The organism is Plantibacter sp. Leaf314 (genome assembly GCF_001423185.1).
In the GTDB taxonomy this organism is placed as follows: Bacteria; Actinomycetota; Actinomycetes; order Actinomycetales; family Microbacteriaceae; genus Plantibacter.
The window spans coordinates 1-113,287 of the sequence record NZ_LMOB01000002.1; the positions used below are offsets into that span (position 1 = coordinate 1).

108 protein-coding genes and 1 pseudogene (1 of these 109 cut by a window edge) are annotated in these 113,287 nt (G+C 69.7%); 25 read left to right on the forward strand and 84 right to left on the reverse strand.

Translation table 11 applies throughout. The features are described 5' to 3' along the window. Positions 1-415: 415 nt before the first annotated feature. Together ASF68_RS13265 and tyrS are read right to left on the reverse strand one after the other, a co-directional pair. Positions 416-2,188 (reverse strand): PQQ-binding-like beta-propeller repeat protein, encoded by a 1,773-nt coding sequence (locus ASF68_RS13265; protein WP_162239363.1) that lies wholly within the window; start codon positions 2,186-2,188, stop codon positions 416-418. A gap of 133 nt (positions 2,189-2,321) precedes the next feature. Further along, positions 2,322-3,632, reverse strand: coding sequence for a tyrosine--tRNA ligase (tyrS, locus tag ASF68_RS13270; RefSeq protein WP_056012013.1), 1,311 nt, complete (start codon positions 3,630-3,632; stop codon positions 2,322-2,324). Positions 3,633-3,798: 166 nt separating this feature from the next. On the opposite strand from tyrS, the gene ASF68_RS13275 reads away from it, so the two are divergent. Beyond that, a complete protein-coding gene (locus ASF68_RS13275; RefSeq protein ID WP_056012015.1) occupies positions 3,799-4,431 on the forward strand; it encodes a hypothetical protein in 633 nt (210 codons plus the stop codon). Continuing rightward, a complete protein-coding gene (locus tag ASF68_RS13280; RefSeq protein ID WP_056012018.1) occupies positions 4,428-5,027 on the forward strand; it encodes a hypothetical protein in 600 nt (199 codons plus the stop codon). The genes ASF68_RS13275 and ASF68_RS13280 overlap by 4 nt, the downstream gene beginning before the upstream one ends. A gap of 8 nt (positions 5,028-5,035) precedes the next feature. Here the strand turns inward: ASF68_RS13280 and ASF68_RS13285 are convergent, their stop codons facing one another. The 9 genes from ASF68_RS13285 to ASF68_RS13325 all read right to left on the reverse strand — a co-directional run bounded on the left by ASF68_RS13285 (position 5,036) and on the right by ASF68_RS13325 (position 14,588). After that, positions 5,036-5,653 carry a DNA-3-methyladenine glycosylase gene (locus ASF68_RS13285; protein WP_056012021.1) on the reverse strand — a complete coding sequence of 206 codons (618 nt, stop codon included), beginning with the start codon at positions 5,651-5,653 and terminating at the stop codon, positions 5,036-5,038. Positions 5,654-5,668: 15 nt separating this feature from the next. Next, the gene (gene argH, locus ASF68_RS13290; protein WP_056012023.1) at positions 5,669-7,099 is read right to left on the reverse strand and encodes an argininosuccinate lyase; all 1,431 of its coding nucleotides are present in this window, start codon (positions 7,097-7,099) and stop codon (positions 5,669-5,671) included. Positions 7,100-7,168: 69 nt separating this feature from the next. Further along, positions 7,169-8,110 (reverse strand): ornithine carbamoyltransferase, encoded by a 942-nt coding sequence (argF, locus tag ASF68_RS13295; RefSeq protein ID WP_056012026.1) that lies wholly within the window; start codon positions 8,108-8,110, stop codon positions 7,169-7,171. A gap of 35 nt (positions 8,111-8,145) precedes the next feature. Beyond that, entirely contained in the window at positions 8,146-9,330 is a 1,185-nt protein-coding gene (locus ASF68_RS13300) for an acetylornithine transaminase (RefSeq protein WP_056012029.1), read from the reverse strand. Continuing rightward, on the reverse strand, positions 9,327-10,232 hold the full coding sequence (gene argB / locus ASF68_RS13305) for an acetylglutamate kinase (protein ID WP_056012032.1): 906 nt from the start codon (positions 10,230-10,232) through the stop codon (positions 9,327-9,329). The genes ASF68_RS13300 and argB overlap by 4 nt, the downstream gene beginning before the upstream one ends. A gap of 2 nt (positions 10,233-10,234) precedes the next feature. After that, positions 10,235-11,407, reverse strand: coding sequence for a bifunctional glutamate N-acetyltransferase/amino-acid acetyltransferase ArgJ (argJ, locus tag ASF68_RS13310; protein WP_056012035.1), 1,173 nt, complete (start codon positions 11,405-11,407; stop codon positions 10,235-10,237). Next, a complete protein-coding gene (gene argC / locus ASF68_RS13315; RefSeq protein WP_056012038.1) occupies positions 11,404-12,447 on the reverse strand; it encodes an N-acetyl-gamma-glutamyl-phosphate reductase in 1,044 nt (347 codons plus the stop codon). Before argC ends, argJ begins: the two co-directional genes overlap by 4 nt. 201 nt (positions 12,448-12,648) lie before the next feature. Next, positions 12,649-13,338, reverse strand: a complete 690-nt coding sequence (locus ASF68_RS13320; RefSeq protein ID WP_056013352.1) for a response regulator transcription factor — start codon at positions 13,336-13,338, stop codon at positions 12,649-12,651. After that, positions 13,335-14,588 (reverse strand): sensor histidine kinase, encoded by a 1,254-nt coding sequence (locus ASF68_RS13325; RefSeq protein ID WP_056012041.1) that lies wholly within the window; start codon positions 14,586-14,588, stop codon positions 13,335-13,337. The genes ASF68_RS13320 and ASF68_RS13325 overlap by 4 nt, the downstream gene beginning before the upstream one ends. A 171-nt stretch (positions 14,589-14,759) precedes the next feature. On the opposite strand from ASF68_RS13325, the gene ASF68_RS13330 reads away from it, so the two are divergent. Continuing rightward, positions 14,760-15,404 carry a hypothetical protein gene (locus tag ASF68_RS13330; RefSeq protein ID WP_056012044.1) on the forward strand — a complete coding sequence of 215 codons (645 nt, stop codon included), beginning with the start codon at positions 14,760-14,762 and terminating at the stop codon, positions 15,402-15,404. A 39-nt stretch (positions 15,405-15,443) separates the two neighbouring features. Continuing rightward, positions 15,444-17,003, forward strand: a complete 1,560-nt coding sequence (locus ASF68_RS13335; protein WP_056012047.1) for a UDP-N-acetylglucosamine 1-carboxyvinyltransferase — start codon at positions 15,444-15,446, stop codon at positions 17,001-17,003. A 69-nt stretch (positions 17,004-17,072) separates the two neighbouring features. Here the strand turns inward: ASF68_RS13335 and pheT are convergent, their stop codons facing one another. The 10 genes from pheT to infC all read right to left on the reverse strand — a co-directional run bounded on the left by pheT (position 17,073) and on the right by infC (position 26,462). Continuing rightward, on the reverse strand, positions 17,073-19,586 hold the full coding sequence (pheT, locus tag ASF68_RS13340) for a phenylalanine--tRNA ligase subunit beta (protein WP_056012050.1): 2,514 nt from the start codon (positions 19,584-19,586) through the stop codon (positions 17,073-17,075). A gap of 2 nt (positions 19,587-19,588) precedes the next feature. Then, positions 19,589-20,629, reverse strand: a complete 1,041-nt coding sequence (pheS, locus tag ASF68_RS13345) for a phenylalanine--tRNA ligase subunit alpha (protein WP_056012053.1) — start codon at positions 20,627-20,629, stop codon at positions 19,589-19,591. Positions 20,630-20,696: 67 nt separating this feature from the next. Then, the gene (locus tag ASF68_RS13350) at positions 20,697-21,596 is read right to left on the reverse strand and encodes an amino acid ABC transporter permease (protein WP_056013355.1); all 900 of its coding nucleotides are present in this window, start codon (positions 21,594-21,596) and stop codon (positions 20,697-20,699) included. Then, entirely contained in the window at positions 21,593-22,240 is a 648-nt protein-coding gene (locus ASF68_RS13355; RefSeq protein ID WP_056013357.1) for an amino acid ABC transporter permease, read from the reverse strand. Before ASF68_RS13355 ends, ASF68_RS13350 begins: the two co-directional genes overlap by 4 nt. Before the next feature lie 107 nt (positions 22,241-22,347). Then, complete coding sequence (locus ASF68_RS13360) at positions 22,348-23,244, reverse strand: glutamate ABC transporter substrate-binding protein (RefSeq protein WP_056012056.1); 897 nt, start codon at positions 23,242-23,244, stop codon at positions 22,348-22,350. 91 nt (positions 23,245-23,335) lie between these two features. Beyond that, entirely contained in the window at positions 23,336-24,055 is a 720-nt protein-coding gene (locus ASF68_RS13365; protein WP_056012059.1) for an amino acid ABC transporter ATP-binding protein, read from the reverse strand. A gap of 221 nt (positions 24,056-24,276) precedes the next feature. Continuing rightward, positions 24,277-25,077, reverse strand: coding sequence for an RNA methyltransferase (locus ASF68_RS13370; protein ID WP_056012062.1), 801 nt, complete (start codon positions 25,075-25,077; stop codon positions 24,277-24,279). Positions 25,078-25,178: 101 nt separating this feature from the next. Further along, positions 25,179-25,565 carry a 50S ribosomal protein L20 gene (rplT, locus tag ASF68_RS13375; protein ID WP_056012066.1) on the reverse strand — a complete coding sequence of 129 codons (387 nt, stop codon included), beginning with the start codon at positions 25,563-25,565 and terminating at the stop codon, positions 25,179-25,181. A 27-nt stretch (positions 25,566-25,592) separates the two neighbouring features. Beyond that, positions 25,593-25,787, reverse strand: a complete 195-nt coding sequence (gene rpmI, locus ASF68_RS13380) for a 50S ribosomal protein L35 (protein ID WP_056012069.1) — start codon at positions 25,785-25,787, stop codon at positions 25,593-25,595. A gap of 15 nt (positions 25,788-25,802) precedes the next feature. After that, complete coding sequence (infC, locus tag ASF68_RS13385; RefSeq protein WP_082456168.1) at positions 25,803-26,462, reverse strand: translation initiation factor IF-3; 660 nt, start codon at positions 26,460-26,462, stop codon at positions 25,803-25,805. Between the two features lie 238 nt (positions 26,463-26,700). Between infC and ASF68_RS13390 the strand changes: the two genes are divergently transcribed. Continuing rightward, on the forward strand, positions 26,701-27,072 hold the full coding sequence (locus ASF68_RS13390) for a DUF1844 domain-containing protein (protein ID WP_056012072.1): 372 nt from the start codon (positions 26,701-26,703) through the stop codon (positions 27,070-27,072). 47 nt (positions 27,073-27,119) lie between these two features. Here the strand turns inward: ASF68_RS13390 and ASF68_RS13395 are convergent, their stop codons facing one another. From ASF68_RS13395 to hisB, 4 genes are all read right to left on the reverse strand, one after another. Beyond that, positions 27,120-27,929 carry an SseB family protein gene (locus tag ASF68_RS13395; protein ID WP_056012075.1) on the reverse strand — a complete coding sequence of 270 codons (810 nt, stop codon included), beginning with the start codon at positions 27,927-27,929 and terminating at the stop codon, positions 27,120-27,122. Beyond that, positions 27,913-28,659: a bifunctional 1-(5-phosphoribosyl)-5-((5-phosphoribosylamino)methylideneamino)imidazole-4-carboxamide isomerase/phosphoribosylanthranilate isomerase PriA gene (gene priA / locus ASF68_RS13400; protein WP_056012077.1), complete on the reverse strand. Its 747-nt coding sequence runs from the start codon at positions 28,657-28,659 to the stop codon at positions 27,913-27,915. Before priA ends, ASF68_RS13395 begins: the two co-directional genes overlap by 17 nt. 86 nt (positions 28,660-28,745) lie before the next feature. Beyond that, the gene (gene hisH / locus ASF68_RS13405; protein ID WP_056012079.1) at positions 28,746-29,381 is read right to left on the reverse strand and encodes an imidazole glycerol phosphate synthase subunit HisH; all 636 of its coding nucleotides are present in this window, start codon (positions 29,379-29,381) and stop codon (positions 28,746-28,748) included. Beyond that, the gene (gene hisB, locus ASF68_RS13410; RefSeq protein ID WP_056012082.1) at positions 29,378-29,986 is read right to left on the reverse strand and encodes an imidazoleglycerol-phosphate dehydratase HisB; all 609 of its coding nucleotides are present in this window, start codon (positions 29,984-29,986) and stop codon (positions 29,378-29,380) included. Before hisB ends, hisH begins: the two co-directional genes overlap by 4 nt. Positions 29,987-30,096: 110 nt before the next feature. Between hisB and ASF68_RS13415 the strand changes: the two genes are divergently transcribed. Then, a complete protein-coding gene (locus ASF68_RS13415; RefSeq protein WP_056012085.1) occupies positions 30,097-31,404 on the forward strand; it encodes a SufS family cysteine desulfurase in 1,308 nt (435 codons plus the stop codon). Continuing rightward, complete coding sequence (gene sufU / locus ASF68_RS13420; protein ID WP_056012088.1) at positions 31,401-31,838, forward strand: Fe-S cluster assembly sulfur transfer protein SufU; 438 nt, start codon at positions 31,401-31,403, stop codon at positions 31,836-31,838. The genes ASF68_RS13415 and sufU overlap by 4 nt, the downstream gene beginning before the upstream one ends. 42 nt (positions 31,839-31,880) lie before the next feature. Here sufU and ASF68_RS13425 read toward each other — a convergent pair whose 3' ends face one another. Both ASF68_RS13425 and ASF68_RS13430 read right to left on the reverse strand, forming a co-directional pair. Next, positions 31,881-32,960 (reverse strand): histidinol-phosphate transaminase, encoded by a 1,080-nt coding sequence (locus tag ASF68_RS13425; RefSeq protein ID WP_056012090.1) that lies wholly within the window; start codon positions 32,958-32,960, stop codon positions 31,881-31,883. Between the two features lie 71 nt (positions 32,961-33,031). Further along, positions 33,032-33,424 carry a LysM peptidoglycan-binding domain-containing protein gene (locus tag ASF68_RS13430; RefSeq protein WP_082498682.1) on the reverse strand — a complete coding sequence of 131 codons (393 nt, stop codon included), beginning with the start codon at positions 33,422-33,424 and terminating at the stop codon, positions 33,032-33,034. Between the two features lie 271 nt (positions 33,425-33,695). Here ASF68_RS13430 and lexA point away from each other — a divergent pair, with 271 nt between their 5' ends. Beyond that, positions 33,696-34,394 carry a transcriptional repressor LexA gene (lexA, locus tag ASF68_RS13435; protein WP_056012094.1) on the forward strand — a complete coding sequence of 233 codons (699 nt, stop codon included), beginning with the start codon at positions 33,696-33,698 and terminating at the stop codon, positions 34,392-34,394. A 160-nt stretch (positions 34,395-34,554) separates the two neighbouring features. Further along, positions 34,555-35,460 carry a hypothetical protein gene (locus ASF68_RS13440; RefSeq protein WP_056012097.1) on the forward strand — a complete coding sequence of 302 codons (906 nt, stop codon included), beginning with the start codon at positions 34,555-34,557 and terminating at the stop codon, positions 35,458-35,460. Positions 35,461-35,490: 30 nt separating this feature from the next. Here ASF68_RS13440 and hflX read toward each other — a convergent pair whose 3' ends face one another. Further along, a complete protein-coding gene (gene hflX, locus ASF68_RS13445; RefSeq protein WP_235526828.1) occupies positions 35,491-37,095 on the reverse strand; it encodes a GTPase HflX in 1,605 nt (534 codons plus the stop codon). A gap of 41 nt (positions 37,096-37,136) precedes the next feature. Between hflX and ASF68_RS13450 the strand changes: the two genes are divergently transcribed. Further along, the gene (locus tag ASF68_RS13450; RefSeq protein WP_056012102.1) at positions 37,137-37,754 is read left to right on the forward strand and encodes a class I SAM-dependent methyltransferase; all 618 of its coding nucleotides are present in this window, start codon (positions 37,137-37,139) and stop codon (positions 37,752-37,754) included. Between the two features lie 9 nt (positions 37,755-37,763). Here the strand turns inward: ASF68_RS13450 and dapF are convergent, their stop codons facing one another. The 16 genes from dapF to dapA form a co-directional block, all read right to left on the reverse strand. Further along, positions 37,764-38,645 (reverse strand): diaminopimelate epimerase, encoded by an 882-nt coding sequence (gene dapF, locus ASF68_RS13455; RefSeq protein WP_056012105.1) that lies wholly within the window; start codon positions 38,643-38,645, stop codon positions 37,764-37,766. Between the two features lie 9 nt (positions 38,646-38,654). Next, complete coding sequence (miaA, locus tag ASF68_RS13460) at positions 38,655-39,569, reverse strand: tRNA (adenosine(37)-N6)-dimethylallyltransferase MiaA (protein WP_056012106.1); 915 nt, start codon at positions 39,567-39,569, stop codon at positions 38,655-38,657. Beyond that, a complete protein-coding gene (miaB, locus tag ASF68_RS13465) occupies positions 39,566-41,167 on the reverse strand; it encodes a tRNA (N6-isopentenyl adenosine(37)-C2)-methylthiotransferase MiaB (RefSeq protein WP_056012109.1) in 1,602 nt (533 codons plus the stop codon). The genes miaA and miaB overlap by 4 nt, the downstream gene beginning before the upstream one ends. Positions 41,168-41,202: 35 nt before the next feature. Next, on the reverse strand, positions 41,203-42,075 hold the full coding sequence (locus ASF68_RS13470) for a regulatory protein RecX (RefSeq protein WP_056012112.1): 873 nt from the start codon (positions 42,073-42,075) through the stop codon (positions 41,203-41,205). A gap of 24 nt (positions 42,076-42,099) precedes the next feature. Further along, a complete protein-coding gene (recA, locus tag ASF68_RS13475; RefSeq protein WP_082456166.1) occupies positions 42,100-43,242 on the reverse strand; it encodes a recombinase RecA in 1,143 nt (380 codons plus the stop codon). A gap of 299 nt (positions 43,243-43,541) precedes the next feature. Next, complete coding sequence (locus ASF68_RS13480; protein WP_056012115.1) at positions 43,542-43,766, reverse strand: DUF3046 domain-containing protein; 225 nt, start codon at positions 43,764-43,766, stop codon at positions 43,542-43,544. Positions 43,767-43,851: 85 nt separating this feature from the next. Then, positions 43,852-44,160: a helix-turn-helix domain-containing protein gene (locus ASF68_RS13485; RefSeq protein WP_056012120.1), complete on the reverse strand. Its 309-nt coding sequence runs from the start codon at positions 44,158-44,160 to the stop codon at positions 43,852-43,854. 219 nt (positions 44,161-44,379) lie between these two features. Then, entirely contained in the window at positions 44,380-44,895 is a 516-nt protein-coding gene (locus ASF68_RS13490) for a CinA family protein (protein WP_056012123.1), read from the reverse strand. Next, on the reverse strand, positions 44,892-45,500 hold the full coding sequence (gene pgsA, locus ASF68_RS13495) for a CDP-diacylglycerol--glycerol-3-phosphate 3-phosphatidyltransferase (RefSeq protein ID WP_056012127.1): 609 nt from the start codon (positions 45,498-45,500) through the stop codon (positions 44,892-44,894). The genes ASF68_RS13490 and pgsA overlap by 4 nt, the downstream gene beginning before the upstream one ends. 2 nt (positions 45,501-45,502) lie before the next feature. Next, a complete protein-coding gene (locus tag ASF68_RS13500) occupies positions 45,503-48,394 on the reverse strand; it encodes a DNA translocase FtsK (RefSeq protein WP_056012129.1) in 2,892 nt (963 codons plus the stop codon). A 77-nt stretch (positions 48,395-48,471) separates the two neighbouring features. Beyond that, on the reverse strand, positions 48,472-48,963 hold the full coding sequence (locus ASF68_RS13505; protein WP_056012132.1) for a GNAT family N-acetyltransferase: 492 nt from the start codon (positions 48,961-48,963) through the stop codon (positions 48,472-48,474). A 61-nt stretch (positions 48,964-49,024) separates the two neighbouring features. Then, positions 49,025-50,263, reverse strand: a complete 1,239-nt coding sequence (locus ASF68_RS13510; protein ID WP_056012136.1) for an ABC transporter permease — start codon at positions 50,261-50,263, stop codon at positions 49,025-49,027. Continuing rightward, complete coding sequence (locus ASF68_RS13515; protein WP_056012139.1) at positions 50,256-50,960, reverse strand: ABC transporter ATP-binding protein; 705 nt, start codon at positions 50,958-50,960, stop codon at positions 50,256-50,258. The genes ASF68_RS13510 and ASF68_RS13515 overlap by 8 nt, the downstream gene beginning before the upstream one ends. Continuing rightward, positions 50,957-51,949, reverse strand: coding sequence for a hypothetical protein (locus ASF68_RS13520; protein WP_056012142.1), 993 nt, complete (start codon positions 51,947-51,949; stop codon positions 50,957-50,959). The genes ASF68_RS13515 and ASF68_RS13520 overlap by 4 nt, the downstream gene beginning before the upstream one ends. A 147-nt stretch (positions 51,950-52,096) precedes the next feature. Beyond that, positions 52,097-53,773, reverse strand: a complete 1,677-nt coding sequence (locus tag ASF68_RS13525) for a ribonuclease J (protein WP_056012144.1) — start codon at positions 53,771-53,773, stop codon at positions 52,097-52,099. A 20-nt stretch (positions 53,774-53,793) separates the two neighbouring features. Then, positions 53,794-54,771 carry a 4-hydroxy-tetrahydrodipicolinate synthase gene (gene dapA / locus ASF68_RS13530; protein ID WP_056012147.1) on the reverse strand — a complete coding sequence of 326 codons (978 nt, stop codon included), beginning with the start codon at positions 54,769-54,771 and terminating at the stop codon, positions 53,794-53,796. A gap of 183 nt (positions 54,772-54,954) precedes the next feature. On the opposite strand from dapA, the gene ASF68_RS13535 reads away from it, so the two are divergent. After that, on the forward strand, positions 54,955-55,380 hold the full coding sequence (locus tag ASF68_RS13535) for an OsmC family peroxiredoxin (RefSeq protein ID WP_056012150.1): 426 nt from the start codon (positions 54,955-54,957) through the stop codon (positions 55,378-55,380). Positions 55,381-55,418: 38 nt separating this feature from the next. After that, positions 55,419-56,309, forward strand: a complete 891-nt coding sequence (locus ASF68_RS13540) for a TIGR01777 family oxidoreductase (RefSeq protein WP_056012153.1) — start codon at positions 55,419-55,421, stop codon at positions 56,307-56,309. Between the two features lie 6 nt (positions 56,310-56,315). On the opposite strand, the gene ASF68_RS13545 is transcribed toward ASF68_RS13540, so the two are convergent. Then, positions 56,316-56,738 carry a hypothetical protein gene (locus tag ASF68_RS13545; protein WP_369796507.1) on the reverse strand — a complete coding sequence of 141 codons (423 nt, stop codon included), beginning with the start codon at positions 56,736-56,738 and terminating at the stop codon, positions 56,316-56,318. Positions 56,739-56,749: 11 nt separating this feature from the next. Further along, entirely contained in the window at positions 56,750-57,568 is an 819-nt protein-coding gene (gene dapB, locus ASF68_RS13550; RefSeq protein ID WP_056012159.1) for a 4-hydroxy-tetrahydrodipicolinate reductase, read from the reverse strand. A 47-nt stretch (positions 57,569-57,615) separates the two neighbouring features. Between dapB and ASF68_RS13555 the strand changes: the two genes are divergently transcribed. Next, on the forward strand, positions 57,616-58,083 hold the full coding sequence (locus ASF68_RS13555) for a GNAT family N-acetyltransferase (RefSeq protein WP_056012163.1): 468 nt from the start codon (positions 57,616-57,618) through the stop codon (positions 58,081-58,083). 83 nt (positions 58,084-58,166) lie between these two features. Here the strand turns inward: ASF68_RS13555 and ASF68_RS13560 are convergent, their stop codons facing one another. The 8 genes from ASF68_RS13560 to ASF68_RS13595 all read right to left on the reverse strand — a co-directional run bounded on the left by ASF68_RS13560 (position 58,167) and on the right by ASF68_RS13595 (position 67,671). Next, positions 58,167-58,769: a histidine phosphatase family protein gene (locus tag ASF68_RS13560; RefSeq protein WP_056012166.1), complete on the reverse strand. Its 603-nt coding sequence runs from the start codon at positions 58,767-58,769 to the stop codon at positions 58,167-58,169. Continuing rightward, positions 58,770-60,137 (reverse strand): pitrilysin family protein, encoded by a 1,368-nt coding sequence (locus tag ASF68_RS13565; protein ID WP_056012169.1) that lies wholly within the window; start codon positions 60,135-60,137, stop codon positions 58,770-58,772. It lies immediately after the preceding gene. 70 nt (positions 60,138-60,207) lie between these two features. Continuing rightward, positions 60,208-61,281, reverse strand: coding sequence for an aldo/keto reductase (locus ASF68_RS13570; RefSeq protein ID WP_082456165.1), 1,074 nt, complete (start codon positions 61,279-61,281; stop codon positions 60,208-60,210). 171 nt (positions 61,282-61,452) lie between these two features. Next, complete coding sequence (locus ASF68_RS13575) at positions 61,453-62,295, reverse strand: CoA ester lyase (protein WP_056012171.1); 843 nt, start codon at positions 62,293-62,295, stop codon at positions 61,453-61,455. Continuing rightward, the gene (locus ASF68_RS13580; protein ID WP_056013371.1) at positions 62,292-62,807 is read right to left on the reverse strand and encodes a MaoC family dehydratase; all 516 of its coding nucleotides are present in this window, start codon (positions 62,805-62,807) and stop codon (positions 62,292-62,294) included. Before ASF68_RS13580 ends, ASF68_RS13575 begins: the two co-directional genes overlap by 4 nt. A gap of 7 nt (positions 62,808-62,814) precedes the next feature. After that, positions 62,815-63,981 carry an acyl-CoA dehydrogenase family protein gene (locus ASF68_RS13585; protein WP_056012174.1) on the reverse strand — a complete coding sequence of 389 codons (1,167 nt, stop codon included), beginning with the start codon at positions 63,979-63,981 and terminating at the stop codon, positions 62,815-62,817. Then, positions 63,978-66,056, reverse strand: a complete 2,079-nt coding sequence (locus ASF68_RS13590) for a biotin carboxylase N-terminal domain-containing protein (RefSeq protein WP_056012177.1) — start codon at positions 66,054-66,056, stop codon at positions 63,978-63,980. Before ASF68_RS13590 ends, ASF68_RS13585 begins: the two co-directional genes overlap by 4 nt. 7 nt (positions 66,057-66,063) lie before the next feature. Further along, entirely contained in the window at positions 66,064-67,671 is a 1,608-nt protein-coding gene (locus ASF68_RS13595; protein WP_056012180.1) for a carboxyl transferase domain-containing protein, read from the reverse strand. A gap of 105 nt (positions 67,672-67,776) precedes the next feature. On the opposite strand from ASF68_RS13595, the gene ASF68_RS13600 reads away from it, so the two are divergent. Continuing rightward, positions 67,777-68,409 carry a TetR/AcrR family transcriptional regulator gene (locus tag ASF68_RS13600; protein ID WP_056012183.1) on the forward strand — a complete coding sequence of 211 codons (633 nt, stop codon included), beginning with the start codon at positions 67,777-67,779 and terminating at the stop codon, positions 68,407-68,409. A gap of 15 nt (positions 68,410-68,424) precedes the next feature. On the opposite strand, the gene ASF68_RS13605 is transcribed toward ASF68_RS13600, so the two are convergent. Further along, complete coding sequence (locus ASF68_RS13605) at positions 68,425-68,802, reverse strand: VOC family protein (protein ID WP_056012186.1); 378 nt, start codon at positions 68,800-68,802, stop codon at positions 68,425-68,427. An 87-nt stretch (positions 68,803-68,889) separates the two neighbouring features. Here ASF68_RS13605 and ASF68_RS13610 point away from each other — a divergent pair, with 87 nt between their 5' ends. After that, entirely contained in the window at positions 68,890-69,525 is a 636-nt protein-coding gene (locus tag ASF68_RS13610; RefSeq protein WP_200936448.1) for a TetR/AcrR family transcriptional regulator, read from the forward strand. Positions 69,526-69,539: 14 nt separating this feature from the next. Here ASF68_RS13610 and ASF68_RS13615 read toward each other — a convergent pair whose 3' ends face one another. The 5 genes from ASF68_RS13615 to ASF68_RS13635 form a co-directional block, all read right to left on the reverse strand. After that, the gene (locus ASF68_RS13615) at positions 69,540-70,835 is read right to left on the reverse strand and encodes a dihydrolipoamide acetyltransferase family protein (RefSeq protein ID WP_056012191.1); all 1,296 of its coding nucleotides are present in this window, start codon (positions 70,833-70,835) and stop codon (positions 69,540-69,542) included. Further along, positions 70,832-71,887, reverse strand: a complete 1,056-nt coding sequence (locus ASF68_RS13620; protein WP_056012193.1) for an alpha-ketoacid dehydrogenase subunit beta — start codon at positions 71,885-71,887, stop codon at positions 70,832-70,834. Before ASF68_RS13620 ends, ASF68_RS13615 begins: the two co-directional genes overlap by 4 nt. Beyond that, positions 71,884-73,071 carry a pyruvate dehydrogenase (acetyl-transferring) E1 component subunit alpha gene (pdhA, locus tag ASF68_RS13625; protein ID WP_082456163.1) on the reverse strand — a complete coding sequence of 396 codons (1,188 nt, stop codon included), beginning with the start codon at positions 73,069-73,071 and terminating at the stop codon, positions 71,884-71,886. Before pdhA ends, ASF68_RS13620 begins: the two co-directional genes overlap by 4 nt. 194 nt (positions 73,072-73,265) lie before the next feature. Continuing rightward, complete coding sequence (locus ASF68_RS13630) at positions 73,266-75,557, reverse strand: polyribonucleotide nucleotidyltransferase (RefSeq protein ID WP_056012195.1); 2,292 nt, start codon at positions 75,555-75,557, stop codon at positions 73,266-73,268. 302 nt (positions 75,558-75,859) lie between these two features. After that, on the reverse strand, positions 75,860-76,942 hold the full coding sequence (locus ASF68_RS13635; RefSeq protein ID WP_056012197.1) for an FUSC family protein: 1,083 nt from the start codon (positions 76,940-76,942) through the stop codon (positions 75,860-75,862). A gap of 118 nt (positions 76,943-77,060) precedes the next feature. Here ASF68_RS13635 and ASF68_RS13640 point away from each other — a divergent pair, with 118 nt between their 5' ends. Beyond that, on the forward strand, positions 77,061-78,173 hold the full coding sequence (locus tag ASF68_RS13640) for an acyltransferase family protein (RefSeq protein ID WP_056013375.1): 1,113 nt from the start codon (positions 77,061-77,063) through the stop codon (positions 78,171-78,173). Here ASF68_RS13640 and ASF68_RS13645 read toward each other — a convergent pair. After that, positions 78,163-79,083, reverse strand: coding sequence for an NADP-dependent oxidoreductase (locus ASF68_RS13645; protein ID WP_056012199.1), 921 nt, complete (start codon positions 79,081-79,083; stop codon positions 78,163-78,165). The genes ASF68_RS13640 and ASF68_RS13645 overlap by 11 nt on opposite strands. 117 nt (positions 79,084-79,200) lie before the next feature. Here ASF68_RS13645 and ASF68_RS18515 point away from each other — a divergent pair. Continuing rightward, a pseudogene (locus tag ASF68_RS18515) lies at positions 79,201-79,686 on the forward strand (DedA family protein); the annotation flags it as partial. 144 nt (positions 79,687-79,830) lie between these two features. On the opposite strand, the gene ASF68_RS13650 reads toward ASF68_RS18515, so the two are convergent. The 5 genes from ASF68_RS13650 to ASF68_RS13670 all read right to left on the reverse strand — a co-directional run bounded on the left by ASF68_RS13650 (position 79,831) and on the right by ASF68_RS13670 (position 84,670). Then, positions 79,831-81,318 carry an amino acid permease gene (locus ASF68_RS13650; protein ID WP_056012201.1) on the reverse strand — a complete coding sequence of 496 codons (1,488 nt, stop codon included), beginning with the start codon at positions 81,316-81,318 and terminating at the stop codon, positions 79,831-79,833. Between the two features lie 264 nt (positions 81,319-81,582). Next, on the reverse strand, positions 81,583-81,852 hold the full coding sequence (gene rpsO / locus ASF68_RS13655) for a 30S ribosomal protein S15 (RefSeq protein WP_056012204.1): 270 nt from the start codon (positions 81,850-81,852) through the stop codon (positions 81,583-81,585). 102 nt (positions 81,853-81,954) lie between these two features. Continuing rightward, positions 81,955-82,740 carry a hypothetical protein gene (locus ASF68_RS13660; RefSeq protein ID WP_056012207.1) on the reverse strand — a complete coding sequence of 262 codons (786 nt, stop codon included), beginning with the start codon at positions 82,738-82,740 and terminating at the stop codon, positions 81,955-81,957. Positions 82,741-82,880: 140 nt separating this feature from the next. After that, positions 82,881-83,510 carry an FMN reductase gene (locus tag ASF68_RS13665; RefSeq protein ID WP_056012210.1) on the reverse strand — a complete coding sequence of 210 codons (630 nt, stop codon included), beginning with the start codon at positions 83,508-83,510 and terminating at the stop codon, positions 82,881-82,883. Further along, positions 83,507-84,670, reverse strand: a complete 1,164-nt coding sequence (locus tag ASF68_RS13670) for an LLM class flavin-dependent oxidoreductase (protein ID WP_056012214.1) — start codon at positions 84,668-84,670, stop codon at positions 83,507-83,509. The genes ASF68_RS13665 and ASF68_RS13670 overlap by 4 nt, the downstream gene beginning before the upstream one ends. Before the next feature lie 151 nt (positions 84,671-84,821). Between ASF68_RS13670 and ASF68_RS13675 the strand changes: the two genes are divergently transcribed. Beyond that, positions 84,822-85,937: a M4 family metallopeptidase gene (locus tag ASF68_RS13675; RefSeq protein WP_056012218.1), complete on the forward strand. Its 1,116-nt coding sequence runs from the start codon at positions 84,822-84,824 to the stop codon at positions 85,935-85,937. Between the two features lie 41 nt (positions 85,938-85,978). Then, a complete protein-coding gene (locus tag ASF68_RS13680; RefSeq protein WP_056012221.1) occupies positions 85,979-86,251 on the forward strand; it encodes a protealysin inhibitor emfourin in 273 nt (90 codons plus the stop codon). A gap of 36 nt (positions 86,252-86,287) precedes the next feature. Here ASF68_RS13680 and ASF68_RS13685 read toward each other — a convergent pair whose 3' ends face one another. Next, positions 86,288-87,328, reverse strand: a complete 1,041-nt coding sequence (locus ASF68_RS13685) for an LLM class flavin-dependent oxidoreductase (RefSeq protein WP_056012224.1) — start codon at positions 87,326-87,328, stop codon at positions 86,288-86,290. A gap of 167 nt (positions 87,329-87,495) precedes the next feature. Here ASF68_RS13685 and ASF68_RS13690 point away from each other — a divergent pair, with 167 nt between their 5' ends. Beyond that, entirely contained in the window at positions 87,496-88,143 is a 648-nt protein-coding gene (locus ASF68_RS13690) for a hypothetical protein (RefSeq protein ID WP_056012227.1), read from the forward strand. 13 nt (positions 88,144-88,156) lie between these two features. Here ASF68_RS13690 and ASF68_RS13695 read toward each other — a convergent pair whose 3' ends face one another. Then, positions 88,157-88,435 carry a YdeI/OmpD-associated family protein gene (locus ASF68_RS13695; RefSeq protein WP_082498685.1) on the reverse strand — a complete coding sequence of 93 codons (279 nt, stop codon included), beginning with the start codon at positions 88,433-88,435 and terminating at the stop codon, positions 88,157-88,159. Between the two features lie 86 nt (positions 88,436-88,521). Then, the gene (locus tag ASF68_RS13700; protein ID WP_056012233.1) at positions 88,522-88,953 is read right to left on the reverse strand and encodes a pyrimidine dimer DNA glycosylase/endonuclease V; all 432 of its coding nucleotides are present in this window, start codon (positions 88,951-88,953) and stop codon (positions 88,522-88,524) included. Positions 88,954-89,087: 134 nt separating this feature from the next. On the opposite strand from ASF68_RS13700, the gene ASF68_RS13705 reads away from it, so the two are divergent. After that, positions 89,088-90,404: an MFS transporter gene (locus ASF68_RS13705; RefSeq protein WP_200936449.1), complete on the forward strand. Its 1,317-nt coding sequence runs from the start codon at positions 89,088-89,090 to the stop codon at positions 90,402-90,404. A gap of 21 nt (positions 90,405-90,425) precedes the next feature. Here ASF68_RS13705 and ASF68_RS13710 read toward each other — a convergent pair whose 3' ends face one another. Together ASF68_RS13710 and ASF68_RS13715 are read right to left on the reverse strand one after the other, a co-directional pair. Next, positions 90,426-90,956 (reverse strand): adenine phosphoribosyltransferase, encoded by a 531-nt coding sequence (locus ASF68_RS13710; protein WP_056012236.1) that lies wholly within the window; start codon positions 90,954-90,956, stop codon positions 90,426-90,428. Positions 90,957-91,043: 87 nt separating this feature from the next. Continuing rightward, positions 91,044-91,418: an FKBP-type peptidyl-prolyl cis-trans isomerase gene (locus tag ASF68_RS13715; RefSeq protein WP_056012238.1), complete on the reverse strand. Its 375-nt coding sequence runs from the start codon at positions 91,416-91,418 to the stop codon at positions 91,044-91,046. A 308-nt stretch (positions 91,419-91,726) separates the two neighbouring features. Between ASF68_RS13715 and ASF68_RS13720 the strand changes: the two genes are divergently transcribed. Next, entirely contained in the window at positions 91,727-92,632 is a 906-nt protein-coding gene (locus tag ASF68_RS13720; RefSeq protein ID WP_056012241.1) for a fumarylacetoacetate hydrolase family protein, read from the forward strand. Between the two features lie 64 nt (positions 92,633-92,696). Here ASF68_RS13720 and ASF68_RS13725 read toward each other — a convergent pair whose 3' ends face one another. The 3 genes from ASF68_RS13725 to ASF68_RS13735 form a co-directional block, all read right to left on the reverse strand. Next, the gene (locus tag ASF68_RS13725) at positions 92,697-94,163 is read right to left on the reverse strand and encodes an aspartate ammonia-lyase (RefSeq protein ID WP_369796508.1); all 1,467 of its coding nucleotides are present in this window, start codon (positions 94,161-94,163) and stop codon (positions 92,697-92,699) included. A gap of 173 nt (positions 94,164-94,336) precedes the next feature. After that, complete coding sequence (locus ASF68_RS13730) at positions 94,337-95,239, reverse strand: phosphodiesterase (protein WP_056012245.1); 903 nt, start codon at positions 95,237-95,239, stop codon at positions 94,337-94,339. A gap of 67 nt (positions 95,240-95,306) precedes the next feature. Continuing rightward, positions 95,307-96,758, reverse strand: coding sequence for an NCS2 family permease (locus ASF68_RS13735; RefSeq protein WP_056012248.1), 1,452 nt, complete (start codon positions 96,756-96,758; stop codon positions 95,307-95,309). 134 nt (positions 96,759-96,892) lie between these two features. Between ASF68_RS13735 and ASF68_RS13740 the strand changes: the two genes are divergently transcribed. Then, on the forward strand, positions 96,893-98,170 hold the full coding sequence (locus tag ASF68_RS13740) for a uracil-xanthine permease family protein (RefSeq protein ID WP_056012251.1): 1,278 nt from the start codon (positions 96,893-96,895) through the stop codon (positions 98,168-98,170). A gap of 158 nt (positions 98,171-98,328) precedes the next feature. Here ASF68_RS13740 and ASF68_RS13745 read toward each other — a convergent pair whose 3' ends face one another. From ASF68_RS13745 to ASF68_RS13760, 4 genes are all read right to left on the reverse strand, one after another. Then, the gene (locus ASF68_RS13745) at positions 98,329-98,664 is read right to left on the reverse strand and encodes a hypothetical protein (RefSeq protein WP_056012254.1); all 336 of its coding nucleotides are present in this window, start codon (positions 98,662-98,664) and stop codon (positions 98,329-98,331) included. Further along, a complete protein-coding gene (locus ASF68_RS13750) occupies positions 98,661-99,839 on the reverse strand; it encodes an inorganic phosphate transporter (RefSeq protein WP_056012257.1) in 1,179 nt (392 codons plus the stop codon). The genes ASF68_RS13745 and ASF68_RS13750 overlap by 4 nt, the downstream gene beginning before the upstream one ends. A gap of 144 nt (positions 99,840-99,983) precedes the next feature. After that, on the reverse strand, positions 99,984-101,828 hold the full coding sequence (locus ASF68_RS13755; protein ID WP_157580458.1) for a DUF2207 domain-containing protein: 1,845 nt from the start codon (positions 101,826-101,828) through the stop codon (positions 99,984-99,986). Between the two features lie 54 nt (positions 101,829-101,882). Beyond that, a complete protein-coding gene (locus ASF68_RS13760) occupies positions 101,883-102,722 on the reverse strand; it encodes an aldo/keto reductase (protein ID WP_056012263.1) in 840 nt (279 codons plus the stop codon). A gap of 77 nt (positions 102,723-102,799) precedes the next feature. Between ASF68_RS13760 and ASF68_RS13765 the strand changes: the two genes are divergently transcribed. Continuing rightward, entirely contained in the window at positions 102,800-104,902 is a 2,103-nt protein-coding gene (locus ASF68_RS13765) for a S9 family peptidase (protein ID WP_056012266.1), read from the forward strand. A 76-nt stretch (positions 104,903-104,978) separates the two neighbouring features. On the opposite strand, the gene ASF68_RS13770 is transcribed toward ASF68_RS13765, so the two are convergent. Beyond that, entirely contained in the window at positions 104,979-106,007 is a 1,029-nt protein-coding gene (locus tag ASF68_RS13770) for a 6-phosphofructokinase (RefSeq protein WP_056012269.1), read from the reverse strand. Between the two features lie 127 nt (positions 106,008-106,134). On the opposite strand from ASF68_RS13770, the gene ASF68_RS13775 reads away from it, so the two are divergent. Beyond that, positions 106,135-106,401, forward strand: coding sequence for a mycoredoxin (locus tag ASF68_RS13775; protein ID WP_056012271.1), 267 nt, complete (start codon positions 106,135-106,137; stop codon positions 106,399-106,401). A gap of 57 nt (positions 106,402-106,458) precedes the next feature. On the opposite strand, the gene ASF68_RS13780 is transcribed toward ASF68_RS13775, so the two are convergent. From ASF68_RS13780 to ASF68_RS13800, 5 genes are all read right to left on the reverse strand, one after another. After that, positions 106,459-108,642 (reverse strand): DEAD/DEAH box helicase, encoded by a 2,184-nt coding sequence (locus tag ASF68_RS13780; RefSeq protein WP_056012273.1) that lies wholly within the window; start codon positions 108,640-108,642, stop codon positions 106,459-106,461. Positions 108,643-108,808: 166 nt separating this feature from the next. Continuing rightward, entirely contained in the window at positions 108,809-109,201 is a 393-nt protein-coding gene (locus ASF68_RS13785) for a DUF779 domain-containing protein (RefSeq protein ID WP_056012276.1), read from the reverse strand. Positions 109,202-109,311: 110 nt separating this feature from the next. Continuing rightward, positions 109,312-110,835 carry an aldehyde dehydrogenase family protein gene (locus tag ASF68_RS13790; protein ID WP_056012279.1) on the reverse strand — a complete coding sequence of 508 codons (1,524 nt, stop codon included), beginning with the start codon at positions 110,833-110,835 and terminating at the stop codon, positions 109,312-109,314. A gap of 113 nt (positions 110,836-110,948) precedes the next feature. Continuing rightward, the gene (locus ASF68_RS13795; RefSeq protein WP_082498734.1) at positions 110,949-112,229 is read right to left on the reverse strand and encodes a GAF domain-containing protein; all 1,281 of its coding nucleotides are present in this window, start codon (positions 112,227-112,229) and stop codon (positions 110,949-110,951) included. Between the two features lie 75 nt (positions 112,230-112,304). Further along, a protein-coding gene (locus ASF68_RS13800) for a cation-translocating P-type ATPase (protein ID WP_056012284.1) crosses the window boundary here: on the reverse strand, positions 112,305-113,287 show its 3' end. 1,312 nt of this gene lie beyond the right edge of the window; 983 of the gene's 2,295 nt are visible here — the last part of the coding sequence; its start codon lies beyond the right edge, outside the window; its stop codon occupies positions 112,305-112,307.

Here is a 113,287-nt window from a genome sequence, read left to right on the forward strand (position 1 = left end):
ACGAGGTTTTTGGCATTTGACATTGTGCACGCTGTTGAGTTCTCAAGGATCGGATGCTCCTGCCTTTGGCCATCACGACCGCCCTGCAGGGCAACTTCTCTAACTTACCACTTCTTCGATTGTTGTCAAGTCGAGCGAGAGTCGATCTCGTTGAGCCGAAGCCCACCGGATCCTCACCGTCTCGATGACCCGAGATCTGGGAAGTTCCAACCTAGTCTTGAAGCGAGACAATCTCAAGTGTGAGTCTTGCTCACGACGAGACGCTCAGCTTTTGGCTGGGTGTCGGTCCCACTTGAGGCCGGGAAGCTCTTCCGCTTCCCGCACCTTTGGGGTGACGAGTGATTACTCTACGCAGACCGCCAGGTCGTGGCAAATCGCCATTGCATCCCGGGCGTGTCGCCCGAATCCATGGGGATCACCGCTTGCCATCGTCTCCGATGCCCCTCACCGCAGGGGTGTCCGAACCGGCAGCGGTGACCGAAGCGACGGCCAGCGGGCTCCCACCCAGGGCGGTGAACGTGTACTCGTCACCGGCGGACGCCACCGACCAGCTCCGCTCACCCGTGATCGCATCGATCCCGACGAGCCCGCCGTCCAACGTGAGGAGGAGCGTCCGCTCGCCGTATCCGACGAGGCTGCCCTCAGCGTCCTGTTCCTCGTAGCGGACCTCCCCGTTGCCGGCATCGACGCCGGTGTACCCGCCGTCACCGTCGCTGAGCATGATCGTGTCGCCGACGGTGTACGCGCCGTCCCACGTGCTCATGAGTCCACTGCGCCATTCGACCTCGCCGGATCCGGGGTCGAGACGACGCACCCGCTCCCCCGACTGGTCGGCCACGACCAGGAGACCGGTCGCATCGAGGACCACCGGCAACGCCCCGGCCGCCTTCCACCGCTCGGCGCCGGTGCGGTCGTCAACCCCACGGATGGTCGTGTCGTTGCCGGAGTAGTCGATCGCGACGAGATCACCACCGACCTGCTGGTAGTACCAGGAGTCGTCACCCTCCCAGGCGATCGGCGAGCCGTCGGTGAGCGAGTAGACCGCTCCGTCGTAGAAGAGCTTGTCGCCGGCGGTGGTCGCCCGCTCGCCGGCGTCGCCCTCGATCTCCCAGATCGGCTCGGTCAGATCCGTCGACCGGTACCGACCGACCGTTCCCCTGCCGTCCGTGGTGGTCGACGAGATCAGCAGGTCCCCCTCGAGCCCCGGGACGAAGGCGGCCGGTGCGGCGAAGTCCGCGAAGCCGATCCCCTCGACACTCGAATGCTCCTGCGACGTGGAGACCACGTGTCCGTCGCGGCGACTCACCGCGACCATGAGGTCGCCCTGGTTGAGCACGATGGCGGCAGCATCGGGAGGCGAGACGACCACCGGGGCGTCGAACCGGTCGAACTCCGGGGAGAGCTCGGTCACACGGCGGTCCCAGAGCGTGTGCCCGTTGGCGGTGTTCACGAGGGAGATCACCGTCTCACCGGGGGCGTCGTCGAGGCTCGTCTGATCCAGCGGCCGGTCGGTCGACCACACCAGGAGCGCCGTGCTCGGACTCGCCGTGTACCCGTTCACGTACAGCTCGTCCCCCGCGGGCACCTCGTCGTCGAGCGGGTGGGCGAGATCCCAGGTCCCGACGGTCGGCTTCGTCGGGAGGTCGCGCAGTAACGCCAGCCCTTCGACGCGGTGCGGGACGGACGCGACCACGATGAGCACGACGACCACGATCGCGGCGACCACGGCTGCGGCGATCCCACCGAGCAGGAACCATCGACGCCGCGAGGGGACCCGTTTGGCCGAAGCCGGCAACGAGTCGGGATGCCAGACGACGCGGGGGCCGGTGGTGCCCACCTCCACCGTCTCCCCCGTCGCGGTCGCAGGGAGCGTGTCCCGCGCCGTCGCCGCAGGCAGCTCGGCGGCTGAGGACGAGACCTCCGGGGACGTGGGCGGTGCAGACGTCGCGGGCGCGGGTGCGGGTGCGGGTGCCTCAGACGAGTCCGTCTCCGGGGAGGGCACCCCGCCGGGAGTGACAGCGGCGGTCCCGTCCTGGTCGACCGCACCGGTCGACGGCGTCGGCTCGTCCGTCGACGCCGTCCCGGACGTCGGCGCGATCTCGGTTTCGGTCTCGGCCTGCGTCCCGAGATCGCCCGCCGTCTCAGCGTCCGTGTCGGCCCCGCTCGCCGAGAGCTCTTCCGATCGCACGGGCAGCATGCTGCCACAGCTCGGGCACACGCCGTCGCGACGATCGACGATCTCGGTCCCGCACGCCTCGCAGAGCTGCACTCGGAGCATCCCTCTCAGATTCGACGACGATCGCGACGCCGTGGTCGGCGGATCAGGCGGACGCGTCGTCCAGGAAGACCCCGGCGAGCGTCCGCTTACCGCGACGGATCACGGCCACCCCACCGGGGAGGAACCGACCCGCAAGCGTGGCGTCGACATCGTCGATCTTCCGGTTGTTCACAGAGACGCCCCCCTGGGTGACCGCGCGCCTGGCCTCGCCGAGGCTCGAGCAGAGTTCCGTGTCGACCAGTGCCTGGATGACCAGGGTGTCCTCGCCGGTGGCGCGGTTCGGGAGCTCTGCGACGGCGGAGCGGAGCGTGTCCACGTCCAGTGCCTCGAGCTCGCCCTGCCCGAACAGCGCGGCGGACGCGGCGATGGCGGCGTCCGTGGCCGTCGTCCCGTGGACGAGCGCGGTGACGGCGTAGGCGAGCGTCTTCTGCGCCTCACGCCTGAACGGTTCGGCCTCGGTCGCGGCCGCCAATCGCTCGATCTCGGACCGGTCGAGGAAAGTGAAGACCTTCAAGCGGGCGACGACGTCCGCATCGTCGGTGTTCACCCAGAACTGGTAGAACGCGTACGGACTCGTCATGCTCGGGTCGAGCCAGACCGCGTTGCCCTCGCTCTTGCCGAACTTCGTGCCGTCGGAGTTCGTGATGAGCGGGGTCCCGATCGCGTGGACGTTCGCCCGCTCCACCCGGTGGATGAGGTCGGTGCCGCTCGTGAGGTTGCCCCACTGGTCGCTTCCGCCGGTCTGCAGCACGCACCCGTACTCGCGGTAGAGCTCGAGGTAGTCCATGCCCTGGAGGATCTGGTAGCTGAACTCGGTGTAGCTGATGCCCGCCTCGGAGTTGAGCCGCGCACTCACGGCGTCCTTCTTGATCATCGTGCCGACGCGGTAGTGCTTCCCGATCTCACGCAGGAAGTCGATCGCGGACAACGGCGCCGTCCAGTCGAGGTTGTTGACCATACGAGCGGCGTTGTCGCCCTCGAAACTCAGGAAGCGTTCGATCTGGGCGCGCAACGACTGCACCCATTCGGCGACCGTGTCCGGGGTGTTCAAGGTGCGTTCGGCGGTGGGCCGAGGATCGCCGATGAGCCCCGTCGACCCGCCGACGAGTCCGAGCGGCCGGTGACCGGCCAGCTGGAGGCGACGCATGACGAGGAGCTGGACGAGGTTGCCGAGGTGCAGGCTCGCCGCGGTGGGGTCGAACCCGCAGTAGTAGGTGATGGGGTCTCCCGCGAGCAGAGCCTTCAGCTCCTGCTGGTCGGTCGACACGTGGACGAGCCCGCGCCACACGAGTTCGTCCCAGATGTCCTCGAAGGCTGGATCGTTGCGCTGTTCAGGGAGAGCGAGGTTCGACACGCGTGCAAGGCTATCAGCGCCGGGTCGACCGCCCGATCGATCGAGGGCGGCGCTGTACCAGGACCCGCTCGTCGACTTGCGGTATTTCCTCTCAGTCGTGCGAGTTGTTGAAATTCCTGCATGGAGGGTCTACGGTGAGCGTGAACCGACTGACGGGAGGAATGCCGTGTTCGTCCTCACCGTCGACCAGATCGCCAGCCGGACCGGCCCGGACCGCGCCGGAACCGTCATCGACGCCGTCAACGAGCGGTTCCGGGACCGTCTCCTCCTCCCCGCGGAACGGACGGCGGGCGACGAGTTCCAGCTCGCCACCGAGGACGCCGAGCTGGCGCTCACGATCGCCCTCGACCTGCTGCGTGACCGGGGATGGAGCGTGGGCGTCGGTCAAGGAGACGTCCGCCGACCGCTTCCCGAGTCGACCCGCGCGGCCACCGGGCAGGCCTTCTACGCCGCGAGGGACGCCGTCACCCGCGCCAAGCGCGCGCCCTTCCGATTCGCGCTGGACGCCGCCGACCGGGAACGAGGCGCCGACCTCGAAGCACTCATCGTCCTCCTGTTGCACCTCCGGGACCGCCGCACCGCCGGCGGCTGGGAGGTGGCCGACCTCCTCGCCTCGGGTGCGACGCAGACGGAGGCGGCGGAACGGCTCGGGATCACGGAGAGTTCCGTGAGCCGCCGAGTGGCCGCGGCCGGCATCCGGGCCGAAGCCGCGGCGACCACCGCGCTCGTCCGACTCCTGGTCGAGCTCGACCAGCACTCGGACACCCCCCATTCCGTCGATCGAAAGGACGAGCGATGAACCTCTTCGTGCTCACCCCGCTCATCTGGCCGACCATCGTCGGCCTCCTCGGGAGCGCCCTGCTCTTCCTCCTGCTCGGGCGGCTGCTCGCCGCGCGGCTGGCGAACCGGCTCATGGTCGCCCTCGCCGTCCTGATGGCGACCGGCGCGCTCGCGACGGCCCTCGTCCCCGCCACCCCGCCGAGCGGCCCGGCCCTCCTGCTCCTCGGCACCTTCGTCCTCGCCGTGGCGGTCGCGGGCGGCGGGCCGGTCGCGTCGTTGGTGCTCTCGCTCGCGACGAAGGGCACCGTGGCACCCGGTGTCCACGGCGGCATCCTCGTGGGAGAACGGCACACGGGCGAGTCGCAGGTCGTCGGCCGTCCGATCGAAGTCCTCCGCGGCGGGATGGCCATCGGCGTCCTCGAACGGCTCGCCCTCGTGGCCGCCCTGTTCTCCGGCTATCCGGAGGCGATCGCCGTCATCGTTGCGGTCAAGGGCGTCGGCCGTTTCAGCGAGCTGGACTCGGCCGAGGCACGCGAACGGTTCATCATCGGCTCGCTGGCCAGCCTCCTCTGGGCGGCAGGCGTGGCGTCGATCCTCGTCATCGCTCGGGGCTGAGCCGCTCGTCAGTCGGCGGCCCGGGGCGACCGACGATAGGGCGAGACGGTCGCCTCCCCGGGAAGGACGAACCGCCACGGATACGCCGCGCCACCGCCGACCCCGCTGACACCGGTCCTCGGCCCGCTCACCGGATCCGACACCCGCTGCGGCAAGGCGAGGTCGAACGGCGGAGCGGCGAGGTCGTCGCCGGACTGGGCGAGCGTCACGCCGAGGGCGACCGTCAGCCGTGCCGGCCCTCGGGCGAGGTCACGGGCGGACACGCGCTCGCCTCGACGCCGTCGGGCGAGCTCCTCGCCTCCGACGACCTCTCCGGCTCGCAGCAGCACCGCCGACGCGGTTCCGACCGGCGAGCACACCACGTTGATGCACACGTGCATGCCGTAGCTGAAGTACGCGTACAGGTGGCCTGGCGCACCGAACATCGGACCCGTCCGAGGTGTGGGTCCGCGATGGGCGTGCGAGCCGGGATCCTCACCGACGCCGAGATAGGCCTCGACCTCGGTCAGCCTGACCGACACGGTGCCCTCCGGCGTCGTGTGGGACAGCACCGCGCCGAGCAGCGCCGGCGCGACCTCCAAGGCCGACGCCGAGGTCAACGCGTGCAACGCACCGGCCGCCGTCATGAGACCCGGCGCCGCCTACAGTGTGAGGGCCTGCGACAACGCGCCGACCCGGCCGACGAGCGTGACGAGCTGGTCCTGCACCCGTTCCGGCGCCGTGCCACCAGCACCGAGTCGGCTGCCGATCGAGCCGTCCACCGTCAGGACGCTCCGGACCTCAGGAGTGAGGTGCTCGGACACGCCGGCGAGCGCGGCGTCGTCGGGTTCGTGCAAGGCCAAGCCCCGCTCCTCACAGTATTTGACGAGGGCCCCGCTGATCTCGTGCGCGTCCCGGAAGGCGACCCCCTGCTTCACCAGCCACTCGGCCACGTCCGTCGCGAGCGAGAAGCCCTCAGGCGCGAGCTCGCGCAGACGCGCCGTGTCGAACCGCAGTGTCGCGACCATCCCGGTGAACGCCGGGAGCAGGACCTCCAACTGGTTCACGGAGTCGAAGACCGGCTCTTTGTCCTCCTGCAGGTCGCGGTTGTACGCGAGCGGCAGTGCCTTGAGCGTCGCCAGCAGCCCCGTCAGATTGCCGATCAGCCGGCCGGACTTCCCTCGGGCGAGTTCGGCGATGTCGGGGTTCTTCTTCTGCGGCATGATGCTCGAGCCGGTCGAATAGGCGTCGTCGAGGGTCACGAAGCCGAACTCGCGGGTGTTCCACACGATGATCTCTTCGGCGAACCGCGACAGGTTGATCCCGATCAGCGAGGTGATGAACGCGAACTCGGCGACGACGTCGCGACTCGCCGTCGCGTCGATCGAGTTCTCGGTGGGGCGATCGAGGCCCAGCTCCCGAGCGACGAGCACGGGGTCGAGGCCGAGCGAACTCCCGGCGAGTGCTCCGGATCCGTAGGGTGACGCACTCGCTCGGGCCAGCCAGTCACGGAGCCGTTCCAGGTCCCTGGTCAGCGGCCAGGCGTGCGCGAGCAACTGGTGCGCGAGCAGCACCGGCTGGGCGTGCTGCAGGTGTGTCCGGCCGGGCATCGCCGCGCCGGGGTGTGCCTCCGCCTGGGAGACGATCGCATCGATCAGGTGGACGACCTCGCGGGCGATCGCCCGGCCGTGATCGATCAGGTAGAGCCGGACGAGCGTGGCGATCTGGTCGTTGCGGCTGCGGCCGGCGCGCAGCTTCCCGCCGAGTTCCTTCCCCGCCCGCTCGACGAGGCCACGTTCCAGCGCGGAGTGCACGTCCTCGTCGCTCTCCGCGGCGACGAAGACGCCCTCGGCGACATCCGCGTCCAGTCGGTCGAGCGCGGCGAGCATGTCGCGGAGTTCGGCGTCGTCCAGGTAGCCCGCCGCGGCCAGCGCCTTCGCGTGGGCGCGGGAGCCGGCGATGTCGTAGGCGGCGAGGACCCAGTCGAACTGCGTCGACTTGCTCAACCTCGCGAGCTCCGGCGACGGTCCGCTCGCGAACCGTCCTCCCCAGAGGGCTCCCGATTCGCCTGCACGGTTCTGCTGTTCTGCCACGATGGGCCTCCTGTACTGCTCGCGTCCGAAGCGCTCCGGACGGGTCGATGTGGCTGAAGCGGTGGTGGGTCAGGCCACGGAACCGGTGTGCTGCTGTTCCAGCAGCCAGACGAGCAGGGCCTTCTGCGCGTGGAGGCGGTTCTCCGCCTCGTCCCAGATGATGCTCTGCTCGCCGTCGATCACCTCGGCCTCGACCTCGAAGCCGCGATCGGCCGGCAGACAGTGCATGAACACGGCGTCGGCGGCGGCGAGCCCCATGAGTCTCCGGTCGACCCGGTAGCCGCCGAAGATCGCCACACGCTGTGCCTTCTCGTCCTCTTTGCCCATCGACACCCAGGTGTCGGTGATCATGACGTCGGCGCCCGCTGCGGCCTCGTCCGGGTCGGTCGTCACGAGGATCGACCCGCCCGTCGTCTCGGCGATGCGTTCCGCGTCCGCGACGACATCCGGCGACGGAGCGAACTCCGCGGGCGCCGCGACCCGCACGTGCATGCCGGCGGTCGCGCCGGCGAGCAGGTAGGAGTGCGCCATGTTGCTCGCGCCGTCTCCGAAGAACGACATCGTCAGCCCCGCCAGACCGCCTTTGTGCTCACGGATGGTGAGGAGGTCGGCGAGCAGCTGGCACGGGTGGAAGTCGTCGGACAGGGCATTGACCACGGGCACGGTCGTTCCAGCGGAGATCTCCTCCAAGCCGGACTGCGCGTAGGTGCGCCAGACGATCGCCGCGACCTGGCGTTCCAGCACCCGAGCGGTGTCCGCCGCCGTCTCCTTGCCGCCGAGCTGGCTGTTCGCCGTCGAGATGATGAGCGGGGACCCACCCAGGTCGGCGATGCCGACGGCGAAGGACACCCGCGTGCGCGTGGAGGACTTGTCGAAGATGACCGCGACGGTCTGCGGGCCGGCCAACGGCTGACGGGACCAGCGGTCCCGCTTGAGCTCGGTGGCGAGATCGAGGATCTGGGCCTGCTCGGCCGGGCTGAGGTCGTCGTCGCGGAGGAAGTGACGGGTCATGACTGAGAGTCCTGTTCGTGAGGGTCGGTGGCCGGTCAGGCCTGGACGGCGTCGAGCGCGGCGCGGAAACGCGTGGTGAACTCGTCGATCTCGGCGTCGCCGATGATCAGCGGGGGTGCGATGCGGATGCTCGTCGCGTTCGGTGCGTTGATGATGAGGCCTCGCTCGAACGCCGCGGCGGACAGCTCCGCCGCCACGGGTGCGCTGAGGCCGATGCCGATGAGGAGGCCGTGTCCGCGGACCTCCTCGATCAGGGGTGATCCGATGGCCGTGATCACCGCCCGGAGCTGCTCGCCGCGGACGGCCGCGTTCTCGACGAGACCGGCACGCTCGATCTCCTCGAGCACCGCGTTGGCCGTCGCCGTGGCGAGCGGGTTGCCGCCGAAGGTGCTGCCGTGTTGGCCGGGTCCGAACAGCTCGGACGCCGCACCGAAGGTCACCAGCGCGCCGATCGGCATACCACCACCGATGCCCTTCGCGACGGTGATCGCATCCGGGATGATGCCGGCGCGCTGGAAGGCGAACCACTCCCCCGTGCGGCCGGCGCCGGTCTGGATTTCGTCGATGATCAGCAGCACCCCGTGCGCCTCGGTGAGCGCGCGGGCTCGGGTGAGGTAACCGTCCGGGAGGTCGATGACGCCGGCCTCGCCCTTGATCGGCTCGACGATCAGCGCGGCCACCCGATCATCGAGTTCCGCTTCCAGCGCCTCGATCGTCGTCGGGATGTGTTCGACTCCCCCGGGAAGCGGGTGGAACGCCTCCTGCAGGGCAGGCTTGCCCGTCAACGCGAGCGCGCCGAAGGTACGCCCGTGGAAGGAGTTCTCCAGGGTCAGCACCCGAGTCCGGGAACCGTCGCCGACATTCAGGCGCGCGAGCTTGAACGCCGCCTCGTTCGCCTCGGCACCCGAGTTCGCGAAGTACACCCGACCGCCGTCGTCGGCACCCGCCAGCCGCTTCAACCGGGCGGCGAGCTCGAGTTGCGGCGGAGTCGAGAAGTAGTTCGAGACGTGCGCGAGCGTGCTCGCCTGCCGGGTGACGGCGCCGACGAAGGCCGGGTGCGCGTGTCCGAGCGCGTTGACCGCGATCCCGGCGAGGAAGTCGAGGTAGCGGTTGCCCTCGGCATCCCAGACGTGACAGCCCTCGCCTCGGGTCAACATCGCGATCGGCGTGTTGAACGTACGCATCATGTCCCGTTCGACGCGGGACTTCCAGTCGCTCATGAGTCCTCCGGGACGACCTCGGTGCCGGAGCCGTTCTGGGTGAACACCTCGAGCAGGATGGAGTGCGGCACGCGGCCGTCGATGATGGCCGCCTTCGCGACGCCACCGTCGACGGCGTCGAGGCAGGCGGTCATCTTGGGGATCATGCCGGATTCGAGGCTCGGAAGCATCTGCCGCAGCTCCGTGGTCGTGATCCGCGAGACGAGCGAGTCACGGTCGGGCCAGTCGCTGTACAGACCGGCCACATCGGTCAGGATGACGAGCTTCGCCGCGCCGAGTGACACGGCGAGCGCAGCGGCGGCGGCGTCCGCGTTGACGTTGAGCGTCTGTCCGGGGTGGTCGAGGTCTGGAGCGATCGAGGACACCACCGGGATGTTGCCCGCGTCCAGGTAGGCCTGCACGGACGAGGGTTCGACGGTCACGACGTCGCCGACGAGGCCGATGTCGACGGGCTCCCCGTCGACGACGACGGAACGACGGCGTCCGCCGAACAGGCCGGCGTCCTCACCGGAGAGGCCGGCCGCGAGTGGACCGTGCTCGTTGATACGGCCGACGAGCTCAGGGTTGACCTGGCCGGTGAGCACCATCCGGACGACGTCCATGGCCTCCGGCGTGGTGACCCGGTATCCGCCGCGGAACTCACTGTGGATGTCGAGGCGTTCCAGCATGGCGGAGATCTGGGGTCCTCCACCGTGGACGACGACGGGCTTGAGCCCCGCATAGCGCAGGTAGACCATGTCCTCGGCGAAGGCCTGGGCGAGTTCGTCGCTCACCATGGCGTTGCCGCCGAACTTCACGACGATCGTCTGGTCGCGGAAGGCCTTCAGCCAGGGCAGGGATTCGATGAGGGTGGCCGCCTTGATGGCAGCCTCCTCGGGCGAGTTGTCTCGGTACTCCGTCATCGTCAACTCGCGTACGCGCTGTTCTCGTGCACGTAGTCGTGCGTGAGGTCGTTCGTCCAGATGGTCGCGCCCGCCTCGCCGGCGTGGAGGTCGATGAGGACGTGCACGGCACGGGGAGCGAGGTCGACGAGTTCACGCGGCTGATCGGGCTCTCCCGCCGTACACACCTGGACACCGTTCATCGCCACGTCGATCCCGTAGGGGTCGAATGCGGCGCCCGTGGTCCCGACGGCCGCGAGCACGCGACCCCAGTTCGGATCGTTGCCGAAGACGGCGGCCTTGAACAGGTTGCTGCGCGAGACGGCACGAGCGACCTCGACGGCGTCGTCCTCTGAGGACGCCCCGACGACCTCGATGGCGACGTCGTGGGCCGCGCCCTCGGCGTCGGCCTGCAGCTGGAGGGTGAGATCGCGGCAGACCTCGGTGAGTGCCGCGATGAAGTCGGGCAGGTCCGGGGTCGCTCCGCTCGCCCCGGAGGCGAGCAATGAGACGGTGTCGTTGGTGGACATGCAGCCGTCGGAGTCGAGACGGTCGAAGGTGACCCGCGTCGCGCTCCGGAGGGCGCGGTCGAGTTCCGCCGGCTCGAGGACCGCGTCGGTCGTGATGACGACGAGCATGGTGGCCAGCCCTGGCGCGAGCATGCCGGCTCCCTTGGCCATCCCGCCGATGGTCCACCCGTCGGCCGATCGATGCGTCGCCTGCTTCGGCTTCGTGTCGGTCGTCATGATCGCGGTCGCGGCATCGAGGCCGGCCGCCTCACCGGCGCCACCCTCCATCGTGATCGCCCGGGTCGCATCCCAGACGCCGGCGGTCAGCTTGTCGAGGTCGAGCTGCTCGCCGATCAGTCCCGTGGAGCAGACGAGGACGTCGCCCGCGGAGACCTCGAGGCGCTCCGCGACCGACTCCGCCGTCGCATGCGTGGTCTGGAACCCGCGCGACCCCGTGTAGCAGTTCGCGCCACCGGAGTTCAGGACGATGGCCGAGACGATGCCGTCCTCCATGACCTGCTCGCTCCAGAGGACGGGGTTCGCTTTGCACCGGTTGCTCGTGAACACCGTCGCCGCATGCTGCAGCGGTCCGACGTTCTGGACGATGGCGAGGTCGAGCCCGCCCGAGGTCTTCAGGCCGCAAGCGACCCCCGCCGCCACGAATCCTGCTGCTGCTGTCACACTCACGGTGCCACTCCGTTCACACTGAGGCCGGTCGACTCGGGGAGTCCGAGTGCGAGGTTCGCCGATTGGATCGCCGCTCCGGCGGTCCCCTTCACCAGGTTGTCGACGGCGGTCACGACGACCACGCGTCCGACGGCCTCGTCGACCGCCAGCCCGATGAGCGCGGTATTAGCACCGAGCACGTCCGCCGTCCGCGGGAAGGCCCCCTCCGGCAGGACCTGCACGAAGGGTTCGCCCTCGTAGGCCGACTCCCACGCGGCGCGCACCTGTGCGGCCGTGGTGCCCGGGACGATCCGCGCCGTCGAGGTCGCCAGGATGCCCCGCGACATCGGCACGATGACCGGGGTGAAGGAGATGGTCGCCACGTCCGCTCCCGCCGCTCGCAGACTCTGCGTGATCTCGGGGATGTGGCGGTGGGTTCCGCCGATCGCGTACGGGTTCGCGGAGCCGAGCACCTCGCTCGCCAGCAGGTTGAGCTTCAGGCTCTTGCCGGCGCCGGACGGGCCGACCGCGAGCACGGACACGAGGTCGAGCGGCTCGATGACGCCGGCGGCGATGCCCGGCGCGAGCGACAGGGCGACCGTGCTCGCGTTGCACCCGGGGGCGGCGATCCGCTTGGCGCCGACGAGTGCGTCGCGGCCCCGGCCGGTGGTGGTCTGCAGTTCGGGCACGCCGTACGCCCAGGCACCGAAGTAGTCGCCGCCGTAGAACGCGTCCCAGTCGCCCTCATCGACGAGCCGGTGGTCGGCTCCGCAGTCGACGACCAGCGTCTCGGGCGGGAGCGAGGCGGTGACCTCCCCCGACTTGCCGTGCGGCAGGGCCAGGAAGACGACGTCGTGCCCGGCCAGGACCTCGGGCGTCGTCGCCTCGAGGACCAGATGCCGGAGCGATCGGAGGTGTGGCTGGTGGTCGATGAGTGGTTGACCGGCGTTCGCGTGCGCGGTCACCGTCGTGACCTCGAAGTCGGGATGGTCGGCGAGCAGCCGAAGCAGCTCGCCTCCTGCGTAACCGGATGCGCCGGCGACGGCGACAGAGAAGGACATGGCTCTACCTTATTGAGTGGACGCTCGGGTGGCGGAGGCGGCGACTCCTGGACGACTGCACCGTCTCGTGGACCGTGCGGGCATCGGGGTCGCCTAGCGTCGCTCTGCGGTGGAGCGCGTGGACACGCGACGGCGGAGGGCGCGGAGCGTGATCGCCCGCGAAGAACCCTGTGCCTGGAAACGTGCCATGCCGAGAGCGTACTACGGCGACGAGGATGCGGACGAATCCGGACCGGACGCCGCGCGCTCCGCGATGAGCGCCGCCTGGACCCGGGACCGGGCATCCAGCTTCACGAGGATCCGCGACACGTGTGTGCGCGCCGTCGCCTCCGACAGGCTCAGCGCGGCGGCGATCCCCGCGTTGCTCAGTCCCGCTCGGAGCTGCGCGAGCACCTCCCGCTCCCGCGGTGTGAGGGCGGCCAGTCCCGGGTGGACGGTGACCGGACCGGTGACGACTGGAGGGCTCGATGCCGCCAGACGGTCGAGTACCCGGCGTGTGACCTCGGGAGCGAGGACCGCCTCCCCCGCATGGACACGACGGATGGCATCGACGAGGCCGGCGGCCGAGACCGTCTTGACGAGGAAGGCGTTCGCCCCGGCGGCGAGCGCGTCGTCGACGTAGCGGTCGATCGCGAAGGTCGTGAGCACGATGATCGCCGGCGGCGGGTCGACCGCGGCGAAGATGGCCGGGATCGCGTCGATGCCGGAGGCCCGCGGCATCTGCACGTCGAGGAGGACGACGTCCGGCCGGTAGCGGGTGGCCTGGGTGACGACGGACTCCCCGTCCACCGCCTCGGCGACCACCAGGATGTCGTCCGGCTCGGCGAGCAGGGCACCCAACCCGGCCCTGACGGCCGCGTGGTCGTCCGCGATCAGGACGGAGATCGTCATGTCGTCACCCCCGCGGTGACCCGGGCCGGCGGCGTTCGAAGCATCCCGGTCGGCACCGTCACCGACATCCGCCACTCGGCACCGTGAGGGCCCGCGGTGAGGTCCCCTCCCACCAGCCGCGCCCGCTCCGCCAGGCCGACGAGGCCGACGCCGCCGGAACCGACGAGGGCCGATGCGACCGGCGACGACGGCAGCGGATTGCTGAGCACGACCGAGAGTGCGCCCGGCGGCAGCGAGATCTCGACCCGCACCCGCGCGCCCGGCGCGTGCTTCGCGGCGTTCGTCAGCCCCTCGACGAGGGTCCGCAGTCCGACGATCGACGTCTGCGCCGGGACCTCGGCGAGCGCCGCGTCCCCCGGCATCCGGAGGTCGATCTCGACACCGCTGGCGCGGGCGACGTCGACCGCACGGGCGATCTGCTCGCCGGTGAGACGGTCGGGCGCCGATACCGGCACGTCTGCGGAGGGGTCCCCACGCAACACGTCGATCATCGTGCGCATGTCCGCCAAGGCTTCCAGACTGCCGGCTCGGACGAGTTCCACGGTGTGACGGAGGGTCGCCTCGTCGGCAGGCGTCCGTCGTTCCAGCGCCGCGGTCGACTGCATGGCGATCGCCGACAGGTGTCCGGCGATGACGTCGTGGAGTTCGCGGCTGAGTTCGAGCCGTTCCCGGGTGACGGCGTCCTGGCGGAGGGCGGTGGCGGCCTGCGCGATCGTGTCGGCACGCTCCCGTTGACGTTCCGCCTCGAGGCGCGGGTACCGCACCATCCTGCCGAACCAGATCGAACTGGCCAGGATCACGGGGACGGTGATGAGCGAACCCAACAGGACGCCTCCGTCCAGACGCGCGGCCGCGACGACGTCGTCGGTGAACCAGAAGACCGCGAAGACGCTGACCGCTGCGACCGCGATCGCCGTGCACACGAAGGCGGCGATGTCGACGAGGCGCGACCGTGAGTAGAGCGCGGCGGCGTAGGCGAGGTCTGACAGCACGACGAGGACCCCGACGCTGCTGCTGCCCGTCGACAGCGCTTCCGCGAGGGTGATCAGCGCCCCCAGCAGGAGCATGGTCAGCGGGCGGCGTCGCCGGAACACGTGCACGACCAGGACGGCGGCGAGGAAGACCAGCATCACCGGCGCCGTCGACGGGGTCGCCGCCATACTCCAGGGGATCTGGAATCCGATCAGCGCGAACAGGAGCCCGACGACGGCGCAGACGACGGTGACGACCGGTTCCCGGTGTCGACTCACCCATGAGCGAGGTCCTTCAAGCGCAGCCATGCGTCCATCAGACCAGTTCCCGGCGGCAGACGCGAGCGCCGGAGGGACGACGCGCCCGTACGCAGTTCCGCTGACGACGCCGGCGCAGGATCCGCAGCTCGGTCGATGTGGGGCAGCACGCCGCTGCGGGAGCATCGGGACATGGACAGCTTCACGGAACTCTTCGGGACCAGCCCGCTCATCTGGGCCATCCTCGGCGCGGAGGGCGCGTTCTGGATCCTCCTCTTCGGCGGCTTGGCGGTCCGCTACCTGCTGCGGCGGCGGCTGCTCAGTTCGATCATGCTGATCGGGGTGCCGCTCGTCGACCTCGTCCTCCTCGTCCTCACCGCGATCGATCTGGCCGGCGGCGAGGAACCGAACCTCACACACCTCCTGGCGACCATCTACCTGGGATTCACCGTGGCCTTCGGACACGCGCTCATCACGAAGACTGACGGCTGGTTCGCCCACCGGTTCGCCGGGGGCCCGGCACCGCAGGCGAAGCCGAAGTCCGGGCCCGCGTACGTTCGGGCCGCGTGGCTCGAATGGCGTCGGGTGCTGCTCGCCGTGAGCATCGCCATCGGCGGACTCCTCGCGATGCAGGCCATGGTGGGGTGGTCCGTGCCCTCCTCGTTCGCGGAGGCGAACGACGACGTCATCTGGGGCATGATCGTCAAGCTGCTCGCCATCACGGCGATCTGGCTCGTCGCAGGGCCGGTGTACGCGGTCCTGTTCCGGAGCGCCGCGGCACAGCCCGACACCACGGAGCGGGTATCCGATCCGATTCGGTCGCACTCAAGGCCCTAACGGGGGTGCGCTATCTCATATCTGAGATAGCATGACGCCATGGAAGATACGGCAACGTCTGAACGAACTGACCCCGCTGCGCCGCTCCGGCAGGTCGGAGCACTCATCCGTGGGGCACGACAGGGACGCAAACTCACCCAGGCCCAACTGGCTGAACGCGTCGGCACGAGCCAGAGCGCGATCAACCGGATCGAGCAGGGCAGCCAGAACATCAGCATCGACCTCCTGAGCCGGATCAGCACCGCGCTCGAGAGCGAGATCGTCAGTTTCGGCGAGCAGAAGAAGAACTCGCACCTCCGCGTCCAGGGCGGACGCAGACTCCACGGGAGCATCGAGGTCCGTTCGAGCAAGAACGCCTCGGTCGCCCTGCTCTGCGCGGCGCTCATGAACCGAGGCCGCACCACGCTCCACGGCATCGCCCGCATCGTCGAGGTCGACCGCATCATCGACGTCCTGCGCAGTCTCGGCGTCTCCGTCGTGTGGTCGCCCGACGGCCAGGACGTGGAGATCCACGTGCCCGACGACCTCTCGCTCGCGAGCATCGACGAGGACGCCGGACGACGCACCCGCAGCGTGCTCATGTTCCTCGGCCCGTTGCTCGGCCGATACGACACCTTCGCCCTGCCCTACGCCGGCGGCTGCGACCTCGGAACACGCACGGTCGAACCCCACCTCATCGCCCTGCGGCCCTTCGGCCTGTCCATCGAGGCCACGGCCGGGTGGTACCAGGCCACCGTCGCTCCCGATGTGCCCGAGGAACTGACCGTCGTGCTGACCGAACGCGGCGACACCGTCACCGAGAACGCGATCATGGCCGCCGCGGTCCGGGACGGGGTCACGACCATCCGCAACGCCAGCCCGAACTACATGGTGCAGGACCTCTGCTTCTACCTCGAGCTCCTCGGCATCACCATCGACGGCATCGGCAGCACGACCCTCCGGATCACGGGCCGCAGCGTCATCAACGAGGACGTGGACTACTGGCCGAGCGAGGACCCGGTGGAAGCGATGAGCCTGCTGACTGCAGGCATCGTCACCGATTCGGAGATCACCGTCACACGGGTCCCGATCGAGTTCATGGAGATCGAACTCGCGACGCTCGGCGAGATGGGCCTGCGTCACACCCGCTCCCCCGAGTACCCGGCGGCGAACGGTCGCACCCGGCTCGTGGACGTCACCGTGCACCCGTCCAAGCTGCACGCACCGATCGACAAGATCCACCCGATGCCGTTCCCCGGACTGAACATCGACAACCTGCCGTTCTTCGCCGTCATCGCCGCGTGCGCCGAGGGCGACACCCTCATCCACGATTGGGTCTACGAGGGTCGGGCGATCCACCTCACCGACCTCACGCGCCTCGGGGCGAACGTCCGCTTGCGCGACCCGCACCGCATCGACGTCTCCGGTCCGACGCACTGGTCCGGAGCCGAGGTGAGCTGCCCGCCGGCACTCCGACCCGCCGTCGTCATCCTGCTGGCCATGCTCGCGGCGAAGGGCACGAGTGTCCTGCGGAACGTCGACATCATCGCCCGTGGGTACGAGCAACTGCAGGAACGACTCATCACCCTCGGCGCCTCGATCGAGACGTTCCGCGACTGAGTCCCCTACGACGGACGCGGCCCCGCAGATCATCGATCCGCGGGGCCGCTTCGTCTGTCCTGGACCGACTCAGTCGCGGATGCTCGCGCCGAAGCGCTCCGCGGCCGCCGCCGCTCCGGCGAGCTTCGCGTCGCTCGCCTCCGCAGCCGTCAGCGTGCGATCCGACGCCCGGAAGCGCAAGGCGAAGGTGAGACTCTTGCTCCCGGCCGGCACCCCCGTGCCCCGGTAGTCGTCGACGAGGCGGATCTGTTCGAGCAGCGAACCGGCCCCGTTCCGCACGGTCTCGAGCACGGCACCTGCGGCGACCGTCTCGGGCACCAGCAGTGACAGATCCTGCGTCGCCGCCGGCAGCGTCCGGACGCCGACCGCCTCGGGCACCGCGTCGCCGAGGGCGATGATGCGGTCGAGGTCGAGTTCCGCGACGGCCACGACGCGGGGCAGGTTGGCCGCCTCGGCGACCTGCGGGTGCAGTTCACCCGCATATCCGACCAGCACGTCACCGACGTGCAGGGCCGCAGCACGACCGGGGTGCATCGCCTGGTGCGCGCCCTGGGACACCGTGATCTCGACACCGGTCGCGACGGCCACGGCCTGGACGGCCTCCAGCGCCTCGGCGATCCCGGCGGCGACCGCCGGCTGCCCCGGTTGCTTCGGCACACTGTTGCCGACGGCGAGGAAGCCGAGGTGACGCGGCTGTGCCGGGACGCCCGCTTCGAGTTCGTCGAGCTGCTCGTCCGATGGTCGGGCTGCACCCTCCGGCAACACCGACTGACCGAACGCGCCGTGCCGTGCAGGACGGAACACCGCCCCGAGCTCGAAGATCGCCAGGTCGGTCAGCCCACGCGACACGTTGCGGTGGGCGACGGTGAGGAGACCGGGCACCATGGACGCCCGGAGATACGGAGCTTTGGCGTCGAGGGGGTTCGCGAGCTTCACCGACGGGAGTTCCCCCGGCTGGGCGGTGCCGAAGCGGGCGTTCTCCTCGGCTGAGACGAACGGGTACGACAGGACCTCGGTGGCACCGCCGTAGGCGAGCGCGTCGGCGACGCCTCGGCGGAGTCGCTGCGAACGGGTGAGCCCGCGGCCCGGAGGGGCGACCGGGAGCACGGACGGGATGCGGTCGTAACCGAGGATACGAGCGACCTCCTCCGCGAGATCCTCCTTGCCGGTGATGTCGTGGCGCCAGCTGGGCGGAGTCACGAGGAGGCCGTCGTCGGTGGCGGCGACGACCGCTCCGATCTCCGCGAGGGCCGACCGGGTCTCGTCGGCGCCGAAATCGACCCCGACCAGTCCGTTGATGTACCCGTCGGGCAGCAGGATCGCCTCACGATCGACAGCGGCGGCGACGGTCGATCCGAGCGCGTCCGGGCGACCACCCGCGAGGTCGACGAGCAACTGCGCGACCCGGCCGGCTGCTGCGATCGCGACCTGTGGGTCGACGCCGCGTTCGAAGCGCTTGGACGCCTCGCTCGGCAGCTTGTGGCGACGGGCGCTCCTGGCGATGGACACCTGATCGAAGTTCGCCGCCTCGATGAGGACGTTCCGGGTCGCGTCGGTGATCTCCGTGTGGAGGCCGCCCATGACGCCCGCCAGACCGATCGGACCGGAGTCGTCGGTGATCAGGAGGTCCTCGTCGTGCAGCTTCCGTTCCTGACCGTCGAGGGTGACGAAGGTCTCCCCCGTCCGCGCACGTCTGACGACGATGCCGCCGGTGAGCGTGTCGAGGTCGTAGCCGTGGATCGGCTGGCCGAGCTCGAGCATGACGTAGTTCGTGATGTCGACGACGAGCGACACGGAGCGGATGCCCGCGAGCTTCAGTCTGGCGACCATCCAGGGCGGCGTCGGCCGGCTCGGGTCGACCTCGCGCACCACGCGCGTCACGAACACTGTCGAACCGACGCGGCCCCGGATCGGAGCCACGTCGTCGATGGTGACCGGGAACCCGTCGAGTTCGGTCGTGAAGGTGTCGGGCACACTGGACGCCGGATCGCGGAACGGAGCGCCCGTCGCGTGCGAGTACTCGCGGGCCACCCCACGGATGGAGAACGCGTAACCGCGGTCCGGCGTGACGTTCAATTCGACCGCCGCGTCGTCCAGACCGAGCAGCGCGATGGCGTCCGTACCGACGGGTGCCTCAACACCGATCGTCGAAAGCCGCAGGATGCCGTCGTGGTCCTCACCGAGGCCGAGCTCTCGGGCGGAGGCGATCATGCCGTCGGACACGTGACCGTAGGTCTTCCGCGCGGCGATCGGGAACGGGCCGGGGAGCACGGCTCCCGGCAGGGTGACGACGACCTGGTCGCCGACGAAGAAGTTGCCGGCGCCGCAGACGATGCCGCGTACGGCACCCTCGTCATCGCCCTCGGCGACACGCACCTGGCACCAGCGGATGGTCTTCCCGTTCGACTGGGGCTCCTCGACGAACTCGAGCACCTCGCCGACCACGATGGGGCCGGTCAGCTCGAAGACGTGGATGTCCTCCTCCTCGAGCCCGACACGGACGAGGGCCGCGTGGACGTCTTCGGGGGTGGTCCCCGGGGCGAGTTCGACGAACTCCCCGAGCCAGCTCAATGGAACACGCACGACTACACCACCATCCCGAACTGCTGGGAGAAGCGGACGTCGCCCTCCACCATCTCTCGCATGTCCTGCACACCGTCGCGGAGCATCAGCCCGCGCTCGACGCCCATCCCGAAGGCGAAGCCCGAATAGACGTCGGGGTCGATCCCCGCCGAGCGGAGCACGTTCGGGTTGATCATCCCGCACCCACCCCACTCGATCCAGCGCGGGCCGTCCTTGAAGGTCGGGTGCCAGAAGTCGAGCTCGGCGCTCGGCTCGGTGAAGGGGAAGTAGCTGGGGCGCAGTCGCACCTTCGCGTCGTCGCCGAAGACACTCTTCACGAAGTGGTCGAGGGTGCCGCGGAGATGCGCCATCGTGAGCCCCTTGTCGACGGCGAGGCCCTCGAACTGCATGAAGACGGGCGTGTGGGTGGCGTCGAGTTCATCCGTGCGGTACACCCGGCCCGGCGCCAGGACGTAGACCGGGAGCTCGCGCTCGAGCAGCGAGCGGACCTGGACCGGCGAGGTGTGGGTGCGCAGGACGAGGTGGGACTCGAGCGGCTCGACGAAGAAGGTGTCCTGCATGGCACGCGCCGGGTGGTCGGCGTCGAAGTTCAGGGCGTCGAAGTTGAACCACTCGCTCTCGACCTCCGGCCCCTCGGCGATCTCCCACCCCATGCCGACGAAGATGTCCGACACCCGGTCCTGCAGCAGGGTGAGCGGGTGCCTCGCGCCGACCGTGCGCCGCAGGGGCACCGCGGTGACGTCGATCGTCTCGGCCGCGAGGCGTGCCTCCGTCTCGGCGGCGAGGATCTCGTCCTCGCGAGCGCTCAACGCCTTGGCGACCCGACCACGCGCCTGGCCGACGAGCTTGCCGAGAGCGGCCTTCTGGTCGTTCGGCACACTGCGGAGCGAGCCGTTGAGGGTGGCGAGCGGTGAAGCCTCGCCGGCGTGGGCTGATCGGACCGCTTTGAGGGCGGCCGAGTCGGTGGCGGCGGCGATGGCTTCGAGAGCGGCATCGACCGCGGCGTTCACCGCTGGTTCGGAGATTGGGGATGCGTCGGACACGAGAGCCAAGTCTACCCAGGCGCCCGCCCCGCGGCGCGACCGGCTGCAACGCACCCAGTCGCCGCCGTCAGGGTGTGGGGCGTCCCGTCTGGTCCCCGAACTGCACGCCGATCAGCTGGGTCGTCGTCACCTCGGGAGCGGCCTGCTCCTTCGGCGTCCGAGGGGACCGACGCGTGCGTACCTCGACGATCTTCGCGACCCCGGACAGGATGAGGCAGAGCACGATGTAGATCGACCCCATGACGATGATGGACGGGATGATCGGACTGCCGTACAGCGCCTGCGACCCGAACTGCTTCGCCAGGTAGAGGAGCTCCTGGTAGGTGATGAGGAAGCCGAGCGCCGTGTCCTTCAACGCGACCACGAGCTGCGCGATGATGACGGGCAGCATCGCCCGGATCGCCTGTGGGAACAGGATCAGGCGGAGGACGGCGGACTTGCGCAGCCCGATCGCGTACGCGGCCTCGCCCTGCCCCTTCGGCAGCGACTCGATGCCCGCTCGGAAGATCTCGGAGAACACCGCGCCGTTGTACAGCGTCAGCGCGATGGCGACGGCGACGAACGGCGTCACGAAGGTGAACCCGAGGGGCGGCAGCCCGTAGTACATGAGCATCATGAGGATGAGGACCGGGACGGCCCGGAAGAACTCGATGAAGATCGTGAAGGGGACGCTGATGATCTTGTGGTCCGACAGCCGACCGATCGCCAGCACCAGTCCGAGGACGACGCTGCACACGGCGGCGACCGCGAAGGCGGACAGGGTCGCGCCCGTCGCTTGGAGGATCTGCTCCCACACGCGGGGGAAGGTGAAGAGCTTCCACTTCGAAGCGGTGAACTGCCCGGTCTCGATGAACCGGAAGACGATGAAGGCGAGGATGCCGGCGACGACGAGGACGGTCGCGACCCCGATCCACCGGTAGCGGACGACGGCCTTCGGGCCGGGGGTGTCGAACAGGACGGAGCTCATCGCGCGATCCTCCACTTCTTCTCGAAGGCCCGTTGGGCGAGGGACAGGAGCGACACGAGGGCGACGAAGATGAGCGCCACCCACAGCAGTCCGATGAGGAGCGGTTCACCGCGTTCGGACAGGTTCGCACGGATGGCACCGGCTTCGGCGACGGAGAAGCCCGCTGCGACGGTGGTGTTCTTCAGCAGGGCGATCAACACGCTGAACAGCGGCGGGAGCACCGCACGGAACGCCTGCGGGAGGATGACGAGTGTCATGGTCTGCCCGAACGGCAGGCCGATCGCACGAGCGGCCTCGGCCTGGCCGATCGGCACCGTGTTGACGCCCGATCGCAGGACCTCGGCGACGTAGGTCGCGGTGTAGAGGCTCAGTCCGATGATCGCGAGCGTGGTGTAGCTCACTTCCGGAAGCCCGAGTTTGGGGTAGCCGAAGGCGAAGAAGAAGAGGATGAGGGTGAGCGGGGTGTTGCGCACCGTGTTGACGTAGACGGTGCCGAACAGGCGCATGGCGGGCACCGGCGAGACCCGCATCGCACCGACGATGGTGCCGAGCACGAGCGCGAAGAACCCCGACACCACGAACAACAGCAGGGTGTTGCGGAAGCCGGTGACGAAGAGGTCGAGATTGTCGAGCAGGACGTTCATGTCGCGCACGCCTTTCGGGAGGGGGACGCCCGTGGCGGGCGCCTGGGCGGAGTCGACGGGACAGCTCCCCCGGACGGCCACTGGTGCGTGGCCGCCCGGGGCGCTGCTTAGTAGTCGTCGACCGCCGGCTGGGTCACCTTGGTGCCCGAGGCGCCGAGGGTGGCATCGTAGATCTTGGTCCAGGTGTCGCCGCCATCGGTGAACATCGTGTTGATGAAGTGGCGGAGCGCGTCGTCACCCTTCGGGAGACCGATGCCGTAGAGCTCGGTGCTGAACGGTTCGCCGACGACCTTGAGGGTGTCGGGGAACTGCGCCGCGTATCCGATGAGGATGGCCTGGTCGGTCGTGACCGCGTCGACCTTGCCGTCGTTCAGCGCCTCGACACACTGCGAGTAGGTGTCGAACTCCTCCGTCTTGGTGTCGGGGAAGTTGTCCTTGATGTTCTGGATGGGCGTGGAACCGGTCGCCGAGCAGACGGTCTTGCCTGCGAGGTCGTCCTCGCCCTTGATGTCGTCGTTGTCAGCGGCGACGAGCAGGCCCTGGCCGGTCTCGAAGTACGGGCCGGCGAAGTCGATCTGCTCCTTGCGCTTGTCGGTGATCGAGTAGGTCCCGACGTAGTAGTCGATGTCGCCGTTCACGATCGCGGACTCGCGGTTCGCGCTCGGGATCGCCTTGAACTCGATCTTGTCGGCGTCGAAGCCGAGCGATGCGGCGATCCATGTCGCCATCTCGACGTCGAAGCCGGAGCGTTCGCCGGTGGCCGCGTCGAGGTACCCGAGACCGGGCTGGTCCTCCTTCACGCCGATGCGGACCTTGTCGGCCTTCACCATCGCGTCGTAGGTGGGGCTGCCTTCGAGCTGGACGTCGGAGGCGACCTCGAAGAGGGCGCCGCCGTCGGACGCGCCGTCGGTCGATCCGGTGCCGGCGTCGCCGCCGCTGCACCCGCTGAGCGCGAGCGCTGCTGCAGCGACTCCCGCGGTGATGAACATGAGCCTCTTGCGCATGTTGTCCTTCCTTCCTTGGTGCCCGGGACGGGCCGATCGGTTGGTCAGTTCCGGGTCGCCGCGCGGGGAGCGCGATCCGGAGTCGGATGGGTCAGAGGGTGAGGAGCTTCGACAGGAAGTCCTTCGCGCGATCCGACTGCGGGTTCGTGAAGAACGACTCCGGGTCGGTGTCCTCGAGGATCTCCCCGTCGGCCATGAAGACCACACGGTCGGCGGCCTTCCTGGCGAAGCCCATCTCGTGGGTGACGACGATCATCGTCATGCCTTCGCTCGCGAGCTGCACCATGACGTCGAGCACCTCGTTGATCATCTCGGGGTCGAGCGCCGAGGTGGGCTCGTCGAAGAGCATGACCTTGGGCTTCATGGCGAGGGCTCGGGCGATGGCGACGCGCTGCTGCTGTCCGCCGGACAACTGCGCGGGCAGCTTGTCGGCCTGCACGCCGATACCGACGCGTTCGAGGAGCACCTTGGCCGCGTCGTCGGCGTCACGCTTCTTCTGCTTGCGCACCTTGATCGGTCCGAGCGTGACGTTCTCGCGGATGGTCTTGTGCGCGAACAGGTTGAAGGACTGGAAGACCATGCCGACGTCGGCCCGGAGCTCGGCGAGTTGCTTGCCCTCCTCGGGGAGGCGCTTGCCGTCGATCCGGATCTCCCCCGAGGTGATCGTCTCGAGTCGGTTGATGGTGCGGCACAGGGTCGACTTGCCGGAACCGGACGGTCCGATCACGACGACGACCTCACCCTTGTTGACGGTGAGGTTGATGCGCTTCAGGGCGTGGAAGTCGCCGTAGTGCTTCTCGACGTCCTCCATGACAACGAGCGGCTCGCCCCTGCCCGCCTGAATGGGATTACTGGTGGTCTCGTATGCTCCTGCGGCTCCGTGCGCTGACGCGGCTTCGGGTTCCGTCGGGCCGGAGTTCGGGGACGCTGTTGGCTCCATGTAACCCAAACTAGGTGACCGTGTGTTTCGTGCGCATGACGGAAGCGCTACGGTTACCGTTTCGTAACCTCGACGGCCGACGCCTCAGGCGCTCAGGCGTGCTGCGCGAACGCGCTCTCGAAGACGCACACCGATGCTGCCGTGGCCAGGTTCATGCTCTCCGCGCGGCCGTAGATCGGTACCGTAACCGCACGGTCGACCAGCGCCAGATGCTCGTCGGTGAGTCCTCTGGCCTCGTTGCCGAAGACCCAGGCGGTGGGCTGTGCGAGCACGCCCTCGGACCGCGCCACCAGCAGGTCCTCACCCTTGATGTCCGCCGCGAGCGTCTGCAGACCCGCGGCACGGGCCCGTTCCAGCACGGCGGGCAACTCGACACCGACGGCGACGGGCAGGTGGAACAGCGAACCGGTCGTGGACCGCACGACCTTGGGGTTGTACAGGTCGACGGTCCGTCCGCTGAGGACGACCGCGTCGGCTCCGGCGGCGTCGGCCGCGCGGATGATCGTCCCGAGGTTGCCCGGGTCGCGGACCTCCTCCAGGATGACGACGAGCTGCGGCTGCCCGGCGAAGATGTCCTTGATGGAGGTCGGGAACTGCTGCGCGACCGCAATGAAGCCCTGCGGCGTGACGGTGTCCGCCATCGACTCGAGGACCTGCTCCGTGACGAACTCGATCTCGAGGCCGGCGGCGGACGCGGCGGCGGCGATCTCGGTGTACCGCTCGAGCGCCGTCGGCGTGGCGTACAGCTCGAGGATCAGGTCGGGCCGGAATTGCAGGGCCTCAGACACCGCCTGTGGTCCTTCGAGGAGGAACAGGCCGGTCTCCTGTCTCGCCGGACGCTTGGCGAGCTTGGCGACGGATCGGACGCGCGGGGACCGCGGATTGTCAAGCACGCACCCATCCTAGGGCGCGGGCTCCGGACAGACGAAACGGCCCGATCCCCTGAGGGATCGGGCCGTTCGAACACGTCCGAGGACGAGCGCAGGGCTTCCGACTAGGCGGAGACCTTCGGCGCCGAGGTGTCGGCGGGCAGCGCGGCCTTGGCCGAGGCGACGAGCGCCGCGAACGTGGCGGGCTCGTGCACGGCGAGCTCGGCGAGCATGCGACGGTCGACCTCGATACCGGCGAGGCCGAGACCCTGGATGAAGCGGTTGTACGTCATGCCGTTGGCGCGCGACGCGGCGTTGATGCGCTGGATCCAGAGGCGACGGAAGTCACCCTTGCGCGCACGACGGTCACGGTACGAGTAGACGAGGGAGTGAGTGACCTGCTCCTTGGCCTTGCGGTACAGACGCGAACGCTGACCGCGGTAACCGGCGGCGCGCTCGAGGATGACGCGACGCTTCTTGTGAGCGTTGACCGCCCTTTTGACTCTTGCCATGTTCCTAGTTCCTTACGGGTAAACGGTCTAGCGACCGAGCAGCTTCTTCATGACCTTGGCGTCGGCGGGCGCCAGCACCTGGTCCTGGTTCAGGCGACGGGTGCGACGGCTGGACTTGCTCTCCAGGTTGTGTCGCATACCGGCCTGCTGCTTCATCAGCTTGCCGCTTCCGGTGACCTTGAATCGCTTCTTGGCCCCGGAGTGGGTCTTCTGCTTCGGCATGGGATTCCTCGTTTCTTATCGGTTCTCGTCGGTGGATGACTCCACCGGAGCAGCCTCGGAGGCTTCGTCGGCTTCAGCCGGACGTGCCTTCGATGCCGCACGTTGTGCGTTGGCTTCGGCCTTGGCCTCAGACTTGTTCTTGAGTGGCCCGACGACCATCACCATGTTGCGGCCGTCGACCATCGGGGTGGACTCGACGGTGCCCCACTCGGACACGTCCTCGGCGAACTTCTGGAGCAGGCGGACGCCCTGCTCTGGGCGGGACTGCTCGCGGCCGCGGAACTGGATCATGGCTTTCACCTTGTCGCCGGCCTTGAGGAAGCCCTCAGCGCGCTTGCGCTTGGTCTCGTAGTCGTGCTGATCGATCTTGAGGCGGAACCGGACCTCTTTGAGGATGGTGTTCGCCTGGTTGCGCCGGGCCTCTTTGGCCTTCTGCGCAGCCTCGTACTTGAACTTGCCGTAGTCCATGATCTTCGCGACGGGCGGCTTGGAGTTGGGTGCGACCTCGACGAGGTCGAGATCCGCTTCCTGCGCGAGGCGAAGGGCGACCTCGATTTTGACGACGCCGACCTGTTCTCCGCCGGGACCGACGAGTCGGACCTCCGGGACGCGGATACGGTCATTGGTACGGGGATCGCTGATGCGGAGCTCCTCTGACTGGGTGGGATGCCACACGGCAGGTCCGATACCTGCGACGCGACGAATTCGGTTCACCACACACCCGTACCCCCGAACGGTGTCCGTGAACACCGTGCCGGAAGGCACCACGCCCTTGCTACCCGAAGCCGTGAAGCGTCGGGCGGAGCGTGACAACCCGGTAACCTAATGAAGCGGTCAAGCGCGGGTGGGAGAATCTCCTCTTTCGTACCGAGACATGTCTCGGAGCACCGCACGAGTCTAACAGAGGATCCACGTGAACAACACCACCAGCCCCTACGACCACGACGACGAGTCGGGAGGAGCCGACCAGGCCACCCGCGACATCGCGGACGTCCCCGCCGTCGAGGTCATCACCACCGCCGCCGTGCACCTCATGAGCGCCGCAGCGGTCAAGTGCGGCCTCGCCGACGCCCCCGACGCCCAGACCGACCTCGACGAGGCTCGGAAGCTCATCAACGCCCTCGCCGGCCTCATCACCGCGGGAGCGCCGGAGATCAGCGACATGCACGCCCGTTCGCTGCGCGACGGCCTGCGTTCGCTGCAGCTCGCCTTCCGGGAGGCCTCGACCATCCAGGACCCCATCGGCAAGGGGCCCGGCGAGAAGTGGACCGGCCCGGTCACCTGATCCGGTTCCCGCCTCGCCGGCCGGAGGACGGTCGGCGAGCAGGACGGTCAGTCTGCGGGACGGAGTGAGACGGCGAGTGAATCCACCCGGGTGGCGATCGTCTCGTCGGCCGCCCACCGCTGGGCGAGACGGGCGAGCACCGCGTCGAGTTCCTGCTGGGTCAGGCCCTGTAGCAGTCCGAGTTCGACCACGAGCTCGGATCCGGCCAGCTTCGCGTCGGGATCTCCGGCACGCAGCCGCACGGTCACGACCGCGAGTTCCGGTTCGATCGACCGCTCGAACGCCTGCCGCACCGCGGCATCGCTGAAGCTGGGCGTCCACGGCTGTGACTGCGCGATCGCCCAGAGCGCCGGCCGACGGATGGCGAACTCCGTCGTCGACGTCGGATCGAGCACCACGACGTCGGTCTGCTCACTGGCCGCGGCCAGCGCGACCCGGACGCCATCGGCGGGGATCGGCCGGGCCGTGCCGTTCCAGGCTGACATGGCACCCACCGAGCTGAACACCGGGAGGACGGTCCGACCGTCAGGGCCGGTCACGGTCACGATCGACAGCTCCTGCGACTTTTCCACCAGCTGCCCCTGCTCGTTGCTCCCGGCTTCGCCGAGGTGCGCCACGAGCGGGATGAGCAGTCGTGAGTCCCGGAAGGCGTCGACGACCTCCGCCTCACCGACCTCGCCGGCGCGGAACCGCCGCAGGGACTCGATCAGGCGTTCCGGCGCGCTGCCGTCGTCGCCCGAGCTCGCGTTCTGCTGGAACCGTCGACCGGCCCAGGGCTGGCCTGCGGAATCGGCGCCACCCGGCGTCGGGTGGTGGTGACGGTCGGGCGCAGGACCGTCTTCAGCTGCCGGAGACATCCAGCGCCTCGGCCAGGGTGAAGGCACCGTTGTACAGCGCCTTGCCGATGATCGCCCCTTCGAGGCCGAACGGGACGAGCTCGCGCAGGGCGATCAGGTCGTCGAGGCTCGAGATCCCGCCGGAGGCCACGACCGGACGGTCGGTGCGGTCGATCACCTGTCGGAGCAGCTCGATGTTCGGGCCCTGCATCGTCCCGTCCTTGGTCACGTCGGTCACGACGTACCTGGCGCAACCCGCCTCCTCGAGGCGGTCGAGCACGGTCCAGAGGTCGCCGGCGTCCTGCGTCCAACCACGGGCCGCGAGGGTCGTCCCCCGGACGTCGAGACCGACGGCGATCGCCTCGCCGTACTGGGCGATCACACTCGCCGCCCATTCGGGGTTCTCGAGCGCCGCGGTACCGAGGTTCACGCGCTTGACGCCCGTCTCCAGCGCCTGCTCCAGGGAGGCGTCGTCGCGGATGCCACCGGAGAGTTCGATGTTCACCCCGCGCGCCTTCGAGATCACCTTCCGGATGATCGCACGGTTGTCGCCCCGGCCGAACGCCGCGTCGAGGTCGACGAGGTGGATCCACTCAGCGCCCTGACGGGCCCAGTCCAGAGCCGCATCGACGGGCTCCCCGTAGTTGGTCTCGGAGCCGGCCTCGCCGCGCGTCAGGCGGACGGCCTTCCCGTCCACGATGTCGATCGCCGGCAGCAGGGTGAGGCCGGCCGTCGTGTTGAACTCGTTCATGATCCACCGTCTCTTCGGAAGCTGCGAGCCCGTCGGGCGTCGGCGCACAGGATGCCTCGTGGCACAAACACCTGATCCTAGTCGGGCTACAGGGTGCCGAGCCAGTTAGACAGGAGGCGGATGCCGGCGGCGCCCGACTTCTCGGGGTGGAACTGCGTCGCCGACAGCGGACCGTTCTCGACGGCGGCCAGGAAGGGCGCCCCGTGGGTCGCCCAGGTCAGACGCGGCTCGGGGAACGGCGGCATGACCTCCAGGGTCCACGACTGAGCCGCGTAGGAGTGGACGAAGTAGAACCGCTCGTCGGCGAGGCCGTCGAAGAGGACCGAGCCGGCGTCGGGCGCGACCGTGTTCCAGCCCATGTGGGGCAGCACCGGTGCGGTGAGTTCGGTGACGGCGCCCGGCCACTCACCGAGCCCCTCGGCCTCGGAACCGCGCTCCACCCCGCGCTCGAACATGACCTGCATGCCCACGCAGATGCCGAGGACCGGTCGGCCTCCGGCGAGACGGCGGTCGATGACCTCGTCGCCGTGCGAGGAACGCAGTGCGCCGATGACCGCGTCGAAGGCGCCGACACCCGGAACGACGAGGCCGTCGGCGGCCTGGGCGGCCTTGCGGTCCCCCGTCAGGACGACGTCGGCGCCGGCGAGCTCGAGCGCCTTCACGGCGGAGTGGACGTTGCCGGAACCGTAGTCGAGGACGACCACCGAGGGGCGGGCCGTCACAGGGAGCCCTTCGTCGAGGGGATGCCCTGCACCAACGGGTCCAGGGCCTTCGCCTGGCGGAACGCACGCGCGAAGGCCTTGAACTCCGCCTCGGCGATGTGGTGCGGGTCGCGGCCGGCGAGCACGTTGACGTGCACCGTGAGACCGGCGTTGAAGGTGATCGCCTCGAAGACGTGGCGCACCATCGACCCGGTGAAGTGTCCGCCGATCAGGTGGAACTCGAACCCGGCCGGCTCGCCCCCGTGGACGAGGTACGGGCGGCCTGAGATGTCGACGACAGCCTGGACGAGCGCCTCGTCGAGCGGCACGAGTGCGTCCCCGTAGCGCGAGATCCCCGACTTGTCGCCGAGCGCCTGGCGGATCGCCTGCCCGAGGGCGATGCCGACGTCCTCGACCGTGTGGTGGACGTCGATGTCGACGTCGCCGGTCGCGCGCACGGTCAGGTCCGTCAGCGAGTGCTTCGCGAACGCCGTGAGCAGGTGGTTGTAGAACGGGACGGAGGTCTCGATGCTGCTGGTACCGGTGCCGTCGAGGTCCAGTTCCAGCTCGATGCTGGATTCGCTCGTCGAGCGCTGGATCCGGGCCGTTCGCTGCTGCGTGGTCATGCGTTCCAGTGTATCGACGGTGCGAGCGAAGCACGCCGTGTGTCGGACGACGGTGGTCGTCGCGTCATCCGGGAGCGGCCGTCCGGCACGACGCCTATCGTTGAGAGGTCATGACTTCCTCACTCAGCACCACGCCGGCCGCCGCTCTCGACCAGGCGGAGATCGCCGCGCTCCGGGAGCGGTTCCCGATCCTCGCCCGCGAGATGAACGGGCACCCGCTCGTGTACCTGGACTCAGGCGCCACCTCCCAGCGCCCGACCGAGGTCCTCGACGCCGAACGGCACTTCGCGACCCACGAGAACGCGGCGGTCCACCGAGGCGCCCATCTCCTGGCCGCGGAGGCGACCGAATCCTTCGAGGACGCCCGGGCGACCGTCGCCGGATTCATCGGTGCGGACGAGCGCGAACTCGTGTGGACGTCCGGTGCCACAGCGGCCCTCAACATCATCGCCGGGGCCATCGGGAACGCGAGCGCCGGACTCGGCGGCGCAGCGGCCGAGCAGTTCCGCCTCGGGCCCGGCGACGAGATCGTCGTCACGGAACTCGAACACCACGCGAACCTCATCCCCTGGCAGCAACTCGCCGCACGGACGGGCGCCACCCTCCGTCATCTGCCCGTCGACGACGACGGCGTCCTCTCCACGGACCACGCCGCCGCCGTCATCGGCGAACGCACGCGGATCCTCGCCTTCGCGCACGTGTCCAACGTGACCGGCGCGATCGCCCCCGTCGCGGAGCTCGTCGCCCTCGCCCAGCGCGTCGGCGCGCTCACGGTGCTCGACGCCTGCCAGTCGGTGCCGCACCTCCCGGTCGACGTCACGGCGCTCGGCGTCGACTTCCTGGTGTTCTCCGGCCACAAGATGCTGGGGCCGAACGGCATCGGAGCCCTCTGGGGCCGCCGTGCGTTGCTCGACGCGCTTCCCCCCTTCCTCACCGGCGGGTCGATGATCACGACCGTCACCCTCGAAGGTGCCGAGTTCCTGCCGGCGCCCCAGCGGTTCGAGGCCGGGACCCAGCCGGTCTCGCAGGCGATCGCACTCGCGAGCGCGGTCCGGTTCCTGCAGGACGTCGGCATGGACCGCATCCACGCCACCGAGGCCGCGTACGGCCGCCGGCTCGCGGCCGGACTCGCCGCCGTCCCCGGGGTCCGTCTGATCGGCCCTCCTCCGGGCTCTCCCCGTGCCGGTCTCGCGAGTTTCGAGGTCGCGGGTGTGCACGCGCACGACGTCGGGCAGTTCTTCGACGATCGCGGGATCGCCGTGCGCGTGGGGCACCACTGTGCCCAGCCGCTGCACCGCAGGCTCGGCCTGACGGCTTCGACGCGCGCCAGCAGCTACCTCTACACGCTCGAGTCCGAGATCGACGCGTTCCTGGAAGCCGCCGCACTCGTCGGTCCGTTCTTCGGAGTGAGCCGATGAGCGGTCTCGAGAGTCTGTACCAGGAGCTCATCCTCGACCACGCCCGACAGCGGCACGGGTTCGGGCTGCAGGACGCGCCCGCAGCCGAATCGCATCAGCTCAACCCCACCTGCGGCGACGAGGTGACCCTGCAGCTCCACCTCGAGTCCGACGGCAGCCTCCGGGCGATCGCCTGGGAAGGGCACGGCTGCTCGATCTCCCAGGCGTCCAGTTCCTGCCTGAGCGACCTCGCTCCCGGTCTCACCCCCGGCGAACTGCAGACGCTCATCGACGAGTTCCGCACGGTCATCCGCTCGCGCGGCACCCTGCAGTTCGACGAGGAACGCTTCGGCGACGCCGCGGCGTTCGGAGGCGTCTCGCGCTACATCGCCCGCGTCAAGTGCGCGATGCTACCCTGGGTCGCCGCCGAGGAGGCCGTCTCGCGGCTTCCGTGAGCGGAGCCGGCGCGCGGGACACCCGCACGCCGGTCGAGGGCACTACGCCGGACTGATGGCGGCCAGCGCCTCCAGGAACGCGGTCGTCTCCGCCTCCGTACCGGCGGTGACCCGCAGGTGGTTCGGGATGCCGACGTCGCGGATGAGGACGCCCCTCGCCAGCAGCGCCTCGAAGGCGGCGTGCGGGTCGGCGACACCGCCGAAGAGGACGAAGTTCGAGCCGCTCCGCTTCGGGTCGTAGCCGAGGCGCGTCAGTTCCACCACGAGGCGATCCCGCTGGGTGCGGATGTCGTCGACCATCGCCAGCATCTCGTCGGCGTGCCGCAGCGCGGCGGTTGCGGCGGCCTGCGTCAGCGCACTCAGGTGATACGGCAGCCGCACGAGTCGGAGCGCGTCCACGACGGCCGGGTCTGCGGCCAGGTAGCCGAGCCGGACACCCGCGAAGGCGAACGCCTTGCTCATCGTCCGCGACACGATGAGCCGGGGCCGACCCTCGAGCAGGCGCAGGGCGCTCGCCTCGTCATCGTGGGCGAACTCCGCGTACGCCTCGTCGACGACGACCATGCCGCGCGACGCCTCGTACACCGCGGCGACGGTCTCGAGCGAGAGCGGCGTGCCGGTCGGGTTGTTCGGCGAGCACAGGAACACGAGGTCGGGATCAGCCGCCTTCACCTGCCGGACGGCCGTCTCCGGTGAGAGTTCGAACTCCGGGTCGCGTTCCGCCGGGATCCACGTCGTGCCGACGCCCGCTGCGAGCAACGGGTACATCGAATACGTCGGGACGAATCCGAGCAGCGAACGACCCGGTCCGCCGAACGCCTGCAGGATATGCTGCAGGACCTCGTTCGAACCGTTGCCCGCCCAGATCTGCTCCGGCGCGACGCCGTGACCCAGATACCCGGCCAAGGCCTCCCTGAGGACCGTGAACTCGCGGTCCGGGTAGCGGTTGACGGTGAGGACGGCGGAGGCCAGGGAGGCGACGATGTCGTGCGCCACGGCCTCGGGGATGGGATGCGTGTTCTCGTTGACGTTCAGCGCCACGGGCACCTGCGCCTGGGGGGCCCCGTACGGGCGCTGTCCTCGGAGGTCGTCGCGGATGGGGAGGTCGTCGAGAGCAGTCACCCGACAATCGTAGCCAGTCGTACCCCGCCGTCGACGCGCTCAGGGCCACTCACGAGCAGCTCGCGCCTGCCTTACTCCGCTGCGTATCGCTGCGGGATGGCCAGACGCTGCCCGGGCTCGATGCCGGCGGTGCTCAGCTGGTTCAGGTTCATGATCTCCGCGATCACGTCGCGAGGGTCCGCATCCGGGGCGATGGACTCGGCGAGCTGCCAGAGCGACTCACCCGGGTCGACCGTGATGTAGCTGAACGTCGTACCCGCCGCTGCGGTGTTGGCTGCCGCGCCACCGGCTGACAAGCCGACGACCGCGACGCCGATCACGAGTGGGATGGCGGCGAGCGTGGTGAAGACGACCCGCCCGCGTCGCGTCAGACGGAGCCGACGCGCTGGCCGCGCGTCCGACGCCGGTGCCTGCGCGGTGCGCGTGGAAACCGTTGCGTGTGACCCGATCAGTGCTGCGCTCATGTCAACCCTCCAAGTGTGTGCTCATCGTGCGATGAGGACTCGTATCCGACCCTCGGCCGAGAGGGCCGGATACGAACCTGTGTTCCGAATATATCTTCGATTGTTCGAATACTCAACCCTGTGTTCGCACCTTCGCGCCGGGAAATCGACGACACGCTCGAACAGATGTTTGTCTGGTCGAGCTGGTGCGGATACAGTTTCGAGTGTTGGAAGCAGTACACCACCACCCACCGACATCGGTCACCGACAGCCGATCAGGGCAGGAGCGAAGATGGCAGCGAATACGGCGGGCGACGGCGCAAGGGAGCGTCAGGTCGGCGGCACTCGGCGGCGGAAGAGCCTCAGCGACAAGCAGCTGGCGATCCTCGACGTCATCCAGCGCTCTGTCTCGCAGCGGGGCTACCCGCCGAGCATGCGTGAGATCGGGGACGCCGTCGGGCTCGCCTCCCTCTCGAGCGTGACGCACCAACTCGGCCAGCTCGAACTGAGCGGGTACCTCCGGCGCGACCCCAACCGCCCCCGCGCCATCGAGGTCCTCATCGACCTCCCGAGCGCCGTGGAGGGCAGCGACCCCGACACTGCTCCCCCGGTCGGTGACGCGGCGATGGTGCCGCTCGTCGGGCGGATCGCGGCCGGCATCCCCATCACGGCCGAGCAGCAGGTCGAAGAGATCTTCCCCCTGCCACGCCAACTGGTCGGGAAGGGCAGTCTCTTCATGCTGAAGGTCGTCGGCGACTCCATGGTCGACGCCGCCATCTGCGACGGTGACTGGGTCGTCATCCGTGAACAGAAGACCGCGGAGAACGGTGAGATCGTCGCCGCCATGCTCGACGAGGAGGCGACGGTGAAGGTGTTCCGTCAGCGCGACGGTCACACCTGGCTCCTCCCCCGCAACTCGGCGTTCGAGCCCATCCTCGGCGACCACGCCGAGGTGCTGGGCAAGGTCGTCGCGGTACTCCGGACCGTCTGACGTCACCCCACTCGACGGACACGGGCCGGGACGATCAGACGGTCGCCCCGGCCCGTGTCCGTCTGTGCCGTGACGCTCGGTTCAGCGCTGCCGAACTCGGCCTGAGTGCGGCGCACAGTGAGGTGTTCCCAATCCCGCGCCCTGGTCCTACGCTGAACGCATGGACGCCGGCCCGAACGCTCGCGCCAGCCGGTCGTCCCGTCGCGTGGGCCTCCTGAGCGCGTCTTCGCTCCTCTGCCTCGCCATCCTGGCGGGATGCACGCCCGCACCCGACGGCACCTCGACGACGGCCGTTCCGACCGACGTCACCGTGCAGCTGGGTCAGAACCGCGATCAGTACGCCGGCCGTTCCGCGATCATCCGGATCGAGAACGGGAGCGAGGACGACCTCGTCATCGTCGGCCTGGAGGTCTCGGGGTCCGCCTTCACGGCGACCACCGACCGGGACCGGGCGTCGGCCGTGCCAGCGGGGCAGACGAAGGATCTGTCCGTCGAGCTTCCCCCGGCTGCCTGCGGCACGGCTGCCTCAGATCTTCGGGCCGATGTCACCCTGCACCTCGAGGACGGTGCTGTGATCGCGATCACGGCAGTGGCCGACCCCACCGCGGTCCTGCCCCGTCTGCACGGAGCCGAGTGCACCGTGGTGGGCGCCGAGCGCATCGCGGACGTCACCGCCGAGACCTCCGTGCGACTCGAGGGCTCCGGGCCGTCGACCGTCGCGGTCCTGACGATCAGCGTCACGCCCACCGGCCGGCGCGGACGCCTCGACCTGGTCGAGCTGCGGTCCACGGTGCTCCTCAAACCGGCACCCGACGCGTCGACGCCGACCGACGCTTCGGCGTGGCCGCTCGACCGCACCGTCGATGCGACCAGTGGTCCTCAGTCGATCGACGTCCGCATCGTTCCGACGCGATGCGACCCGCACGCCCTCGCGGAGGACAAGGTCGGGACACGCTTCCCGCTCGTGGTGCGCATCGACGGCGGACCGGAAGCGGTCATGACGCTTCCGTTGCCTGCAGCCACCGCGACCGCACTCAAGGACGCCGTCCGGATCCGCTGCGGCTGAATCCCAGCCGACACGGCGGACGGCCGGGCCTCAGGAGGTGACGGCCGGCGCCGGGAGGATCTCGGCGAACGGCGCGAGCGCGGCTGCGACCTCGGCACCGACGAGGGCGTGCACGATGGTCCCGCGCTCGTCGTAGTCCGTCGACAACACCTTGCCGCGTTCGTGCAGCAAGGTGACCAGGTCGCCTCGGTCGAACGGGACGAGCACGTTGACCTCGTTGCTCGGCGACGGGATCAGCGCCTCGATGCGCTCCATCAGTTCGTCGATCCCGACGCCCGTCCTCGCGGAGACGAACACGGCGTCCGGGACCAGACCGCGCAGGACGAGCAGCTGTCCGTCATCGACGAGGTCGGCCTTGTTGAACACGACCAGTTCCGGGATGTGGCGTGCGCCGACCTCACCGATCACGTCGCGGACGGTGGCGATCTGACCCGCGGGGTCGGGATGCGCGGCATCCACGACGTGCACGATGACGTCGCTGTCGGCGACCTCCTCGAGCGTCGACCGGAAGGCCTCGACCAGCTGGTGCGGCAGGTTGCGGACGAAGCCGACGGTGTCGGCGAGCGTGTACTCGCGCCCGTCGGCGGTCTCGTTGCGTCGGACGGTCGCGTCGAGCGTCGCGAACAGGGAGTTCTCGACGAGGACGCCGGCCTTCGTGATGCGGTTGAGCAGACTCGACTTCCCGGCGTTCGTGTACCCCGCGATCGCGACCGACGGCACGGTGTTGCGTCGTCGGTTCGCCCGCTTCGCCTCGCGCGCCGGCTTCATCGCGGTGATCGACTTGCGCAGCTTCGCCATGCGGGTGTGGATGCGCCGGCGGTCGAGCTCGATCTTCGTCTCACCCGGCCCCCTCGAGCCCATACCGGCGCCGGCACCACCGACCTGTCCACCGGCCTGACGGCTCATGGACTCACCCCAACCACGCAGGCGCGGGAGGAGGTACTCGAGTTGGGCCAGTTCGACCTGCGCCTTGCCCTCACGGCTCTTCGCGTGCTGGCTGAAGATGTCGAGGATGACGGCCGTGCGATCGATCACCTTGACGCCCACGGCGTCCTCGAGCGCTCGCCGCTGGCTCGGTGCGAGTTCGGTGTCGGCGATGACCGTGTCGGCGCCGAGCGCCTGCACGATCGCCTTCAGCTCCTGCGCCTTGCCGCGCCCGAGATAGGTGCTCGGGTCGGGGTGTGGCTTGCGCTGGAGCAATCCGTCGAGGACGACGGCCCCGGCGGTCTCGGCGAGAGCGGCGAGCTCGCGCAGCGAATTCTCCGCGTCGTGCAGCGCACCCTGCGGGTAGACACCGATGATCACGACATTCTCGAGGCGGAGCTGGCGGTACTCGACCTCCGTGACATCCTCGAGCTCCGTCGAGAGCCCCGCGACGCGACGGAGGGCCTGGCGGTCCTCGCGGTCGAACTGCTCGCCGTCGTCGGACGAGCCACCCGTGGTGTCCGAGGTCTGCAGCGCGGCGGCACCGCTGCCGAACAGGGTGTACCCGCTCGAGCGGGACGCGGCGCTCGTGAGCACCCGCGCCACCACGTCGTCGGGATCGGCCACCGAGACGTCGTCCGATCCGGCTCCTGGGTCGACATCGGCGTCGTCTGCGGGGTCGTGGGCTGCATCCATCGGTGGTCTACTCATCACGTTAACCCTACTTCCTCCTGGTCCGGTACCGTTCCTGTATGTCGAACGAGCACTACTTCACCGCCGAACCCGCGAGCGAGTTGCAGCTCAGACCGATCACCGCGAAGCTCGGCGGAGTCGACCGATCCCTGGTCTCGGCGAGCGGCATCTTCAGCCCCGGGCACCTCGACCAGGGCACGCTGGTGCTCCTCGCGAACACACCACCGCCCCCGGCGACCGGCGACCTCCTCGACATCGGATGCGGTTGGGGTCCGATCGCCCTGTCGCTCGCGCTCGCGTCACCGGAGGCGACCGTCTGGGCGGTCGACGTGAACCAGCGGGCGCTCCAGCTCACCCGCATCAACGCGGAGCGTCTCGGACTCGACAACATCCGCGCCGTCCTGCCGGAAGACGTGCCGGAAGACATCCGGTTCTCGACCGTCTGGTCCAACCCACCGATCCGGGTCGGCAAGGACGAACTCCACCGACTGCTCATGCACTGGCTTCCACGACTCCAGGACGACGGTGACGCGTGGCTCGTCGTCCAGAAGAACCTCGGTTCCGACTCCCTGCAGAAGTGGCTCCAGGAGGAGCTGCCGGCGTCGTTCCACGTGGGCCGAGCGGCGATGGCCAAGGGCTTCCGGGTGCTGCACGCCAGACGGCGCGAACACCGCTGAGCGGCGTCGTCAGGCGAGCGTGATCGTGCCCGAGTAGACGAGCGTCGCGGGGCCGGCCAGCACGACGTGCTCGCCGTCCTCGCGCTGCACCATGCGGACGCCGAGCACACCGCCCGGGACCTCCACCCGCCAATCGTCGGGCGCTGCTGAGCCGGCCCAGTGCCGGAAGGCGAGCGCCGCGGCCGCGGTCCCGGTGCCGCAGCTCAGTGTCTCGCCGCTGCCCCGCTCGTGCACGCGCATCCGGATCCGTGCCACGCCGTCGGCGATGAGCGGCTCTCCGGGGACCACCAGCTCGACGTTCGCACCCTGCGGCGGCGTGGGCTCGAGCTGGGGGACGTATTCCAGCTCCGCTCCATCGAGTTCCGCGGCGTCCGCCACCGCGACGACGATGTGCGGATTGCCGACGTCGATCCCGATGCCGGGTCGGGCGACGGGAAGCCCCTTCACCCGGACGAGCGTCTCCCGTTCGTCGAGGGACCAGCGGCCGAGGTCGACGGCGTACCCGAGCGGGTCGTACCCCATGGTCCGGACACCCGCGCGGGTGCCGATGGCGAGCTCCTCACCGCGGGCCAGGGTCACCAGACCGCGCTCGAGCAGGTAGTGCAGGAACACTCGGATCCCGTTGCCGCACATCTCGGCGACAGAGCCGTCCGCATTGTGGTAATCCATGAACCACTCCGCTGAGGGATCGGCTGCCAGCGCTGCTGCGCCGTCGTCGAGGTGCTCCGACCGCACTGCGCGGATCACGCCGTCGGCACCGATCCCGAAGTGTCGGTCGCAGAGCGCCGCGATCTGTTGCGGGTCGAGCGGCTCTCGGCCGTCGGGATCGGAGTACAGCACGAAGTCGTTGCCCGTACCGTGGCCCTTCGTGAAGGAGAGTGTCGACGCCATCCGACCAGTCTACGGGCGAGTCCGGCCGACGAACTCGTCCGCTTCGGCGCTCCCGCCCTCCACCCACTCGATGTCGGGGTACCGCTTGAACCAGCTGACCTGCCGCCTGGCATAGCGTCTCGTGAGCCGCTGGGTCTCGGCGATCGCCTCCGACTCGGTGAGGTCCGACCGGAGCTGCGCCGCCGCCTGGGCGTACCCGATGGCCCGGGCAGCGGTCACACCGCGCTCCAGCCCCTGCTCGAGGAGCGAAGCGGTCTCGTCGACGAGACCCGACGCCCACATCGCCTCGACGCGCCGGTCGAGCCTCGAGACCAGTTCCTCTCGCGGCGTGGAGACGCCGACGACCTCGACCGGTCGCCAGGGCGTCGGGCGTTCGGGCAGCGCAGCGCCGTGCCCTCGCTCGGCGAGCTCATGCACCTCGAGCGCCCGGATGACGCGTCTGGCGTTCGCCACGTCGACCCGCTCCGCCGTCACGGGGTCCGCTCGCCGAAGCCGCTCGACGAGTACCTCGATTCCCTCTCGTTCGAGGTCGTGCTCCAGCCGCCCCCGGACGCCCCGGTCGCGAGGGGGGAACCGGAAGTCGTGGATGACGCTGGACACGTACAGCCCCGAGCCACCCACCAGGATCGGCGTCACCCCACGGGCCAGGAGTCCGTCGATCACCGCGCGAGCCGTCGGCTGATACCAGGCGACGGACGCTTCCTCGGTGACGTCGAGCACGTCGAACAGGTGATGCGGGATCCCCCGCCGCTCGGCGAGCGGCAGCTTGGCAGTACCGATGTCCATGCCGCGGTAGAACTGCATGGCGTCGGCGTTCACGATCTCAGCGGGTCGACCGGCGTCCCGGAAGGCCGTCGCCAGATCGAGCGACAGCGCGGACTTCCCCGTCCCGGTCGCTCCGACGACCGCGAGGAAACCGGTCACCGACGTTCGCCGTCACTCGGGTCGTAGATGGGCGAGGTGGTCACCCCGGAGACCGGGGCCCCGACGCGGAGTCCGGGAAGTCCGAGCGACACCCGCCCGGGTTCACTCACCCCAGGGGTGGCCGGCACGCCGCAGGAGTCGGACTGAGCGCGATCCCAGGCGTCTCCGGCCCGCGTGCGGCGGACGCGCAACGGTGCGCCGGCCGGGGCGTCGGCGAGGAGATGGAACGATGCGGCTTCGGTGATGGTGACCGTGACGACGTCGCCCGGGCGCGGGACCTCGGATCCAGCTGGCACATCGAAGTGGACGAGGCGTGAATCCTCGGCCCGGCCGCTCAGCCGATGCGTCGTGTCGTTCTTGCGACCTTCACCGACGGCGACGAGTAATTCGACCTGTCGGCCCACCTGCCGCTGGTTCTCCTCCAAGCTGATCCGGTCCTGCAGCGCGACGAGTCGTTCGTACCGCTCCTGCACGACGGCCTTCGGCACCTGGTCGGGCATGGTTGCCGCGGGTGTCCCCGCCCGGATGGAGTACTGGAACGTGAACGCACTCGCGAACCGTGCGGCCTCCACCACCCGCAGCGTCTCCAGGAAATCCGCTTCGGTCTCGCCGGGGAACCCGACGATGATGTCGGTGGAGATCGCCGCGTGCGGGATCCGTGCGCGGACCCGGTCGAGGATGCCGAGGAACCGTTCGGACCGGTACGAGCGACGCATGGCTTTGAGGATGCGGTCGGATCCCGACTGGAGGGGCATGTGCAGCTGCGGCATGACGTTCGCCGTCTCCGCCATCGCGTCGATGACGTCGTCGGTGAACGCCGCGGGGTGCGGACTGGTGAAGCGGACCCGTTCGAGCCCCTCGATCGTCCCCGCCGCGCGCAGCAGCTTTCCGAACGCCTGTCGATCGCCGAATTCGACCCCGTAGGAGTTCACGTTCTGGCCGAGGAGGGTGACCTCGATCGCGCCGTCGTCGACGAGGGCCCGCAGCTCGCCGAGGATCTCCCCCGGACGTCGGTCCTTCTCCTTGCCTCGGAGGGATGGCACGATGCAGAAGGTGCATGTGTTGTTGCAGCCGACGGAGATCGACACCCAGCCGCTGTAACTGGAGTCCCGCTTCGTGGGGAGCGTGGACGGGAAGGTGTCGAGGGACTCGAGGATCTCCAGCTGGGCTTCGTCGTTGTGTCGAGCCCGTTCGAGCAGGCTCGGAAGCGACCCCATGTTGTGGGTGCCGAAGACGACGTCCACCCACGGTGCCTTCTTGAGGATGACCTCTTTGTCCTTCTGCGCCAGACATCCACCGACGGCGATCTGCATGCCGTCGCGCTGCTTCTTGATCGACGCCAGGTGCCCGAGATTGCCGTACAACTTGTTGTCGGCGTTCTCACGCACGGCACAGGTGTTGATGACGACAATGTCGGCCTGCTCGCCGTCGGCCTTGACGTATCCGGCCGCTTCGAGGGAGCCGCTCAACCGTTCGGAATCGTGCACGTTCATCTGGCAGCCGTACGTGCGGACCTCGTAACTCCGCTGCCGACCGGCTTCGTCGAACGCTGCGGGAGAGGCGCTGATGACCGTGGGGGTCTCGACGATGCTGCTCATACCAGCAGTCTACGCGCGGGCTGGAGTACGACCCGTCAGCGGAAACTCACGCCCGAACGCTTCGAACCGGAGAGCGCACGCGAGCAGGCCTCACGGATGATCGCCGAACCGTAGCCGCGTCGTGCCAGGTAGGCCGACAGCCGCCGCTCGGCGGTCGCCTGGTCGAGCGACCGGAGTTGCCCGGCACGCTTCTCCGCGACGACCAACGCGCGCCGGAGCTCGTCGTCGTCGTCGATCGCCTCGAGGGCTTCCGCCGCGATCGACGGGTCGATCCGTCGTGAGGAGAGCTCGCGCCCGATCACCGCTCGGGACTGCCCCTTCCGGGTGTGCAGGCTCTCGACGAGCTGGCGCGCGAGTTCCGCATCGTCGAGATAACCGCGGCGACGGAGCTCGCCCAGGACATGCTCGACCTCATCCGACTCCGCCTCATGGCCCCGGAGGAGTTCCGCGATCTCCCACTCCGAAGAACCACGACGGGCGAGCCGCCGCACGGCCAACAGGTCGAGCTCGGCCAACCGCACCTCGGGGTCGACCGGAACCTCCGGATCCTCGGCCGCCTCGTCGTAACCGCGCGCCTCGGCATCCGTGTCGGAAGCCCAGGAGACGCTCCGAGTGGCGGGCGCGGGCGCGGTCCGGTCGGTTGGCGATGACGTGGCCTGCGGCCGGCTCTGAGCCCTGCCGTGTTCGACCGTGTCCTCGGTGGTCCGGCGGCGGAGTGGGGCGACCGGGCGACCGGGCGAGGATCCCTCGCCCTCGGGTGCCGAAGGATCCTCGGTCTGGCCGACGAACCAGCCGTCGGGCTCAGGAGTCGCTTGGGCGGCCGGCCGACGGCCGAACAGCGAGGTCACGGGAGCCAGCGTCTCCGACGACTCGTCGGCCGGACCGGCGGGAGGGAAGGAGACGACCATGATGACCTCGCTGTTCGGGTGGGGTTAGGCGCTGCGCTTGGCAGCGGACTTCGAAGCGCCGGCCGATGCGAGCTGCGGTGCCCCGCCCGTCGCCGCTTCGAGTGCCGCAGCCTCAGCGGCTGCCACCTCGGCGGCAGCGGCGTCGGCTGCCTTCTTGGTGGCGGCACCTTCGGCTCCGACCCCGAGTTTGCCGAGGATGCGGCGCTCGATCTCAGCAGCGATGTCGGGGTTCTTGAGCAGGAAGTTCCGGGCGTTCTCCTTGCCCTGCCCCAGCTGGTCGCCCTCGTAGGTGTACCAGGCGCCGGCCTTCTTCACGATGGCGTGCTCGACGCCGAAATCGATCAACGAGCCCTCACGGGAGATGCCGACGCCGTACAGGATGTCGAACTCGGCCTGACGGAACGGCGGTGCCATCTTGTTCTTGACGACCTTGACGCGGGTACGGTTGCCGACGGCCTCGGTACCGTCCTTCAGCGTCTCGATCCGGCGGATGTCGAGGCGCACGGAGGCGTAGAACTTGAGCGCCTTGCCGCCGGCGGTCGTCTCGGGGCTACCGAACATCACGCCGATCTTCTCGCGCAGCTGGTTGATGAAGATCATGGTCGTGTTCGTCTGGTTCAGTCCACCGGTCAGCTTGCGCAGTGCCTGCGACATGAGGCGGGCCTGGAGACCGACGTGCGAGTCGCCCATGTCGCCCTCGATCTCAGCACGGGGAACGAGTGCCGCGACGGAGTCGATCACGATGAGGTCGATGGACCCGGAGCGCACGAGCATGTCGGCGATCTCGAGCGCCTGCTCACCCGTGTCGGGCTGGGAGACGAGGAGCGAATCGATGTCGACACCGAGCTTCTTCGCGTACTCGGGGTCGAGTGCGTGCTCGGCGTCGATGAAGGCTGCGATGCCCCCGGCACGCTGGGCGTTCGCGATGGCGTGGAGCGTGAGGGTCGTCTTACCCGAGGACTCCGGTCCGTAGATCTCGACGATGCGACCGCGAGGGAGTCCTCCGATCCCGAGCGCGACATCGAGCGCGATCGATCCGGTGGAGACCACTTCGACCGGCGCGCGCTCGTCGCTGCCGAGACGCATCACCGAGCCCTTGCCGAACTGACGGTCGATCTGGGCGAGTGCGGTTTCGAGGGACTTCTCGCGTTCAGCTGGGCTTGGCATGGTGTGCTTCTCTCTGCTCGGTGTCGGGTGCCTATAGGCTGTCGCCGCGTGTTCCGAGACCCGCTTCTTCTGAAGGTCGGGGCCCGGAGGCGACAAGGCGTCGATCGTTCCTGGTGTCTTCGACGGTACGCGCCACCACCGACATCGGTCGGTGGACGACTCGATCCGTGCAGAACGCACTCACGAATGATCCTGTGGAGGACACTAGCAGCACTAGAACGGATGTTCGATACCGTTCGAACGGCGTGTCGGGCATCGCCCCAGCGTCAGGACGACGTCCGGACGACGTGCGTCGCGGACTACGACCCCGGCTGCAAACGACCGACGCCGTGTCGTCGGTCGTCGGGGACGTCGGTCGCCGCGCAGAGCGCGATCCACACGTCACGTGGCGGGACACCGGCGCGGAGGGCCTCCTCCGCCGTCTTCGACCCGAACTCCGTCAGACCGAGATCGCCGGTGAGCACCGCCCCGTAGGCGGCACCGAACTCGTCGGTGACGGCCGTCCTGAACTGACTCAGCTTCATCCCTGCGCCTCCTTGTTCGCCCTCGGGACACGGAAACGCCCCGGGAGAGGGATCCCGGGGCGTCTCGACGAGGTACTCGACCCGCTCAGCGGGAGACGAGCTCGTCCAGCTCGTTGACCAATTCGTCCGGAACGGTGTCCGGGATGTTCGGTGAGAGTCCTTCGATGACCGCGAGGCGGTCGCCGACCTCTCGCATGATGACGGAGATCGGGGTGTCGAGGGCGTCTGCGACGGACGCGAGGATCTCGCTCGACGCTTCCTTCTGACCCCGCTCGACCTCGCTCAGATATCCGAGTGCGACGCTCGCCTTGCTGGCCACCTGGCGCAGCGTGCGGCCCTTCTGCAACCGGAAGTCCCTCAGCACGTCGCCGATCTCTTGACGGACTAGAACCACGTGACCCTCCCTCTGTGCTCTACGACTCCATGTCGTACAGCGCTCTGCTTCTGCAACGCGGATTCACGTCGTCCCAGCTGATCGCCGTCTCGTTCGTGGATGGCCAACATTACAACCACCGTGTGCCGAACACTAACCAGAATCACTGGGCTTTTCTTGTGAATCACTGATCTGTAACGCGATGGAAACGGTAGCTATTCCAGGGATCGACGCCGGGTTTCACGCCAGGCGGCCGAGCTCGTGGACGAGCGCCTCGAGTGCCGACGCGACCGTCTGCCGACGGATCTCCTGGCGGCCGCCGTCGAGGGTGAGTGGGACCACTCTGCCGCCCGCTCTGGTGACGATGCCGACGAAGACCGTCCCGACCGCTTGACCGTCCTGTGGATCCGGCCCGGCCACTCCGGTCGTCGCGATCCCGACGTCGGCCGGCAACCCGTCGACAGCCAATGCTCGACGGACGCCGTCGGCCATCTGCAGGGCGACCTCCGGGTGCACCGCCCCATGGAGCGCGAGGAGGCCCGCGTCCACCCCCAGCACCGAGTGCTTGAGGCGGGTGTCGTATGCCACGACCGCACCGCGGACCGCCGCGGAGGCTCCGGGGACACCGACGAGCTCCGCGGCCAGCAGGCCACCCGTGAGCGACTCGGCGACCGCGATGGTCAGGCGTGATTCGATGAGCGATGCGACGGCCTCGGCCGCTCGGGGAGCCGGTTCGTCACCCGAGGCGGTCGTCATCGCTTCACCTGACGATCGAGCCGCGCACCACGGGCGGCCGTGATCACGTAGTCGATACCGCTCGCGATGGTGAGGAGGACGGCGATGGTCATGAACACCGCGTTCACCCAGAGGACCCAGTCGCCCAACAGGACCCAGAACGGCGCGAGGGCGAGCGAGATGGCGACGGCCTGTGCGACCGTCTTGAGTTTGCCCATCCACGCCGCGGCGACGACGTGGTCGGAGATGACGATGAACCGGTGGACGGTGATGCCGACCTCGCGGACGAGCACGACGATCGTGACCCACCAGGGCAGCTCGCCGAGGATCGAGAGCGCGACGAGTGCTCCGCCCGTCAGGACCTTGTCGGCGATCGGGTCGAGGATCTTGCCGAGGTCGGTGACGAGGTTGCGGCTCCGCGCGATGTGTCCGTCGATCCCGTCGCTCGCGATCGCGACGACGAAGAGCAGAGCCGCCCACCAGCGGAGGGCACCGTCCGTGCCGTCGTCGGCGAGGAGCATCCACATGAAGACGGGCGCGAGCACGATCCTCGCCACGGTGATGCCGTTCGGGAGGTTCCAGTTCGAGATGCGGGGCTCAGCGGCCGCCGCGTCCGATGCCGTCATGTCTACTCCCGACCGGTGAGACTCCAGGCGTCGTCGTCAGAACCGCCCTCGACCTCAGGATAGTCCTGGAACTGCGCCTCGACGGCGTCCGGCCCGTAGGGGTCGGCCGCCGTCGCCGGAGCCGCCGCCGTGGCGGGTGCTGCCGCCGCAGCCACCGCAGGGGCGGACACGGGGGCCGCCGCTGAACCGTCGTCCTCACCACGGAGGCGCGCCAGGACGCCCGGAAGCTGCTCCGCGGTCACGAGCACGTCGCGAGCCTTCGAGCCCTCCGAGGGGCCGACGATCTCCCGCGACTCCATGAGGTCCATCAGCCGGCCGGCCTTCGCGAAGCCGACCCGCAACTTCCGCTGCAGCATCGACGTCGAACCGAACTGGGTCGAGACCACGAGCTCCGCGGCCGCGAGCAGCAGCTCCAGATCGTCGCCGATGTCCGCGTCGATCTCCTTGCGCTCGGCGACGGCCTGGACGTCCTTGCGGTACTCGGGTCGCGCCTGATTGGTGACGTGCTCGACGACCCGCTGGATCTCGTTCTCGCCGACCCAGGCGCCCTGCACGCGGATCGACTTGTTCGCGCCCATCGGGAGGAACAGGGCGTCGCCCTGACCGATCAGTTTGTCGGCACCCGGCTGATCGAGGATGACCCGGGAGTCGGTGACGCTCGTGACGGCGAAGGCGAGCCGCGACGGGACGTTGGCCTTGATGAGCCCCGTGACGACGTCGACCGAGGGTCGCTGCGTCGCGAGGACGAGGTGGATTCCCGAGGCACGGGCCAGCTGGGTGATCCGGACGATGGAGTCCTCGACGTCGCGAGGGGCGACCATCATGAGGTCGGCGAGCTCGTCGACGACGACCAACAGGTACGGGTACGGCTTGAGCACGCGTTCGCTCCCCGCGGGAAGCACGATCTCGTTGGCGACGACCGCCTTGTTGAAGTCGTCGATGTGCCGGTACCCGAAGCTTGCGAGGTCGTCGTAGCGCATGTCCATCTCCTTCACGACCCACTGCAGCGCTTCCGCCGCCTTCTTCGGGTTCGTGATGATGGGCGTGATGAGGTGCGGGACGCCTGCGTACGGGGCGAGCTCCACACGCTTCGGGTCGATGAGGACCATCCGGACCTCGCTCGGCTTCGCGCGCATGAGCAGGGAGGTGATCATGGAGTTCACGAACACGGACTTGCCCGAACCGGTCGACCCGGCCACCAGGAGGTGGGGCATCTTCGCGAGGTTCGCGACCACGTACCCGCCGCCGACGTCCTTGCCGACGCCGATGGTCATGGGGTGGTTGCTGTTCGTCGCGGCCGTCGAGCGGAGGATGTCGCCGAGGGTGACGATCTCGCGGTCGGTGTTCGGGATCTCGATGCCGATGGCGCTCTTGCCCGGGATCGGCGAGAGGATGCGCACCTCGTTCGAGGCGACGGCGTAGGAGAGGTTCTTGCTGAGCGCCGTCACGCGCTCGACCTTCACGCCCGGGCCGAGCTCGATCTCGTACTGGGTGACCGTCGGGCCGCGGGAGAAGCCGGTGACCTTCGCGTCGACACCGAACTGGTCGAGGACGCTCGTGATCGCGGCGACCGCCTCATCGTTCGCGGCGCTGTGCGTCTTGGCGGGCTCCCCCGCCGCGAGCGTTCCGGCGGACGGCAGGCGGTACGGCGTCTCGTCGTGACTCTGCGCGAGCGGACGTGCCGAGAAGTCGATCTGGTCGGGTGCGCCGAGCAGGGCCGGGTCGAGGTCTTCGATGACCTCCGTCGCGCCGGGGATGCTGTCGTCGTGCAGGCCGGTCTGCGGCTTGATCTCGCCCGTGTTGAACCGCTTGACGGCGCTCTCCGCCGCCTCGAGGTCGCCGAGCAGTTCCGAGCCGAACGCGTCGTGGACCGGCGCGGACTTCGGCGACGGCGCAGGCGTGGCGACCGGTTCGATCGGCGAGTCGAAGCCGCCACTCGGCTTGTCGAGGCCGAGGAGCTCGGTCATGTTGTCGCCCATGAGCGGATCCTCGAAGGTCGGATCGTCTTCGCGACGGCTCGTGTTCCGGCGCCACCAGGGCAGGGCCGCCGGCTCGTCCGGCTCCTCGTCGAGGTCGTCCAGACGCTTCGTGCGCGAGCGCTTCGTCTCGGCCGGGGTCTCCTCCGGCTCGGCCTCCGGCTGCTCGCCGAACATCCACGCGGAGAACTGCCGGAACCGCGCACCGACGCGGTTCGGCGGCGTCTTCGTGACGATGAACAGGCTGAGGAGGATGAGGAGGGAGATCAGGACCGTCGCACCGATGGGCGTGATGACGGCGGCGAGCGGCGCACCGAGGATCCAGCCGAGGAGGCCACCGGCCTGCGCGAGCGCCGGGAGGCCCTGGCTGGGGTTCGGTTGCCCTCCGTGGATGTGGCACAGCGCCGAGATGCTGATGAGGAGGAGCCCGAGGCCGATGCTGATCCGCCCGTTGTCGTCGACCGACGCCGGGTGCCGGAACAGCCACACGGCGAACACGATCATGATGACCGGGAGCACGAAGGCGAGTCGGCCGAACAACCCGCCGAAGGACCAGGCGTCGAACGTCTGCGCGATCGGGTCGGCCGCACCGAACCACTCGACCACGGCACCGGTGACCGCCAGCAGGAAGAGCAGGAAGGGGAAGCCGTCGCGGCGGTCCTCCTTGGCGATGCGCTCGGGACCGAGCGCCCTGACGGCACCACCCACGCCGTGCGCGAGGCCGAGCCACACCGAGGTGATGATGCTGCGCTGCTCCTCCGCGGCCGGGTAGGCGACCGTCTTCTGCTGCTTCGTGGCCGACGCACCCGACTTCGGAGTGGCCTTCGTGGCGGACTTCGTGCTGGTGGTGCGCGACGAGGCGCCACTCGGCGGCGAAGCGCTGCGCGAACGGCTGGTCGAGTTGGAACGTGCGGCCATGGGTTCACGGTACTCGTCGCCACCGACGCAGCCCGGCAAGCTGTCGGGGTGTCCACGATCCGCGCGGCCCCTGGCGGTCAGCGGAGATTCAGGACCATCGTGTCGCGCGTACCCCGGCGGTCGAGGGTCGTGAACCCCTCGGAGCGGTACAGGGCCACGGCGTGGTTCGCACGCTCGACACTGAGGCTGATGCGCTGATAGCCGGCGGCTCTGGCGAGCAGCACCGTCGCCTGCAGGAGCTGGCGGCCGAGGCCCTGGGCCCGGTGGATCGGACTGACCCCGAGGATGAGCTCCGGGACACCGGGGGCCACATAACCGAACCCGGGGGTGTCGGCGGGGAACAACCGGAACCACGACGCACCGACGACCGCGCCGTCCTGCGTCTCGGCGATGACGCCGGCATCGCCGGGCCGGCGCCAGCCGTGCACGTACCGGGTGTGCTGCGTGTCGGCGAGGACGTCCGCCCTGGTCCGGAACCCGGCGGCGCTCCAGTTCGCCGCCTCGACCATCATGTCGGTGAGCACGCGCACATCTTCCGCCGCGGCGTCGCGGATCGAGTAGACCGCCATGGACGGATGGTACGCCACCGGTGTTTCGAGCAGATGTCGGCGAGGGAGCCAGCAGCCGTCGTCAGTACCGGATCGCGTCGATCACCTTCACCCGGACGGCGACGAGCGCCGGGAGGAGGCCGGCGATGGCACCGACGGCAGTGGCGCTGACGAGCCCGAGCACCGCGGCCTCGACCGGGAACGGCGGGAAGTCCGTCACGAGCCCCTGCCCGATGAACTGCTCGACGATCGGGCTCTTCACGACGGCCACCGCCACCATCACGCCGATGACGCCCGCGACGAAGGTGGCGACGACGCTCTCCATCATCACCGCGAAGAAGACACGTGGCGCCGTGGCCCCGAAGCTGCGTCGGATGCCGATCTCGCGGATCCGCTGGCGGACGGTGACGAGCGAGAGGTTGATGAGCCCGAGCGCACCGAGCAACAGGATGAGCCCCGCGACCGCGCCCACCACGAGCTTGAGCGACAACAGCGGGTCCTCCCCCGTCTGCCCGAAGTCGTTGCGGAAGACGTCGACCCCGTACGCGTCACCGAGCTCGGCGCGCAGGTCGGACTGGATCCGCTGGGTGAACGCTTCGGCGTCGGCGTTCGGGACCCAGAACTCGAACTGGGGAAGCTGGCCCGACTGTCCGGCCGCCTCGTCGGCGCCAGACACCGGTCCGATCGCCGTGACGCCGGCCGGCAGGATCGACAGCTGCGGTTCGGTGTCCCACTCGTTGCTCGCGTACACCCCGACGACGACGGCCGTGATCGCGCGCTCCCCGTGGATCGTGACCGTCGGGTGCGACTCGATGGGCGGCGAGCCGAGGCGCTGCCAGAACGCGGGGTTGACGACGACCGCCGGCGCGAGGCGTTCGCCGTCGTCCGCCTGGAACCAGGTGCCCTCGTCGAGCCTGATGCGGTGCATCTCGCCGTACGGGACGTCGACCACGGTCGACGTCACCGGCACGGTGCCGTCGGCGAACTGGACGTTCAGCTGCAGGCTGCCGGACTGCGAGACGTACTCGATGTCGTAGCGGTCGGCCAGCTCGTGGACCGCGGTGACGAATGCCTCCGGGTCGGGTTGTCCGGTGCCGGTGCTGTAGGCGGACGCCATGAGCGTGGCCGGCCGTCCGCCGTAGCGTTCCTGCGACTCGGTCTGCGCCTGAGCGGCGAGCGACGACATGCCGACCATGCTCGTGAGGGCGCACACGGCGACGCCGACACCGATGAGCGACAGGATGACGCGACCGCGATGGATGCGCAGTTCCTGCGCCGCCTCGACGACGGCTCCGACGATCGAGGTGAGGATCCTAGACATCCGCCGCCTCCAACTCCTCGTCCGGCGTGAGGACGCCGTGGTCGAGGCGGTGATGCGTCGTTGCGAGCCTCGCGATCGCGCGGTCGTGGGTGATCGTCACGAGTGCGGCCCCTGTCGACGTGGCTACCTCGTCGAGCAGCGACATGACGGAGGTGCCGGTCTCGACGTCGAGGGCTCCGGTCGGCTCGTCCGCCAGGATCAGGCGGGGGCCGCGGACGAGCGACCGCGCGATCGCGACACGCTGCTGCTCACCGCCGGACAGCTTGGTGGGCATCGCGTCGAGTCGGTCGCCGAGCCCGACCCGTTCGAGCATCGCCGCCGCGATCTCCCGGCGACGCCAGAAGGACCGCCCGCTCGCGTACAGCAACGGTGTCGTGACGTTCTCGAGCGCCGTCCGGCCGGGCAGGAGGTTGAACTGTTGGAAGACGAAGCCGATCTGGGCACCGCGAAGGCGGTCCCGCGCTCCGGAACCGAGCCGCTCGGCTGGACGACCGTCGAAGACCAGGGAGCCCGAGGTCGGCTTGTCGAGCAGGCCGAGCAGGTTCAGCAGCGTGGACTTCCCCGAACCCGAGCGCCCGACGATCGAGACCCGATCCCCCTCGTGCACCTCGAGGTCGACGCCGTCGAGGATGGTCAAGGGCGGGGCGTCGGGGATCTGGACGACCCTGGTGACCCCGCGGAGTTCGAGGAGGGTCACCCGACCGACCCTTCGCAGCTCATGCTGCCGTCCGGGAGCGTCGTGCACCCCTCGGGGACGGGGGCGACGGCACCGGGCACGAACTGCAACACGGAGTCGCCCTCGGCGAGGCCGTCGACGATCTGGACCTGCTGCCCGTCGTTCAGGCCGAGCGTGACGGGACGTTCCTCCTGCGCGCCGTCCGCGCCGACGACCCACACGGTCCCGGTGCCCGCGGAACCCTTGACCGCGGTCGTCGGGAGGACGAGGACGTTCTCCGCGGTCCCGCCCGCGAGTTCGATCGTCGCTGCGAGTCCGGCGAAGACCCGGACGTCACCGGGCACGGCGCACGTGACCGAGGTGCCAGCGGCCCCCGGAGTCTGTCCCGTGCCGCCGCCAGCGGCCGGCTCCTCGTCATCTCCACCGGTGGTCGGTGTCGTGACGCGGACCGCCGGGCAGACGAACGGGGCCGGGCCACCGTTGATCGTGACCGTCGCCTCACCCGGGATGGTGAGCAGGCGGTACTGCTTGTCGGCGCTCAGGGAACCCGTGATCGAGAACGTCGCCGGCGAGACCTGGGCGACGGCGTCGCCGATCTGCACGGACTGGCCGTGGATCAGCTTGACGTTGCCGAGGGTCCCGGCGACGGGGGCCGTGACCTGCACGAACCGTTCCTTGCCCTCCTCGTCGATGGTCTTGACGTCGAGGATGGGGTCGCCCTCGGCGAGGACGGCACCCTTGGCGGCGAACACCTCGTCGACCGTGCCGGCGACCGTCGACTTGGCGGTGCTGGCCGGATCGGCGACGACCTGACCCTCCACCGAGACGGTGTTGACCACGGTGCCGAGCGCCGCCTGCACCTCCGGCTCCACGAGACTCCCGGTCGGCTGCGTCGGCCCCTCCTCGGCGGGCGCGTCCGGGAAGAACGCGACCTTCACGAGGGCGACCGCGATCGCGGCGAAGACGAGCAGTTTCAGAATGGGGAACACCCAGGTGCGGACAACGCCCACGCCGACCTCCGGAATCCACCGCAGTCGGAGTGACGAGCGGCCATAGGAGCTTCCACGGTAGCAACGCGGAAGGCGGCCGGCATCACCCTCGCGAATGATGTCCGACCGCCTCCTGGCGGGTTGCGTCGGTTGGACCCGACGGACCGATCAGGCCTCGATGACCAGCGGCACGATCATCGGACGGCGCCGGAACGAGGTGTTGACCCAGCGTCCGACGGTCCGACGGATGACCTGCGACAACGCGTGCGTGTCGCGGACCCCGTTCTCGGCGGCTTCGGCGAGGGCCTTCGCCACCTTCGGCTTGATGTCGGCGAAGACCTTGTCGTCCTCGGCGAACCCCTTGGCGTGGACCTCGGGACCGGAGATGATGTGACCCGTCTTCGAGTCGACGACGACGATGACCGAGATGAAGCCCTCCTCGGCGAGGATGCGGCGGTCCTTGAGGTCGGCGTCCGTGATCTCGCCGACCGTCGAGCCGTCGACGTAGACGAGGCCGACGTCGAGCTGGCCGACGACCTTCGCGACGCCGTCCTTCAGGTCGATGACGATCCCGTCCTCACCGATGAAGGTGTTCTGGGCGGGGACGCCGCTGTCGATGGCGAGCTTCTGATTGGCGACGAGGTGACGGTACTCGCCGTGGACCGGGAGCACGTTCTTCGGCTGCAGGATGTTGTAGCAGTAGAGCAGCTCGCCGGCGGCAGCGTGCCCGGAGACGTGCACCTTCGCGTTGCCCTTGTGGACGACGTTGGCGCCGAGCTTCGTCAGGCCGTCGATGACCCGGTAGACCGCGTTCTCGTTGCCCGGGATCAGGCTCGAGGCGAGGATGACGGTGTCGCCCGGGCCCGGCTCGATCGCGTGGTCGAGGTTCGCCATCCGGCTGAGGACGGCCATGGGCTCACCCTGCGACCCGGTCGACATGTAGACGATCTTGTCCTCGGGGAGGTCCTTCGCCTTCTTGTAGTCGATGAGCAGCCCCTCCGGCACGTTGAGGTACCCGAGGTCGGCGGCGATGCCCATGTTGCGCACCATCGAACGACCGAGGAACGCGACCCGGCGACCGTGGGCGTGCGCCGCGTCGAGGACCTGCTGGACACGGTGGACGTGGCTCGAGAAGCTCGCGACGATGACGCGTCGCTCGGACTTCGCGATGACTTGGTCGAGGACCGGGCCGATCGACCGCTCGAGCGGCGTGAACCCGGGGACGTCCGCGTTCGTGGAGTCGACGAGGAAGAGGTCGACACCCTCCTCGCCGAGGCGTGCGAAGGCACGGAGGTCGGTCAGGCGGCCGTCGAGCGGCAGCTGGTCCATCTTGAAGTCGCCCGTGACGAGCACCGTTCCGGCGTCGGTGTCGATAAAGACCGCGAGGGCGTCGGGGATCGAGTGGTTGACCGCGACGAATTCGAGGTCGAACGGACCGAGTGCCTCGATCTGCCCCTCCTTCACGGGAAGGGTGTAGGGCACGATGCGGTGTTCCTTGAGCTTCGCCTCGATGAGCGCGAGCGTCAGCCCGGAGCCGATCAGCGGGATGTCCTTGCGGAGCTTCAGGAGGTACGGGACGGCACCGATGTGGTCCTCGTGACCGTGCGTGAGGACGACGCCGACGATGTCGTCGAGCCGGTCCTTGATGGAGGTGAAGTCGGGCAGGATCAGGTCGACGCCCGGCTGGTGCTCCTCGGGGAAGAGCACGCCGCAGTCGACGATCAGGATCTTGCCGTCGATCTCGAAGCAGGTCATGTTCCTGCCGATCTCGCCGAGTCCTCCGATGGGGATGACGCGGAGCGTCCCCGGTTCGAGGACTGGCGGATCGATGATGGTATTGGGCATGTAGCCCCCCTCTGGTTTGTCTAGCGAGTCGTACCGGCGACCTTGGGCAGCGCGCCACCGGCGGCGGCGTTGCGGTCTGGCCGGAAGTTGCGGAAGTCGACGCCTGGGATGTCCTTCACCAGGTCGATCTCATCCTCGATCTGCGCGGCCTCCCACTCTTCCGGACCGACCAGCGGAAGACGCACCCGCGGGCTCTGGATCCGGCCGAGGCCGTGCAAGATGTATTTGGCGGCGACAGTGCCGGGTACGTGGGTCATGACCGCGCGCACGAGGGGCTCGAGCTGCCGGTGCGCCGCGGTGGCCGCGGTGAGGTCGCCGGCGTTCACGGCGTCGATCATGTGTCGGTAGGGCGTCGGGGCGATGTTCGCCGTGACGCCGATGAGGCCGGTGCCGCCGATGGCGAGTGTCGGCAACGCGTTGGCGTCGTCTCCGGCGAAGTACATGAGGTCCGTCTGGTTCATCACGCGGCTGACCTCGCTGAGGTCGCCCTTGGCGTCTTTGACGGCGAGGATGTTCGGGTGCTTCGCGGCACGGAGGATCGTCTCGTAGGTGATGGGGATCCCGGTGCGCCCGGGGATGTCGTAGAGGATGACCGGCAGATCGGTGGAATCCGCGATCATGCGGAAGTGCGTGAGCACACCGGCCTGGGTCGGCTTGTTGTAGTACGGGGTGACGATCATGTTGCCGTCGGCGCCCGCCTGCGCGCTCTTCTTCGCGAGTTCGATCGCGTGCGCCGTCTCGTTCGATCCGCCACCCGTGATGATCTTCGCGCGCCCGCCTGCGACGTCCTTGCCGACCTCGACGAGCTTGATCTTCTCCGGGTCCGTCAGCGTGGACGTCTCGCCGGTGGTGCCGGTGACGACGATGCCGTCGGCACCCGCCGTCACGACGTCGTCGATGTGTCGTTCGACGGCCTTCCAGTCCACCTCGCCGTCGGCGGTGAACGGCGTCACCAGGGCGACGAGGACTTGACCGAAGGGGTTCTCTGCACGCGACACGGTCTCAGGCTACCGGGTTTCCCCCTCCGGGGTCACCACCGGAGGGGTCCCGACGCGGGTCTGGGAGCACACCTGGAGCGTCCCGTCGACCGGGTGTCAGCGCGGGTCGATCCGGTTAGGCTGACCCACGAGTACCCGCGCCGATGCACTCCTGCACGGCCCGACGACGATGGAGGTCACACCATGGCGGTAACGAGCGAAGCGACGACGGTCTGGAACGGCACGCTGTTCGAAGGTTCAGGGCACACGAGTCTCGACACCTCGGAGGCCGCGGAGTTCGCCGTGGACTGGAAGGCCCGCTCCGAGGGCTCCAACACGACCACCACCCCGGAGGAGCTGCTGGGAGCGGCGCACGCCTCCTGCTACTCGATGGCCTTCGCGAACGAGCTCACCAACGCCGGGTTCCCGCCGGAGCGCATCCAGGCGACCGCTGCCGTCTCCTTCATCCCCGGCACCGGGATCACCGGCAGCCACCTCCTCGTCAGCGCGGTCGTCCCCGGCATCTCGGAGGCGGACTTCGAGCGCATCGCCGCAGCGGCGAAGGACGGATGCCCCGTGTCGCAGGCGCTCGCCGGCATCCCGATCACCCTCGAGGCCAGCCTCGCGTAACCTCCCCTCCCCGCAGCACGACCAGGAAGGCGACGCGCATGCGCATCGTGATCGGCGGAGCCTCCGGGCTCATCGGAACCGCACTCGGCGGCTCACTCGAGTCGGACGGCCATGAGGTCGTCCGACTCGTCCGGCGTCCTGCCCGCGGGCCGGGCGAGGCCCAGTGGGATCCGCTCGCGGGCTCCCTGGACCCCTCGGTGCTGAACGGCGCCGACGCGGTGGTGAACCTGTCCGGCGCCTCGCTCGGCAAGCTCCCGTGGACGCGCGCCTATCAGTCGACGATCCTGTGGTCGCGCCTCAGCGCCACCCGCACCCTCGTCGACGCGATGCACCGGGCCGATCAGCCGCCCGCGGCCTTCCTCAGCGGTTCGGCGGTCGGTTACTACGGCGACCGCCCGGGCGAGACGCTGACGGAGGAGTCCACCCGCGGGTCCGGGTTCCTCGCCGACGTCGTCGTGGCCTGGGAGGAGTCGGCCCTCGCTGCACCGGAGTCCGTCCGCACGGTGTTGTTGCGCAACGGCATCGTCGTCGACCTCGACGGGGTCCTCAAGCCACTCGCGCCCCTCACCCGGTTCGGGCTCGCCGGCCCGCTGGGCAGCGGTCGTCAGTACTGGCCGTGGATCGGCTTGGCGGACGAGGTCAGGGCGATCACCCACCTCGTGACCTCCTCGCTCAGCGGACCCGTGAACCTGTGCGGGCCACAGGCGGCCAGAGCGGACGACCTCATGTTCGAACTCGCACGACGGATGAACCGGCCCTACCTCCTGCGTGCTCCGACATTCGCCCTCAAGGCGTTGCTCGGTGACGCCGCGGACGGTCTCCTGCTCAGCGATCAGCGCGTCGAGCCCCGCAGACTCCTGCAGGACGGGTTCACGTTCAGCACGCCGACCGTCGAGGACGCCCTGGCCGAGGCACTCGCGCGGAGCTGAGCGCCGTCAGTCGCGTGCGAGCCGGATCGCCTGCCGGATGGCGGCCCTGGCTCGTCGACGGTCACCCGCCCCGTCGTAGACGAGGCCGAGCCGGTACCAGCTGCGCCAGTCGTCCGGTGCAGCCTCGGCAGCGTCGCGGTACTTCGGGAACAGCTCGTCAGCGGCGTCCCGCAACGGCCGCCCGCTCTCACGGGTCTCGACCCGCTCGGGTGGGAGCCCTCCTTCGGTCTCGAGCCTGACGCCGAGCCGCTCGGCGCCCACCCCGAAGGCGATCTCACGCCAGAGCGCCCAGACGCCGACGACGGGGAGCACGATGAGCGCCGCGCCCATCGCGATGCCGACGGGCTCGCCCGTGCCGAGGAGGACGACGGCACGGAACCCGACGAGGACGATGTAGAGGACGAGCAGGATCGCGAGGATCGCGACCATCACGCGGGTCTTCACAGGGTGCTGGCCGCCGCGGCCTGGCCGGACACCTGCTCGGGAGCGCCGGCTGCCGCGCGCCCGCCCGCCGGCGCTGGACGGTCGATCCCGAGGTCGAGGAGGCTGTCGAGACCGACGGTGACGCCACGGGCGTCGCGTGCCGCCGCGAGGGCGAGTCTGATGCCGCGCTCGTACGAGGCCGGCGAGATGGTGTCGTGCGTGATCGTGACGAGCTCGTCGACGCCTCCGAACACGACCTGCTGGCGCGCGACGACGCCCTGGAGCCGCAGGCTGTGGATCGGGATGCTCGAGACCTGCTGCCCTCGGGCGCGCTGGTCGGTGTGCGGCGCGGCGACCGGTCCGCGGTCGCCCCGGGCGTCCATCATCAGCTCGGCGGTCCGCACCGCGGTGCCGGAGGGCGAGTCGACCTTGGTGTCGCGATGGGACTCGATGATCTCGATCGAGTCGAAGAACCGCGCGGCGACGGTCGCGAGGCTCGTCGACAGCACGGACCCCAGGGAGAAGTTCGGGATGATCACGACCCCCTGGTCCGGCAGCTCGGCGAGTCGACGCCCGAGGCGGTGGACGCGGTCGGCGGACCATCCGCTCGTGCCGACGAGGACGTTGATGCCCTGGGAGAGGGCGTGGTCGACGATGCGTTGACTGACGCCCGGGACCGTGACGTCGACGACGAGGTCTGCGCCGTCCATCTCGGTCAGCTCGCTGGAGGATCCGAGCGAGGCGACGAGCTCGAAGTCGTCGAGTGAAGCGATGATGCTCGTGAACAGTCGGCCCATCTTGCCGCTCGCGCCGGCCAGCGCCACTCGTGTCGTCATGCCCTCAGCTTACGTGCTGCCCGAAGGCGTCGTCCTAGGCTGGAGGCATGCTGACCTTCTCCCCCGCCGCCGTCGACACGGAGCCCGCCGCCACCCTCCTCGGTGAGTACTTCACCTCCCGCGAGCTCGGGTTCACCGGCGGGAAGTACCGGGTCTTCACCCCGGATCCGGCGATGTTCACCCCGCCCGCCGGCGTCTTCCTCGTCGCACGAGCAGACGACGAGGCCGTCGGGTGCGGAGGCGTCCGCCGCATCGCCGACGCCGAGGACGGCGCCGTCCGGTTCGAGATCAAGCACCTCTGGTTGCGCCCGTCGACGAGGGGCAAGGGCTACGGACGCTCGATGCTGACGGCACTCGAGGAGCGCGCGGTGGAGCTCGGCGCGACCCGGCTGGTGCTCGACACGAACGCGACCCTGGCCGCCGCCGGGGGCCTCTACCGCTCGAGCGGGTACGTCGACGTCCCGGCCTACAACGACAACCCGAACGCGACGAACTGGTACGCGAAGGACGTCTGAGCGCCTCGACAGGCTCGGCGACCGGGTGCGGCCCGGCGACCGGGTGCGGCCCGGAGACCGGGACCGCCCGCTGCGTCGGTCGGTCAGACGATGTGCGGCTCGGGAAGACCCGTCCGGAGTTCCATCGGCAGGTGCGCGAGGTCGTTGTGGGTGATGAGGCTCCAGGGACGACCAGCCCGCTGGTGCAGCACCGTGAGGCCGCCGTTGGCCTGGTTGATGCTCACCCAGCGCCAGCCCGGGGCCTGCAGGGCCTCGCGGACCAGCCAGCCGATGACGAAGTTGTGCGTGATCAGCAACTCGTGATGGTCACCGCGCTTCGGTGACAGGAACTCGGCGGCGGCGTCCGCCATCTGCGCTTCGCCCGCCTCCACCTCGGCCTCCGTGATGGACCCGAAGAACGGGTCGAAGGCCGACGGGGTCTCCGGCGCGCGTCCGCTCGGGACACAGTCGAAGAGCAGGGACGAGGGCTCTGGTGTGACGGCCGGCATCCGCTCAGCGATGATCTGCGCGGTCTCCGCCGCGCGCTGCAACGGCGAATGCCACGCGGCCGTCATCGGCACCCCGCCGAGCCGTTCGGCGAGGAGCTGAGCCTGCCGCCGGCCACGTGCCGACAGCGGACCGTCCGGCAGACCGTGCTCCGCATGCTGTTGCTCGCCGTGTCTGACGAGATAGAGGTAATGGGACATTCAACGCACCCCCGCGATGATCGGAGCGAAGGTGTCCTCGTCGACGGCTCCGACCGCCGACACCGTGATGGGCTGCGCAGCGAGATGCTGCGCGAGCTGCTGGACCTCGTCCTGCCCGACGAGCTGGAGGCGACGGATGCTCTCGTCGAGGTCGATGAACTCGCCGAGCGTCAGCTCCGCCCGGCCGAGGCGACTCATGCGGGAGTCGGAGTCCTCCAGGGCGAGCGCCGAGGCGCCGCTCAGCTGGCCGAGGGCCCGCGACAGTTCATCGTCGGTCACACCGTGTTCGGCGAGTCGGTGGAGTTCTGCGAGCATGAGCTCGGCGACCGTCGCGGCCTTCGCCGTGGAGCAGGCGGCGGCGAGCCCGAAGACCCCCGCGTCCGAATAGCTGCCCGCGAAGGAGTACACGGAGTAGGCGAGGCCACGTCGTTCCCGGATCTCCTGGAACAGCCGGCTCGACATACCCCCGCCGAGGACGGAGTTGAGCATGCTCATGGCGAACCGTCGCTCGTCGCCCGCGATGAGTCCCTGTCCGCCGATCTGCAGATGGACCTGCTCCGTGGGTCGGTGCACCACCGACAGCGGTGGTCCGCCGAGGACGGACGCCGCCGCGAGCGTCCGTCGGGGCACCGGCGCGGCGACCGCGTCCGCAGGCCAACCGGCCTCCACGAGGGCCGCCGAGACCTGCGCGACGAGGGCGTCGTGGTCGACCGCACCGGCCGCCGTCACGACGACGTCGTTCGCCCGGTAGTTGGCGCGGTAGTGCGCGAGGACGGCGTCCCGGCCCACCTCGATGATCGACTGCGGCCGACCGCCGATCGGACGCCCGAGTGGGTGCTCGCCGAGGACCCCCTCGAAGAAGCGCTCGTTGGCGACGTCCCCCGGGTCGTCGTCCATCATGGCGAGTTCCTCGAGGATGACGCCGCGTTCGTTCTCGAACTCCTCGGGGTCGAGCAGGGAGGAGGTCAGCATGTCGGTGATGACGTCGACCGCCATCGGCAGGTCGCGGTCGCGCACCTTCGCGTAGTAGCAGGTGTGCTCCTTGGCCGTCAGCGCGTTGTGCTCGCCGCCGACCGCGTCGAACGCGATCGCGATGTCGAGCGCCGACCGCTTGGCCGTGCCCTTGAACAGCAGGTGCTCGAGGAAGTGCGTCGACCCGAAGGTCGCCGGTCGATCGGCGGTCGCCGGCTGTTCATCACGGGACCCGACGGCCACCCAGTAGCCGATCGTGGCGCTGCGACTGCCCGGCATGTGCTCGGTCAGGATGCGCAGACCGTTGGGCAGGACCGTGCGTCGGACGAGGGCGTCCCCGGATGCGGTGAACGCGAGCTCGGGACGAGTGAGCGGAAAGTCGACGGCGGCGTTCATCGTCCCAACCATACGTCAGGTTCCCGGGCGTCGCGCGCCGGCGTCCGAGCCGGAGCGCCTCGGGAAGGCGTCAGCGCAGGCGTCCGGAGACACGGTCCAGTTCGAGGATCTGCCCGCGGCTCAACCGGACGTCCGCCGCCGCGATGAGCGAGTCGACGTGGGCCGGCTGTGAGGCGCTCGCGATCGGGGCGACGACGCCCGGACGTGACATGGCCCAGGCGAGGGCGGCCGAAGCGACGGAGCACCGGTTCTCCGCAGCGATCTCGTCGAGGACGTGCAGAACGCGGAGTCCGCGACGGTGGAGGTGCGTCGCGGCGCGGCTGCCGCGGGTGCTGGGATCGAGGTCGGACCGGCTCCGGTAGCGCCCCGTGAGGAAGCCGTTCGCGAGCGCGAAGTACGGCAGGACACCGAGGTGCTGCGCCGTCGCGACGAGCGCGAGGGTGCTCTCGTACGGTTCGCGGTGCATGAGGCTGTAGTGCGTCTCGAGGGCGACGAACTGGGTGAACCCGCTCGCCGAGAGGATCCGTGCCTCCATGAGCCGTTCCGGCGTCGTGTTCGAGGTGCCGAGGTACCGGACCTTGCCGCTCTCGATGAGCCAGTCGACCGTCCCGAGGCTGTCGGCGAGGGGCACGCTCGGGTCGTCGTCGTGGAAGGACAGCAGGTCGATGTGGTCGGTCTGCAGGCGCTCGAGGGCCGCTTCGACCGCCCGGATGATGCTCACCGAACCGAGACCGGGGTAATCCGGGTGGCGCCCGATCTTCGTCGCGACGACCATGTCGTCGCGGTTGCCGCGCTTGCGCATCCAGTTGCCGATGAGGATCTCACTGCGGCCGCCCGCGTAGCTGTCGGCGGTGTCGACCATGTTGCCGCCAGCGTCGTGGAAACGGTCGAGGATGTCCGTCGTCGTGTCCGGGTCGACCGTCCAGCCGAACACGCTGCCGCCCAGGACGACCGGGAAGACCGACAGCTCGGAGTCGCCGATCCTGCGCCTCGGCACGCCGTCGGCGTCGGCACCCTGGACGGGCGTCGGGAACGACGGGTGGGGGACCCGCTGCTCGGGCTGGGGTGCCGTGTCGTCGCCGACGCCCTCCCCGCTCAACAGCGAACTGCCACGGGTGCTCGACGAGCGCCAGAGGTGTGGCATCCCCTGCCCCTCTCTCGGTCCGACCGACCGATGACGCGCTGCACCGCCGGGTTCCGAGCGTTGCGCGAGGTGCCGGTGCTTGTCACCAGGCTAGAGGAGACGGGCGCCTTCCGCGGGACGACATCACGCCCGTGTGGCAACTGATTCGTAACGATTCCGGACGGTGCCGGATCACCGCCCGTCGACCGGGGTCCCGGCTCGCGCGAGGACCGAACGAGCGTGCCGCAGGAGGGGCTCGTCGATCATGCGCCCCTCGTGGCGGAACACCCCGCGCTCCCCCGCCGCGGCCTCGAGGAGCGACCTGGCCGCGGCCACCGTCCGGGCGTCGGGACGGTAGGCGGCACGGATCGTCGCGACCTGTCCCGGGTGGATGCAGGCCGAGCCGACGAACCCCACGGCGGCGGCGTCCGCGGCCTCCGCCGCGAGCCCGGCGAGGTCGTCGAGGTCGAGGTGGACCGCATCGACGGCCACCACCCCGGCCGCTCCGGCGGCGAGCAGCACCGACGACCTCGCGTGGCGCACGACGTCGCGATAGCCGCCGTCGTCGCGGCGGCTGCTCGTACCGCCCAACGACGCGACGAGGTCCTCGGACCCCCACATGAGTCCGACCACCGACGGGTGTCCGGCGAGCGCCGGGGCGCGCACCACGCCGGCCGCGGTCTCGCAGAGCGCGAGGATGCGGACGCCGGGGATCGCGTCGGCGAGCTCGTCGAGCTGCGCGGTGGTCTCCGTCTTCGCCAGCATGACGGTCCGGTAGCGGGTGGACGAGACCGCGGCGACGTCGGAGGCGAACTCGTCCGAGCCCACCGGGTCGACGCGGACGATCGTCCGTGCGGGATCGAGCGGGTGCTCGACGATCGCCCGACGGGCAGCGGGTTTGTCGGCCGGCGCGACGGCGTCCTCGAGGTCGAGGATGACGGTGTCGGCGCGGTCTGCGGCCTTGGCGAACCGGTCGGGTCGGTCGGCGGGGACGAAGAGGATCGCCGGTCCCAGCGACAGGGATGCCGCGGTCATCGTGCGTCCAGGCGGCGGACGAGTGTCGTCCGGGTCGCGGTGGCGACGACGACACCGTCCTGGTTCCGTCCGGTGTGCACGAGCGTGACGAGCCCTTCCCCCGGTCGTGACGCCGACGGCCGCTTGGCTCGGACCAGTGTCTCGGCGTAGAGCGTGTCCCCATGGTGCATGGGCCGGGGGAAGGCGACCTCCGTGAAGCCGAGGTTGGCCACGATGGTGCCCTCCGTGAGCTGCGCCACCGAGAGTCCGACGATGGTCGAGAGGGTGAGCATCGAGTTCACGAGTCGCTCGCCGAAGGGTTGCGTGGCGGACCAGGCGGCGTCGAGGTGCAGCGACTGCCCGTTCATGGTGAGGGTCGAGAAGAGCACGTTGTCCGCTTCGGTGATGGTGCGTCCCGGTCGGTGGCGGTAGATCGTGCCGACCGCGAACTCCTCGAAGAACAGCCCGCGCTGCTCGACGACCGGGCCGGGACCGTCCTCGGGTCCGTCCTGCGGTGCACGTTCGTCCGTCATGGTCATCTCAGGACGCGAAGCCGAGTTCACGGGCGATGATCATGAGCTGCACCTCGGTGGTGCCCTCACCGATCTCGAGGATCTTCGAGTCGCGGTAGTGCCTCGCGACCGGGTTCTCGTTGAGGAACCCGTAGCCGCCGAAGATCTGGGTCGCGTCCCGCGCGTTGTCCATGGCGGCCTCCCCGGCGACCATCTTGGCGATGGAGGCCTCCATCTTGTACGGCGCTCCGCGGTGCATGCGCGAAGCGGCGTCGTAGTAGGCCTGCCTGGCGGTGTGGACCCGCGCCTGCATCTTCGCGATCCGGAAGGCGATCCACTGGTTGTCGCCGATCGGGCGCCCGAAGACGACCCGTTCCTTCGCGTAGCGGACGGCCTCCTCGAGGCAGCCCTGGGCCGCCCCCACCGCGAGGGCGGCGACCGCGATCCGTCCGCCGTCGAGCGCCGACAGGAAGTTGGCGTAGCCACGACCGCGCTCGCCCAGGAGGTTGGCCTCGGGGACCCGCACGTCGTCGAACACCAGGGGGTGCGTGTCCGAGGTGTGCCAGCCGACCTTGTCGTACGGGGGCAGCGCGGTGAAGCCGGACGTCGGTACCGGGACGAGGATGGAGGAGAGTTCCTTGGTCACCCGCCCGTCGGCGCGGGTCCGCTCCCCCGTGACCGCTGTGACCGTGACCAGCCGCGTGATCTCGCTGCCCGAGTTCGTGATGAACTGCTTCGTCCCGTTGATGACCCACTCCCCGTCGACCAGCTGCGCGGTGGTCTCGGTCGCGCCCGCGTCACTGCCGGCTCTGGCCTCCGTCAGCCCGAAGGCGGCGAGCACCTTCCCGCTCGCGAGCTGCGGGATCCACTCCTCACGCTGTGCGTCGGTGCCGTACAGGTAGATGGGCATGGCGCCGAGTCCGACGCCGGCCTCGAGGGTGACGCCGATGCTCTGGTCGACACGTCCGAGCTGTTCGACGGCGAGACAGAGGGCGAAGTAGTCCATGCCGCCGCCGCCAAGCTCCTTCGGGAACGGGAGCCCGAAGAGTCCGAGCTCCCCCATCTGCGCGATGATGTCGTACGGCAGCCGTCGCTCGGTGTCGTACTGGTAGGCGGCGGGCGCGACGACCTCGTCGGCGAAGGCCTTCACCGTGTCGACGATCCGCTGGTGCTCCGGGCTGAGCTCGGTGTTCATACTGGTGCTCCGTTCGTGGGTGCTGCGACGGGGTCCGCGGCGATCGTCGCGACCGATTGGCGGGTGGCGACCGTGCCGCCCGTGGTGACATGGACGGTGACGACGCCGGCCGCGGGCGCGGTGAGGAGGTGCTCCATCTTCATCGCCTCGACGGTGACGAGCGGTTGTCCGACCGCGACGTCGTCGCCGCTCGCGACGTGGACGGCCGTGACAGTGCCGGGCATCGGGGTCCGGACGTCCGGCTCGACGGCGCCGGGTGCCGATGCGGCCCCCGCTGACGGCACCGCGTCGCGTGGGACGACCGCGACGACGCCGATGACGCCGTCGAGAGCGGTCCAGCGCTCGTCACCGATACGCATGGTCTCGAACGGGACACTGGTCCCGCCGTGCTCGAAGCGCCAGGCGCGGTCCGTCCGTGCGAGGACGGCCGCATGGACGGGTTCGGCCTCGGCGACCGTGACCCGGGCGTCGTCGCTCGGGCCGAGGACGTCCACCCGGACCCGGCGTCCGTCATCGGTCCGCAGATGGACCCGCGACGGCGCGGCACCGCTGAGCCGCCAGCCTCCGGCGTCGGACCACGGCGTGCCGAGCGTGCCGGCGCGATCGGCCAGGGCGACGGCGCGGTCGTCCAGTTCGGCGAGCGCCGCCGCCGCCAGGGCACGGTCGTCCGGTGTGGTCACCGGCGACTCGGCGAGGAGTTCGGCGATGAGACCGGTGTGCAGGCGTCCCTCGACCACCTCCGTATCGGTGACGAGGCGGCGCAGGAAGCCGAGGTTCGTCCGGACGCCGAACACGATCGTCGCCGCGAGAGCCGCGTCGAGTCGACGCAGGGCCGATTCGCGGTCCGGTGCCCAACACACGATCTTCGCCAGCATGGGGTCGTACCAGGGTCCGACGAACTGCCCCTCCGCGATGCCGCCGTCCACCCGGACGCCGGGCCCAGAGGGCAGGCGCACCCGTTCGAGCACCCCGGTCTGCGGCAGGAAGCCATTGGCCGGGTCCTCGGCGTACAGCCGGGCCTCCACCGCGTGACCGGTGAGCACGATGTCGTCCTGGGTGAGCTCGAGTGGTTGTCCGGCGGCGACACGCACCTGCCACTCCACGAGGTCGAGACCCGTGACGAGCTCGGTGACCGGATGCTCCACCTGCAGCCGGGTGTTCATCTCGAGGAAGGCGAACTCGTCCGGCCGGTCGTCGGCGACGAGGAACTCGACCGTGCCGACGCCCCGGTACCCCACACTCCGTGCGACGGTGCAGGCGGCCTCCCCGAGCCGTGCCCGCTGACCGGCGTCGATGCGGGGCGACGGGGACTCCTCGACGACCTTCTGGTGTCGACGCTGGAGCGAGCACTCGCGTTCGCCGAGATGGAGGACGGTCCCGTGGGCGTCGGCGAGCACCTGCACCTCGATGTGCCGGGGCCTCGTGACGAACCGTTCGAGGAGGAGCGTCGGGTCGCCGAAGGCGGCTTGGGCGACCCGATGAGCCGAGGCGATCGCGGCGGACAGCTCCTCGGCGCGCTCCACCACCTGCATGCCCTTGCCACCGCCGCCGCCCGCCGGCTTGACGATGAGCGGGAACCCGATCGCGATGCCGGCCGCGGCGAGCGCGTCGTCGTCGAGTGAGGGATCGGCGACACCCTCGATGATCGGCACCCCTCGGGCGGCGACGTGGTCCTTGGCCCGGATCTTGTCCCCCATGAGCTCGAGCGCCCGTTCGTCGGGGCCGATGAAGACGATCCCGGCTGCGGCGAGCGCCCGTGCGAGGGCCGGTTGCTCGGACAGGAAGCCGTAGCCGGGGTGCACCGCCTCCGCTCCGGTCGCCAGGGCGGCGCCGACGACGGCTGCGACGTCGAGGTAGCTCTCGGAGGCGACCGCCGGTCCGATCCGGACCGCGCGGTCGGCGAGGCGGACGTGCGGGGCGTCACGGTCCGCGTCGCTGTAGACGGCGACACTCTCGACACCCATGGCTCGGAGGCTGCGGATGACGCGGCAGGCGATCTCCCCACGGTTCGCGACGAGCACGGTCCGGAACGGGCGCTCGAGCAGGGTGCCCGGGCGGTTCGACGTCTCGGTCATGGTGCCGTCACATCCTGAAGAGGCCGAAGCCGGGGTCGGGGAGCGGGGCCCGGGAACACACCTCGAGCGCGAGTCCGAGGACGGTGCGGGTCTGCGTGGGGTCGATGATGCCGTCGTCCCACAGCCTCGCCGTCGAGTAGTACGGGTTCCCCTGCTCCTCGAAGTCGGCGAGGATCGGCGCCCGGAACGCCTCCTCGGCCTCGGTCGTCCACTCCTCGCCCCTGGCCTCCAGCTGATCGCGCTTGACGGTCGCGAGGACGCTCGCCGCCTGCGGTCCGCCCATGACCGAGATCCGTGACCCCGGCCACATCCAGAGGAAGCGCGGGTCGTAGGCGCGACCGCACATGGAGTAGTTCCCGGCGCCGAAGGAACCGCCGATCACGACCGTGAGCTTCGGCACCCGGGTGGTCGCGACAGCGGTCACCATCTTCGCGCCGTGTTTCGCGATCCCGCCCGCCTCGGCGTCGCTGCCCACCATGAACCCGGAGAGGTTCTGCAGGAACAGCAGCGGGATGCCCCGTTGGTCCGCCAGTTCGATGAAGTGCGCACCCTTCAGCGCGGACTCACTGAAGAGCACCCCGTTGTTGGCGACGATGGCGACGGGGTGGCCGTGCAGGTGCGCGAACCCGGTGACGAGGGTGTCGCCGTACTCACGCTTGAACTCGGAGAACTCGCTGCCGTCGACCAGGCGTGCGATCACTTCGCGGACGTCGTAGGCGGTCTGCAGTTCCACCGGGACGACGCCGTACAACTCCGACTCGGGCACGGCGGGCGGGACGCTCGGACGGACCACCCAGGCTCGCTCGTGCGGTGGCGGGAGGGTCGCCACCGCCTCCCGGAGGATGTCGAGCGCGTGGGCGTCGTCGTCAGCGAGATGGTCGGTGACCCCCGAGACCCGCGCGTGGAGTGCTCCCCCGCCGAGTTCCTCCGGGGTCACCACTTCGCCGATCGCCGCCTTCACGAGCGGCGGGCCTCCGAGGAAGATCGTGCCCTGTCCGCGGACGATGACGTTCTCGTCGCTCATCGCCGGCACGTACGCACCGCCGGCGGTACAGGAGCCGAGCACGGCGGCGAGCTGCGGGATACCGGCCGCCGACATCCGCGCCTGGTTGAAGAAGATGCGTCCGAAGTGGTCGCGATCGGGGAACACCTCGTCCTGCCTCGGCAGGTTCGCGCCGCCGGAGTCGACGAGGTAGAGGCAGGGAAGCCGGTTGGCGGCGGCGATCTCCTGCGCCCGCAGGTGCTTCTTGACCGTCATCGGGAAGTAGGAGCCGCCCTTCGCGGTCGCGTCGTTCGAGACGACGAGCACGTGCCGGCCGTGGACGAGTCCGATCCCGGCGATGACGCCTGCGCCGGGACTGGCCCCGTCGTACATCCCGTCGGCCGCGAGCGGCGCGATCTCCAGGAAGGGGCTGCCCTCGTCGAGCAGACGGTCCACACGCTCCCTGGGCAGCAGCTTCCCGCGGGCGACGTGGCGGGCCCGCGACGAGGCGGGACCGCCGATCGCGGTCGCGGSGAGCCGCTCCGTGAGCGTCCGGGACAGCGCGCGTTGCGCGGCCTCCTGATCCCGGAATCGTGCTGCGGTGGGATCCGCGCTGCTCGTGAGCTTGGACACTCCGGCTCCTGTCGTCGTCGACGGTGTGGGAATTCAGTTACTGAACACTCACTGAAACAGAGGTTACGCTTCATTCACTGAAAATGTCCACCCCGAGGAGGCCCGATGTCCGACCACGAGCCGTCGTCGTCGCCCGCCACACGCGTCGGACGCTCGGAGGCCAAGGCGGCCCGCCGGGCGGCCCTCCTCCGGTCGGCGGCCGGACTCTTCGCCGAGCGCGGCTTCTCCGGGGTGTCGATGGAGGACCTCGGCGCCGCGGTGGGCATGAGCGGACCCGCCGTCTACCGCCACTTCGTCAGCAAGCAGGCGGTGCTCGCCGCGCTCCTCGTCGGGGTGAGTCAGGACCTCCTGGACGGAGGGACGGCCGAGGTCGAACGGTCTCCGGATGCCGGGCAGGCGCTGCACGCGCTCGTGTCCTTCCACGTGGCCTTCGCCCTCGAACACCCGGACGTCATCCGCATCCAGGACCACGATCTCGACAGCCTCGCCCCCGACGACCGTCGCACCGTCCGCACCCTGCAACGCCGGTACGTCGAACGGTGGGTGGACGTGTTGCACGCCCTGCACCCGTCCACCTCCACAGCAGCCCTCCGGATCCGGGCCCTCGCGGGCTTCGGTCTCATCAACTCCACGCCGCACAGCGCCTCGCTCGGGCGGAACGACGCCGGGGCGGTCGACCGGGACGCGATCCGCTCGACCCTCGAGCGGATGGCCGTCGCGGCACTGAGCACCCCCTGAACCGGCCGCCCGGCCTCAGTCGGAGAGCACCGACAACACGTTGCCCGCCGGGTCGGTGAACCAGGCGATGTCCGGCCCGTTCCCGCGCATGATGCCCTTCGGGTCGGTCGGGAGCTGCTCGTCCGGGTAGAGCTTCGTCACCACGCCGCGCGCGTTCAGCTCGTCGACCGCCGCATCGATGTCCGCGACTGCGAAGTTGAGGACGGTGAAGGACGCCGGCACGTGGTCGGGCTTGCCGTAGACGAGGACCGACCCGCCCGCAGGGAGCGACAGGTCGAGGAACCCCATCGCGTTGTCGGCGACGGAGAGGCCGAGGACATCGCGGTAGAACGACCTGGCCGCGTCGATGTCGTCGACCGAGAATCCACTGAAGACATCCGTGTACGAGACCATGAGCCGCTCCTCCGCTTCGATGTGTACACTGTGCACAATGCCACGTCCCGCGCGATCCGTCCAGAGCGGCGCGACAGAATGGAACCCATGAGCGTTCCCGCACCGGCACGAAGCACCTACCGGCACGGCGATCTCCGCCAGGCGTTGCTCGAGGCCGGCGTCGAGATGGCCAGACAGGGCGGACCCGACGCCGTCGTGCTGCGGGAGGCGACCCGACGCGCCGGCGTCTCACCGAACGCCGCCTACCGCCACTTCGCCGACCGCGACGCACTCGTCCAGGCCGTCTCCGACACCGCGCAGGGACTCGCCGCCGACCGCATGGCCACCGCCCTCGAGGCCGTGGAACCGACGGGTTCCGCCCCCGCGGACGCGCGACTGCGACTGCGCGCGGTCGGCACCGGCTACCTGCGGTTCGCGCGCGAGGAGCCAGGCCTCTTCCGGGCGGCCTTCTCAGTGCCGCACGACTTGAACGAGGCGATGAGCGTCGGCAAACGGGGCGCCTCCGGCCAGACCCCCTTCCAGACCCTGGCCGGCGTGCTCGACGAGCTCGCCGAGACGGGGGTGCTCCCGCCCGCACGACGACCAGGCGCCGAACTCCTCGCCTGGTCGTCGGTGCACGGACTCGGCATGCTCATCATCGACGGCCCGCTCAGAGGCCTCGACGAGGCGACCGTCGAGTTCGCGACGGAACACCTGCTGGACCTCGTCGACCGCGGCATCTGAGCGCCGCCCGACGATCACACCATCGTCAGCACCATGGCGGGATCGGCGAGCATCGTCCCGAGGTCGACGAGGAACCGCGACCCCTGCTCCCCGTCGATGAGCCGGTGGTCGAACGACAGCGACAGCGTCACGACCTGCCGCAACGCGACCTGCCCCTCGAACTCCCACGGGAGACGACGGACCGCACCGAGGGCGATGATCGCCGCCTCCCCCGGGTTCAGGATGGGCGTCCCCGCGTCGACACCGAAGACACCGACGTTGGAGATCGTGATCGTCCCACCACGCAACTCGGCCGGGGTGGTCCGGCCCTCCCGCGCCGTCCGGACGAGGCTCGACACGGCATCGGCGAGGTCGAACAGGCTGAGCTCGTCCGCGCGCGCGATGTTGGGCACGAGGAGTCCTCTCGGGGTGGCCGCGGCGATCCCGAGTCCAACATGCGCGTACTCGACGATCTCGCCCGCCGCCTCGTCCCAGCTGGCGTTGACCGCCGGCGTGCGTCTGACGGCGATGCACACCGCCTTGGCGAGGACCGTGAGGATGTTGACCCGGTGGTCGCCGGTGCGGGGCGAGTGGGCGAGCGCGTCCAGCAACGTCATCGTCGGCGTCACGTCGACGGTCAGGAACTCCGTCACGTGCGGTGCCGTGAACGCGCTGCTCACCATGGCCTCCGCGGTTCGTCGTCGCACCCCGGTGATCGGTCGCCGGACGGAGCCGTCATCCGACATCGTGACGCGAGTCGGTACGACCGGGGACGACCCCGACGAAGCGCCCGCCGCCAGCTCCACCTCCTCCCTGAGGACCCGGCCTCCGACGCCGGTGCCGACGAGGCTGCCGAGGTCGACTCCGAGATCGCGGGCGAGCCGACGGACCGGCGGTGTCGCCCGCGGACGCGTCGCCGGACGGGGAGCGGAGACGACGACCGGGTCGTCGGCCGACGCCCTGGCGCGCCGCCGCGGCCGCTCCCCGCTCGACGTCCGCGGGCCGTAGCCGACGAGGACGGGCTCGCGATCCCCGGCCGGGGACGGACGGTCGACCGCCGGCGCTTCGGACCCGGGTTCCGGCGAGGTGCCTTCCCCGTCCGGAGCGAAGTCGACGAGCGCCTCGCCGACGAGCACGGTCGTCCCCGGTTCGACATGGAGACGGGTGACCACGCCTGCGGTCGGTGCCGGCAGTTCCACGAGCGCCTTCGCGGTCTCGACCTCGGCGATCACCTGGTTGAGGTCGACGTGGTCGCCGACGGCCACGCGCCAGGAGACGAGTTCGCTCTCGGTGAGTCCTTCGCCGAGGTCGGGCAGGGAGAAGCGCTTCATCGTCGTCCCTCCTCGTCCGTCGTCGCAGCGGTCCGCGCCGCGGCCCGACCGGTGGACGACGGCACCGACGACCGGCGCCCCATCGCCCGGTCCACGCCGTCGAGGATGCGGTCGAGGTCCGGGAGGAAATGGTCCTCGAGGGCCGACGCCGGGTAGGGCGTGTCGAATCCCGTCACCCGCACCGGGGCCTCCTCGAGCACGTCGAAGCAGCGTTCCGTGATCGTCGCTGCCAGTTCGGCGCCGATCCCGCCGGAGCGCTGCGCCTCATGGGCGACGACGAGCCGTCCGGTCTTCTCGACGGACGCCACGACGGCGTCGACGTCGATCGGGGCGAGGGAGCGCAGGTCGATCACCTCGAGGTCGACACCCTCGTCCGCAGCCGCCTCCGCGGCGTCGAGCGCGGTCTGCACGAGCGGCCCGTAGGCGACCAGGGTCGCGTCACGGCCCGAGCGGACGGTCCGAGCGTGCGTGAAGGCCAGCGGATCGGTCGGCAGGTCCTCGAGCACCTCACCCTTCGTCCAGTACCGCCGTTTCGGCTCGAAGAACAGCACCGGATCGTCGCAGGCGATCGCCTGGCGGATCATCGTGTGCGCGTCCTGCGGGTCCGAGCAGGTGACCACCCGGAGGCCGGCCGTATGGGCGAAGTACGCCTCGGGCGACTCGGAGTGGTGCTCGACCGCGCCGATGCCCCCGCCGTAGGGGACCCGGATGGTGACGGGCATCCGCACGGCCCCGCGCGTGCGGTAGTGCAGCTTGGCCAACTGCGCCACGATCTGGTCGAACCCCGGGTAGATGAACCCGTCGAACTGGATCTCGCACACCGGCCGGAAACCACGGAAGGCGAGTCCGACGGCCGCACCGATGATCGCCGACTCCGCGAGCGGCATGTCGATGACGCGGTCGGCCCCGAACTCGGCCTGCAGGCCGTCGGTGACCCGGAACACGCCGCCGAGACGGCCGATGTCCTCGCCGAGGAGGAGGACGCGGTCGTCGTCGGCGAGGGCATGGTGGAGACCGGTGTTGATCGCCTTGCTCAGGGTCAGCGTCGTCATCGCACGCCTCCTGTCCCGTCGGCGCCGTCGAACGACTCGAGGTAGGAGCGGTACTCGTCCCGTTGGCGTTCGAGGACCGGATGCGGCGTCGTGTAGACCTCGTCGAACACGGAAAGCGGATCCGGCGCCTGCAGCGCGAGACACCCGGCACGGACCCGTGCGGCGGCATCGTCGGCGACCCGGGCCACCCGTGCACGAGCCGACTCGTCGAGGACCCCGGCCGCGTCGAGCAACCGTTCCACCCGGACGATGGGGTCCTTCGCCCGCCACGAGGCCACTTCGGCCTCGTCGCGATACCGGGTCGGGTCGTCGGAGGTGGTGTGCGGCCCCATCCGGTACGTCACAGCCTCGATGAAGGTCGGGCCGCCGCCGGAGCGGGCACGGTCCACCGCGATGCGCATCGCCGCAGTGACGGCCAGCACGTCGTTGCCGTCGACGCGCATGCTCGGCACACCGAACCCCGGCGCCCGCTCCGCGATGGGGCGCTGCGCCTGCAGCCCCACCGGCTCGGAGATCGCGTACTGGTTGTTCTGGCAGACGAAGACGACGGGTGCACGGAAGCTCGCGGCCAGGACGAGGGCCTCGCTGACGTCGCCCTGACTCGTGGCACCGTCACCGAAGTAGGCGACGGCGACGGCATCCGCGCCGTCGCGCTGGCAGCCCATGGCGTAGCCCGTCGCATGCAGTGTCTGCGCGCCGATGATGACGGCGGGTGTCGCCATCCCGACCTCGTACGGGTCCCAGCCCGAGAGGGCCGTCCCGCGCCACATGGCCATCAACTGGTCGAGTTCGACGCCCCGGCAGTAGGCGACCGCCTGCTCGCGATAGCTCGTGAAGACGAAATCGTCCGGCCGCAGGACGCGGGCCGAGCCGACCTGCGCCGCCTCCTGCCCGAGCAACGGCGGCCAGAGGCCGATCTCCCCCTGTCGCTGCAGGGCGGTCGCCTCGGTGTCGATCCGGCGGCTGACCACCATGTCCTCGTACAGACCGAGGAGCTCGTCCGGCCCGAGGTCGGCGACGAAGAGGTCGTAGAGTGCGTCCTCCCGGCGGTGTCCGTCAGGATCGATCAGCTGGACGAGGTCCGACGGGCCCGGGCCCCTGACCGCCTGATCCTCCGGAGACCTGTCGCGTGCATCACCTCCCGCTCCGTCCGGATCCTGCGGGAATTGGGTGTGAGTCTCCATCGACACGATGCACGCCGCCTTGAGTTCGGTGACCGCACGGCGGTGCCTCGTGAGCGGTGCCGTGCCCTCGCGTCATCGCGAGGTGGTCCGAGGCTACGCCGGATCGTCGCGCCCCTCAACCGTCGACACTCCCACCGACGGCAGAACGCCCGCCCCGCATGAGCGGGACGGGCGTTCTGTCGGTACGGGGTCGATCAGCCTTCGGCGGGAGCCTCAGGGCCTTCGCTGGCAGCGTCGCTGCCGTGCGTGTCGGCCTCGTCGGCGACGACCGGAGCGAGCGACAGCTTGCCGCGGTCGTCGATCTTCGTGATCTCCACGAGGATCTTCTGGCCGACGCCGAGCACGTCTTCGACGTTCTCCACACGCTTGCCACCGGCGAGCTTGCGGACCTCGGAGATGTGCAGCAGGCCGTCCTTGCCCGGGAGCAGCGAGACGAACGCGCCGAACGCGGCGATCTTGACGACGGTTCCGAGGAATTGTTCGCCGACCTCCGGGTTGGTCGGGTTGGCGATCGCGTTGACCTGGGCGCGAGCGGCCTCGGCCGACGGACCGTCGACAGCACCGATGTACACGGTGCCGTCCTCCTCGATGGAGATGTCGGCGCCGGTCTCGTCCTGGATGGAGTTGATCGTCTTGCCCTTCGGGCCGATCAGCTCACCGATCTTGTCGACGGGGATCTGGACGCTGATGACGCGAGGCGCGGTCGGCGCCATCTCGTCGGGAGCGTCGATCGCCGCGTTCAGCACGGAGAGGATCGTGGTGCGGGCGTCCTTGGCCTGCTGGAGCGCACCGGTCAGGACCGAGGTCGGGATGCCGTCGAGCTTCGTGTCGAGCTGGATGGCCGTGACGAACTCGGAGGTACCTGCGACCTTGAAGTCCATGTCGCCCAGGGCGTCTTCGGCGCCGAGGATGTCGGTGAGGGCCGCGTAGCGGGTCTCGCCGTCGACGACGTCGGAGATGAGGCCCATGGCGATACCGGCGACGGGTGCGCGCAGCGGCACACCGGCGTTCAGCAGCGACAGGGTCGAGGCGCAGACGGAACCCATCGAGGTGGAACCGTTGGACCCGAGGGCCTCGGACACCTGACGGATCGCGTAGGGGAACTCCTCGCGGCTCGGCAGCACCGGCACGAGGGCGCGCTCGGCGAGGAAGCCGTGCCCGATCTCGCGACGCTTCGGCGAACCGACCCGGCCGGTCTCACCGGTCGAGTAGGGCGGGAAGTTGTAGTGGTGCAGGTAGCGCTTCTTCGTGACCGGGGACAGCGAGTCGATCTGCTGCTCCATCTTCAGCATGTTCAGCGTGGTGACACCCAGGATCTGGGTCTCGCCGCGCTGGAAGATCGCGGAACCGTGGACGCGCGGGATGACCTGCACCTCGGCGTCGAGCGGACGGATGTCGGTCAGGCCACGGCCATCGATACGGATGCCCTCGCGGAGCACACGGCCACGCATGACGACCTTCGAGACGGACTTGTACGCGGCGGAGAACTGCGCGAGCACCTCGGCGTCGAGCGAACCGGCCTCGACGCGCTCGGCGATGGTCGCCTTGACGCGATCCTTGAGGGCGTCGTCGGCGTTCTGGCGCTCGATCTTGTCGGCGATCTGGTAGACGTTCACGAGCTCGTCGTGAGCGAGACCGGCGACGGCGTCGTAGCTCTCCTGCGTGTACGGGAGGAACACGGGGTAGGCCGCGATCTCCTTGGCCGCCTGGGCGGCGAGTTCGCTCTGCGCCTTCACGAGCTGCTTGAGGAACGGCTTGGAGGCCTCGAGACCGGCCGCGACGACCGCCTCGTCGGGCTTCGTGGCGCCGCCCTTGATGAGGTTCCAGCTGTTCTCGGTGGCCTCGGCCTCGACCATCATGATCGCGACGTCTTCGTTGCCGTTGGCGTCCGTCACGATACGACCGGCGACGATGATGTCGAAGACGGCCTCCTCGAGCTGGTCGACCTTCGGGAACGCGACCCACTGGTCGGCCTCGCCGGCCTGGCCGGGGATGAGAGCGAGACGGACGGCACCGATCGGGCCGGAGAACGGCAGGCCCGAGATCTGGGTGGACATCGACGCGGCGTTGATGGCCAGGGCGTCGTAGAACTCACCCGGAGCGATCGAGAGGACGGTGATGACGATCTGGACCTCGTTGCGGAGGCCGGTCACGAACGACGGGCGCAGCGGTCGGTCGATGAGGCGGCAGACGAGGATCGCCTCGGTCGAGGGGCGGCCCTCACGACGGAAGAACGAACCGGGGATCTTGCCGGCGGCGTAGGAGCGCTCCTCGACGTCCACCGTGAGGGGGAAGAAGTCGAAGTTGTCCTTGGGGTGCTTTCCGGCCGAGGTGGCCGAGAGGAGCATGGTCTCCTCGTCGAGGTACGCGGCGATCGCGCCCTGTGCCTGCTGCGCGAGGCGGCCGGCTTCGAACCGGACCGTGCGCTTGCCGAACTTGCCGTTGTCGAGAACGGCCTCGGCGAACTTGATTTCTGGACCTTCCACAGGTCTCTCCTTCGTACGTGTGCGCTCCCGTCGAGTGACGGGCCGCGCGCCCCGAATGGACGCGCCGTCGAGCGCGGTCGTGCATGATGCAGCGCGCAACGCAGCCGCAGTACTTGCTCAAGCCGCCCGGTCTTCCGGGACTTGGCTGGCCACCAGTAGAACACCACCCGCGGATCGCGAGGGATACACCACCGAGGACCAGCTTCCTGTCGGCTGGCTCTGCGCGCGGCGGACCTGTGACGGTCCACCGTGGACGAGCCTAGCAGAGGGGCCCTCCTGGAAGCCCGGCACGACACGGATGCTCAGGTGACGGGCGGGGTTCCGCCGGGCCCGGCCGCCCGGCGGTTCCGCCGGTCGAGTCCCCAGGACGCCACCAGCAGCACCATGGCGACGGCAGCCCCGATGAGGGTGTCGAGGACCCGCTCCCCCACCACCGCGAGGACCGGCGACCGTGACGAGGACGTGCTGATGACGAGGACGAGCGGCGTGATGAACACGAGCGCCAGGGCGTAATGCCGGATCACCACGAGCTCGATGGTGAACTGCAGCGCCGCCAACACCAGGGCGAGCACGTAGCCGTGCGGTTCGAGTGAGGCGACGAGCAGGAAGACCCCGGCGCCGACCAGGGTCCCGAGCACCCGGTGGACGCCGCGGGTCGCGCTCAGGGTGCGGGAATGTCCGACACTCAGGATGGCGACGGCGGAACCCGCGATCCAGTACCCGTGCCCGAGGCCGAGCAGGTATCCGAGGAGCGCGCTGCACGCCAGGGCCACGGTCAACCGGACGGCGACCCTGCGGTCCGACGGGCTGAGGCGGTACTCCGGGAACAGGACCCGCATCGGGGTCGGCTTCCCGGCGGCCCGGCGGACGCCCGGCACGAGGAGCGGTACCACGACGACGAGGATGGCGAAGAGCGATCCGGCGGCCACGAGGGTGATCACGAGTCGCCCGTCGATCCCGGCACCGCCGATCGCCGTCGGTGCGCTCAGATGCCCGGCGATGCCGAACACCAGGATGAAGAACAGCGCCCCCGGCGGGCCGAGCACGATCCCCTGGACGAGCCAGACCGCGGCCGCCCCGACGACGAGCAACCCGAGCGCGGTCAGCGGACGGGAGCCGGACAGCGAGACGCCGAGCGCCGAGGCGAGGACGAGCGCGACACCGATGAGTGGCAGCACCCGGAGGCGGTCGCGTCGACTGAGGGGGACGCAGTACAGCGCCGTGAACGCGCCGAGCCCGGCGAGCAGCCCGAGCGAGGTCGCGCCGGCGGCCGTGGCGACGGCGACCGGGACGGCCATCGAGATCGCGGCCGTCAGGGCGGCCGGCCATCGCTTGGGTGACGGCGCGAAGGAGATGAGGGAGGTCTTCAGACCACGTTCGGCCATCTCGTCCTCCCCTCCGCGTGCAACCCTGCAACGCTACGCCATTCAGCGGCAGCTCGCGGAGCCCGGCCGTGGCGCGAGCAGCCTCCGGCTACGCTGGAGCGGACCCCAGGAGGTGACGTTGACGCATCCCGCGCCGGCAGCCGCTCGCCCGAAGCGACGCGTCCCGTTCTGGGACAACGCCCGCTTCGCCTGCATCACGCTCGTGGTGATGGGCCACGCGGTCCAGCGGCTGACCTCCGAGTCCGACCCCGCACTCGTCGTCTACTTGTTCCTGTACGCCTTCCACATGCCGGCGTTCGCGATCGTCAGCGGGTACTTCTCGAAGTCCTCCCCTCCCGGGCGTCGGCAGATGCGTCGGGTGATCACGGACATCCTGCTGCCGTACCTCATCATGGAGGGCGTCTGGTCACTCGTGCAGTTCCTCGTCGAGGGCAAGCGCGCGTTCAACCCGACGCAGCCGTCCTGGACGCTGTGGTTCCTCCTCGCGCTCGGCATCTTCCGGCTCGTCCTGCCGTACCTGGCACTCCTCCGGTGGCCGCTGCTGTGGAGCGTCCTCATCTCGATCGGCGTCGGGTACCTCGACAACGTCGACAGCACGTTCTCGCTGTCCCGAGCGCTCGGGATCCTGCCGTTCTTCGTGCTCGGCTGGCAGGTCAACCGGTGGCGACTCGTGGACCGCTGGCACCTCGTGCGCGCGAAGACGTGGTGGGTCCGCATCGTCGCCGCCGTCGTGCTCGTCGTCTGGGCCGTCGTCCTGGTCGTGGGCATCGACCTGTGGCGGCGCATCGACCTCCGCTACTGGTTCTTCTACGACCGGGGCTACACCGCGCTCGGGAACGAGGACGGCACGGGCGGCCTGGTCCGACTCGCGGCGATCCTGCTCGCCGTGGTCCTCACCGCCGCGTTCTTCGTGCTCGTCCCCCGCCGCCATGCGTGGATCACGCGGTACGGCCAGTCGACGATGTACGTCTATCTCCTGCACTCCTTCGTGCTCTACCCGCTCCGCGAATCGGGCGTCCTCAAGGACACCGTCAACCCCGAGCTCGTCCTCGTCGGCCTCCTGGTGCTGTCGGTCGTGATCGTGATCGTGCTGTCCAGTGCGCCGGTCAGACGGATCACCCGCCCCCTCATCGAACCCCGGGCGGCCTGGATCTTCAGTCGGAAGCGGGCGTTCGACCCGGAGCCCCCTCGGAGCGACCCGACCGGGTCCCGCCGCGACGTCACGAGGTGACGAGGACGACCTTCCCGCGGACGTGACCGTCGATGAGATGGCGGTAGGCGTCGACGACCCGTTCGAGCGGCCACACGCTGTCGATCGGGAGCACGATCTCCCCCTCCGCGATCCACCGCCCCAGCTGCGCGAGCTCCGTCTGCGTCGCCGCTTGCCCGCCGACGCCGCCGAAGCCGTGTTCGGCGGCGAAGGGGCGGTCGGCGATGGTGTTCACCCGCTCCGGAGCGACACCGAGGTCGCGCGCGAGCTCGAGGGTCGGCCGTCCGTGGGTGTCGATGACGGCGGTGATCCCGCCGGGTGCGGCCTCGAGGACGCGCTCGCGGAGACCGTCGCCGTACTGGACGGGGATGATGCCGAGACCGTGGAGGAACTCCTGGTTGGCCGCACCGGCGGTGCCGAGCACGACCGCACCGCGCCGGCGGGCGAGCTGCGCCGCGAGCACGCCGACCCCGCCGGCCGCCGCGCTCACGAGCACGGTGTCCGACCGCTGGACGCCGACGGCGTCGACCGACGCGATCGCCGCCCGTCCGGCGATGTCGAGCGCGCCGGCCTGCTCGATGGTGAGCCCGTCGGGCACGTGGTGGAGGATGCCGGCCGGGGCGATGAGGAAGTCCGCCTGCGCGTGGAACCGGTGTCCGCCGTACACGTGGTCACCCGTCGCGAACCCCTGCACGCCGCTCCCGAGGCCGTCCACCACGCCGGCGAAGTCGTTGCCGTTCCCGCTCGGGACGTCCCGGCCGAATGAGGCGAGGGCTTCAGGTGATGCCGCGAGCTTGTGGTCGACGGGGTTGAGGCCTGCGACGAGCACACGGACGCGGACCTCGTCGTGACCGGGCACCGGGATGTCGCCCTCGACGAGGTGGAACACCTCGGGGCCTCCGAACCGGTCGAATCGCACGAACCTCGCCATGATGTCTCCTTCGCAGGCCTCCGCCGACCTCCATGCTCACACGCTTCCCGGGTGACGACCACCCCGGCCACTCGGGACGTCACGCGCCGTTCACCCGGCCGAGCGAGAATCGCGGACATGGGATGGGTCGATGCGGTGCAGACGGCGATCACGGCGTGGTTGCTCGAGATCGCCGCGTCGGGCTGGGTGTTCCCGGCGCTGTACCTGCTCACCGTCGCCGACGCCTTCCTCGTCATCCTGCCGAGCGAGACCGCGGTCACCGCGCTCGGCGCGATCTCGGCGTCGAGCGGCTCGCCGGACCTCGCTCTCCTCGTCGGTGTGGCCTGGGCGGGGGCCGTGACCGGCGACGTGTCCTGCTACCTCCTCGGACGACGGATCGGGACCACGCGGTTCGCCTGGATGCGGCGTCCACGGGTCGCCGGTGCCATCGCCCGTGCGGGCGTCGCGCTCGAGCGCCGCGCCGCCGCAGCCATCCTCACCGCGCGCTACATCCCCTTCGCGCGCATCGCGGTCAACCTCGTCGCGGGGGCGAGCGGGCTCCGTCCCCGTCGGTACCTCCCGATCACCGTCCTCGCGGGGCTCGCCTGGGCGCTGTGGAACGTCGGCGTCGGAGCCGTCGTCGGTCGCTTCCTCCCGGACCAGCCGGTGCTGGCGACCGCCGTCTCGATCGTCGTCGCCGTCGGCCTCGGTGTGGCCGTCGATCGGATCAGTGCAGCCTTGGCTGCTAGACGGCGACGAGCGCGAGCCTCACTCGACGAGTTCGCCCCGAGCCTTCTTGCCGACGATGGAGTGCCGGCGGCTGTAGGCGAAGTAGATGATGAAGCCGAGCGCCAGCCAGACGAGGAACCGCACCCAGGTGAGCGTCGTCAGGTTGAGCATGAGCCAGACGCAGAGCACCGCTGAGAGGATCGGCAGGAACGGCGACCACGGGACACGGAACGCGCGCGGCAGCTTCGGGTACTTCTTCCGGAGCACGATGACCGCGATGCTGACGAGCACGAAGGCGGAGAGGGTTCCGATGTTGATCATCTCCTCCAGCACGCCGACGTCGGTGAGCCCGGCGATCAACGCGACCAGGGCACCGACGATGAGCTGCACCCGCACGGGCGTCTTGCGCTTCTCGGAGGTGACGCTGAGGGATCGGGGCAGCAGGCCGTCGCGGCTCATGGCGAAGACCACGCGGGCGAGCCCGAGCAGCAGCACCATGATGACCGTCGTGAGGCCGGCGAGGATGCCGATCGAGATGACCTGGGCGGCCCAGTCGGCGCCGACCGCGATGAAGGCGGTCGCGAGCGACGGGTCCTCCGCCTCGGCGAGGGTCGTGTAGGGCACCATGCCGGTGAGGACGAGGCTGACGCCGACGTACAGGACGGTGACGATCGCGAGGCCGCCGAAGATCCCGCGGGGCAGGTTGCGCTGCGGGTTCTTGACCTCTTCCGCGCTCGTCGCCACGACGTCGAAGCCGATGAAGGCGAAGAACACGAGCGACGCTCCCGCGAGGAGACCGAAGACCCCGTACTGCGCGGGTGCCGCGCCCGTCATGAAGGAGAACAGCGACTGCGACCAGGTGTCGGACGCCCCCCCCTTCGTCGGGACCTCGGCGGGGATGAACGGCGTGTAGTTCGCCGCCTTCACGTAGAACGCGCCGACCACGATGACGAAGATGACGATCGCGACCTTGATGATCGTGAAGACGCTCGCGACGCGGGAGGACAGCTTCGTGCCGAGGACGAGCAGGGTGGTGAAGATCGCGACGATGACGAACGCGCCCCAGCTCACCTTGAGCCCGAAGACGTCGAGCTCGCTCGGGACGTCCCAGCCCCAGAGGAGGAACACGTTGCTCAGGTAGATGCCCCAGTACTTGGCGATGACCGCCGCGGCGGTGAGCATCTCGAGGATGAGGTCCCAGCCGATGATCCAGGCGAGGAGCTCACCGAGCGTGGCGTAGGTGAAGGTGTAGGCAGAACCGGCGACGGGCACCGTCGAGGCGAACTCGGCGTAACACATGATGGCCAGCGCGCAGGTGACGGCCGCGAGGATGAAGGCGAGCGACACCGAGGGGCCGGCGTAGTTGCCGGCGGCCTTGGCCCCGACGGAGAAGATCCCGGCGCCGACGGCGACCGCGACCCCCATGATCATGAGGTCCCAGGTGCCGAGCGTGCGCTTCAGACTGCGCCCTTCGATCCCCGAGTCCGCGAGGGAGTCCTCGATGCTCTTCGTCCGCCAGATGCTCATGGTGCTCCTTGCCGTGGTGCGGTGCTGCCGTGGCCTCGCGCGAAGCCGACTCTCGACCTTGCCAGATGAGCGGCCCGGGGTCGAGTCGGAAGTGGGATTTCCTCCAGGTGACGGCTCCCCGGCGGACACGAACGGGCGGTGACACACGAACGGGCCGCCATCCGAATGGATGACGGCCCGTCACGAAGAAGCTCGCGGTGTCAGCGCCCTTCGACAGGCTCAGGGACCGGGGTCCCGATGCGCTGGAAGGGGTAGAGGTGCTGCCTAGCGGCGGAGTCCGAGGCGCTCGATCAGCGAGCGGTAACGCTCGATGTCGACGGCCTGGAGGTAGCCGAGGAGGCGGCGACGCTGTCCGACCAGGAGCAGCAGACCACGACGCGAGTGGTGGTCGTGCTTGTGCTCCTTGAGGTGCTCGGTGAGGTCCTTGATGCGGCGGGTCATGACCGCCACCTGGACCTCGGGGGATCCGGTGTCACCTGGGTGGGTTGCGTACTCTTCGATGATCGCCTTCTTACGGTCTCCTTCAAGCGCCATAGTGGTGATCCCCTCTCTGTTCGTTGCGCGGTGCCCGTCGCCTGATGCGTGGGCTCTCTTGATCCGCGGCCGTTCGACGGCAACCTTGTGATTCTAGCAGGTTCAGAGCGGCGGGGGTTCGCGATGGGTCGTCCGGCGCTTCGCGTTCAGCCGTTCCTCCGCCTCGACCGCGGTGGCGCGGCGTCGGCGGCGCAGGACGAGGATGAGGGCGAGCGCGATGAGGTCGAGGACGAGGAAGGCGACGAGCAGCCAGACCCACACCGGCGGACCGGCTCCGGCGGTCGGCGCAGGCTCACCGGCGGCGGCGGCCGCCTCGGCCGTGGTGGTGGAGTCGTAGACCAGGCGGACCGGATCACCGAGGGTGGCGCCACCGCCGTCGTTCGTGGACACGAGGGCCAGCGTGATGTCGTACTCCCCCGCATCCGCACCGCGCAACCACTGGGTCATGTTGATCCTCGTGGACCACCCGCCGTCCGAGCCGACCTCGATCGGTTGCCCGTCGAAGCGGAACTCCGTCGCGCCGGTCTCCCCGGTCGCCTGCAGCTTGCACGCGTCGTCGTCAGACGTCGAGGCGCTGAAGCAGGGCTTGGCCGCGTCGTACAGGTCGATGGAACGCCAGTAGGACAGCACGACGTCGGCCCCCGGCTGGGCGGTCCCCGTGACGTCGAAGCCGCTCACCTGGTCGCCCTCGAGCGTGTAGTCCACCCGGTAGACGGTGTCGCCGTCGGCAGGGCTCTCGATGGTGCCAGCGGCCGCGGCGACCGCCGGGGTGGCGGCGAGCGGAGCCGCGACGAGGGCCGAGCCGAGCAACAGGGCCGCGACGGCGACGCCGACCGCGCGCGGCGCGCGCCACAGGGTCCGACCGATCCGACGGGCTCCGGAGATCACCTGGCCACCATCCCCTCCGGCACCGCCGGACGGCGACGCTCCCCACCAGTATCCCAAAGACGTCGGTCCACCACCTGGGAACGACGCGGGCGGAGGCCGGGTGGTCCGGCCTCCGCCCGCGTCAGGCCGTTCCGAGGCGCTCAGGCGCCGAGGCCTCCGAGCAGTTCGGAGAACGGGCGACCGAGGGCGAACTGGTCGTCGCGCCCGCCCGAACGGTCCGACGCCGCGACGAGGGCACGGAGCTCGCCCGCCGCCCGTTCGATCCGCTCCGGCAGCGCGCTCACGTGCGCCTCGCCGGAGCCCCAGTCCTCGGACGCCGCGAAGACGGCCGTCGGGACCGTGACGGCACGCAGGTAGGCGAACAGGGGCCGGACCGCGTATTCGAGCGCCAGCGAGTGCCTGGCCGACCCTCCGGTCGCGCCGAGGAGGACGGGCACCCCGGTCAGTGCCGTCGGTTCGACGATGTCGAAGAACGACTTGAACAGGCCCGAGTAGCTCGACGAGAAGATCGGCGTCACCGCGATCACGCCGTCCGCGCCGGTCATCGCTTCGACGGCCGCCGAGAGCCTGGGGCTCGGGAACCCCGTGAGGAGGTTGTTCGTGATGTCCTGCGCGAGGTCGCGCAGCTCGATCGACGTCGTCTCGACCGTGTGGCCGTCACGCTCGAGCTGTGCGACGGTGGCGTCGCGGAGCCGGTCCGCGAGCAGTCGGGTGGACGACGGCTGACTCAGGCCGGCGGAGACGACCGCGAGCGTGCGCGCGCCCGTCATCGTCCGACCCCGACCGCTGCGCGACCGAACGCCGAGCCGGCGTCGGCGTGGCTCGTCTCGACGGCTCCGGAGCGCGAGGCGAGCTCGGCGTCCGCCGCTGCGACCATCGACGCATGGGTCGGAGCCTCCGGCACGGTCGCCGGACGGTCCTTCGCGAACTCCTTGCGCAGCACGGGCACGACCTCGCCACCGAGGATCTCGAGCTGGTCCAGCACCGTTCCGAGCGGCAGACCGGCGTGGTCCATCAGGAACAGCTGTCGCTGGTAGTCACCGAACGAGTCACGCATCGAGGCGTAGCGGTCGATGACCTGCTGCGGGCTTCCCACGGTGAGGGGCGTCTGCTCGGTGAAGTCCTCGAGCGTCGGGCCGTGCCCGTACACGGGCGCGTTGTCGAAGTACGGACGGAACTGGGCCACGGCGTCCTGTGAGTTCTTCGCCATGAACGCCTGCCCTCCGAGTCCGACGATGGCCTGCTCGGCCGTGCCGTGCCCGTAGTGCTCGAAGCGCTGACGGTAGAGCTGGATCAGGCGCATGTAGTGCTCCTTGGGCCAGAAGATGTTGTTCGCGAAGAAGCCGTCGCCGTAGTAGGCCGCCTGCTCGGCGATCTCGGGGCTCCGGATCGAACCGTGCCAGACGAAGGGCGGCACGCCGTCGAGCGGACGCGGCGTGGACTGGAAGCCCTGGAGCGGGGTGCGGAACTGCCCCTGCCAGTCGACGTAGTCCTCTCGCCAGAGCCGGTGCAGCAGGGCGTAGTTCTCGATGGCGAGGTTGATGCCCTCGCGGATGTCCTTGCCGAACCAGGGGTAGACCGGACCGGTGTTCCCGCGGCCCATGATGAGGTCCACGCGGCCGCCGGCGAGGTGCTGCAGCATGGCGTAGTCCTCGGCGATCTTGACCGGGTCGTTCGTCGTGATCAGGGTGGTGCTCGTCGAGAGGATCAGGTGTTCGGTCTTCGCGGCGATGTAGCCGAGCATGGTGGTCGGGCTCGACGGGACGAACGGCGGGTTGTGGTGCTCGCCGGTCGCGAAGACGTCGAGGCCGACCTCCTCCGCCTTGAGGGCGATCGCGACCATGGCCTCGATGCGCTCGTGCTCGGTGGGCGTGACCCCGGTGGTCGGGTCGGTGGTGACATCCCCCACCGTGAAGATTCCGAATTGCATGATGCGCTCCCACAGATTCTTCCATGCGTTTGCATGGATATTCAGCACAACGAGGCGAACCACCGCACTATTCCCACGCGCCGGGAGAACATCGCCGAGCGGTCGTGCGGGACCCCTGTCCCATGTCGGAGGCCTGTGGCAGGATCGCCGCATGAACGGCTCAACACACCCCGACTCCGGCCCGTCGACACCTCGTCCGCAGCACGTCTGCGGGATCGTCCCACCCTGGCTGCTCGAGCGGATCGCCGAGCTCGACACCCCGCGCCTGGCGCGCGCCGCGAGCGCCGCCCGGTACTCCCTCCTCGCCACCCGCCCGTACCGGTTCCCGGAGCCGGGCACTGCGCCGCAGACGGCGTCGGGGCCCGCGCGCGGTGCGACGACGGAGCGAGGGGCCGTCTCCGCCCCGCGACGCTCCATCTTCGACGCGGAGCGCTCCGAGACGCTTCCCGGCACGCTGGTGCGGTCGGAGGTCGATCCGGCCACGACGGACGCCGCGGTCACCGCCGCCTACGAGGGACTCGGCGACACCCACACCCTCTTCGCCGAAGCGTTCGCGCGGGACTCCATCGACGGCCTCGGGCTGCCGTTGCTCGCGACGGTGCACTACGGCGACGACTACGACAACGCGTTCTGGAACGGCGAACAGATGGTCTTCGGCGACGGCGACGGCGAGGTCTTCCGGAGCTTCACCAGCTCGCTGAGCGTCATCGGTCACGAGCTGGCCCACGGCGTCACGCAGTACACGGCGAACCTCACCTACGAGGGACAGTCGGGCGCCCTGAACGAACACGTCTCCGACGTCTTCGGCGCCCTCGTCGAACAGCACGCCCGCGGCCAGGACGCTGCCGCGGCGTCCTGGCTCATCGGCGAAGGACTCTTCACCGACGAGGTCGAGGGGAACGCCCTGCGCTCCATGCTCGCCCCCGGCACGGCCTACGACGACGACGTCCTCGGGAAGGACCCGCAGCCGGCCCATCTCGACGACTACATCGAGACGACCGACGACAACGGCGGCGTCCACCTCAACTCGGGCATCCCGAACCGCGCGTTCGCGACGTACGCCGTCGCCCTCGGCGGTAACGCCTGGGAGCGCGCCGGACGCGTCTGGTACGACACGCTCACGGGCGGGCTCGCCGAACGCACGGACTTCGGCACCTTCGCCGCCGCCTCGATCACCGCGGCGACCTCACGATTCGGTGCCGACTCCGAGGAGCGGACGGAACTCGAGGCGGCCTGGGCACGCGTCGGGATCGTCCCGGCCGACTGAGCACGATGGTGGGGATCATGCCCGCGGAGTAGCATCGCGGCATGAAGGTCACGGTCACGAGGAGCGGCGGCGTCGCGGGGATGACGCGGCAATGGGAGGTCGTCGTCGACGACCAACCCGACGTCGACACCTGGATCGTGCTGCTCGACGGCCTGCCGTGGGACGACGCCCCGCAGGGACCACCGCTGCCCGACCGCTACGTCTACCGCATCCGGTGTGCGCCCAAGGAGGCGACGCTCGGAGAACGGCAACTCACCGGTCCCTGGCAGGAGCTCGTCGAGCGGGTCCGCGCGGCGCAACCGCCTCACGAGTGACGGCAGCGGTCCGCCGTCGGGCGGACCGCGCGTCCGTCAGTGCTGCGGGAACCGTTCTGCAAGCAGTTCGATCGTCCGTTCACGGGCCGGTGCCGAGTTCGCGGGAGTGCCCTCCCGTGCCGATCCGACCGGCGACACCATGACCTCGTCGACGCCGAAACGATCGGCGAGCCCCTGCAGCTCGCTCGCGGCGCGGTCGGCGTCGCCGATGATCCAGGCGGCGCGCATCTGCTCGACGAAGCCGAGTTCGAGGTCGCTCTGCTCGGCGGTCGCGGCCTCCTCCACGGTGGCGATCGGCCCGAGGGGCTTGCCCGAGCGCAGCCGGGCCATCTGCTGGAGGTTCGGCAGGGCGAGGGCCTCGGCCTCTTCCGCGGTGTCGGCCACGACGGCGTTCGCGGTGAGGAAGGTGCGTGGGGCGTCGAGGAGCGCCGAGGGCTGGAAGCTCGAGCGGTAGAGCTCGAGGGCGCGAGCCGTCCCCTGGCCGGAGAAGTGGTGCGCGAAGACGTAGGGCAGGCCGAGGGCTGCGGCGAGCGCCGCGGAGTAGTCGCTGGATCCGAGCAACCAGACGTCGGGCACGCTCCCTGCCTTCGGGGTGCCGCGGAGGGCGTACTCCTCGCCGGAGGTCATGCGGACACTGGCGCCGTCGACCCCGAGGAGGGCGACGATGTCCTGCACGTTGTTCGGGAAGCGGTCGACGTCGCTCGTGTTGCCGGACTGGCGGAGGACGGCGGAGATGACCGGGTCGCTGCCCGGGGCGCGTCCGAGGCCGAGGTCGATGCGGCCCGGTGCCGAGGCCTCGAGGAGCGCGAACTGCTCGGCGACGACGAGCGGCGCGTGGTTCGGGAGCATCACGCCACCGGAGCCGACCCGGATCCGCTTCGTCGCGGCGGCGAGGATGCCGATCACGACCGCGGGGTTGGTCGACGCGACGGACGGCATGTTGTGGTGCTCCGCCACCCAATACCGGTGATACCCCAGCTCGTCGGCGCGCTTCGCCAGGGCGATCGTCGCGGCGAGTGCCGCCGCGGTGTCCTGGTCGGTGCGGACGGGGATGAGGTCCAGTATCGAGAGTCGCATGTTCACCTTTCGTCGCGCTGCCGAGCGGCGACAGGCGCGTAGGGTGCAGCGTCCGGAGGGCGCGACATATTCCGCGACGGCGCGACCGGCGGATTCTCAGCACGGTCCAAGCCGGAGCCGACATCCGGCGCGTACGCTGGACGCCCGCCACTGCGAAGGAGCACACCATGGGATTCCTCGATCGACTGCTCGGACGCCCCGAGTCCGGCGAACCTGCCCAGGCGACGGACGACGGCCGGAGGGCATCTGCGACGACCAGGACGCCGGATGAGATCGCCGTCGAGCGATACCGCTACCTCCTGCGCACTGCTCCGCCGGAGACCATCGAGCAGGTCCACGAGGAGGCGTTCACGAAACTCACCCCCGAGCAGCGGGGCATCCTCTTCCGCCAGTTGTCCGAGGACGCTCCCACAGGTGAGGCGCCTGCGAACGACTCCCCGAAAGCCCTCGCGCTCTCCGCCACCCGCGCCGAGATGCGCCAGCCGGGCACGCTGGAGCGGAACCTCGGCCCGCAGGGAGGTGGCATGGGCTTCGGTGGGATGCTCGCCAGCTCGATGCTCGGCACGATCGCCGGGGTCGTCGTCGGTTCGGCCATCGCGCAGGCGTTCATCCCCGACGCCGTCGGCACCGACGCCGGGGCGGATGCCACCGGCGCCGATCAGGGCGGAGGCGAGGCCGGAGCGTCAGACGGGGCGGCTGTCGACGCCGGAGCCGACCCGACTGCCGGCGGCTGGGGCGATGGCGGGTTCGCGGACGGAGGCGGCGACTTCGGTGGCGGTGGCGACTTCGGCGGTGGAGGCGACTTCGGCTTCTGAGCGCGGACGCGGTTCAGCGTCGACGGCCGGCAGCGGCCGCCGGGAGCGCGGTCCGCAGCTCGTCGGCGCGGAGTTCGAGGAGCTCGATGACCTCCTCGATCCGTCCCTCCCGCGCCACATCGGCGGCCCGCTCCACCCACTGCGCGAGTTCCCGCTGCGCACTGTTCGGCAGGCCGCGGAAGAACGCCAGCCGACCGGCGTCGTGGAGCGCCTGCTCGAGGTCGGGCCGCAACCGGACGACCGTCCCGGTCGCCGCGAGCGGCGCGTCTCCCACATCAGCGTGTCTGCCCATGCGGCCACGCTAGCGGCTCGGATGGCGGCCGTCGAGGGACCGGGCTCCGATCGGCTTCGGGAGTCCGGTCTTCGGGCGGCGAACCCTCAGGCGAGTTCCCAGGCGGCCACGCCCCCGCCCACGACGACGAACACGGGGTGGGGCTGGGGACGCCAGACCCTCGCCCACCGGGCCGCGACGTCCGGGCTCCGTTCGAGGAGATGGCGGCGCAGGTTGCCCCACTCGTAGTCGAGCTGACCGTCCGTCACGACGAGCGGCTCCCGCAGAGACCCCGCGGCGATGATGCGCGAGCGGTCGAGGTCCATGCCGCGCGCCCCCGCTTCGTCGGCGACACCGCCGAGATAGGCGGCGACGGCTTCGAGCGGTTCCTCCGCCTCGAGGAAGCGCTGGAGCTGCGGGTGCGAGCGGAGACTCGAACCGGGCTCAGCCAGGACCCGCTGGGCGATCAACCCCTCGCGCCAGGACGACGTCACCGCCTGGGCGTCGAAGTACCGCGGATGGATCGACCAGAGACGCATCCCTCCATCCTGCCCGACGCCGCCGACACGGTGATCGGGGCAGCCCCTGACCCGGCGCCCCGGGGGGGGCCGCGGGTCTCCCGGCGTATGCTGGCGGTCATGTCTCCGCATCCGCACCGTCCGCCGATGCAGCGGTGACCGCGCCCGCGACCCCGGGCCGAAGCGGACTCTTCGTCGATCTGCGTCCCCTCCGGGAGAGTCCCGCCTTCGCACGACTGTGGATCGGCGGCGCGATCACCGGCATCGGCGGCCAGATGACCATCGTCGCCGTCGGCCTCCAGGTGTACGACCTCACCGCCTCGACCTTCGCCGTCTCCCTCGTCGGCGTCATCGCCCTGCTCCCGATGATCTGCTTCGGGCTGTACGGCGGCATGCTCGCGGACGCCTTCGACCGACGCACGGTCGCGCTCTCGGCCGCGATCGTCACCTGGGTCTCGACGGCCGTCATCGCCGTGCTCGCATGGAGCGGCTCCGAACTCGTCTGGCCCCTGTACCTGCTCACGACGATCAACGCCGTGTCGACCACGATCGTCGGGACGACCCGACAGGCGATCCTCCCTCGGCTCCTACCGGCGCGGCTGCTCCCCGCGGCCGCCGCCCTCTCCGGCATCGCGGCCGGGGTCATGGTGACGGTGGGCCCGGCACTGGCCGGCGTGCTCGTGGCCGGCGTGGGCTTCCAGTGGACCTACACGATCGACGTCGTCCTGTTCGTGGCAGCGTTCCTCGGGATCGCGTCCCTGCCGAAGATCCTCCCGGAGGGCGGGGTCAGTCGGCTTCCCGGCATCCGCAGCCTCGTCGACGGATGGACGTTCCTCAAGACCGCACCCAACGTGCGGATGACGTTCATCGTCGACATCATCGCGATGACCTTCGGCAACCCGCGGGTGCTCTACCCCGCCGTCGGCACCCTCGTCCTCGGCGGCGGCGCGATCACCGTCGGTGTCCTCACGGCCGCCGGCGCCGTCGGCACACTCCTGTCGAGCCTCGTGTCGGGAAGACTCGGCCGGATCGATCGGCAGGGCCGCGCGATCGAGCGGGCCATCATCGTCTACGGCCTCGCCGTCGCCGGATTCGGAGCGGTCCTCGCCTGGGTCACCCTCTCCGGCGCGGCCACGCACGAGGCCGACGGCGCGAACCTCCCCGCCATCGTCATCGCCGCCACCGCACTCGCCGTCGCGGGTGCCGCGGACAACGTCAGCTCGATCTTCCGCATGACGATCCTGCAGGCCGCCGTGCCCGACGCCGTCCGCGGGCGGCTCCAGGGCGTGTTCACCGTCGTCGTGACCGGAGGGCCGCGCGTCGGCGACCTCTACATCGGCCTCGCCGCCTCGGCGTTCGCGCTCTGGATCCCGGCGCTCGCCGGAGGGCTCCTCGTCATGGCGCTCGTGTGGACCGTCGTGCGCCTCCAGGGCGGCTTCCGCCGCTACGACGCCCGCACGCCGACGCCCTGAGCCCGATTCGGGCGGCCCGACTCAGGCGGGCGCGGTGGCGATGGAGAAGACGTCGCGGCCGGCGAGCGAGGCGCGACCGGGGAGGCCCTCCAGCTCGAGGACGAGCCCGAGTCCGGCCACGGTGTACCCGGCCCGCTCGATGAGGTTGACGGCCGCGCCACAGCTCCCGCCGGTCGCGAGCACGTCGTCGAGGATGAGGACGCGGGTGCCGGCGGGCAGCTGCTCGGTCCGCAGCTCGAGCGCCGCGGCGCCGTACTCGAGGCCGTAGTCCTCACGCAGGACCTCGCCCGGCAGTTTGCCCGCCTTGCGGATCGGGACCAGCCGGGTGTGCGTCGCGTAGGCGACGGCGGCGGCCAGTAGGAACCCGCGGGCCTCGACCCCGGCGACCGCGTCGAAGCGACCGGCGAAGTGCTCGCCCAGCTCGTCGATGATCGCGCGGAAGGCGTCAGCGTCGGCGAAGACGGGCGTCAGGTCGCGGAACAGGATCCCGGGCGTCGGGAAGTCGGGGATCGTCGCCGTCAGGCGGTCGACGTACTGGGTGGCGGTGGTCATCTGGTCCTCGTTCGGTCTGGGGGACATGCGACACCCCTCGTCACCGCGACCGTCGGTCGGCGGGGACGAGGGGTGACCTGCGGATGGTTACTTGACGCCCAGGAGGTCGATCACGAAGACCAGCGTCTGGCCGGACAGCTGGTGTCCGCCACCGGCCGGGCCGTACGCGAGCTCCGGGGGGACCGTGAGCTTGCGGCGGCCGCCGACCTTCATGCCGGGGATGCCGTGCTGCCATCCCTGGATGAGGTTGCGCAGCGGGAAGTTGATGGACTGTCCGCGGCTCCACGAGGAGTCGAACTCCTCGCCGGAGTCGTAGCCGACGCCGAGGTAGTGGACGTCGACGGTCGAGGAGGCCTGGGCCTCGTCGCCCTCGCCGATGAAGATGTCCTCGACGACGAGTTCGGTGGGGGCCGGGCCCGTTGGGGCGTCGACCTCGGGCTTGGTGCGTGCTGAATCGGTCATGGATCCATCCAAGCAGTTCCGCCGACGCGGCACATGCGGATTTCGCTGAGCGCGTGAACTGGCACCACTCCCCCGCATGCGGGGTCGAAGACCCGAGCGCCTCCGGCGAGCTGCATTCCGGGTCTTGCGCTCCGTCGCCGACGGGTGCAAGCTGATGGGACAGACCAACTCATCGCCCGGGCGACTCGCAGGCACTGCCGCGGCACCGGGCGATGAGTCTGTCCGGGCGAGGTCGAGCCACTCCGCTCGGGCCCGGACCGCTATGGCCACAACGCCCACCGCCGACGAGGCTGCGATAGCGTAGAGGCGTGAAGTTCGCCCATTTCGTCGCCACAGACCACCAGTCGAGTCCCCCCGCAGAGCCGCGGGTCAGACTCGCCGTCATCAGCGATTCCGGGGCGGTGTTCCTCGACGAGATCCTCGAAGACGCCCCGCGCGACCTCCAGGAGCTGATCGAGCGCGGTCCCGCCGAGCTCGACCGGGTGCGCAGCTTCGTCGAGACCTCCATCGCCCACGGCGTCGGCGGCGAACCGCTCGACGGCCTCGTGCACGCCTCGGCGGTCCTCCGCCCGCCGACCATCCTGGCGGTCGGTCTCAACTACTCCGCACACTCGCAGGAGCTCAACCTCAAGACGGACAACGCCCCCACGATCTTCGGCCTGTGGGCCAACTCGCTGACGGGTCACGAGGGCACGACGAGCTGGCCGGCCGAGATCAGCGAGCAGGTGGACTACGAGGCCGAACTCGGCGTCGTCATCGGTCGCGCCGCCCGCGACGTCGCAGCAGCCGACGCCCTGGGATACGTGTTCGGCTACACCGTCGTCAACGACATCACGGCACGGAACATCCAGTACTCCGAGGCGCAGTGGTCGAGGTGCAAGTCCTTCGACGGTTTCACCCCGACCGGCCCCGTGGTCGTGACGGCCGACGAGATCGCCGACCCACAGGCCCTCCACATCTCGACGGTCCTCGACGGCGTGACGCTGCAGGACTCCTCGACCAGCCACATGGTCCGCAGCGTCGCGACGCTCATCGAGCACCTCTCCGGTTCGGCGACCCTCCTGCCCGGCACCCTCATCTCCACGGGCAGCCCGGGCGGCGCCGGATACTCGCGCGACCCGCAGGTCTTCCTCACGGACGGTGCCACCGTCACGGTATCGGTCGAGGGCGTCGGGTCGCTGACGACCCATTGTCGGGTCACCGCCGCCGCGTAGTCCCTCGGACACAGCACGAAGCCGTCCAGACCATGGGTCCGGACGGCTTCGTCGTGTGTGCGGCTCAGCGACTCGGGTCGGAGTCGGCGCCCGGGATCGGGAGGTCGATGATCGGGATGGCCGACGTCACCGCTTCGATCCCCGAGAGGCGGGCGGGAGAAAGCTGCTTCGTCACGTCCTCGCGGGTCATGAGGTTCGCCTCGACGACGAGGTCGGCGACGTTCCGTCCGGTGAGCAGGGCGGTCTTCGCGAGCGCCGCGGCCGACTGGTAGCCGATGAACGGCGTGAGGGCCGTGATGACCCCGACGGAGGCGCCGACCATGACGCCGAGGCGCTCCTCGTTCGCCGTGATGCCGTCGATGCAGTTCACCCGCAACGTCCGGCAGGCCTGAGCCATCCACACGATGCTCTGCAGCAGGGAGTGTGCGATGACGGGCTCGAAGGCGTTCAACTGCAGCTGCCCGGCCTCGGCCGCCATCGTCACCGTCATGTCGGCGCCGACGACGCTGAAGGCCACCTGGTTCACGACCTCCGGGATCACCGGGTTGACCTTGCCCGGCATGATGCTCGACCCGGCCTGACGGGGCGGCAGGTTGATCTCGCCGAATCCGGCCTGGGGTCCGCTCGACAGGAGTCGGAGATCGTTGCAGATCTTCGAGAGCTTGATCGCGCTGCGCTTCAAGGTGCCGCTGAACGACATGAACCCGCCGGCGTCACTCGTCGACTCGATGAGGTCGGGAGCGGTGGTGAGCGACAAGCCGGTGATCTGGTTGAGGTGCCGGACGACCGACTCCGCGTAGCGGGGGTCGGCGGTGATCCCGGTTCCGATGGCGGTGGCGCCGAGGTTGACCTCGGCGAGCAGCCACAGGGTCTCCTGCAAGCGGTCGTAGTCCTCCGTCAGGGTCGTCGCGAACCCGTGGAACTCCTGGCCGAGCGTCATCGGCACCGCGTCCTGCAGCTGGGTGCGGCCGACCTTCAAGACGTGGGAGAACTCGTCGGACTTGGCACTGCACGAGTCGCGCAGCAGTCCGAGTTCCGTCAGCAGGAACTGGAGGGAGAACGCGAGCGCGATCTTGATCGACGTCGGGTAGACGTCGTTGGTGGACTGCGAGCGGTTGGTGTCGTCGAGCGGGTGCAGGTACTGGTACTCCCCCTTCGCGTGGCCGGCGAGTTCCAGCGCGATGTTCGTGATCACCTCGTTCGCGTTCATGTTCGTCGAGGTGCCGGCGCCGCCCTGGATCACGCCGACGAGGAACTCCTCGTGGAAGTCGCCGTCGATGATGATCTGGCAGGCGCGGTCGATGAGGTTCGCCTTCGCGGGATCGAGGACCCCGATCTCGGCGTTCGCGCGGGCCGCAGCCTGCTTGACGCTCGCGATGGCGACCACGAGGTCCGGGTAGACCGAGATCGGGCGCTTGGTGATGGGGAAGTTCTCGAGCGCTCGTGCCGTGTGGATGCCCCAGTAGGCGTCAGCCGGGATCTGCATCGAGCCGAGCGAATCCGACTCGGTCCGTGTCTCGCCCGTGCTCATGCTGTCCGCCATGTCGTCGTGTGCTCCAGGGGTGGTCGGGATGGTGCTGGTGGTGGTGCTGATCGTCACTCGTGGCTCCGTTGCCTGGTGGGTGGATGTCCCATCCAGCGTAGCCGGGCGCGTCCACCGGTGCCGCTCGCGTGTCTCGTTCCCGAGACGGTCGGCGCGCGGCGTCACCGCTTGCGGGAGAACGCCTCGAGTCGCTCGGCAGGGCTCAGAGCCGCCATGCGCTCGATGAACGCCTCGCTGAACGTGTCGGCGGTGACGAAGTCGCCGAGTGGGACGGTCGAGTGCGTGATCCGGTCGTCGTACACGTGGACGAGGTTGAAGGACTGCCCGCCGAACATGCCGTTCACCTCCGTGGACGGGAGCGAGAGGTTCATCGAGTAGCAGCTGGCGCTGGCGACCTGGACCGGGATGCCGGCGAAGGTGCTCGAGGTCGAGTAGTGCAGATGACCACCGAGGATGGCCCGGACGTCGCTGCCCCGGAGGACGGCTTCGAGCCGGTGCTGGTCGCGGAGCTCGAGGATGTCGAAGAAGGGAACGCTCGACGGCACCGGCGGGTGGTGCATGGCGAGGATGCTGCCGAGCGGCGCCGGCGTGCTCAACACCGACTGCAACCACGCCAACTGCTCGTCCTCCAGCTCACCGTGGTGCCACCCCGGCACGGTCGAGTCGAGGCCGATCACCCGGAGCCCACCGAAGTCCCACACCGCGTCGAGCGGCTGCTCGCCCGCCGGCAGGTCGAGCAGCTCCGTGCGCATGACCGAGCGTTCGTCATGGTTGCCCATGAGCCAGACGATCGTGGTGCCCAGCCGTTCGGCGACCGGTTCGACCCGCTCGCGGAGCCGCCGGTAGGCGTCGGCCTCACCGAGGTCGGCGAGGTCTCCCGTGAAGACCATCGCGTCGGGTCGGAGCCGCATGCGTTCGACCTGCCGGAGCGCCTGTTCGAGGTTCGCCTGCACGTCGACCGCGTCGTAGAGGCGACGGCCGTCGGCCAGGAGGTGCGGATCGCTCAGGTGGACGATGACGCGGCTGGGTGCCGGATACTGGCCGAATCGGACGTCGGAAGTCATGCCCCGAGTCTAGGACGCACCCCCGACGAGACCGGATCGTCCGCCGCCGACAGCGGCGGACGCCGGCTCAGGACGCGACGCCGAGCAGCTGCTCGATGGGCCCGCGGGCGAAGAACACGAGGAAGCCGGCCGCCACGATCCAGAGCAGCGGGCTGATCTCCCGTGCCTTGCCGGACAGCGAGCGCAGCACGACCCAGGCGATGAAGCCTGCGCCGATGCCGTTGGCGATGGAGTACGTGAGCGGCATGACGACGACCGTCAGGAACACCGGGAGCGCGACGGAGAACTCCGTCCACACGATGTCCTTGATCTGCGACATCATGAGCGTCCCGACGATGACGAGGGCGGCAGCGGCGACCTCGGACGGGACGATCTGGGTGAGCGGCGTGAAGAACATCGCGAGCAGGAACAGCACGCCCGTCACCAGGTTCGCGAGGCCGGTCCTGGCCCCCTCGCCGATCCCGGCACCGGACTCGATGAACACGGTCGACGAGGAGGACGACGTGGCGCCACCCGCCACCGCTCCGACGCCCTCGACGATCAGCGCCGATCGCAGCCGCGGGAAGTCGCCCTTCGCGTCCGCGACGCCGGCCTCCTTCGAGAGCCCGGTCATGGTGCCCATCGCGTCGAAGAAGTTCGTGAACACGAGGGTGAAGACGAGCATGAGCGCGGCGAGGACACCGATGCGCTCGAAGCCACCGAAGCTCACCTGGCCGAGCAGACTGAGGTCGGGCAGGCCGACGACCTGGGTGGGGAGGGTGGGCACGCTGAGGTTCCAGCCGCCGGCGTTCTCGCCACCGTTCGAGGCGCCGACCTTGAAGACGGCCTCCGCGATGATCGCGATGATCGTCGAGGCGACGATGCCGATGAGGAGGGCGCCCTTCACCTTGCGGGCCACGAGCACACCGGTGAGGAGGAGCGAGATGACGAACACGGCGGTGGGGACCGTCGCGACGGAACCCTCGATACCGAGGCCGACCGGCGGGGATCCGGCGCCCGTGGAGCGGACGAAGCCGGCATCGACGAAACCGATGAAGGCGATGAACAGGCCGATGCCGACCGTGATCGCGATCTTCAGCTGGATGGGCACCGCGTTGAAGATCATCGCGCGGAGACCGGTCGCCGCGAGGAGGACGATGATCAGACCGTTGATGACGACGAGGCCCATCGCCTCCGCCCAGGTGACCTGGCCGACGACGCTGACCGCGAGGAAGGAGTTGATCCCGAGCCCTGCCGCGAAGGCGAACGGCAGACGTGCCACGAGGCCGAAGAGGATCGTCATGACGCCGGCGGTCAGGGCGGTGACGGCGGCGACCTGCGCGAAGCCGAGTTCACCTCCGGTGACGTCGGCCGAACCGCTCAGGATGATCGGGTTGAGGATGACGATGTAGGCCATCGCGACGAAGGTCACGAGGCCACCGCGCACCTCGCCTCCGACGGTCGAGCCGCGCTTGCTGATCTCGAAGAAACCGTCGAGACGCTCTCGGAACGAGCGCGGAGCGGTGGGCGTCGTGGTCACTGGACCTCCTGGGTCTGCATCGAAGCAACCAGCGTACCGGCACGGCGGACCGCCCCGCGACGACCGGGATGCAAGGGTCCCGCTACGATCGGCTGGACCCCTTAACCAGCACCCTCCCACGGAATCGAGCTCACATGGCGCTGCCCTGGACTCTGCACGGCGACGGCAAGCACGTCCCGACCCACGCGATCGTCGGCCCCGGAGAACGGCTCAGCTGGCCCCGGACGATCGGGCTTGGGATGCAGCACGTCGTCGCGATGTTCGGCGCGACCTTCCTCGTGCCCGTCCTCACCGGCTTCCCGCCCACGACCACCCTCTTCTTCTCGGGCGTCGGCACCATCCTGTTCCTCGTCATCACGAAGAACCGTGTGCCCAGCTACCTCGGTTCCTCCTTCGCGTTCATCGCCCCCATCTCGGCCGCCGTCGCGAGCCAGGGCATGGGCAGCGCCCTCTTCGGCATCCTCGCGGTGGGGCTCCTCCTGGCGCTCGTCGGTGTCATCGTGCAGGTCACCGGCACCGGCTGGATCGACGCGCTCATGCCGCCGGTCGTCGCCGGCGCCATCGTCGCGCTCATCGGGTTCAACCTCGCCCCCGCGGCGAAGAACAACTTCGTGGAAGCTCCGGTCACCGCCCTCGTGACGCTCGCGGCCGTCATCCTCTCGACCGTGCTCTTCCGCGGCATCCTCGGCCGTCTGTCGATCGTGATCGGCGTCGTCGTCGGCTACGTCGTCGCGGCGATCCGACAGGAGATCGACTTCTCGAAGATCGCCGACGCCGCCTGGGTCGGCCTCCCCGAGTTCCATCTCGCGGACAACCCGATCTCGAACCCGGCCGTCTGGGCCGTCCTCCCGGCGTTCCTCCCCGTCGTGCTCGTCCTCATCGCCGAGAACGTCGGGCACATCCGGGGCGTCGCACAGATGACCGACGCCTCCGTGAACAAGCAGACCGGTCGCGCGCTCCTGTCCGACGGTCTCGCGACGATGCTGGCCGGGTTCGGCGGCGGTTCGGGCACGACGACCTACGGCGAAAACATCGGTGTCATGGCCGCGACGCGCGTCTACTCGACGGCGGCCTACTGGGTCGCCGGCCTGTTCGCGGTCCTCCTCGGCCTCTCCCCCAAGGTCGGTGCGGTCATCAACACCATCCCCGCAGGTGTCCTGGGCGGTGTCACGACGGCCCTCTACGGGCTCATCGGCATCATCGGCGTGAAGATCTGGCTCGACAACAAGGTCGACTTCTCGAAGCCCGTCAACCAGTTCACTGCGGCCACGGCGCTCATCATCGGCATCGCCGACTTCACCTGGGTGGCGGGCGGCGACGTCAGCTTCAACGGGATCGCGCTCGGCACGATCGCGGCGATCGTCATCTACCACGTGATGACGGTCATCGGCCGCTGGCGCAAGACCGCCTGACCGATCCGGTTCGGGCCGGTGCGCCAGCGCGGTGCGCTGACGTCAGTGCGGGTCGTCCGCGCGAGCGCGGGTCTGCGGAGCACCGCGTTCGCGCGCGTGACCCGCGGTCACGCCGGGTCGGCGCGGTTCGCGTCAGCGCGGTGCGCTGGCGAGACGAGTCAGCCCTGGTGGAAGAACGGGACGATCAGGTAGATGCCGAAGAGCACCGCGGCCGCGCAGAGCGCGAAGCAGGCGTAGGCACCGGCGCGGGCCAGGTTCTGCTGTGCGGGCGTCAGCGGGTTCTTGCGCGAGGCCTTGGCGGCACGCTTCGCCGCCTTCGCAGCCTCCTCCGGCGTGATGACGGTGATCGCGTCCGTGAACTCGGCCGGCGCGACGACCGGGATGCGTCCGGCGGTGGTGAGCAGTCGGAGCCCGAAGGAGTACAGGCTGACGACGGCGGTGGCACCGACGAGCGACGTCGCGAACACGATCAGGAATGCTGCCCAGTCGATCACTTCTTCACCTTCTTGGGCTTGGGGTTGCGCTTGATCTTGACGGCGCGACCGGAGTCGGCGACCTCGCTGACGACGTTGCTGTGGTCGACCTGGTTGCGGCGCGAGATGAGGAAGATCGTGAGGATCACGCCGATGCCGACGACGGCGTCGACGATGATGCCGAAGAGCCCGAGGTGTGCGACGGCGGCGGCCAGGGCTCCGACGATGCCGGCGGCGGGCAGGGTCATGAGCCAACCGAGCGCGATGCGTCCGGCCGTCCCCCAGCGGACCTTCGAACCACGACGCCCGAGACCGGAACCGATGACGGACCCGGAGGCGACCTGGGTGGTCGAGAGAGCGAAGCCCAGGTGGCTCGACGCGAGGATCGTCGCGGCGGTGCTCGTCTCGGCGGCGAAGCCCTGCGCCGGCTTCACATCGGTGAGCCCCGTACCGATCGTCTTGATGATGCGCCAACCGCCCATGTAGGTGCCGAGGGCGATGGCGAGCGCGCAGACGACGATGACCCAGAGTTCGGGGCCGGTGCCGACGGCCTGCACCCCGACCGCGATGAAGGTGAGCGTGATGACGCCCATCGTCTTCTGTGCGTCGTTGGTGCCGTGTGCGAGGGCGACGAGGGAGGAGGAGAAGATCTGCGCGTACCGGAAGCCGTCGCGGCCGTCGGGTTTGCCGTCGTAGCGTCGCGTGATGCGGTACGCCAGCTTCGTGGCCGAGTACGCGACGAGGCCGGCGGTGACCGGGGCGATGAGCGCCGGGAGGATGACCTTCGAGAGGACGACGCCGAAGTCGATCGAGCCGAGGCCGGCGCCGACGATCGCAGCGCCGATGAGCCCGCCGAAGAGCGCGTGGCTCGAGGAGGACGGAAGGCCGAGGAGCCACGTCAGCATGTTCCAGACGATCGCGCCGATCAGGCCGGCGAAGATGAGCTCCGGCCCGATGCGGATACCGCCCTCACCCTCGCGGATGAGCCCTCCGGAGATGGTCTTCGCCACCTCGGTGGACAGGAACGCACCGACCAGGTTGAGGATCGCGGCGAGGAGGACGGCGGTCTTCGGTTTCAGCGCACCCGTGGCGATCGGCGTCGCCATGGCGTTCGCCGTGTCGTGGAACCCGTTCGTGAAGTCGAAGAACAGGGCCAGTGCGATGACCAGCACGACAGTCAGGGTAACGAGTTCCACTGGTGTCTTTCTCGAGGCGGAGCGAATACGGACACAGTGCTCCCCGACGAGGTGGGTGGGGGGAATTCACGTGCTGGATACCGGCGGTTCACCCGCCGTACACGATCCTTACACCCTGCCCGGTCGAGGTCAACTCGACACCGATCAGCGTCCGCCGCCCCCGCCTCCGCCGCCGCCACCACCCGCGAAGCCGCCACCCGTCGAGCCACCGGAGGAGCTCGCGCCTCCGCTCGTCGACCACGACGCGGACGTGCTCGACGCCGATCCGGAGAAGCCGGAGAAGGCGTTCGCGAACATCGCCGCCTGGAACGGCGTGTTCGAGTCGTACCAGGACGGCGCGCTCCCGGCCTGTTCGTAGCGGACACCGAGTTCCTTGGCCCACTCGCGCTCCACGCCCCAGAGCACGGCGAAGGGTAGGAGCCGTTCGGTGAGCCGGACGAGCTGGCCGGGGTCGCCGAGGTCCACCCGTTCCGCACCGTCTGGGCTCTGCAGCATGCGGAAGCGGTCCTGCTCCGCCAGCTCGAGGTAGTCGCGGAGGCCGAGCAACTCGTCACGCGCCTCGGCGCCGGTGGCGGTGAGCGGTTTCGGCGCGATGGCCAACACGATCCCCGCGAGCAGCGCGATGCCGGTCACGAAGAGCGCGGCGACCGACCAGCCGTTGTCCGCTCGCTGGGCGTAGGCGACCCCGAAGAAGACGATCCCAGCGACGCCGATGACGGCGAGCGCTCCCACGATGATCCACGCCCGCCCCGCCGGGACCGAACGTCGAAGGCCGCGGTCGAGCGCGGTCTGCTTGGCGGCCGCGAGTTCCGCGGTGACGGCCTTGCCGAGCGCCGGATCGACCTGCTTCATCTCCCGTGGCCGTTTCCGGTCGGGGAAGAGCGCGGCCAGCACGCGCCGTTCCTGCTCGTCCGTCGCGCTGTCGTCGAGGTACTGCAGGGAGTAGTCCTTCTTGCCCGGTCCGTCCACGATCCGGAGCTTGCCGCGGACGGCGAGGCTGACGATCTGGGCGGCCATCGACGAGGCGGCACGGCCGGCGAGGTCGCCCGCCAGCAGGAGGTTCATCTGCTTCGGGACGGAGTACTGGGGCACGATGACGCCGCGACCGGGGTGGTCCCGCCAGAACCGCAGTCGGATCCACAGGAGCGCACCGAGCCCCGCGGCCGACAGCGCGCCGAGGGCGATCGGGACGATGGAGAAGACCGGCGCCTCACCCGGTCGGGCCGGCTGGGCGAAGGTGCCCGGCTCGAAGCCGATGGCGACCGTGAGCGTCTGCCGAGCCTGGAGCGGGACGGAAGCGGTCGTGAAGACGTCGGCGTCCGCGTCCTCCGCCTGGGCGAGGTCGCACGGTGAGCTGTCGTCGGGATCGCCGCGGTAGCAGGCGCCCTCGCCGGTGAGTGCGTCGGCGATGTCGGCGTCGACGCGCACGGTCATCTGCGCGTCCACGAACGGCTGGTCCCAGCCGGTGCCGGGCGCATCCCAGTAGAACTCGTCCGCACGGGTGTCGCGATAGGCCCCGACCACCCCGCGCTGGGTGTACGTGATGACGTAGCTCTGCGTGCCACGGACGTAGTCGTCCGTGCCGAGCGACAGCTCGAGGAAGTCGCCGTCGCGGTCGGCCTCCCATTCGACGGGAGCACCGTCGGCGTCGGTGACCGACACGATCTCCGTGTGCAGTGGCGCCCGGTCGAACTCGTCCGGGATCGCTCGGATGATGCCCTTGTTCTGGTCGGACTCGGGGAACTCGGCGACGAAGGTCTCCACCGCCCGGAGTTCGGCCTGGCCGTCATCGCCCCGGGAGAGGGTGTACTCCCCGTCGAAGGACGAGAAGGTGAAGTCGGACACGTCGGCGCGGGTGGCTGCGACAGCCGGTTCCGCCGTCGCCGTCATCACGACGAGCGGCGCGAGGACCGTCAGGAGCAACGCGACCAGGACGGGTCGTGATGCTCGCGGCTGGATCGGGGGCTGGCTGCGACGTCGGGGCTTCACCCCGCCAAGTCTAGGAGGAGGGTCCGGCGGGTGCGTGGCCGCACCCGCCGACGCTCACATCTCCTCGTGCGTGTTCGGGTCGCCGTCGAAGAGCCGGCCGTCTGCACGACCGAGTGCGGTGATCGCCTGGACCTCCGCGTCGCTCAGCTCGAACCCGAAGATGTCGAGGTTCGTCCGCTGCCGTTCCGCGGACGCGGACTTCGGGATCGGGAGGACGCCGCGCTGGTGGTGCCAGCGGAGCACGACCTGGGCCGGCGAGACGTCGTGCGCTGCGGCGGCAGTCGCGACGGGCTCCTCGGCGAACGGCGCCTGTGCCTTGCCGAGCGGGCTCCAGGCCTCCGTCAGGACGCCGTGCTCGCGGTGGAACGCGAGGAGGTCCTCCTGCGGGAAGTACGGGTGCAGCTCGACCTGGTTCACGGCCGGCAGGACACCGGTCTCGTCGGCGAGCCTCGTCAGGAACTCCTCCGTGAAGTTCGAGACACCGATGCTGCGGACGAGGCCCTCCCGCTGCAGCTGGATCATGGCCTTCCACGACTCGACGAAGCGGCCGACGGAGGGGTTCGGCCAGTGGATGAGATAGAGGTCGATGCGGTCGAGGCCGAGCGATGCCAGCGAGCCGCGGCACGAGGTGATCGTCTCCTCGAAGCCGTGGTCGCGGCCCGGGAGCTTCGTCGCCACGACCAGCTCGTCCCGTGGGACGTCGGTCTCGCGGACGGCGGCTCCGACCGCGTCCTCGTTCCGGTAGTTGACGGCGGTGTCGAGGAGTCGATAGCCGGCGTCGATCGCGGACAGCGTGGCGTCGGTGCCCTCGCTCCCTCGCAGGGGGTAGGTGCCGAAGCCGATCGCGGGGACGCTCGAACCGTCGTTGAGCTCGAAGGTGGGGATGGTCGTCATCCCCCAACGCTAGACCCGTCGGCCCGCGGATGGCTCCGAGCGGGCTGGGAGGGTTCAGCCTCGACTAGCGTTGGACCATGGCGAAGCTCTCTGCCCCACGTGCCCAGACCCGACCGACCGAACGCACCCATCACGGCGACACCGTGGTGGACCCGTACGAATGGCTCCGCGAGAAGGACTCGCCGGAGGTGATCGAACACCTCGAGGCCGAGAACGCCTTCACGGCTCAGGAGACGGACCACCTCGCCGCCCTGCGGGAGCGCATCTTCCAGGAGATCAAGGGACGCACCCTCGAGACCGACCTGTCCGTCCCGACCCGTGCGGGTGACTGGTGGTACTACGGACGGAGTGTCGAGGGCCGCCAGTACGGCATCCAGTGCCGGGTGCCCGTCTCGGACGCCGACGATTGGACCCCGCCGACACTGCCCGAGAGCGGCGCGGCCCCGGGTGAGCAGATCATCCTGGACGCGAACGTCGAGGCGGAGGGGCACGAGTTCTTCTCCCTCGGCAGCTTCGACGTCTCCGACGACGGCTCCAGACTCCTCTACGGGGTCGACGTCGAGGGCGACGAGCGGTACACCGTCCGGGTCCGTGACCTCGCGACCGGCTCCGACCTCGACGACGAGCTCCTCGGCACCGCCGGTGGCGCCGAGTTCTCCCCCGACGCGTCCGCGATCGTCTACACGACGGTCGACGAGAGCTGGCGGCCCGACACCGTGCACCTGCACCGGGTCGGCACGGCCCAGTCCGCGGACGTCGTCCTCTTCCACGAGCCGGACGAACGGTTCTGGGTGGGTGCGGGCTTCACCCGCAGTCGCGCCCTGCTCCTCATCGAGGCGGGATCGTCGGTCACGAGCGAGACCCGGTCCGTCCCCGCCGACGCGCTGACCGAGGAGGCGCGCATCGTCTGGCCGCGGACGGAGGGCGTCGAGTACAGCGTCGAGCACCGCATCGCCGACGGCGCCGACCGTCTGCTCATCCTCCACAACCGCGACGCCCCCGACTTCGAACTCGTCGAGGTGCCGCTTGACGATCCACTGCAGGAACCGCGCGTCGTGGTCCCCCACAGCAGCGAGCGCCGACTCGAGGACGTCGAGGCGTTCGCCACGGTGACGACCGTCGCCTACCGGCGCGACGGCCTGACGCGGATCGGTCTCCTCGACGCGACGACCGGCGACATCGAGGAACTCGGCTTCGACGAACCCCTCTCGAGCGTCGGCTGGCACGGCAACGGCGAATGGTCGCAACCGATGCTGCGATTCGGGTACGGCTCGCTCGTCACGCCGTCGACCGTGCTCGAACTCGACCTCCGCTCGGGCGAGCGGTTCGTCCGCAAACAGCAGCCTGTCCTCGGCGACTACGACCCGGCGCGGTACGAGCAGTTCCGCGAGTGGGCGACCGCCGCCGACGGGACGCGGGTGCCCGTCTCCATCGTGCGTCGGCGCGACCTCGAGGGCCCAGGGCCGCTCCACCTCTACGGCTACGGCTCCTACGAGGCGAGCATGGACCCGTCGTTCTCCATCGCCAGGCTGTCGATGCTCGACCGCGGCGTCACCTTCGCGATCGCGCACGTCCGCGGCGGTGGCGAGCTTGGCCGGCACTGGTACGAGGACGGCAAGAAGCTGCGCAAGCAGAACAGCTTCAGCGACTTCGTCGACGTGGCCGACCACCTCATCGCCGACGGCTGGACGACCGCCGGGCAGTTGGTCGCCGAGGGCGGCAGCGCGGGCGGCCTCCTCATGGGCGCGGTCGCGAACCGCGCGCCGGACCGGTTCGCGGGCATCCTCACCGGCGTCCCGTTCGTCGACGCGCTGACGAGCATCCTCGATCCGTCGCTCCCGCTGACCGTCATCGAGTGGGACGAGTGGGGTGACCCGCTGCACGACGCCGAGGTCTACGCCTACATGAAGGCGTACAGCCCGTACGAGAACGTCGACCCGGCGAAGCAGTACCCGCGCATCCTCGCGACGACGAGCCTCAACGACACCCGTGTGCTCTACGTGGAGCCCGCGAAGTGGGTGGCCAGACTCCGCGACGCCGGTGCGCCCGCACTCCTCAAGATCGAGATGAGCGCCGGCCACGGCGGGGTGAGCGGGCGGTACAACGCTTGGAAGGAGCGCGCTGAGGAACTCGCGTGGTTGCTCGACGTGCTCGGCCTCGCCGAGACCGACGCCGCGTAGGCGGACAGCCGCGTAAGCGGACAAGACGACGCCTCCACCCCGAGCGGGGTGGAGGCGTCGTCTCGTCGTCGGGCGCCTAGCCGAAGAGGATGGCCGCCTCGTCGTAGCGCTCCTGCGGAACCGTCTTGAGCTTGCCGAGGGCCTCCTCGAAGCGGCAGTTGACGAGCTCGGTGCCACGGAGGGCGATCATCGTGCCCCAGTCGCCGGCCATGACCGAGTCGATCGCCGCCATGCCGAGTCGGGTGGCGAGGACGCGGTCGTACGCGCTCGGCACGCCGCCGCGCTGCAGGTGGCCGAGCACCGTCGCGCGGGATTCGATCCCCGTGCGACGTTCGATCTCCGGTGCGAGGACGTCGGCGATCCCGCCGAGCCGGGGGCGGTTGAAGGCGTCGAGCCCCTTCTCGGAGTGCGCGGACTCCATCGTGTCGAGGGTGAAGCCCTCGGACACGACGATGATCGGCGCACGCCCGCGCTGGTAGACGCTGTCGGCCCACTCGCAGATCTGCTCGATGGACTGCGGCTGCTCAGGGATGAGGATGGCGTGCGCGCCGGCGGCCATGCCGGCGTGCAGGGCGATCCACCCCACGTGACGGCCCATGACCTCGATCACCATGCAGCGCTTGTGCGATTCGCCGGTGGTGCGCAGGCGGTCGATGGCCTCGGTCGCGATCTCGACGGCGGTGTCGAAGCCGAAGGAGTAGTCGGTGGCGTCGAGGTCGTTGTCGATGGTCTTCGGGACGCCGACGATCTTCAGTCCGGCGTCGGTGAGCCGCTTCGCCGCAGCGAGCGTGCCCTCGCCGCCGATCGCGATGAGGGCGTCGATCCCGAGGCGGTCCATGGTGTGCTGCACGTTCTCCGGGCCGCCGTGCGGGCCCTCGAACGGGTTCGTCCGGCTGGTGCCGAGGATCGTGCCGCCCTGTTTGGCGAGCCCGCGCACACTGTGGCGGTCGAGTGGCATGGTCAGCCCTTCGACCACACCTCGCCATCCGTCGCGGATGCCGATGAACTCCTGGTTGTGGATCTTGGTCCCCTTGAGCACCGCACCTCGGATGACCGCGTTCAGGCCGGGGCAGTCGCCGCCGCTCGTGAGCACACCAATTCTCATATCAACAGTCCTCATGGGGATCGGGGCACCACCGGTGCCGGAAGTCATCCCCGACAATACCGTCTCGCCGCCGGTGGTCGATCCAGCACGTGTCGGAGCTCTCGCGAGCCGGGGTTAGGCTGCTGGGATGAGTGCCGACGACTACCTCCCCGCCGATGGCGGCATCACCATGTTCTCCACCACCTGGTGCGGATACTGCGCCCGGCTGAAGCACCAGCTGTCGGCCGCAGGGATCCCCTTCACCGAGATCGACATCGAGCAGGTGCCGGGGACGGCCGAACTCGTCGCCTCCCTCAACGGTGGCAACCAGACGGTTCCGACCGTCATCTACCCCGACCGCTCCACCGCGACGAACCCGTCGCTCGCGCAAGTGAAGACCGCACTCGGCGTCTGAGCACCTCGCGGTCCGACCGGGTGGCGATGATCGCCGCCCGGCCGGGCACCCCGGGCGTCAGCCGCCCAGGGCCTCGCGCAACAGGTGGACGAGGGCGTTCAGCTGCACGGAGTCGACCGAGGCCACATCCTGATCGCTGCCGTCGAGCGCACGGGCCGCGAGCCCCTGCTTGCTGTCGATGAGTTCGGCGACCTTGGAGTCGATCGTGTGGGCGGCGATGATGCGCCACGCGGTGACCGGCTCCTCCTGACCGATGCGGTGCACGCGGTCGATCGCCTGCGTCTGCTCTGCGGCCGTCCACGACAGCTCGGCGAGCACGACGTTCGACGCCGCCTGGAGGTTGACGCCGACGCCCGCCGCCGTGAGCGAGCAGACCGCCACCGCGACCTCGGGGTCGGTGTTGAAGGCGTCGATCGCGGCCTGGCGCGCCTGCGTGGTCTGGTCCCCGCGGAGCGACACCGTCTTCAGACCGCGACCGGCGAACAGCTGCTCGGCGGCGTTCATGACGTCGATGTGCTTCGCGAAGAACACGACCTTGCCGACCGAGCGCGCGAGCTGGGCCGTGTAGTCGGCAGCGAGGACCGCCTTGGCCTGACCGATCTTCCGGATCATGGTGAACACGTTCTCGGTACCGCCGGCGGCCTTCGACTCATCGAGTTCCGCCTGGGCGACCATGCGCATGAGTTCGGTGCTCGGGTCGTGCAAGGCGTCGACGCGTTCTCCGCGGGACTCCAACACGCGTACGTAGCGCGACTTGAGGCGCTGTCCGAGCTCGGCCTCGGCGTCGCGGATCGACCGGATCGCCTCGTCGTCGAGCTCGACCGGCAGGTCAGCGACCCGCTTCGCGGGGAGGTCCTTCGCCACGTCGAGCTTCTTCCGGCGCACGATGCCCATGTCGATGACCGCTGAACGGGCCGCGGCGTAGAAGGCGTGCTCAGCCGGCGTGAGGCCGGTGTCCTCGAGCCGCTCCATGAGTTCGGCGGTCGGCTTGCCGTCCTTGATCCAGCCGAGGAACTGCCAGATGGCGTTGAAGTCCTCGACGTCGTTGATGAGCGGCGTACCCGTCAGCGCGAGCAGCAGCGGGTCCTGGCCGGGCGTCGCCTTCCGGATCCGGTTCGCGAGGGACAGCACGTGCTGGGACCGCTGGGAGTGGAGGTTCTTGATGAAGTGGGCCTCGTCGACCACCATGCCGCGGAAGCCGAGGGTCCCGAGCCAGGCGAGGTGGCGGTCGAGGACCTCGTAGTTCACGATGATGACGTCGGCGAAGGCGTCGAGGGCCTGGCCGTCGCCGTGGATGACCGTGGCCCGGCGGTGCGGCGTCCACCGCTCGACCTCGCGCGCCCAGTTCATCTTCACCACGTTCGGGACGATGACGAGCAGCGGGTAGGCCTCCGCCACGGAGGCGGCGAGGACGGACTGCGCCGTCTTCCCGAGCCCTGGCTCGTCGGCGAGCAGGAAGGAACGATGCCCCTCCTTGACGCTCTCGACGAACCGCGCCTGGTGCTTCATGACCTCGAGGCCACGGGGCGACAGCCGGTCGAGCTTGGGCGCGTCGGGGAGGTCCATCGAGGCCGCTCCCCCGCCGGAACCGAGTTCGAACGCCTTGTACAGCGGGCCCATGAGCTCCCAGCTGTCGAGGCGACGACGCACGGTCGGCTGCGGTGCCGCCTGGCTGAAGTCGGGGGCGAGGAACGGGTTGGCCAGCTGACGCGCCTTCACCGACTGCGGGATGACCTGCTTCTCGGCGAGCTCGGCCGGGACGACCGATTCCATGACGGGCTTCTCGACGGTGATGATGAGCTCGTCGGCGCTGAGTTCGGCGCCCGACTCGAGCAGCCAGTCACGGCGGAGTCGCTGTGCGACCGGGCTCGTCGCGGCGTCCGCCTCGAGGAGCTGGATGAGCGAGGTGTCGCGCGCCGCGGTCTTCGCGAGGATGGTCGCGACCCCGTCGAGGCGCTTGAGGAGCTCGGCGCGGGTGGCGTCGCTGTAGCTCGTGTCGGCCTTGACCCGAGCGCGCTCCTCGCGGACCAGGAACGCGATGACCTGGTACTTGGTCCGGTTGGTGGGACCGACCTTGCCCTTCTGCGCCTTCGCCTCGACCTCGCGCACCTTGCGGGCGAGGATCGGGATGATGGGCGCGTCGTCGTCGTGGCGCGACGAGGACCCTCTGGGGTTCGAGCGGCCAGATGAACGGGTGCTGGAACGCCCCTGGGAACGGCGTTGCTGGCCGGTGTGCGGCATGCTCCTCCTGAGCAGTCGAGAATGCCTCATCGGCCGAGGGGCCGGAAGAGACGGGCGTCGGGCCCGACTGGTCGTCGTGGAGCAACAGAGCGTTGCACGAGACCGACACGGGCGCCCGACGGGCGTGTACCCAGTCTACGCCATCGGCCGCATCGCTCGCGAGCGCTCAGTCGGCGGCGTCCTCGAGGAGTCCGAAGCGCTCCAGCTCGGCGTCGTCGAGCATGCGCGAACGGATGAGGAAGCGTTGGCCCGTGGGCGCCTCGACGCTGAACCCGCTCCCCCGGCCCTGGACCACGTCGATCGTGAGGTGCGTGAACTTCCAGTACTCGAACTGCGAGCGCGACATGTACACCTCGACGGGCGCGTCGAGTCCCACGACGTCGAGGGTGTCGAGGAGGACGTCGACCGCCCCGGTGCGGAACATCCCGACGGGGTAGCACATGGGTGAGCTCCCGTCACAGCACCCGCCCGACTGGTGGAACATGAGCGGCCCGTGCACCGCGGTCATCTCGCGCAGGAGCGCGGCAGCGGTCTCGGTGACGTCGACCCGTCCGGTCATGGTGTGTCCTCCGTCGTCTCATCAGGGGGTCTCCGATCGGCCGCACCGGTCCCGGGGGCCTGGTGCACGGGTGGCGCGAACCGAACGCGCGCCACCCGCGGACCGGTCGATCAGAAGAAGCCCATCGGGCCTTCCGCGTAGCTGACCAGCAGGTTCTTCGTCTGCTGGTAGTGGTCGAGCATCATCTTGTGGTTCTCGCGGCCGATACCGGACTGCTTGTACCCGCCGAACGCCGCGTGCGCCGGGTACTGGTGGTAGGTGTTCGACCAGACCCGGCCGGCCTCGATCGCCCGGCCCGCGCGGTAGAGCGTCGTCGCCTCCCGACTCCAGACACCGGCGCCCAGGCCGTAGAGCGTGTCGTTCGCGATCGAGATCGCCTCGTCGTAGTCGGCGAAACTCGTGAGCGCGAGCACCGGGCCGAAGATCTCCTCCTGGAAGATCCGCATGTCGTTGGTGCCTTCGAACACGGTCGGCTGGACGTAGAACCCGCCGCTCAGTTCACCGCCGAGGTCGGCCCGTTCGCCACCGATCAACAGCTTCGCCCCACCCTGCTTGCCGATGTCCATGTAGGACAGGATCTTCTCGAGCTGGTCGTTCGACGCCTGGGCGCCGATCATGGTGTCCGTGTCGAGTGGGTTGCCCTGCTTGATCTTGCCGATGCGCACGAGCGCGTCGCCCACGAAGCCGTCGTAGATCGACCGCTGCACGAGCGCCCGGCTCGGGCAGGTGCAGACCTCGCCCTGGTTGAGGGCGAACATGCTGAATCCCTCCTGCGCCTTCTCGTAGTACTGGTCGTGCTCACGCGCGACGTCCTCGAAGAACACGTTCGGGCTCTTGCCCCCGAGTTCGAGCGTCACGGGGATGAGGTTCTCGCTCGCGTACTGCATGATGAGGCGGCCGGTCGTGGTCTCGCCGGTGAAGGCGATCTTCCGGATCCGCGGGTGGGACGCCAGCGGCGCACCAGCCTCGATACCGAAGCCGTTGACGACGTTGAAGACGCCGGCGGGCAGCAGGTCCTTCACGAGGTCGACGATCAGGTGGATCGAGGCCGGGGTCTGCTCCGCCGGCTTCAACACGACGCAGTTGCCGGCGGCGAGCGCCGGCGCGAGCTTCCACACCGCCATGAGGATCGGGAAGTTCCACGGGATGATCTGCCCGACGACGCCGAGCGGTTCGTGGAAGTGGTAGGCGACGGTGTCGTGGTCGAGTTCGGAGATGCCGCCCTCCTGGGCGCGGATGGCGCCGGCGAAGTAGCGGAAGTGGTCGATCGCGAGCGGGATGTCGGCGGCGAGGGTCTCGCGGACCGGCTTGCCGTTCTCCCAGCTCTCGGCGACCGCGATCTCCTCGAGGTGCTCTTCCATGCGGTCGGCGATCCGGTTGAGGATGACGGCGCGCTCGGCGACGCTGGTCTTCGACCACGCGGGGAACGCCTTCCATCCCGCCTCGACGGCGCGGTCCACGTCGGCCGCGGTCCCTCGGGCGATCTCGGTGAACACCGCGCCGGTGACGGGCGTCGGGTTCTCGAAGTACTGTCCGTTCGCTGGCGGGACGTACTCGCCCCCGATGAAGTGGTCGTAGCGCGGGGCGTAGCTGAACACGGCACCTTCGGTACCCGGGTTGGCGTAGACGGTCATGGCACTCCTTGTCGACGACGTTGTCGGTGGCCGCACCGCTCAGGTGCGTGCGTCCGACGCTACCGGCGCTCAGGTTGCATGAGGTTGCATCACCGCTCGACGCGGATCAGCGGTCAGCTCGCCGCGAGATCGGCTTCGAGCGCCTCCACCCGGGCGACGATCCCCGCCCGTTTCGGCGAGCGCGGCGGGAGCGCTCGCAGGCAGGCGTGGAGGACCTCGAGGTCGTCGGGGGCCGCGGCGCTCCCGAGGTAGTCGTACAGGAGGTCCGCGGACGCATCGGTCAGCATCGCCTCGCGGAGCCTGGTCGCCACCAGCTCGCGCAGCTCGACGATGCCGGGCGCGGTCGAGTCGGGGAGCAGCGGGCCCGGGTAGGCGGCGAGCGCAGCCCGGTGGGCGCCGCGGTCGAGGAGCGACAGCACCTGGTGGGCGTCGAGTTGGAGGGGTGCGGTGAGGCGGTACGGGCGTGAGGCTGGGACGAGTGTCGGCGCGGCCGCGGTCAGCACCCTCCGGAGTCGCACGAGCTCCGCCCGCAGGGTGACCGGCGCCTCGTCGGCGTCGTAGAGCCGGTCGGCGAGCGCCTCGGCGCTGAGGCCCTGCCGGTGCCAGGACAACAGCGTCAGGATCTCGGCGTGACGGCGGCTGAGTTCGGTCGGCCGTTCCGCGCCGTGGCCGACGAGCATCCCGGTGTCGCGGCCGAGCACCTGCAGTCCCGGCCGGACCAGGGTCGGACGGGGCGTCCCTCGACGTCGGCCGAGTCCGGCCGAAGAGCGATCGGCGAGCGCCCGCAGGCGTTGCACCATGATCTCGGATTCGACGGCTGCCGCGGTCGCCTCCATGAGCGGAAGTGCATGCGAGGCGACGGCCTGCGGTCCTCCGGTGATGTCGATCACCCCGATGATCCGTCTCGTCTCCGGGTCGTGCACGGGCACCGCCGTGCAGCTCCACGGATGCACGAGCCGGTTGAAGTGCTCGGCCGCGTGGATCTGGATCCCGTGGTCGAGCTCGAGTGCGGTTCCCGGCGCACTCGTGCCGACCTCGCGCTCCGACCAGCCGGCGCCCTCGACGAACAACATGCCCTCCGCCCGACGACGCAGGTGACGGTCGCCGTCGACCCAGAGCAGTCTGCCCATGGCGTCGCCGACCGCGACGAGCATGCCGGAGTCGTCGTCGGCGTCCTCGACGAGCAGCCGCGTGATGACCGGGAGGACGCCGGCGAGTGGATGACCGAGCCGGTGGTCGCGCAACTCGTCCTCGTCGAAGGCGAGCTCCGGCATGAGGTTGTCCGGGTCGAGGTGACGGCCCATCGACCGCTCCCACGACTCGCGGACGAGCCGCCGCACGAGTCCGCGCTGCGCTTCGGCACGCGCCGGGGCCGCCAGCCAGGGACTGGTCACCTCACCACCACCCATCCACGTCGATCGGTTCTGCGGACAGTGTAACCGCCGCAGCCCGGCAGGTGACGGATGTCCTCAGGCGGCCGGACGGAACCGCCGGAGGCGCAGGCTGTTGAGCACGACGAACACGCTCGAGAACGCCATCGCCGCGCCCGCGATCATCGGGTTGAGGAGCCCGAGCGCGGCGAGCGGGATCGCCGCGACGTTGTACGCGAACGCCCAGAAGAGGTTGCCTCGGATGATGCCAAGGGTCCGTCTCGACAGCCGGACCGCGTCGACGGCCGTGGCGAGCGACCCGGAGACGATGCTGAGGTCGGCGGCGCTCTTGGCCGCGTCGGTCCCCGTCCCCATGGCGACCCCGAGGTCGGCGGTCGCGATCGCGGCCGCGTCGTTCACCCCGTCGCCGATCATCGCGACGCGGTGACCGTCCGCCTGCAGGCGTTCGACGGCGGCGACCTTGTCCATCGGGCTCGCGTCGGCGATCACCTCGGTGATCCCGACCTCGGCCGCGACGCGGGCGGCGACGGCCGCGTTGTCACCGGTGAGCAGCACCGGAGTCATCCCGAGCGCCACGGCACGCTGGACGGCGGCCCGCGCCTCCGGCTTGACGGTGTCGGCAACCTCGACGATCCCGCGGACCTCGCCGTCCCAGGCGACGACCACGACGGTGCTCGCGCGTTCCGCTGCGGCCCTGAGCGCCGCCGTGGCCGCAGCTCCGGTTCGGAACCCCTGGTCCTCGGCGAAGGCGGGTCGTCCGACGAGGACGGTCCCTCCACGGACGGTCCCGGTGACCCCGAGGCCTTCGAAGCTCGCGAAGTCCGAAACCGTCGGAGGTGTTCCGCCACGACGTGCGGACTCCTCGACGATCGCCTCGGCGATGGGGTGCTCGGAGTCGGCTTCGAGCGCTGCGGCGAGGTCGAGCGCCGCGTCGGCGGTACCCTCCGCCCAGACCTCGGTCACGCTCATCCGCCCCGAGGTGATGGTCCCGGTCTTGTCGAGCAGGACACGGTCGATGCCGCTCGCGCGTTCGAGAGCCTCCGGTCCGGCGATCAGGATGC

Excerpts from the sequence above, each read along its gene's own strand:
- ASF68_RS13280 (WP_056012018.1), top strand. The coding sequence starts at position 4,428 with ATGAACCTCTTCGTGCTCACCCCGCTCATCTGGCCGACCATCGTCGGC.
- ASF68_RS13285 (WP_056012021.1), bottom strand. The coding sequence starts at position 5,653 with ATGACGGCGGCCGGTGCGTTGCACGCGTTGACCTCGGCGTCGGCCTTG.
- argF (WP_056012026.1), bottom strand. The coding sequence starts at position 8,110 with ATGACCCGTCACTTCCTCCGCGACGACGACCTCAGCCCGGCCGAGCAG.
- ASF68_RS13300 (WP_056012029.1), bottom strand. The coding sequence starts at position 9,330 with ATGAGCGACTGGAAGTCCCGCGTCGAACGGGACATGATGCGTACGTTC.
- argB (WP_056012032.1), bottom strand. The coding sequence starts at position 10,232 with ATGACGGAGTACCGAGACAACTCGCCCGAGGAGGCTGCCATCAAGGCG.
- argC (WP_056012038.1), bottom strand. The coding sequence starts at position 12,447 with ATGTCCTTCTCTGTCGCCGTCGCCGGCGCATCCGGTTACGCAGGAGGC.
- ASF68_RS13320 (WP_056013352.1), bottom strand. The coding sequence starts at position 13,338 with ATGACGATCTCCGTCCTGATCGCGGACGACCACGCGGCCGTCAGGGCC.
- ASF68_RS13330 (WP_056012044.1), top strand. The coding sequence starts at position 14,760 with ATGGACAGCTTCACGGAACTCTTCGGGACCAGCCCGCTCATCTGGGCC.
- ASF68_RS13335 (WP_056012047.1), top strand. The coding sequence starts at position 15,444 with ATGGAAGATACGGCAACGTCTGAACGAACTGACCCCGCTGCGCCGCTC.
- ASF68_RS13350 (WP_056013355.1), bottom strand. The coding sequence starts at position 21,596 with ATGAGCTCCGTCCTGTTCGACACCCCCGGCCCGAAGGCCGTCGTCCGC.
- ASF68_RS13355 (WP_056013357.1), bottom strand. The coding sequence starts at position 22,240 with ATGAACGTCCTGCTCGACAATCTCGACCTCTTCGTCACCGGCTTCCGC.
- ASF68_RS13360 (WP_056012056.1), bottom strand. The coding sequence starts at position 23,244 with ATGCGCAAGAGGCTCATGTTCATCACCGCGGGAGTCGCTGCAGCAGCG.
- ASF68_RS13365 (WP_056012059.1), bottom strand. The coding sequence starts at position 24,055 with ATGGAGGACGTCGAGAAGCACTACGGCGACTTCCACGCCCTGAAGCGC.
- rplT (WP_056012066.1), bottom strand. The coding sequence starts at position 25,565 with ATGGCAAGAGTCAAAAGGGCGGTCAACGCTCACAAGAAGCGTCGCGTC.
- rpmI (WP_056012069.1), bottom strand. The coding sequence starts at position 25,787 with ATGCCGAAGCAGAAGACCCACTCCGGGGCCAAGAAGCGATTCAAGGTC.
- ASF68_RS13395 (WP_056012075.1), bottom strand. The coding sequence starts at position 27,929 with ATGTCTCCGGCAGCTGAAGACGGTCCTGCGCCCGACCGTCACCACCAC.
- priA (WP_056012077.1), bottom strand. The coding sequence starts at position 28,659 with ATGAACGAGTTCAACACGACGGCCGGCCTCACCCTGCTGCCGGCGATC.
- hisB (WP_056012082.1), bottom strand. The coding sequence starts at position 29,986 with ATGACCACGCAGCAGCGAACGGCCCGGATCCAGCGCTCGACGAGCGAA.
- ASF68_RS13415 (WP_056012085.1), top strand. The coding sequence starts at position 30,097 with ATGACTTCCTCACTCAGCACCACGCCGGCCGCCGCTCTCGACCAGGCG.
- sufU (WP_056012088.1), top strand. The coding sequence starts at position 31,401 with ATGAGCGGTCTCGAGAGTCTGTACCAGGAGCTCATCCTCGACCACGCC.
- ASF68_RS13430 (WP_082498682.1), bottom strand. The coding sequence starts at position 33,424 with ATGAGCGCAGCACTGATCGGGTCACACGCAACGGTTTCCACGCGCACC.
- lexA (WP_056012094.1), top strand. The coding sequence starts at position 33,696 with ATGGCAGCGAATACGGCGGGCGACGGCGCAAGGGAGCGTCAGGTCGGC.
- ASF68_RS13440 (WP_056012097.1), top strand. The coding sequence starts at position 34,555 with ATGGACGCCGGCCCGAACGCTCGCGCCAGCCGGTCGTCCCGTCGCGTG.
- hflX (WP_235526828.1), bottom strand. The coding sequence starts at position 37,095 with ATGAGTAGACCACCGATGGATGCAGCCCACGACCCCGCAGACGACGCC.
- ASF68_RS13450 (WP_056012102.1), top strand. The coding sequence starts at position 37,137 with ATGTCGAACGAGCACTACTTCACCGCCGAACCCGCGAGCGAGTTGCAG.
- dapF (WP_056012105.1), bottom strand. The coding sequence starts at position 38,645 with ATGGCGTCGACACTCTCCTTCACGAAGGGCCACGGTACGGGCAACGAC.
- miaB (WP_056012109.1), bottom strand. The coding sequence starts at position 41,167 with ATGAGCAGCATCGTCGAGACCCCCACGGTCATCAGCGCCTCTCCCGCA.
- ASF68_RS13470 (WP_056012112.1), bottom strand. The coding sequence starts at position 42,075 with ATGGTCGTCTCCTTCCCTCCCGCCGGTCCGGCCGACGAGTCGTCGGAG.
- recA (WP_082456166.1), bottom strand. The coding sequence starts at position 43,242 with ATGCCAAGCCCAGCTGAACGCGAGAAGTCCCTCGAAACCGCACTCGCC.
- ASF68_RS13480 (WP_056012115.1), bottom strand. The coding sequence starts at position 43,766 with ATGAAGCTGAGTCAGTTCAGGACGGCCGTCACCGACGAGTTCGGTGCC.
- ASF68_RS13490 (WP_056012123.1), bottom strand. The coding sequence starts at position 44,895 with ATGACGACCGCCTCGGGTGACGAACCGGCTCCCCGAGCGGCCGAGGCC.
- pgsA (WP_056012127.1), bottom strand. The coding sequence starts at position 45,500 with ATGACGGCATCGGACGCGGCGGCCGCTGAGCCCCGCATCTCGAACTGG.
- ASF68_RS13500 (WP_056012129.1), bottom strand. The coding sequence starts at position 48,394 with ATGGCCGCACGTTCCAACTCGACCAGCCGTTCGCGCAGCGCTTCGCCG.
- ASF68_RS13505 (WP_056012132.1), bottom strand. The coding sequence starts at position 48,963 with ATGGCGGTCTACTCGATCCGCGACGCCGCGGCGGAAGATGTGCGCGTG.
- ASF68_RS13510 (WP_056012136.1), bottom strand. The coding sequence starts at position 50,263 with ATGTCTAGGATCCTCACCTCGATCGTCGGAGCCGTCGTCGAGGCGGCG.
- ASF68_RS13525 (WP_056012144.1), bottom strand. The coding sequence starts at position 53,773 with ATGCCCAATACCATCATCGATCCGCCAGTCCTCGAACCGGGGACGCTC.
- ASF68_RS13535 (WP_056012150.1), top strand. The coding sequence starts at position 54,955 with ATGGCGGTAACGAGCGAAGCGACGACGGTCTGGAACGGCACGCTGTTC.
- ASF68_RS13540 (WP_056012153.1), top strand. The coding sequence starts at position 55,419 with ATGCGCATCGTGATCGGCGGAGCCTCCGGGCTCATCGGAACCGCACTC.
- ASF68_RS13545 (WP_369796507.1), bottom strand. The coding sequence starts at position 56,738 with ATGGTCGCGATCCTCGCGATCCTGCTCGTCCTCTACATCGTCCTCGTC.
- dapB (WP_056012159.1), bottom strand. The coding sequence starts at position 57,568 with ATGACGACACGAGTGGCGCTGGCCGGCGCGAGCGGCAAGATGGGCCGA.
- ASF68_RS13555 (WP_056012163.1), top strand. The coding sequence starts at position 57,616 with ATGCTGACCTTCTCCCCCGCCGCCGTCGACACGGAGCCCGCCGCCACC.
- ASF68_RS13560 (WP_056012166.1), bottom strand. The coding sequence starts at position 58,769 with ATGTCCCATTACCTCTATCTCGTCAGACACGGCGAGCAACAGCATGCG.
- ASF68_RS13565 (WP_056012169.1), bottom strand. The coding sequence starts at position 60,137 with ATGAACGCCGCCGTCGACTTTCCGCTCACTCGTCCCGAGCTCGCGTTC.
- ASF68_RS13570 (WP_082456165.1), bottom strand. The coding sequence starts at position 61,281 with ATGCCACACCTCTGGCGCTCGTCGAGCACCCGTGGCAGTTCGCTGTTG.
- ASF68_RS13575 (WP_056012171.1), bottom strand. The coding sequence starts at position 62,295 with ATGACCGCGGCATCCCTGTCGCTGGGACCGGCGATCCTCTTCGTCCCC.
- ASF68_RS13580 (WP_056013371.1), bottom strand. The coding sequence starts at position 62,807 with ATGACGGACGAACGTGCACCGCAGGACGGACCCGAGGACGGTCCCGGC.
- ASF68_RS13585 (WP_056012174.1), bottom strand. The coding sequence starts at position 63,981 with ATGAACACCGAGCTCAGCCCGGAGCACCAGCGGATCGTCGACACGGTG.
- ASF68_RS13590 (WP_056012177.1), bottom strand. The coding sequence starts at position 66,056 with ATGACCGAGACGTCGAACCGCCCGGGCACCCTGCTCGAGCGCCCGTTC.
- ASF68_RS13600 (WP_056012183.1), top strand. The coding sequence starts at position 67,777 with ATGTCCGACCACGAGCCGTCGTCGTCGCCCGCCACACGCGTCGGACGC.
- ASF68_RS13605 (WP_056012186.1), bottom strand. The coding sequence starts at position 68,802 with ATGGTCTCGTACACGGATGTCTTCAGTGGATTCTCGGTCGACGACATC.
- ASF68_RS13610 (WP_200936448.1), top strand. The coding sequence starts at position 68,890 with ATGAGCGTTCCCGCACCGGCACGAAGCACCTACCGGCACGGCGATCTC.
- ASF68_RS13615 (WP_056012191.1), bottom strand. The coding sequence starts at position 70,835 with ATGAAGCGCTTCTCCCTGCCCGACCTCGGCGAAGGACTCACCGAGAGC.
- ASF68_RS13620 (WP_056012193.1), bottom strand. The coding sequence starts at position 71,887 with ATGACGACGCTGACCCTGAGCAAGGCGATCAACACCGGTCTCCACCAT.
- pdhA (WP_082456163.1), bottom strand. The coding sequence starts at position 73,071 with ATGGAGACTCACACCCAATTCCCGCAGGATCCGGACGGAGCGGGAGGT.
- ASF68_RS13635 (WP_056012197.1), bottom strand. The coding sequence starts at position 76,942 with ATGGCCGAACGTGGTCTGAAGACCTCCCTCATCTCCTTCGCGCCGTCA.
- ASF68_RS13645 (WP_056012199.1), bottom strand. The coding sequence starts at position 79,083 with ATGGCGAGGTTCGTGCGATTCGACCGGTTCGGAGGCCCCGAGGTGTTC.
- ASF68_RS13650 (WP_056012201.1), bottom strand. The coding sequence starts at position 81,318 with ATGAGCATCTGGCGGACGAAGAGCATCGAGGACTCCCTCGCGGACTCG.
- rpsO (WP_056012204.1), bottom strand. The coding sequence starts at position 81,852 with ATGGCGCTTGAAGGAGACCGTAAGAAGGCGATCATCGAAGAGTACGCA.
- ASF68_RS13665 (WP_056012210.1), bottom strand. The coding sequence starts at position 83,510 with ATGACGGGCGCGCGCACGCTCGCGGTCGTCTCCGCCGGCCTGAGTCAG.
- ASF68_RS13670 (WP_056012214.1), bottom strand. The coding sequence starts at position 84,670 with ATGCAATTCGGAATCTTCACGGTGGGGGATGTCACCACCGACCCGACC.
- ASF68_RS13675 (WP_056012218.1), top strand. The coding sequence starts at position 84,822 with ATGAACGGCTCAACACACCCCGACTCCGGCCCGTCGACACCTCGTCCG.
- ASF68_RS13680 (WP_056012221.1), top strand. The coding sequence starts at position 85,979 with ATGAAGGTCACGGTCACGAGGAGCGGCGGCGTCGCGGGGATGACGCGG.
- ASF68_RS13685 (WP_056012224.1), bottom strand. The coding sequence starts at position 87,328 with ATGCGACTCTCGATACTGGACCTCATCCCCGTCCGCACCGACCAGGAC.
- ASF68_RS13690 (WP_056012227.1), top strand. The coding sequence starts at position 87,496 with ATGGGATTCCTCGATCGACTGCTCGGACGCCCCGAGTCCGGCGAACCT.
- ASF68_RS13695 (WP_082498685.1), bottom strand. The coding sequence starts at position 88,435 with ATGGGCAGACACGCTGATGTGGGAGACGCGCCGCTCGCGGCGACCGGG.
- ASF68_RS13700 (WP_056012233.1), bottom strand. The coding sequence starts at position 88,953 with ATGCGTCTCTGGTCGATCCATCCGCGGTACTTCGACGCCCAGGCGGTG.
- ASF68_RS13710 (WP_056012236.1), bottom strand. The coding sequence starts at position 90,956 with ATGACCACCGCCACCCAGTACGTCGACCGCCTGACGGCGACGATCCCC.
- ASF68_RS13715 (WP_056012238.1), bottom strand. The coding sequence starts at position 91,418 with ATGACCGATTCAGCACGCACCAAGCCCGAGGTCGACGCCCCAACGGGC.
- ASF68_RS13725 (WP_369796508.1), bottom strand. The coding sequence starts at position 94,163 with ATGAGCACGGGCGAGACACGGACCGAGTCGGATTCGCTCGGCTCGATG.
- ASF68_RS13730 (WP_056012245.1), bottom strand. The coding sequence starts at position 95,239 with ATGACTTCCGACGTCCGATTCGGCCAGTATCCGGCACCCAGCCGCGTC.
- ASF68_RS13740 (WP_056012251.1), top strand. The coding sequence starts at position 96,893 with ATGGCGCTGCCCTGGACTCTGCACGGCGACGGCAAGCACGTCCCGACC.
- ASF68_RS13760 (WP_056012263.1), bottom strand. The coding sequence starts at position 102,722 with ATGACGACCATCCCCACCTTCGAGCTCAACGACGGTTCGAGCGTCCCC.
- ASF68_RS13765 (WP_056012266.1), top strand. The coding sequence starts at position 102,800 with ATGGCGAAGCTCTCTGCCCCACGTGCCCAGACCCGACCGACCGAACGC.
- ASF68_RS13770 (WP_056012269.1), bottom strand. The coding sequence starts at position 106,007 with ATGAGAATTGGTGTGCTCACGAGCGGCGGCGACTGCCCCGGCCTGAAC.
- ASF68_RS13775 (WP_056012271.1), top strand. The coding sequence starts at position 106,135 with ATGAGTGCCGACGACTACCTCCCCGCCGATGGCGGCATCACCATGTTC.
- ASF68_RS13780 (WP_056012273.1), bottom strand. The coding sequence starts at position 108,642 with ATGCCGCACACCGGCCAGCAACGCCGTTCCCAGGGGCGTTCCAGCACC.
- ASF68_RS13785 (WP_056012276.1), bottom strand. The coding sequence starts at position 109,201 with ATGACCGGACGGGTCGACGTCACCGAGACCGCTGCCGCGCTCCTGCGC.
- ASF68_RS13790 (WP_056012279.1), bottom strand. The coding sequence starts at position 110,835 with ATGACCGTCTACGCCAACCCGGGTACCGAAGGTGCCGTGTTCAGCTAC.